At 40.1% G+C, this 113,234-nt stretch carries 101 protein-coding genes and 1 other RNA gene (1 of these 102 only partly in view); 57 read left to right on the top strand and 45 right to left on the bottom strand.

Annotated features, from left to right (window positions below; genetic code table 11):
* The first annotated feature begins 183 nt into the window (after positions 1-183).
* The 6 genes from KI210_RS09165 to KI210_RS09155 all read left to right on the top strand — a co-directional run bounded on the left by KI210_RS09165 (position 184) and on the right by KI210_RS09155 (position 4,707).
* Positions 184-396 carry an acyl carrier protein gene (locus tag KI210_RS09165; RefSeq protein ID WP_212780763.1) on the top strand — a complete coding sequence of 71 codons (213 nt, stop codon included), beginning with the start codon at positions 184-186 and terminating at the stop codon, positions 394-396.
* Positions 397-509: 113 nt separating this feature from the next.
* Positions 510-1,598 (top strand): condensation domain-containing protein, encoded by a 1,089-nt coding sequence (locus tag KI210_RS04810; protein WP_212780762.1) that lies wholly within the window; start codon positions 510-512, stop codon positions 1,596-1,598.
* Positions 1,599-2,103: 505 nt separating this feature from the next.
* Entirely contained in the window at positions 2,104-2,511 is a 408-nt protein-coding gene (locus KI210_RS09125; RefSeq protein WP_308778600.1) for a UDP binding domain-containing protein, read from the top strand.
* Positions 2,512-2,532: 21 nt separating this feature from the next.
* Positions 2,533-3,744 carry an MFS transporter gene (locus KI210_RS04800; RefSeq protein ID WP_212780761.1) on the top strand — a complete coding sequence of 404 codons (1,212 nt, stop codon included), beginning with the start codon at positions 2,533-2,535 and terminating at the stop codon, positions 3,742-3,744.
* 333 nt (positions 3,745-4,077) lie between these two features.
* Positions 4,078-4,209 carry an IS3 family transposase gene (locus KI210_RS09160; protein ID WP_371870185.1) on the top strand — a complete coding sequence of 44 codons (132 nt, stop codon included), beginning with the start codon at positions 4,078-4,080 and terminating at the stop codon, positions 4,207-4,209.
* Positions 4,210-4,605: 396 nt separating this feature from the next.
* Positions 4,606-4,707: an IS3 family transposase gene (locus tag KI210_RS09155; protein ID WP_371870184.1), complete on the top strand. Its 102-nt coding sequence runs from the start codon at positions 4,606-4,608 to the stop codon at positions 4,705-4,707.
* A 60-nt stretch (positions 4,708-4,767) separates the two neighbouring features.
* On the opposite strand, the gene KI210_RS04790 is transcribed toward KI210_RS09155, so the two are convergent.
* Positions 4,768-5,709 (bottom strand): sugar-binding transcriptional regulator, encoded by a 942-nt coding sequence (locus KI210_RS04790; RefSeq protein WP_212780760.1) that lies wholly within the window; start codon positions 5,707-5,709, stop codon positions 4,768-4,770.
* Positions 5,710-5,903: 194 nt separating this feature from the next.
* Between KI210_RS04790 and KI210_RS04785 the strand changes: the two genes are divergently transcribed.
* Positions 5,904-7,259, top strand: coding sequence for a threonine/serine exporter family protein (locus KI210_RS04785; protein WP_212780759.1), 1,356 nt, complete (start codon positions 5,904-5,906; stop codon positions 7,257-7,259).
* Positions 7,260-7,505: 246 nt separating this feature from the next.
* Here KI210_RS04785 and ybaK read toward each other — a convergent pair whose 3' ends face one another.
* On the bottom strand, positions 7,506-8,012 hold the full coding sequence (ybaK, locus tag KI210_RS04780) for a Cys-tRNA(Pro) deacylase (RefSeq protein WP_212780758.1): 507 nt from the start codon (positions 8,010-8,012) through the stop codon (positions 7,506-7,508).
* A 74-nt stretch (positions 8,013-8,086) separates the two neighbouring features.
* On the opposite strand from ybaK, the gene prmA reads away from it, so the two are divergent.
* The 8 genes from prmA (at position 8,087) to KI210_RS04740 (ending at position 17,171) form a co-directional block, all read left to right on the top strand.
* A complete protein-coding gene (prmA, locus tag KI210_RS04775) occupies positions 8,087-9,031 on the top strand; it encodes a 50S ribosomal protein L11 methyltransferase (RefSeq protein ID WP_212780757.1) in 945 nt (314 codons plus the stop codon).
* Between the two features lie 53 nt (positions 9,032-9,084).
* The gene (locus KI210_RS04770) at positions 9,085-11,322 is read left to right on the top strand and encodes a RelA/SpoT family protein (protein WP_212780756.1); all 2,238 of its coding nucleotides are present in this window, start codon (positions 9,085-9,087) and stop codon (positions 11,320-11,322) included.
* Positions 11,322-11,756, top strand: coding sequence for a D-aminoacyl-tRNA deacylase (gene dtd / locus KI210_RS04765; protein ID WP_212780755.1), 435 nt, complete (start codon positions 11,322-11,324; stop codon positions 11,754-11,756). The genes KI210_RS04770 and dtd overlap by 1 nt, the downstream gene beginning before the upstream one ends.
* Positions 11,757-12,020: 264 nt before the next feature.
* Entirely contained in the window at positions 12,021-13,301 is a 1,281-nt protein-coding gene (gene hisS / locus KI210_RS04760) for a histidine--tRNA ligase (protein ID WP_212780754.1), read from the top strand.
* A 13-nt stretch (positions 13,302-13,314) separates the two neighbouring features.
* Positions 13,315-15,108 carry an aspartate--tRNA ligase gene (gene aspS / locus KI210_RS04755; protein ID WP_212780753.1) on the top strand — a complete coding sequence of 598 codons (1,794 nt, stop codon included), beginning with the start codon at positions 13,315-13,317 and terminating at the stop codon, positions 15,106-15,108.
* Between the two features lie 140 nt (positions 15,109-15,248).
* Entirely contained in the window at positions 15,249-15,680 is a 432-nt protein-coding gene (gene msrB, locus KI210_RS04750; protein ID WP_371870183.1) for a peptide-methionine (R)-S-oxide reductase MsrB, read from the top strand.
* Positions 15,681-15,684: 4 nt separating this feature from the next.
* Positions 15,685-16,218, top strand: coding sequence for a peptide-methionine (S)-S-oxide reductase MsrA (msrA, locus tag KI210_RS04745; protein WP_212780769.1), 534 nt, complete (start codon positions 15,685-15,687; stop codon positions 16,216-16,218).
* A gap of 71 nt (positions 16,219-16,289) precedes the next feature.
* A complete protein-coding gene (locus KI210_RS04740; RefSeq protein WP_212780751.1) occupies positions 16,290-17,171 on the top strand; it encodes a YitT family protein in 882 nt (293 codons plus the stop codon).
* Between the two features lie 95 nt (positions 17,172-17,266).
* Here the strand turns inward: KI210_RS04740 and KI210_RS04735 are convergent, their stop codons facing one another.
* On the bottom strand, positions 17,267-18,100 hold the full coding sequence (locus tag KI210_RS04735) for a pyruvate, water dikinase regulatory protein (protein WP_212780750.1): 834 nt from the start codon (positions 18,098-18,100) through the stop codon (positions 17,267-17,269).
* Positions 18,101-18,352: 252 nt separating this feature from the next.
* On the opposite strand from KI210_RS04735, the gene rpsU reads away from it, so the two are divergent.
* The 10 genes from rpsU (at position 18,353) to rpoD (ending at position 28,409) form a co-directional block, all read left to right on the top strand.
* Positions 18,353-18,529 (top strand): 30S ribosomal protein S21, encoded by a 177-nt coding sequence (gene rpsU, locus KI210_RS04730; protein WP_002880182.1) that lies wholly within the window; start codon positions 18,353-18,355, stop codon positions 18,527-18,529.
* 114 nt (positions 18,530-18,643) lie between these two features.
* Entirely contained in the window at positions 18,644-19,066 is a 423-nt protein-coding gene (locus tag KI210_RS04725; protein ID WP_212780768.1) for a GatB/YqeY domain-containing protein, read from the top strand.
* 21 nt (positions 19,067-19,087) lie between these two features.
* Complete coding sequence (locus tag KI210_RS04720; RefSeq protein WP_212780749.1) at positions 19,088-20,041, top strand: PhoH family protein; 954 nt, start codon at positions 19,088-19,090, stop codon at positions 20,039-20,041.
* A 5-nt stretch (positions 20,042-20,046) separates the two neighbouring features.
* Positions 20,047-20,571: an rRNA maturation RNase YbeY gene (gene ybeY, locus KI210_RS04715; RefSeq protein WP_212780748.1), complete on the top strand. Its 525-nt coding sequence runs from the start codon at positions 20,047-20,049 to the stop codon at positions 20,569-20,571.
* A gap of 5 nt (positions 20,572-20,576) precedes the next feature.
* Positions 20,577-21,479: a GTPase Era gene (gene era / locus KI210_RS04710; RefSeq protein WP_212780747.1), complete on the top strand. Its 903-nt coding sequence runs from the start codon at positions 20,577-20,579 to the stop codon at positions 21,477-21,479.
* Entirely contained in the window at positions 21,479-22,237 is a 759-nt protein-coding gene (gene recO / locus KI210_RS04705; RefSeq protein ID WP_212780746.1) for a DNA repair protein RecO, read from the top strand. Before era ends, recO begins: the two co-directional genes overlap by 1 nt.
* A 245-nt stretch (positions 22,238-22,482) precedes the next feature.
* On the top strand, positions 22,483-23,400 hold the full coding sequence (gene glyQ / locus KI210_RS04700; protein WP_212780745.1) for a glycine--tRNA ligase subunit alpha: 918 nt from the start codon (positions 22,483-22,485) through the stop codon (positions 23,398-23,400).
* On the top strand, positions 23,393-25,459 hold the full coding sequence (gene glyS / locus KI210_RS04695) for a glycine--tRNA ligase subunit beta (protein ID WP_212780744.1): 2,067 nt from the start codon (positions 23,393-23,395) through the stop codon (positions 25,457-25,459). Before glyQ ends, glyS begins: the two co-directional genes overlap by 8 nt.
* A gap of 23 nt (positions 25,460-25,482) precedes the next feature.
* Positions 25,483-27,285, top strand: coding sequence for a DNA primase (gene dnaG, locus KI210_RS04690; RefSeq protein ID WP_212780743.1), 1,803 nt, complete (start codon positions 25,483-25,485; stop codon positions 27,283-27,285).
* Complete coding sequence (gene rpoD / locus KI210_RS04685) at positions 27,285-28,409, top strand: RNA polymerase sigma factor RpoD (RefSeq protein ID WP_212780742.1); 1,125 nt, start codon at positions 27,285-27,287, stop codon at positions 28,407-28,409. Before dnaG ends, rpoD begins: the two co-directional genes overlap by 1 nt.
* A 329-nt stretch (positions 28,410-28,738) precedes the next feature.
* Here the strand turns inward: rpoD and KI210_RS04680 are convergent, their stop codons facing one another.
* Complete coding sequence (locus tag KI210_RS04680) at positions 28,739-29,179, bottom strand: 8-oxo-dGTP diphosphatase (RefSeq protein WP_212780741.1); 441 nt, start codon at positions 29,177-29,179, stop codon at positions 28,739-28,741.
* Positions 29,180-29,275: 96 nt separating this feature from the next.
* Here KI210_RS04680 and KI210_RS04675 point away from each other — a divergent pair, with 96 nt between their 5' ends.
* From KI210_RS04675 to pepT, 3 genes are read left to right on the top strand one after another with little or no spacing between them, the layout of a single operon-like run.
* Entirely contained in the window at positions 29,276-29,968 is a 693-nt protein-coding gene (locus tag KI210_RS04675; RefSeq protein WP_212780740.1) for a tRNA (adenine(22)-N(1))-methyltransferase, read from the top strand.
* Entirely contained in the window at positions 29,955-30,752 is a 798-nt protein-coding gene (locus KI210_RS04670; RefSeq protein WP_212780739.1) for a Nif3-like dinuclear metal center hexameric protein, read from the top strand. The genes KI210_RS04675 and KI210_RS04670 overlap by 14 nt, the downstream gene beginning before the upstream one ends.
* Positions 30,753-30,809: 57 nt before the next feature.
* Positions 30,810-32,060 carry a peptidase T gene (gene pepT / locus KI210_RS04665; protein WP_212780738.1) on the top strand — a complete coding sequence of 417 codons (1,251 nt, stop codon included), beginning with the start codon at positions 30,810-30,812 and terminating at the stop codon, positions 32,058-32,060.
* A 235-nt stretch (positions 32,061-32,295) separates the two neighbouring features.
* Here pepT and KI210_RS04660 read toward each other — a convergent pair whose 3' ends face one another.
* Together KI210_RS04660 and lepB are read right to left on the bottom strand one after the other, a co-directional pair.
* Positions 32,296-32,481 carry an LBP_cg2779 family protein gene (locus tag KI210_RS04660; RefSeq protein ID WP_212780737.1) on the bottom strand — a complete coding sequence of 62 codons (186 nt, stop codon included), beginning with the start codon at positions 32,479-32,481 and terminating at the stop codon, positions 32,296-32,298.
* Between the two features lie 28 nt (positions 32,482-32,509).
* Entirely contained in the window at positions 32,510-33,073 is a 564-nt protein-coding gene (gene lepB / locus KI210_RS04655) for a signal peptidase I (protein ID WP_212780736.1), read from the bottom strand.
* Positions 33,074-33,159: 86 nt separating this feature from the next.
* On the opposite strand from lepB, the gene KI210_RS04650 reads away from it, so the two are divergent.
* Positions 33,160-33,897, top strand: a complete 738-nt coding sequence (locus tag KI210_RS04650; protein ID WP_212780735.1) for an SAM-dependent methyltransferase — start codon at positions 33,160-33,162, stop codon at positions 33,895-33,897.
* A 59-nt stretch (positions 33,898-33,956) separates the two neighbouring features.
* On the top strand, positions 33,957-34,850 hold the full coding sequence (locus KI210_RS04645; RefSeq protein ID WP_212780734.1) for a hypothetical protein: 894 nt from the start codon (positions 33,957-33,959) through the stop codon (positions 34,848-34,850).
* 42 nt (positions 34,851-34,892) lie between these two features.
* Here KI210_RS04645 and tpx read toward each other — a convergent pair whose 3' ends face one another.
* On the bottom strand, positions 34,893-35,387 hold the full coding sequence (gene tpx / locus KI210_RS04640) for a thiol peroxidase (RefSeq protein ID WP_212780733.1): 495 nt from the start codon (positions 35,385-35,387) through the stop codon (positions 34,893-34,895).
* A gap of 233 nt (positions 35,388-35,620) precedes the next feature.
* Here tpx and KI210_RS04635 point away from each other — a divergent pair, with 233 nt between their 5' ends.
* Complete coding sequence (locus KI210_RS04635) at positions 35,621-37,024, top strand: RsmB/NOP family class I SAM-dependent RNA methyltransferase (protein WP_212780732.1); 1,404 nt, start codon at positions 35,621-35,623, stop codon at positions 37,022-37,024.
* Positions 37,017-37,811: a Cof-type HAD-IIB family hydrolase gene (locus KI210_RS04630; protein ID WP_212780731.1), complete on the top strand. Its 795-nt coding sequence runs from the start codon at positions 37,017-37,019 to the stop codon at positions 37,809-37,811. The genes KI210_RS04635 and KI210_RS04630 overlap by 8 nt, the downstream gene beginning before the upstream one ends.
* 30 nt (positions 37,812-37,841) lie before the next feature.
* Here the strand turns inward: KI210_RS04630 and KI210_RS04625 are convergent, their stop codons facing one another.
* The 5 genes from KI210_RS04625 to mvk form a co-directional block, all read right to left on the bottom strand.
* The gene (locus tag KI210_RS04625) at positions 37,842-38,486 is read right to left on the bottom strand and encodes a hypothetical protein (RefSeq protein WP_212780730.1); all 645 of its coding nucleotides are present in this window, start codon (positions 38,484-38,486) and stop codon (positions 37,842-37,844) included.
* 66 nt (positions 38,487-38,552) lie between these two features.
* Positions 38,553-39,575, bottom strand: coding sequence for a type 2 isopentenyl-diphosphate Delta-isomerase (gene fni / locus KI210_RS04620; protein WP_212780729.1), 1,023 nt, complete (start codon positions 39,573-39,575; stop codon positions 38,553-38,555).
* Between the two features lie 6 nt (positions 39,576-39,581).
* On the bottom strand, positions 39,582-40,664 hold the full coding sequence (locus KI210_RS04615) for a phosphomevalonate kinase (protein ID WP_212780728.1): 1,083 nt from the start codon (positions 40,662-40,664) through the stop codon (positions 39,582-39,584).
* A 13-nt stretch (positions 40,665-40,677) separates the two neighbouring features.
* The gene (mvaD, locus tag KI210_RS04610; protein WP_212780727.1) at positions 40,678-41,652 is read right to left on the bottom strand and encodes a diphosphomevalonate decarboxylase; all 975 of its coding nucleotides are present in this window, start codon (positions 41,650-41,652) and stop codon (positions 40,678-40,680) included.
* Positions 41,652-42,563, bottom strand: a complete 912-nt coding sequence (gene mvk / locus KI210_RS04605; RefSeq protein WP_212780726.1) for a mevalonate kinase — start codon at positions 42,561-42,563, stop codon at positions 41,652-41,654. Before mvk ends, mvaD begins: the two co-directional genes overlap by 1 nt.
* A gap of 65 nt (positions 42,564-42,628) precedes the next feature.
* Between mvk and KI210_RS04600 the strand changes: the two genes are divergently transcribed.
* From KI210_RS04600 to KI210_RS04570, 7 genes are all read left to right on the top strand, one after another.
* Positions 42,629-46,099: a PD-(D/E)XK nuclease family protein gene (locus KI210_RS04600; protein WP_212780725.1), complete on the top strand. Its 3,471-nt coding sequence runs from the start codon at positions 42,629-42,631 to the stop codon at positions 46,097-46,099.
* Positions 46,099-49,722, top strand: a complete 3,624-nt coding sequence (gene addA / locus KI210_RS04595) for a helicase-exonuclease AddAB subunit AddA (RefSeq protein WP_212780724.1) — start codon at positions 46,099-46,101, stop codon at positions 49,720-49,722. Before KI210_RS04600 ends, addA begins: the two co-directional genes overlap by 1 nt.
* Before the next feature lie 16 nt (positions 49,723-49,738).
* A complete protein-coding gene (locus KI210_RS04590) occupies positions 49,739-52,501 on the top strand; it encodes a helicase C-terminal domain-containing protein (RefSeq protein ID WP_212780723.1) in 2,763 nt (920 codons plus the stop codon).
* A complete protein-coding gene (locus KI210_RS04585) occupies positions 52,494-52,991 on the top strand; it encodes a hypothetical protein (RefSeq protein WP_212780722.1) in 498 nt (165 codons plus the stop codon). Before KI210_RS04590 ends, KI210_RS04585 begins: the two co-directional genes overlap by 8 nt.
* Positions 52,992-53,044: 53 nt before the next feature.
* The gene (gene asnS, locus KI210_RS04580; protein ID WP_212780721.1) at positions 53,045-54,343 is read left to right on the top strand and encodes an asparagine--tRNA ligase; all 1,299 of its coding nucleotides are present in this window, start codon (positions 53,045-53,047) and stop codon (positions 54,341-54,343) included.
* A 64-nt stretch (positions 54,344-54,407) separates the two neighbouring features.
* Positions 54,408-55,040, top strand: coding sequence for a DnaD domain protein (locus KI210_RS04575; RefSeq protein ID WP_212780720.1), 633 nt, complete (start codon positions 54,408-54,410; stop codon positions 55,038-55,040).
* The gene (locus KI210_RS04570) at positions 55,040-55,666 is read left to right on the top strand and encodes an endonuclease III domain-containing protein (protein ID WP_212780719.1); all 627 of its coding nucleotides are present in this window, start codon (positions 55,040-55,042) and stop codon (positions 55,664-55,666) included. Before KI210_RS04575 ends, KI210_RS04570 begins: the two co-directional genes overlap by 1 nt.
* 38 nt (positions 55,667-55,704) lie before the next feature.
* Here KI210_RS04570 and KI210_RS04565 read toward each other — a convergent pair whose 3' ends face one another.
* The 7 genes from KI210_RS04565 to recU form a co-directional block, all read right to left on the bottom strand.
* Positions 55,705-56,424, bottom strand: a complete 720-nt coding sequence (locus KI210_RS04565; protein WP_212780718.1) for an ABC transporter ATP-binding protein — start codon at positions 56,422-56,424, stop codon at positions 55,705-55,707.
* Between the two features lie 14 nt (positions 56,425-56,438).
* Positions 56,439-57,221, bottom strand: a complete 783-nt coding sequence (locus tag KI210_RS04560) for an ABC transporter permease subunit (RefSeq protein WP_212780717.1) — start codon at positions 57,219-57,221, stop codon at positions 56,439-56,441.
* 12 nt (positions 57,222-57,233) lie between these two features.
* A complete protein-coding gene (locus tag KI210_RS04555) occupies positions 57,234-58,220 on the bottom strand; it encodes an aliphatic sulfonate ABC transporter substrate-binding protein (RefSeq protein ID WP_212780716.1) in 987 nt (328 codons plus the stop codon).
* Positions 58,207-59,739: an AMP-binding protein gene (locus KI210_RS04550; protein ID WP_212780715.1), complete on the bottom strand. Its 1,533-nt coding sequence runs from the start codon at positions 59,737-59,739 to the stop codon at positions 58,207-58,209. The genes KI210_RS04555 and KI210_RS04550 overlap by 14 nt, the downstream gene beginning before the upstream one ends.
* A 1-nt stretch (position 59,740) precedes the next feature.
* Positions 59,741-60,907, bottom strand: coding sequence for an acyltransferase (locus KI210_RS04545; RefSeq protein ID WP_212780714.1), 1,167 nt, complete (start codon positions 60,905-60,907; stop codon positions 59,741-59,743).
* Positions 60,908-61,143: 236 nt separating this feature from the next.
* Entirely contained in the window at positions 61,144-63,462 is a 2,319-nt protein-coding gene (locus KI210_RS04540; RefSeq protein ID WP_212780713.1) for a PBP1A family penicillin-binding protein, read from the bottom strand.
* Positions 63,462-64,076, bottom strand: a complete 615-nt coding sequence (gene recU, locus KI210_RS04535; RefSeq protein WP_212780712.1) for a Holliday junction resolvase RecU — start codon at positions 64,074-64,076, stop codon at positions 63,462-63,464. Before recU ends, KI210_RS04540 begins: the two co-directional genes overlap by 1 nt.
* Positions 64,077-64,149: 73 nt before the next feature.
* On the opposite strand from recU, the gene KI210_RS04530 reads away from it, so the two are divergent.
* The 11 genes from KI210_RS04530 to carB all read left to right on the top strand — a co-directional run bounded on the left by KI210_RS04530 (position 64,150) and on the right by carB (position 76,357).
* Positions 64,150-64,719, top strand: a complete 570-nt coding sequence (locus KI210_RS04530) for an SLOG family protein (protein WP_212780711.1) — start codon at positions 64,150-64,152, stop codon at positions 64,717-64,719.
* A 93-nt stretch (positions 64,720-64,812) separates the two neighbouring features.
* A complete protein-coding gene (locus KI210_RS04525) occupies positions 64,813-65,295 on the top strand; it encodes a DivIVA domain-containing protein (protein ID WP_212780710.1) in 483 nt (160 codons plus the stop codon).
* Positions 65,296-65,321: 26 nt separating this feature from the next.
* Positions 65,322-65,684, top strand: an RNA gene (rnpB, locus tag KI210_RS04520) — RNase P RNA component class B.
* A 67-nt stretch (positions 65,685-65,751) separates the two neighbouring features.
* Complete coding sequence (locus tag KI210_RS04515; protein WP_212780709.1) at positions 65,752-66,885, top strand: THUMP domain-containing class I SAM-dependent RNA methyltransferase; 1,134 nt, start codon at positions 65,752-65,754, stop codon at positions 66,883-66,885.
* A gap of 15 nt (positions 66,886-66,900) precedes the next feature.
* Positions 66,901-68,133, top strand: a complete 1,233-nt coding sequence (locus KI210_RS04510; RefSeq protein WP_212780708.1) for a metallophosphoesterase — start codon at positions 66,901-66,903, stop codon at positions 68,131-68,133.
* Positions 68,134-68,145: 12 nt separating this feature from the next.
* Positions 68,146-68,496, top strand: a complete 351-nt coding sequence (locus KI210_RS04505; RefSeq protein ID WP_212780707.1) for a hypothetical protein — start codon at positions 68,146-68,148, stop codon at positions 68,494-68,496.
* A 73-nt stretch (positions 68,497-68,569) separates the two neighbouring features.
* Positions 68,570-69,034 (top strand): signal peptidase II, encoded by a 465-nt coding sequence (gene lspA / locus KI210_RS04500; protein WP_212780706.1) that lies wholly within the window; start codon positions 68,570-68,572, stop codon positions 69,032-69,034.
* Positions 69,034-69,945: an RluA family pseudouridine synthase gene (locus KI210_RS04495; protein ID WP_212780705.1), complete on the top strand. Its 912-nt coding sequence runs from the start codon at positions 69,034-69,036 to the stop codon at positions 69,943-69,945. Before lspA ends, KI210_RS04495 begins: the two co-directional genes overlap by 1 nt.
* A gap of 134 nt (positions 69,946-70,079) precedes the next feature.
* Positions 70,080-71,939, top strand: coding sequence for an LTA synthase family protein (locus tag KI210_RS04490; RefSeq protein ID WP_212780704.1), 1,860 nt, complete (start codon positions 70,080-70,082; stop codon positions 71,937-71,939).
* Positions 71,940-72,111: 172 nt separating this feature from the next.
* The gene (locus KI210_RS04485; protein WP_212780703.1) at positions 72,112-73,167 is read left to right on the top strand and encodes a carbamoyl phosphate synthase small subunit; all 1,056 of its coding nucleotides are present in this window, start codon (positions 72,112-72,114) and stop codon (positions 73,165-73,167) included.
* 1 nt (position 73,168) lies between these two features.
* Positions 73,169-76,357 carry a carbamoyl-phosphate synthase large subunit gene (gene carB, locus KI210_RS04480; protein ID WP_212780702.1) on the top strand — a complete coding sequence of 1,063 codons (3,189 nt, stop codon included), beginning with the start codon at positions 73,169-73,171 and terminating at the stop codon, positions 76,355-76,357.
* Between the two features lie 29 nt (positions 76,358-76,386).
* Here carB and KI210_RS04475 read toward each other — a convergent pair whose 3' ends face one another.
* Complete coding sequence (locus KI210_RS04475) at positions 76,387-78,162, bottom strand: glycerophosphodiester phosphodiesterase (RefSeq protein ID WP_212780701.1); 1,776 nt, start codon at positions 78,160-78,162, stop codon at positions 76,387-76,389.
* 11 nt (positions 78,163-78,173) lie between these two features.
* On the bottom strand, positions 78,174-79,868 hold the full coding sequence (locus KI210_RS04470) for an Rqc2 family fibronectin-binding protein (RefSeq protein ID WP_212780700.1): 1,695 nt from the start codon (positions 79,866-79,868) through the stop codon (positions 78,174-78,176).
* Between the two features lie 230 nt (positions 79,869-80,098).
* On the opposite strand from KI210_RS04470, the gene KI210_RS04465 reads away from it, so the two are divergent.
* A complete protein-coding gene (locus tag KI210_RS04465) occupies positions 80,099-80,980 on the top strand; it encodes a DegV family protein (protein ID WP_212780699.1) in 882 nt (293 codons plus the stop codon).
* 60 nt (positions 80,981-81,040) lie between these two features.
* Here KI210_RS04465 and add read toward each other — a convergent pair whose 3' ends face one another.
* Positions 81,041-82,084, bottom strand: a complete 1,044-nt coding sequence (add, locus tag KI210_RS04460) for an adenosine deaminase (protein ID WP_212780698.1) — start codon at positions 82,082-82,084, stop codon at positions 81,041-81,043.
* 1,093 nt (positions 82,085-83,177) lie between these two features.
* Here add and xerS point away from each other — a divergent pair.
* Both xerS and KI210_RS04450 read left to right on the top strand, forming a co-directional pair.
* Complete coding sequence (gene xerS / locus KI210_RS04455; RefSeq protein ID WP_212780697.1) at positions 83,178-84,269, top strand: tyrosine recombinase XerS; 1,092 nt, start codon at positions 83,178-83,180, stop codon at positions 84,267-84,269.
* A gap of 23 nt (positions 84,270-84,292) precedes the next feature.
* Complete coding sequence (locus KI210_RS04450; protein WP_212780696.1) at positions 84,293-85,174, top strand: sulfite exporter TauE/SafE family protein; 882 nt, start codon at positions 84,293-84,295, stop codon at positions 85,172-85,174.
* 48 nt (positions 85,175-85,222) lie between these two features.
* Here KI210_RS04450 and KI210_RS04445 read toward each other — a convergent pair whose 3' ends face one another.
* The 5 genes from KI210_RS04445 to parE form a co-directional block, all read right to left on the bottom strand.
* Entirely contained in the window at positions 85,223-85,804 is a 582-nt protein-coding gene (locus tag KI210_RS04445) for a peptidylprolyl isomerase (RefSeq protein WP_212780695.1), read from the bottom strand.
* Positions 85,805-85,892: 88 nt separating this feature from the next.
* Positions 85,893-86,828 carry a manganese-dependent inorganic pyrophosphatase gene (locus KI210_RS04440; RefSeq protein WP_212780694.1) on the bottom strand — a complete coding sequence of 312 codons (936 nt, stop codon included), beginning with the start codon at positions 86,826-86,828 and terminating at the stop codon, positions 85,893-85,895.
* An 11-nt stretch (positions 86,829-86,839) separates the two neighbouring features.
* Positions 86,840-87,817, bottom strand: coding sequence for a LysR family transcriptional regulator (locus KI210_RS04435; RefSeq protein ID WP_212780693.1), 978 nt, complete (start codon positions 87,815-87,817; stop codon positions 86,840-86,842).
* 115 nt (positions 87,818-87,932) lie between these two features.
* Positions 87,933-90,410 (bottom strand): DNA topoisomerase IV subunit A, encoded by a 2,478-nt coding sequence (gene parC / locus KI210_RS04430; RefSeq protein WP_212780692.1) that lies wholly within the window; start codon positions 90,408-90,410, stop codon positions 87,933-87,935.
* A gap of 14 nt (positions 90,411-90,424) precedes the next feature.
* A complete protein-coding gene (parE, locus tag KI210_RS04425) occupies positions 90,425-92,368 on the bottom strand; it encodes a DNA topoisomerase IV subunit B (protein ID WP_371870182.1) in 1,944 nt (647 codons plus the stop codon).
* Between the two features lie 105 nt (positions 92,369-92,473).
* Between parE and plsY the strand changes: the two genes are divergently transcribed.
* Positions 92,474-93,100 (top strand): glycerol-3-phosphate 1-O-acyltransferase PlsY, encoded by a 627-nt coding sequence (gene plsY / locus KI210_RS04420; protein WP_212780691.1) that lies wholly within the window; start codon positions 92,474-92,476, stop codon positions 93,098-93,100.
* Positions 93,101-93,161: 61 nt separating this feature from the next.
* Here the strand turns inward: plsY and KI210_RS04415 are convergent, their stop codons facing one another.
* From KI210_RS04415 to KI210_RS04370, 10 genes are all read right to left on the bottom strand, one after another.
* Positions 93,162-94,052, bottom strand: a complete 891-nt coding sequence (locus KI210_RS04415) for an aldose 1-epimerase family protein (protein WP_212780690.1) — start codon at positions 94,050-94,052, stop codon at positions 93,162-93,164.
* A gap of 21 nt (positions 94,053-94,073) precedes the next feature.
* Positions 94,074-95,468, bottom strand: a complete 1,395-nt coding sequence (gene hslU, locus KI210_RS04410; RefSeq protein ID WP_212780689.1) for an ATP-dependent protease ATPase subunit HslU — start codon at positions 95,466-95,468, stop codon at positions 94,074-94,076.
* Between the two features lie 11 nt (positions 95,469-95,479).
* Positions 95,480-96,004, bottom strand: coding sequence for an ATP-dependent protease subunit HslV (gene hslV / locus KI210_RS04405; RefSeq protein WP_212780688.1), 525 nt, complete (start codon positions 96,002-96,004; stop codon positions 95,480-95,482).
* 72 nt (positions 96,005-96,076) lie between these two features.
* Positions 96,077-97,411, bottom strand: a complete 1,335-nt coding sequence (gene trmFO / locus KI210_RS04400) for a methylenetetrahydrofolate--tRNA-(uracil(54)-C(5))-methyltransferase (FADH(2)-oxidizing) TrmFO (RefSeq protein ID WP_212780687.1) — start codon at positions 97,409-97,411, stop codon at positions 96,077-96,079.
* 100 nt (positions 97,412-97,511) lie between these two features.
* The gene (topA, locus tag KI210_RS04395) at positions 97,512-99,623 is read right to left on the bottom strand and encodes a type I DNA topoisomerase (RefSeq protein WP_212780686.1); all 2,112 of its coding nucleotides are present in this window, start codon (positions 99,621-99,623) and stop codon (positions 97,512-97,514) included.
* A gap of 69 nt (positions 99,624-99,692) precedes the next feature.
* Entirely contained in the window at positions 99,693-100,541 is an 849-nt protein-coding gene (dprA, locus tag KI210_RS04390; protein ID WP_212780685.1) for a DNA-processing protein DprA, read from the bottom strand.
* 63 nt (positions 100,542-100,604) lie between these two features.
* Positions 100,605-101,354 (bottom strand): ribonuclease HII, encoded by a 750-nt coding sequence (gene rnhB / locus KI210_RS04385; protein WP_212780684.1) that lies wholly within the window; start codon positions 101,352-101,354, stop codon positions 100,605-100,607.
* Entirely contained in the window at positions 101,351-102,187 is an 837-nt protein-coding gene (ylqF, locus tag KI210_RS04380) for a ribosome biogenesis GTPase YlqF (protein WP_212780683.1), read from the bottom strand. The genes rnhB and ylqF overlap by 4 nt, the downstream gene beginning before the upstream one ends.
* 10 nt (positions 102,188-102,197) lie before the next feature.
* Entirely contained in the window at positions 102,198-102,428 is a 231-nt protein-coding gene (locus tag KI210_RS04375; protein WP_212780682.1) for a YozE family protein, read from the bottom strand.
* Positions 102,429-102,430: 2 nt separating this feature from the next.
* Positions 102,431-103,282: a DegV family protein gene (locus KI210_RS04370; protein WP_212780681.1), complete on the bottom strand. Its 852-nt coding sequence runs from the start codon at positions 103,280-103,282 to the stop codon at positions 102,431-102,433.
* 164 nt (positions 103,283-103,446) lie between these two features.
* Between KI210_RS04370 and trhA the strand changes: the two genes are divergently transcribed.
* Positions 103,447-104,064 (top strand): PAQR family membrane homeostasis protein TrhA, encoded by a 618-nt coding sequence (gene trhA, locus KI210_RS04365; protein ID WP_212780766.1) that lies wholly within the window; start codon positions 103,447-103,449, stop codon positions 104,062-104,064.
* Positions 104,065-104,094: 30 nt separating this feature from the next.
* Here trhA and KI210_RS04360 read toward each other — a convergent pair whose 3' ends face one another.
* Positions 104,095-105,294 (bottom strand): CCA tRNA nucleotidyltransferase, encoded by a 1,200-nt coding sequence (locus KI210_RS04360; protein ID WP_212780680.1) that lies wholly within the window; start codon positions 105,292-105,294, stop codon positions 104,095-104,097.
* Positions 105,295-105,379: 85 nt separating this feature from the next.
* On the opposite strand from KI210_RS04360, the gene KI210_RS04355 reads away from it, so the two are divergent.
* Both KI210_RS04355 and KI210_RS04350 read left to right on the top strand, forming a co-directional pair.
* The gene (locus KI210_RS04355; protein WP_212780679.1) at positions 105,380-106,273 is read left to right on the top strand and encodes a YitT family protein; all 894 of its coding nucleotides are present in this window, start codon (positions 105,380-105,382) and stop codon (positions 106,271-106,273) included.
* A gap of 73 nt (positions 106,274-106,346) precedes the next feature.
* Entirely contained in the window at positions 106,347-107,177 is an 831-nt protein-coding gene (locus tag KI210_RS04350) for an aldo/keto reductase (protein WP_212780678.1), read from the top strand.
* Between the two features lie 53 nt (positions 107,178-107,230).
* On the opposite strand, the gene KI210_RS04345 is transcribed toward KI210_RS04350, so the two are convergent.
* The 7 genes from KI210_RS04345 to KI210_RS04315 form a co-directional block, all read right to left on the bottom strand.
* Positions 107,231-108,490, bottom strand: coding sequence for a tetratricopeptide repeat protein (locus tag KI210_RS04345; protein WP_212780677.1), 1,260 nt, complete (start codon positions 108,488-108,490; stop codon positions 107,231-107,233).
* An 81-nt stretch (positions 108,491-108,571) separates the two neighbouring features.
* A complete protein-coding gene (gene hbs / locus KI210_RS04340; protein WP_212780676.1) occupies positions 108,572-108,847 on the bottom strand; it encodes a non-specific DNA-binding protein Hbs in 276 nt (91 codons plus the stop codon).
* 166 nt (positions 108,848-109,013) lie between these two features.
* Positions 109,014-110,324, bottom strand: a complete 1,311-nt coding sequence (der, locus tag KI210_RS04335) for a ribosome biogenesis GTPase Der (protein ID WP_212780675.1) — start codon at positions 110,322-110,324, stop codon at positions 109,014-109,016.
* A 72-nt stretch (positions 110,325-110,396) separates the two neighbouring features.
* Complete coding sequence (gene rpsA, locus KI210_RS04330; RefSeq protein ID WP_212780674.1) at positions 110,397-111,602, bottom strand: 30S ribosomal protein S1; 1,206 nt, start codon at positions 111,600-111,602, stop codon at positions 110,397-110,399.
* 70 nt (positions 111,603-111,672) lie between these two features.
* The gene (cmk, locus tag KI210_RS04325) at positions 111,673-112,347 is read right to left on the bottom strand and encodes a (d)CMP kinase (RefSeq protein WP_212780673.1); all 675 of its coding nucleotides are present in this window, start codon (positions 112,345-112,347) and stop codon (positions 111,673-111,675) included.
* Positions 112,348-112,391: 44 nt separating this feature from the next.
* On the bottom strand, positions 112,392-112,913 hold the full coding sequence (locus KI210_RS04320) for a LysM peptidoglycan-binding domain-containing protein (RefSeq protein WP_212780672.1): 522 nt from the start codon (positions 112,911-112,913) through the stop codon (positions 112,392-112,394).
* A gap of 112 nt (positions 112,914-113,025) precedes the next feature.
* Positions 113,026-113,234, bottom strand: the 3' portion of a protein-coding gene (locus KI210_RS04315; RefSeq protein WP_212780671.1) for an ECF transporter S component. 484 nt of this gene lie beyond the right edge of the window; the window shows 209 of its 693 coding nt (coding positions 485-693); the start codon falls outside the window, past its right edge; the stop codon is at positions 113,026-113,028.

Raw genomic sequence — 113,234 nt, 5'->3', positions numbered from 1 at the left:
CATTTGTGACCTCCAATAGATGTTTTTGTGGTCATTAACATTCTATCAAACAGGTCCAAATGGACTTTTTTATTTTTCTAAAGTGTTCAATTTGATTTTACAATCGGCGAAAATAAAAAAGCAAATTTTCAAAAAGAAAACACTAATATTGAAGAGAAGGCTTTATCTTTTTTTCGAGAAAACTTGAGTGAATCTTTAACTTTAGATGATGATCTGTTTGAAAGCGGGGCAGATTCTTTGAATATTGTATCGTGCATTATTAGGTTAGAAGAGTATTTAAAAGTATCAATTGATATAGATGATTTTTACTTATATAGAACACCTAGAAAAATTTTAAATCATCTTCTACAAAATAATATAAATAGTGAATCAATTGATGATATTGAAAAAATGTAACCAAGGTATATTTACCAGTCCTGAATCAAAAAATTCAAACTACTAATGCTAGTTATACTCAACGCTTATATTTTTTCAAAAAGAAGAAAAATATACTAACATTTGATGTTAAATTGCCTAGAGATATACCTATTAATAATATTTATCAAGCATTAAACAATGTAACTATGCTTAATCCAGTATTGCGGAGTTCTCTACAACAAAATGGAAAAGAGTTGCAGTTTAACATTTATAAAACAATAACGTTTGATTCAAGTTTAGTTTTTAATATGGCAAAAGAACATGAGATTTTAAATAAAATGCTCGAGATGGGATTTAAATCACGATACCAAAATGGACCATTAATTAACATGAGTATTTTTCAAAATAAGAAATCACGCAAAGCCATTTTTATAGTAGACCATTGTATATTTGATGCGTCAAGTGTTTCAATTTTTAAAAATGAGTTTATTAAGGCCTTGTTAGGAGGGGTAAATAAAAAACGAGGGATAGGCTATATAAAATACTATCACAAATTAGAAAATAGTAATTCTCTTGAGAAAATTGAGGGACACCCATACATTAAAGAAATTAGACGAGCTAATGTAGAAGAAAAGAATCTTTTAAGTAAAATTCCTAAAGGAATGAGCCATCTTGAAATCACGAACATCACAAGTTATAAGGGAGATAAATTAAGTTATCTTATAAGTTACCTGTCAAGCAAACAATTGGCTAAATTAGGTAAAATTAATTCTGTAACAACAAATTTAATTTTAAACTTGAGAGAATATGATGGATTCTCCTTGAAAGATACAATTGGAGATGTTCATTCTACTATCCAGCTTATTTATCATGGTGAAAATTTACAAGATTATTGTGCTAAAGCTGATTATAATATTAAACATTATTTTATTGATGAATTATTCAGTCCTAGATCGGTAGTTTATAAAAATTATCCTTATCTATCAGCAAGACAAAAAGCAATTAGAAAAGTTATTGGTGAAGATATACCTATTAGTATTTCTTTTATTGGTACGATATCGCCTGAGCAAATGGAGGACTTTGAAGAATCTATTAGAATAATGCAAAAAGAACTAGCTAAAACGGCAGATTTATCGCGAATTTATGCTACGGCAGTTTTATGTGGGAATAAATTACATATTTTTTATGATCATAAGGTATACGAAGATTTTCAAGTTCTTGATTTTAGTGAAATTAGATAATATTAGGAGAAAACACATTGAAAATTACAGTAGTAGGTGCTGGATATGTAGGCTTATCTATGGCAACTCTGCTTGCTAAATATAATGAAGCAGCATTGTTAGACATTTTTCAGATAAAGTAGATATGATAAATAAAAAAGTATTATTTATCCATGATCCAAAACTTAATTAGTATTTAAAGTCAAAAAAGCTAAATCTAACTGCCGCTTTAAATGCGTAAAAAAACATATTTTGATGCAAAATATATTATTATTGCGACGCCTACATCATTTGACATCAAAAATAAGAACTTTAATGTACCTAATGTCAGAAAAACAATAAAAGAAGCTATCTAAATTAATCCCCATGCATGATTATTATAAAGTCGACGGTTCCCATTCATTTTACAAAAAATATTAGAAGAGAACATAAAAGTGAAAATATTTTATTCAGTCCTGAATTTTTACGAGAAGGGTAAGCATTAGAAGATCTTCTGCAGCCTTCTTTTGGTTACGGCGGTTACTGTTTGCCTAAAGATAGCAAGCAACTAGCAACTTCGTTTGGCAAAACACCACATAGTCTTATAAGATCTGTAATTAAATCAATTGAAATCAGAAAACAATTTATCGCTAAGAAAATTAAAGATACAAATTCGGATGTAGTTGGAATTTATCGGCTAACTATGAAGAAAAACTCTGATAATTTTAGAAGTTCAGCGATTATGAAGGTAATTGAATATCTCAAGAAGCAAAAAATTCAGCTAATAATTTATGAGCCATTGATTCGGAAAAATTGTTTTAAAGGTATTAGAGTTTTAAATGACCTTGAATTATTTAAAACAAAATCTGATTTAATCGTTACTAATAGAAATGATAGTCAGTTAAATGACGTAAAACATAAGGTATATACCCGAGATATTTATTTGCGTGATTAAAAATATAATTTGGAGGATATGATGAAAAAACAAGAGCGCAATAACACTAATTTACTTGTTTTGAGTAAAACTATCTCTAAAATTGGAGACATGTTATTTGATTATGTAAATAATACATTTCTAGCAAATGCAAATTTGAAATCTATGCTATTAGTTGGAATTTATCAATCGTCAGAAAATATAATAAGTATAATATTTAATCTATTCGGAGGTGTCATTGCTGATAATTTTAAAAGAAAAAAAATTCTTATTTTGACAGATTTTCTTAGTGGATGTACATGTATCATATTATCACTTATAAATAGTAATAAATGGTTAATATATTCAATCATTCTTGCTAACATGTTTCTTGCGCTTTTATCTGCATTTTCTAGTCCAGCCTATAAAGCTTTTACTAAAGAAATAGTTTTCGAGCAAAATATCTCAGATATTAATTCTTATTTAGAATTAGCAAGTACAATAGTCAAAATAATTATTCCTCTTGTTTCGCTTGTTATTTATCGAATAATTGGAGTGAGAGGTTCATTATTATTAGATGGCATATCATTCTTATTTTCTAGTTTAATTATTTTCTTTATAAAACCTGTAACAGCAGAAATAACTAAAAAGAATTTTTTTAATTTAAAAACCTTCTTATTACAATTAAAAAGCGGTTTTAAATATTTAGTTAGTGAAAAACAAATCTTTATTCTTATTATATTGTCTTCGGTTATAAACTTTATTCTTGCAGCATATAATCTAATACTTCCATATAGTAATGAAATGTTTTCTAAAATACATGGAGGAGTATACGGAACATTTTTGACTGCTGAAGCAATTGGAGGATTATTGGGAGCATTTTTCAGCAGTAAATTAAAAATGCAGCTTTCTGCAAAAAAAATAATGATTTTCTTAGGATTATCTGGTCTTCCATTATGTATGATATCTTTCCTATATCAACTAAATAGTAATTTATTATTACTAAGTTTATCACCGGCCTTATTCAATTTGTTTTTAACAATATATAATATTCAATTCTTTTCGTTAGTTCAAAAAGTTGTAGACACTAAATTTTTAGGAAGAATTTTCAGTATAATTTTTACTGTGGCTGTCTTATTTATGCCAATTGGAACCTGGGTATTTACTTTACTCTTAAAGCCTAAATATGAATATAATTTTTTGCTTGTAGGTATATGTATTATAGTTATTTCTCTATTATTTTTAAGAATATTTAAAAATAATAAAAATGCTTAGCTTGTAATATGGACCTCGAAATTCGAACAAGAATTTCGAGGTTTTTATTATGTCCAAATTATCCAAATAAGATAAAATTGACATTTATAATAATTGGAAGTACTATCATAAATTGTCATATGAGTTAAGACACCAATATGGTGTAACATCAGGTAATTTACGCTATCTCCTCCGATTAATGGGTCGATATGGTATAGAAATTTTAGACTGATATTACGCTACCTTTTCACTGAAATTCAAGAATAGGGCCATTTAGCATGCCCTATCCAGTCCAGAAACTAACGATCAAATTTCATTAGATTTAGCACTTCCTAGCAAGAAGTAGTTACTACTATACATTATAAGAAAGATAAAGATCGTAAAAATATTCAGCTTATTGAGCGAATTAAGGCTATATTTGAAGAACATAAAGATCGGTATGGTTATCGCAGAATTACTAGTCAACTTCATCATGAGGGATTTTGAGTAATTCATAAACGGGTTAAACGTTTGATGCTAAAAATGAGACTATATGGCATTGCAATTAGGCGACGTATATCAAAATATTCAAGTTATCGAGGTAATGTTGGCAAAGTCAAAGCTAATCTGATTAATCGAAATTTTAAAGCAGTTATACATGATAGATATTGGTATTCGGACATTATTATATTTCATTTAAATGGTGAAAAGCTATATTTATCAACAATAATGGATGGCAGTATCAACATCCTAAGTTTCAAGATTGGCTTAAAAGTCATGGGGTTACTCAATCGATGACAAGAAAAGGCAATTCATCAGACGACGGTATGATGTAAGGCTTCTTTGTATTCTTAAGAGAGAAATGTTTTATGGCTTTGAGAAAACATTCGCTAATCTTGACGAATTAGACCAAGCCTTAAAGAATATATTCATTATTACAATCATGATAGAATTAAAACTATACTAAAAACCATACTCCGATTGAATATCGAAATATGGTCTTAAACAAAGCTAACTAATATTATGTCCTAATTTTTGGGTTCATATCATTTTCAGCTGGTTTTCTTATTCTTTAGCAGAGGTCATTACTCTCATAGCGATGCGATCACTAGTTACTAGGTGAGTGATTATCCCAGAACGAAGAGCCCCTAGCAAGGCTTCACTCTTGAAACGATTGCGGACAATGCCAAACCGAATTGGCACTGAACGAATTTGGTCTAAATTCATGCCACAAATATTATCATCAAAACCAGGGAAAAAGTTGCCGTTGATGTCATAGGGGCGACCAAAAATCATTCCGGCAATCTTTTCCTGGGGGATGTTTTTAAACATCGTAGATTCATAGTAATCTTTTAAAAATTCATTGGTATGATATGACTTAAAAGTTCCTAAACTGGTAAAAAGCAAGTCCAACTTGTCATAATAAGAACTTATGCGTTCATAGAATGGTTCTTTTTCTAAAGCTCGCAAAGTTTCGGGATTTAAGACATAAATAGGGGCGGGCAAGGCACGAGATTGTGCGTTGAAGCGATCGGCAGCACTTTGGACCAAGGGGTTCTTTCGTTTGTGGGCATTAATTCCCTGACCAATCATCTGCACAAACGTCAGGTCCGGTCGTTCTTCAGGGGCAAAGTTTTTTATAATGGTCATCATTAAAGAGCCCCAAGTAACGCCAACATTAGTAACATTTTTTAAATAAGTTTGAATTTCTTTGGCCGCAAATTCTGGGATTAAATCCATGTCTTGTTGAACATCATCGCCGGTTTTTAAAACTGCTGCTTCGGTTAGATGAAATTTCTGCAATAGTTGGGTTTCAAGGGCAGTATCACGTTTAGCGTTTTGACGAATATTAATTTCTACAATTCCCTTGGCTTGGGCATCCTCTAAAGCCTTAGCGATCAAATAACGTGATAGGTCGTATTTTTGGGAGATTTCTGCAATATTCAGCTTGCTAAAGTAGTAATCTTGAGCAATGCTGGCCAATTGATCGTCAGTTAATTGTGCCATACTTATGCCTTTCTAACTCATCATCGATAAAATGTAAAAATCTGCTACTTATATTGTAATACAAGTGGCAATGAATTTGATATTTTTCAATAAGTTTGAAATAATTTGAAAGATTGTAAAAAGCAGGTTTTCCTCATGTGATATAATAGGGGAGTTGATCTTTAGTAGAAAAAAAGAGGTAGCGATAATTTGTCATGAAGGAAAATAATCGACTAGATGAGCATCATCACCTATCTTCACACCACCATATGCGAATTCAGTGGAAAGATTTTTTCAAAAGCACTGATGATACCATGGCTAAAGACGCCACTTTAGTAGAAAAGGGCTCTATTGTTGGACGAGTTGGGATCATGTTGCTTAGTTGTGGAACAGGAGCCTGGCGGGTTAGAGAGTCGATGGATACCATTGCTCGGACTTTAGGCATTACTTGTTCAGCCGATATTGGCCTAACTTCCATTGAATATACCTGTTTTGGGATTGAAAACCATTCATATTCCCAAACTTTGTCATTGCCTTCATCTGGCGTTAATATGATCAAACTTAACGAAATGGAAAAATTTGTCCGCCAATTTGAAGCAGGACGAGGGCACTGGACAATTGGTCAAATTCACCGGCGACTAAACGAAATTAATAATATGAAATCGAATTATGCTGCCTACATTAAGGGCTTAGCTTCTGGATTGGCCTGTGCCGGCTTTATTTTTCTCCTGGGCGGAGGAATTCCGGAGGTTATTTGTACCTTCTTTGGTGCTGGAGTAGGAAACTATACTAGGGCAATCTTAGGAAAAAGGAAACTGACTCTAGTTGGGAATACCTCTATTGCGGTAGCCTGCGCCTGTTTGGTATATTATCTGTGCTTTTTGCTGGGACACTTCTTTTTAGGACTATCGCTTGCGCATACCTATGGTTATATCGGAGCCATGCTGTTTGTTATCCCAGGTTTTCCCTTTATTACTTCTGGCTTAGACATGGCAAAACTTGATATGCGGTCAGGGCTGGAGCGACTTACTTATGCGGTTTTGGTAATTATCGTGGCTACGATGTCAGGCTGGGCAGTAGCAATGCTTTTAGCGCTTCATCCCGGAGACCTTGTTACCCCTAAACTGGATCCGTTTACGTTGACGATTTTGCGCCTGATCGCTAGCTTTTGTGGGGTATTCGGCTTCTCAATCATGTTCAATTCCAGTCTTAAAATGGCTGCAAGCGCTGGAGTTTTAGGATCAATTGCGAATACTTTACGTCTATCCTTAGTCGGCTTTCTCGCCGTTCCGGGCGGGGCTGCAGCATTTTTGGGAGCCTTAGTGTCAGGCTTGTTAGCCAGCATTGTGCGCCACCGGTTAGGCTATCCAAGAATTGCCTTAACCGTGCCCTCTATCGTTATTATGGTACCGGGAATGTATTTATATCGCGGAGTCTTTAATTTAGGCATGTCTGAAGTTGGCAATGGCGCTAGCTGGGTGGTAGAAGCTTTAATTATCGTCATCGCTCTGCCATTAGGCTTAATTGTAGCTAGAATCTTAACTGATCCGAAGTTTAGACACGCAGAATAAATTTATAGCCAGACAACATTAGGGCAAATAAAAAGCGAGTTTTTTCAACTCGCTTTTTATTTCATATTCGATTTTCTTTGTGGCTTAACGGTCAAAGCAGTTGAGCTGACCAAGATCATTGCCAGAAGTGCAACAATTCCGCCAATTAGGGCAGACCCAATATTCATTGTAATCATCTTCTTTTCCGGTAATCAAACTATTTGAATAATTTGATTATACCATCAAAAGGAGCTAATGAAAACGGTATCATTCTAAAATATCAACAAACTTCCCATGACAAACCCGAGCCAAATCTTGTGGGTTCAGGAACACGCTGCGTCCAACTTTTCCGCTAGAGACGCCAATTTCAGCTTGATCTTTCATGCTCTCATCAAGATAGATGGGGAACTTATGACTATGCCAGATGCCAATAGGAGTGTTAGCACCATGGACATAGCCGGTAGTTTTTTCAAGCTCTTTTAATGGAAGCATTTCGCATTTTTTGTTGCCAGATGCTTTAGCTAGTTTTTTCATTGAAAGGTGCTCGGTTACTGGCACTACTCCAACCAAGGGACCAGTCACATTTCCTTGACATACCAGTGTCTTGTAGACCAAACGCTCTTTCTCGTCTAAAATGGAAGTGTCCATTTGTGCAACGCCATGTTCCTCATGAGTTGCAAATTCTGCCTGATGATAGGCGATTTTTTGTTGGTCGAGAATTTTTTCAACCAATGTTTTATCTAATTTATTTTGCTTTTTCTTCTTTTTTGACATGATATCACCGCTTAAATAATAGCATTCTGGGGTTATTTTGCCAAAAAAATAATAGTTAAGAGGGTTTTTGATTAATGAAATTACTTACGATTCAAATAGAAGTCAGTCATGAAGTTGAGGATGCGCTAACGATTTTTGCTCAAGATAGCTTGCATGCCTTAGGGAGCGAGGCCATTAGACGTCAGGATTTTGAAGAAGCAGGCTGGCGGCATGATTCAACGGTGGTCGATTGGGATGAACTGCATGATTTACCAGTTGATGTCCGTCTAATTTTCTACTTTGACCAGGAACGTGACCAAGATGAGCTGGTTGCAGCCTTTCGGGCTAAATTAGCTGAACTTAAGGGCTATGGATTAGCGGTCGGAGATGGCAGCATCAAGACCGGTTATATTCAAGATGAAGATTGGAACACGGTTTGGAAAAAATATTACCAGCCAATTTCTTTCTCGCGGCATTTAGCAATTGTTCCTGAATGGGAAGATTACCAGCCAGCTTTTCCTGATCAAAAGTTAATAAAGATGGATCCGGGCCTAGCTTTTGGGACGGGTAATCATGAGACGACTCAGTTAGCCATGTTAGCGTTAGAAAGGGTTTTGACCAAACCTGTTAAGGTTGCTGATGTGGGAACGGGTTCCGGAATTTTAGCCATTGCTGCCTCCAAGCTGGGTGCAAAAGAAGTTTTAGGCACCGATATTTCGGATGATTCAATGGATGCTGCTAAAGAAAATTTTGCTTTGAATAACATAACCAACTATCAACTGCAAAAAACTAGTCTTCTGGCAGGCGTAGCTGGAAAATATGACATTATCGTCGCCAATATCTTAGCTGAAATTTTGCTTGATTTAATTCCGCAATTACAAGCCCATTTAGCTGACCAGGGAAAAGTCATTTTTTCAGGAATTGATTATTTACAATTGCCTAAAATTAAGCACGCACTTGATGAAAATGGCTTCCAAATTATCCTCCAAATGCAAGAAAAGCGTTGGATTGGGTTATTAATTTCCCGTAAAGACCAGTAAAAGTGTTAAAATGAAATAAAAATTAGCTGAGTTCAGCTGAAGGGAAGACCAAGATGTCAAAATACGTAGAAATGACTCATGAAGAAGTTATTGCTGCATGTAAAAAATATATGAGCGATGACCAAGTTGCTTTTGTTGAAAAGGCCTATCAGTATGCTGCTAAAGCTCACGCAGATCAAAAGCGGGCCTCAGGACAACCTTATATTGTGCATCCCACCCAGGTAGCTGGTACTCTGGCTACTTTAGGGCTTGACCCAGATACGGTTGCAGCTGGATTTTTGCATGATACGGTAGAAGATACGCCAGTTACCAATGACGACATCAAAAATGAATTTGGCGAAGATGTTGCCTTTATTGTTGATGGCGTAACCAAACTAAATAAATATCAATATAAGTCACACCAGGAATTTTTGGCGGAAAACCACCGCAAGATGTTGATTGCGATGGCCAAGGATATTCGGGTGATCATGGTTAAATTGGCAGACCGTCTGCACAATATGCATACCTTGCAGCATTTGCGGCCAGATAAGCAACGCCGAATTTCCTCTGAAACCATGGATATCTACGCACCATTAGCCGATCGGCTGGGAATTGGGACCATTAAATGGGAACTAGAAGACATGAGTTTTCACTATCTCAATCCTGAAGCCTATTATCGGATTGTAAATTTAATGGATATCAAGCGCAGCGAGCGTGAAAAATATATTGACGAAGCCATTACATATTTAAAGCAAACTCTAGATACTTTAGGTATTAAATATGATATCTATGGCCGACCAAAGCATATTTATTCTATTTACAAGAAGATGGTTAACAAGCATAAGGATTTTGACGAAATTTATGACTTGTTGGCAGTTCGAGTTATTGTTAAGTCAGTGCGGGATTGTTATGCGGTATTAGGAGCCGTTCATACCAAATGGAAGCCCATGCCTGGCCGGTTTAAAGATTACATTGCCGTTCCTAAAGCCAACGGCTACCAGTCCTTGCATACTACGATCATTGGCCCTGGGGGCCGGCCTTTGGAAATTCAAATCAGGACCGAACAAATGCACCAAGTAGCCGAATATGGTGTTGCTGCCCACTGGGCTTATAAGCGGGGCAATTTCACTGGCGTTGAAGAGACCAGCAGCGGCGAAAAGCTCGACATGGTCCGCGAAATTCTAGAGCTTAAAGACGAAACCAAAAACGCCGACGAATTTATGAAGAGCGTCAAGAGTGAAATCTTTTCTGATCGCGTATATGTTTTTACTCCAAAAGGCGAAGTTTATGAATTGCCCAAAGGAGCAGTGACTTTGGATTTTGCTTATGCAATTCATACTGATGTTGGTAGTCATGCCGTTGGTGCCAAGGTCAATAATAAATTGGTGCCACTGGATTATAAATTGAAAAATGGCGATGTTGTCGGTATCATGACGCAGTCAAATGCGCAGCCTAGTCGCGACTGGATCGATATGGTTAAAACGGCTCGGGCGCGCAACAAGATTAAGCGTTATTTCAAGGGCTTGGATCGTGACGATGCCATTGAACGGGGACAACAAGAAATCGCCCAATTATTGCGTGAGCAAGATTTAAATGCCAATGATTTTCTCGATAAGGATCATATTGAAAAATTAATTGAACATTTCAATTTCCATAATAAAGATGAGTTGTTTGCGGCGGTTGGTTTTGGTGATGTTTCGGCTTTAGGGGTCGTAAATCGCTTAACGGCTGACTTAAGAAAGCAAGAAGCTGAACGACGCAAGCAGGAATACGAAGAAAAGATTCTTAATCAAGGGCAGACTTCCACTAAGGAAGCAGAAAAGCCGAAAAACGATCGGGGTAAAAAGAATCATAAGGCCGGGGGCGTCTCGATTCAAGGCGTGTCGGATCTTATGCAGCACCTAGCAAAATGCTGCAACCCGGTTCCAGGCGATCCGATTGTCGGCTATGTTACTAAAGGACGCGGCGTTACGATTCACCGCCAAGATTGCCGCAACATTACTGAGGAAGCCGAAGAAAAAGGGCGTCTGATTGAAGTCGCTTGGGAAAATTTGGGCAGCGAAACTTCGCAGACCTTTAATGCAAATCTGGAGGTTTTTGGCTACAATCGTTCCAACCTTCTCAGTGATGTCATTAATAAGCTGAATTCCCTGACGACCAACATTACCAATATTTCTGGTAAAGTGAATGATGACAATATTGCCCACATTTATGTAACTTTGTCAGTTAAAGATGTGGCTCAGTTAGATGATATTTTAGCTAAACTGCGATCCTTGCCCGATGTTTATGAAACTAAGAGGTCAGAAAATTAATGCGAGTTGTTATTCAAAGAGTTAATCACGCCCAGGTAGCAATTGACTCCCAGGTGAAAAGTAAAATTGGTCGCGGTCTATTGTTGCTGGTAGGATTAGCGGAAGGAGATTCTGAAGCAGTCGTTAAAGCCTTTGCGCAAAAAATTAGTAAAATGCGCATTTTTGAGGATGAGGACGGTAAGACCAATTTAGCCATTAAAGATGTTGGTGGAGCAATTCTTAGCGTCAGTCAATTTACGCTGCTTGCAAATACCAAGAAGGGCAATCGGCCAAGTTTCGTAGGGGCAATGCGGCCTCCCAAATCTAAAGAGCTCTGGGAAAAGTTCAATGAAGAATTGCGCTCAACCGGACTTCAGGTCGAAACCGGCGTCTTCGGAGCAGATATGCAGGTCGATTTAGAAAACGATGGCCCCTTCACAATAGTTCTGGATTAAAAGCGATTTCATGGCTTGACTTTGAGATGAGAAAAAATTATTCTAGATAAGAATTATCAATGACGAAGAATTGAAGATAGTTGAAAGGTAACAGAGACCGTTTATTTTGGTGAGAAAACGGCGATTTTGGCTATCTGTGACACCTTTAGCAGATAATGGTTCGTGTGGCGAGCGTTAATCGTAGCATGCAAAAGGTGGTACCGCGCATTAGCGCCCTTGACAATAAGTCAGGGGCGCTTTTTATTTTGTAAAAGGTGGATTTTAATGAGAGTACAAAAGCCAAAAGGCACAGTAGATATTCTCCCAGGAGAATCGCAAAATTGGGAAAAAGTTGAAAACATTACGCGTAGTTTTTTAACACGCGCAGGCTATCGCGAAATTCGGACGCCATTATTTGAAAACTATGAGGTTTTCTCACGGTCGAGTGGTGAATCAAGCGACATTGTTGAGAAGGAAATGTATGATTTCCAAGATAAGGGTGGTCGGCATATTGCGCTGCGGCCTGAAGGAACGGCTGGCGTTGTCCGGGCTTATGTCGAAAACAAAATTTATGGGCCTGACCATGTAAAGCCTTTTAATGTTTACTATATTGCAGCAACCTTTAGATATGAACGCCCGCAAGCCGGCCGGCAACGGGAATTCCACCAGATTGGAATTGAAAGTTTCGGCTCTGATAATGCTTTATCAGATGTGCAAACGATCATGCTTGGAAATGATCTTTTGCATGAGTTAGGGGTAAAGAATTTTGAGTTGCATATTAATTCTTTAGGCAATGAAGAAGTTCGCAAGGCTTATCATGATGCATTGATCAACTACTTTACTCCCTTAAAAGATAAATTATCTGAGGATAGTCAACGGCGGCTGGGGACAAATCCATTAAGAATCTTAGATTCCAAGGATGAGCGAGATAAAGAATTCTTGCCAGATGCGCCAAAGATTATTGATTATTTGGATGAGGACTCAAAAGCTAAGTTCGACCACATTACCCAGATGCTGAAAGATTTAGGGATTGACTATGTGATTGATGACGATCTGGTGCGGGGACTTGACTACTACACTGGTGTGATTTTTGAATTTATGGTTGCTGACTCCGACCTTTGGGCATCCCCAACCACGGTATTAGGTGGCGGTCGCTACAACCACTTGGTTGAGGAATTTGATGGTCCGGAAACGCCAGCAGTTGGTTTTGGGATTGGCGAAGAACGCCTGATGCTGGTTTTGCAAAAACAAAATCCTGACCTTTTTGCTGACCATGGAATTGATTTCTTCTTAGCCAATATCGGGGAAGGAACAGAACTAAAGACCATTGAAACCGCTCGGGCTTTAAGAAAGCAAGGCTATCAAGTCGACTTTGATGTTGATCAAAAGAAACTTAAGAACCAATTTAAAAAGGCAGACCGTCTAAAGGCTAGCTATGTCATAACTATCGGGGCTAGAGATCTAGCAGAAGGCGTAGTTCAATTAAAACGCCTTTCTGATGGGAAACAAATCCCGGTGGCTTTGGAAAAGCTTGGGCACATGGCTGATATTATTGCTGAATTGTAAGAGGGAAAAGATAATGATGAAAATGGATAAACGAACGGACTATTGTGGTAACATTACGGCTAAGTATTTAGACCAAGATGTTACATTATTCGGTTGGGTTCAACGAGTTAGAAATTTAGGTAACCTAATCTTTATTGACTTGCGTGACCGTGAAGGGATTGTGCAGGTTGTTGTTAATAAAGATTCTGGTGAAGAATTAATGGCTAAGGCTGATTCATTGGGAGCTGAATTTGTCTTAGAGGTAAAGGGTAAAGTTGTAAAACGTTCAAGCGTTAACCCGAACATGAAGACCGGTGAAATTGAAGTCGATGCCAATGAAATTATTATTTTAAACAAGGCTAAGACATTACCGTTTGAAATTAAAGATGATTTAAACGCAACCGAACAAACTCGTTGGAAGTATCGTTACCTTGATTTGCGTCGCCCAACTCTGCAAAAAGCCTTGATCATGCGGTCAAAGATTTTAACGGCAGTCCATGCCTACTTTGACCAAGCTGGTTTTATTAATATTGAAACTCCGCAATTAGGGAAATCTACTCCTGAAGGTGCCCGTGATTATCTAGTTCCATCAAGAGTTTATCCAGGTAGTTTTTATGCTTTGCCACAATCACCACAATTGTTCAAGCAGCTGTTAATGGGTGCCGGCTTTGACAAGTATTACCAAGTTGCGCGTTGTTTCCGGGATGAGGACTTGCGTGGCGACCGGCAACCAGAATTTACTCAGATTGATATGGAAACTTCATTCCTTGATGAACAAGGCGTGCAAGATTATACTGAGGGGCTGCTAAAGAAGGTAATGCACGATGTAAAAGGCATCGATATTAAATTGCCGCTTCCACGGATCACTTGGGATGATGCGATGAACTACTATGGCAGCGACAAACCCGACATGCGCTTCGATATGAAGATCCAAAACTTGAATGAAGTCTTCAAAGATAGTGACTTCAAAGTCTTCAAAGGTGCCATTGAAAATGGCGGTTTCGTCAAAGCGATTGCCGTTCCTGGCGGAGCTGACGCATATTCACGTAAAAAGATTGAAGAAAAGCAAGAATATATTAAGAGATTCCATGCTAAGGGTTTAGCTTGGGCTAAATTTGAAGATGGCAAGTTCTCAGGCCCAGTTTCACGCTTTATCACTGATAACGAAGCTGCGCAATTACAAGACATCTTTGGTCTTAACGGTGGGGAATTGCTCTTATTCGTAGCTGACAAGTGGAAGGTTTGCTGCGATAGCTTAGGCTACCTGCGTCGTTCGATTGCCCTGGAACAAAATATGGTTGATAAAAATGATTACCATTTCGTATGGGTAGTAGATTGGCCATTATTTGAATACGATGAAGGCGATGAACGTTGGATCGCAGCTCACCACCCATTTACCATGCCAGACGACAAAGGTATTGAATTGCTGGAAACTGAGCCTCATAAAGCTCATGCCCGGAGCTACGACATTGTCTTAAATGGTTATGAATTAGGTGGGGGTTCAATCCGGATCCATAAGAAAGATATTCAAATGAAGATGTTCAAGGCTCTTGGTTTTACTGAAGAGCGAGCATATAAACAATTTGGCTTCCTATTGGATGCCTTAGACATGGGCTTCCCACCACATGCTGGCTTGGCTATTGGACTTGATCGGTTTGCTATGCTGTTAGCTGGCAAGGACAATATTCGGGATGTTACTGCCTTCCCTAAGAATTCTAATGCCAGCGAACCAATGATGAAATCGCCTGCGCCAGTTGCTCCAGAACAACTAGAAGAATTGGGGATTAAGGTTGATGAAGCCAAGATCAAAACCAAGGGTGAGAATTAACTAAGCAGTACTGTTTTCTGATATCAAAAAAAACGGCTTCTTATTCTATCAAGGATAAGAAGCTGTTTTAATTTTTCTGAGCAATATCTTTTTAGACTTAAACCTCTTGCGTTATGATAACTAGCAAGGAGGGGATGCCGATGGACCAACAAGAGAAAAAAGCAGCCTTAGCTAATTTGAGTAAGGAAGAATATGAAGTAACGCAGCACGCCGCTACGGAGCATCCATTCACAGGCAAGTACGATGATTTCTTTGAAGAAGGGATTTATGTCGATGTTGTCTCTGGCGAGCCGCTATTTTCCAGTACCGATAAATATGATTCTGGATGTGGCTGGCCGGCTTTTACCAAACCAATCACTAAACTGAAAGAAAAAAGAGATACTAGTTTTGGCATGGAGCGGGTTGAGGTCCGGTCCAGCGAAGCTGATTCGCATTTAGGTCACGTTTTTACAGATGGTCCTAGTGAAAAGGGCGGATTACGCTATTGTATCAATTCAGCTAGTTTACGGTTTGTTCCTAAGGCTGACTTAGAAAAGAATGGCTATGGTCAATACTTAGCATTGTTTAACTAGGAGGATCAAAGTGAAAAAAGATACTGCTATTTTTGCTGGTGGATGTTTTTGGTGTATGGTTAAGCCTTTTGATACCTTGCCGGGAGTTGAAAAAGTGATTTCGGGTTATACTGGCGGGCACGTACCCAACCCGACCTACGAACAAGTTTGTTCGCATACAACCGGTCATACTGAGGCGGTTGAGATTACTTTTGATCCCGACCAAATTTCGTATGAGGATTTGCTCAATTATTATTGGCAGGTAACGGATCCGACCGACGCCATGGGGCAATTCCAAGATCGGGGTGATAGTTATCGACCAGTAATTTTTTACAATTCACCTGCGCAAAAGGCTGCGGCTGAAAAATCAAAACAGCAATTAGCGGCTAGTCATAAATTTGATGATCCAATTGTGACCGCAATTGAACCAGCTAAACCGTTTTATCCAGCTGAAGATTATCACCAAGATTTTTACCGCAAAAACCCGCTCCGCTATATGATGGAAGAGGCTGGCGGAAGGGCTAAGTTTGTTGAGCAGCACTGGGGCAAAAAAATCTAGATTTAGTCTTGGTTGATGCTAGAGTTTTTGTTAAACTAGTTGAGACTAAAGACGAAACTGGGAAGTTATTAATGGACAATATTTTTGAGCAGTTTAATCGACGATATAATTTTGTAGCTAAATTGTCTGCTGCCTTTTTCTATTCAATTGCAGTAGCGGTAGCCCTGAATTTCTTTTGGGAACCAGGGCATATGTACTCTTCAGGAGTTACTGGTTTTGCGCAGATTTTACACTCGGTAAGTGCAAAATATCTACCGGTAACATGGTCAACTTCTGTTCTATATTTTTTGCTAAACGCGCCGCTTTTTGTCTTGGCTTGGTTTAAGATTGGCAAAAAGTTTACCTTTTTCACTGTAGTTGCAGTAGTCTTGGGATCAGTAATGATGCGGGTAATTCATCCTTTAACCGTCAATATGGATCCCTTGCTGTGTGCCATTTTTGGTGGCGTGATTAACGGCATTGGTACTGGTTTTGCACTTAAAAACGGCATTTCGACTGGCGGTCTAGATATTATTGGGATTGTTATTCGGATGAAAACTGGTACCAGCTATGGCAAGACCAATATTATTATTAATTTGATTATTGTGGCCTGTGCGGGCTTTATTTTTGGCTGGACCAGAGCTTTATACACGGCTTTAAACATTTTCATCAATGGACAAGTAATTGATGGGGTATATACTAAGCACCAAAAAATGCAAATGATGATCATAACCGAACATCCTAACGACATTATTGATGGTGTCCAAAAACGAATGCACCGTGGAATTACTATTATCCATGATGCAGAAGGTGCATATGGTCACGCCGAAAAGACCATTCTGATTACAATCATTGACCGGGCTGACATGTATGATATTGTCAAAATCATTAAAGAATGCGACGAATATTCTTTCGTTAGCGTCAGTGAGGGCGAGAAAGTCTTTGGACGATTCAAAGAGCAAGAAATAGTGTAATATAAAATATTATGTAAAGTATCATGGATAATAAAAACGACTCAGGTGAAATTACCGTTACTAATGGGATTCCTGAGTCGTTTTGTTTGCTAGAATTACTCGTCTTCGATTCCTAAGTGTTTCATAATCAAAGCAGCAGTTTCCTCGATTGAGCGATGTGCGACATTAATCACATAACAACCAAGTTCTTGGTATAATTTCTTAGCAGAATCTAATTCCTTATTGATTGAATCCATATTTGAGTAGGTGGTGTCAGGGTTCAAACCATAGGCAATCATCCGTTGACGCCGAATTTCATTTAATACTGAAGCATCATTCAAAAGACCGATGATCTTCTTAGGGTCAATTTGATAGATTTCCTTTGGAATATGAGTATTTGGCACAAGCGGTAGGTTGGCCACCTTAAGATTCTTATTAGCCAGGTAGAGTGATAATGGCGTTTTAGAAGTACGAGAAACGCCTAAGAGAACAACATCAGCTTCGATAAAGCCTTTTGGATCCTTACCATCATCATACATAACGGCAAACTCCATGGCTGAAATTCGATCAAAGTACTTTTGATTTAATTGATGCTGAGCCCCGACTTTTTGTTCAGGACGCAGTTTAGTCACTTGGCTGATTGCTTCAACAACTGGGGAAAGAATGTCGATGCAGCTAGCGTTATGTTCGCGGCCAAACCTGATTACCGGTAATTGCAGTTCGTCTTTAACAAGACTATACATGATTACTAAATTAGGAAACTTTTCGATTTCAGAAAAAGTTGCTTCCAATTTATCCTTGTCGGTAATGAATGGGTAGCGCCGATAATTGATTTGCGCTTTAGGAAATTGCGCTGCTGCTGCAACTGCATTGCGATAGGCCGTTTCTCCGGCTGAATCAGAGATTATAATAATGTTTACTTCTTTTTTGTCAGGATTAGTATCTGGCATTGTTAGCACACCTCTTTCTATAATTATTATACATATTTTTAGCGCAAAAATGTTACCGCTTTAAAACTTTATGACCTGGGAGCAGATAAGTGATTTGATGATTTAACTGGATCTGCAGAACAGGCATTAAATTTGAAAATTATAGCGATATTTTTCCAAAAAGTATTAAATCAGTATTGACCATGAGCTGTCGTTTGCTATAATTTAAGTAAATGCATGGCGTACGCCAAGAAATGGAAGGAGGGATCACACATGGCTAAGACTATCGTTCACGAAAACGAGTCTATTGATGATGCTCTTCGTCGTTTCAAGCGTTCCGTTTCAAGAAGTGGTACCTTACAAGAATACCGTAAGCGCGAATTCTACGAAAAACCAAGTGTTCGTAGAAAGCTTAAGTCTGAAGCAGCTCGTAAGCGCAGACATTATTAATCATCAATAGAAAACACTCGTCAGAGATTGGCGAGTGTTTTTTATTACGCTATTTGCTATAATTAAGGGCGTAATAAGTTGAAAGAAGGATTTAAATTGTTAAGTGATAAACTCATGGATGACATGAAGCATGCCATGAAAGAACACGACAAAGTAAAGTTAAACACAGTGCGGCTGATTAAGTCGGCTTTAATGAATGAAAAAATTAAATTAGGGCATGAACTTACGCCAGATGATGAATTGACTGTTCTTAATCGTGAAAAAAAGCAACGAGAAGAATCAATTGCGGAATTTCAAAAAGGACATCGTGATGACTTGGTTGAGCAAACCAAGGCGGAATTAGCTGTCGTTGAAGCTTATATGCCTAAACAACTTTCAAAAGCTGAATTGGACCAAATTGTCCAAGCAGCAATTGCTGAATCTGGTGCCAAAACCAAAGCTGAATTCGGTAAAGTTATGAAGGTTTTGATGCCTAAAATTAAAGGCCGAGCAGATGGCAAAGCCGCTTCTGCATTAGTAAAAGAACACCTAGAATAGCAAAGAAGGAGTGGGGGTTATTTGGAACAACTTACTTATCTTCCTCAAACCCCAGAATTGTTGCAGCAGCTAGTGGGAGTTAATGATAAGAATTTAGACCTATTAGCTGACGGCTATGATTTAAACATTATTGATACAGGCAGCGCAATCGAACTGTCAGGTTCGGACCAAGCGCACCTTGAAAGAGCGGCAAATATTTTACGGGTGCTAGAAAATGTTGTGCGCAGCGGTGTTAACATCACTGCCCCAGATATTGTGAGCGCCATGAAAATGGCTGACAAGGGGACGCTTGAATATTTTTCTGACTTATATAAGCAAATTATTATTCGGGATGCTAAAGGTAGACCGATTAGAGTTAAGAATATGGGCCAGAAGCGTTACATTGAGGCCATTAAGAAGTATGATGTCGTTTTCGGCATTGGTCCTGCCGGTACTGGAAAAACTTTTTTAGCAGTTGCTTGCGCAGTAGCTGCTTTTAAGCGCGGTGAAGTTAATAAAATTATCTTAACGCGTCCAGCTGTCGAAGCAGGCGAGTCGCTAGGCTTTTTGCCGGGAGATTTGAAAGAAAAAGTCGATCCATATCTAAGACCAATCTATGATTCGCTTTACACGATTTTAGGCAATAATACTACCGATCGCCTAATGGAAAGAGGCGTTATTGAAGTTGCGCCTTTGGCTTATATGCGTGGGCGGACTTTAGATGAAGCTTTCGTGATTTTAGATGAGGCCCAAAACTCCACTGATGCACAAATGAAGATGTTTTTAACGCGTTTGGGCTTTAATTCGAAGATGGTGGTCAATGGCGATATGACCCAAGTCGATTTGCCAGGAAAACAAAGAAGCGGTTTGGTTGATGCGCAACAGATTTTAAAAGGCATAGATCAGATTGAATTCATTAACTTTACCAGTAGCGATGTGGTCCGTCACCCAGTTGTCGCTAAAATTATTAATGCTTACGAGAAGCGAGGAAAATAGCGTAAATGGAAGAAATAGAGGTTTCTTACTCTGACCAAGTTGGATTTTTAGCAGATGCAGATCGCAATTGGCAAGATTGGATCATGCAGCTGCTTCTTTTGGCAAAACGACATATTAATAAAACAAATCCGCAAATGTTGAGTATTAATTTTGTCGATGAAGCTGAGAGCAATCGCATCAACTTAGAATACCGCGGAAAAGATCGCCCGACTGATGTCATTTCTTTTGCGATTGAAGATGGGGAAGATGATCTAGACCTATCAGCCTTCACGGCAGATCCGGATTTTCAGGAAGATTTGGGGGACTTATTCATGTGTCCCAGCGTGATTAAACGGCACAGCGAAGAATACGGAACTGGGTTTGATCGCGAATTTGGCTATACAATTGTTCATGGCTTTCTTCATCTGAATGGTTATGACCATATTAAGCCAGAAGAAGCAAAAGTCATGTTTGGGATCCAAGGAAAAGTGCTAGAAGAATATGGTCTACCGCTTTATCCTGACCAATTAGACAAAGGACGAGGAAAGTAAAAATAATGACTGAACAACATAAATCTGGTTTCGTAGCCCTAGTTGGCAGACCTAATGTCGGGAAATCAACCTTAATGAATTATTTGGTTGGCCAGAAGGTGGCAATTACCAGCAATAAACCCCAAACTACTCGCAATCGAATTAGCGGAATTTATACCGAGCCGGACATGCAGGTCGTCTTTGTGGATACTCCAGGAGTTTTTAAACCTCATTCCGAACTTGATGATTATATGGATAAGGCCAGCCTTTCAACGCTCAAGGATGTTGATCTGGTCTTATTTATGGTTGAGCCAACTGAACTAGGGCGTGGCGATCTCTATATTTATGAGCAAATCAAGGAAATTGGTTTGCCGGTCTTTTTAGTAATTAACAAAGTTGACCAAGTTCACCCGGACAAATTGCTGCCGCTAATTGACGGTTACCAAAAGCAGGGAAAATTTGATGAAATCTTACCAATCTCTGCCGTTAAGGGAATTGGCATTGCGGATCTATTACAGACTTTAAAGCGCTACCTTCCTGAGGGGCCACAGTACTACGGTTCTGATGAAATAACTGATCGACCTGAATACTTTGTCGTTGCTGAATTAATCAGAGAACAAATTTTACATTTGACGAATCAAGAAGTTCCTCATGCAGCTGCAGTTAGTGTTGAACAAATGAATCAGCGAATTAACGGCAAGCTGCAGATTCATGCCACGATCTACGTCGAACGGTCCGGACAAAAAGGCATCATTCTTGGCAAGGGCGGACAAATGTTGAAACAAATTGGCATTAATTCGCGTAAAGAAATTGAAGCCCTTTTAGGGGAAAAGGTTAATTTGCGCTTATGGGTCAAATTACAACGCAATTGGCGGTCTGATCGAGCATTCTTAAAGTCAATTGGCTACGATAAGAAGGAATTATCTTAATGTCCGAACTTGTTGAAGTAAATGGACTGGTTTTTAAGAGGACAAAATTTAAGGAAGCAGATCTTTTAGCCAAAATTATGACTAAAGAGCTGGGCATTGTCACCGTGATTGCTCGTGGTGCGCTGAATCCTAAGTCAAAATTGGGTGCAGGCGTGTTGACCTTTTCTGACGGTAAGTATGTCATCGTCACCAATAAACGCGGAATCAGCACCTTGCGTACTTATAAAGCAGTAAAGCAATACGACCTGCTATATTCTGACTTAAAGCGCAATGCCTATGCGGCTTATTTATTCGATTTATTGGATCATGCCTTTGTGGAATATCAGGTTTTGGGCGACTATTATGACTTGCTCAAATTTGCCGTGAAGCGCCTTAATGCTGGTGCTGATCCTGAGATAATAACGCAAATGGTCCAATTAAAAATGTTAAAGGCATATGGAGTGGCGCCGCATCTAGCAGATTGTGTCATTTGTGGTCGCAAACAAGGAATTTTTGACTACTCCTTGACTTACGGGGGCGTGCTTTGCCAACAGCACTTTCACCAAGATCCCCATCGTTTGCATCTAGAGGCTAAAACCACTGCCTTAATACGAACTCTCGGTCTATTGCCTTATCAGCGATTAGGAGAAACCCAAATTGACCCTAAATTGACTGAGGCAAGCAGAAAAGCAATTGACCGAATCTATCGCGAAACTGTTGATTTGAATCTGAAAACACAAAAATTTTTAGAAGAATTACGGTCATTAGATGGGCACTAATCCTGTAAATTCTAAGCAATTTGTGCTAAAATAGACTTCACTTGACGATGATGAGGATTTGGAAAAGTACTAGTTCAGCGAGTGCCGTTTGGTGGAAGGGCATCTAGGAAAAGGCACCTCTAGTCTTGACTAATTAAGGGCAGGAAAATATTCCTGAATTAGGGTGGAACCGCGATCTAATCGTCCCTATGCAAATATTTGCATAGGCTTTTTTTATTGGCCTTTGCTGGAAGGAAAGATAGAAAATGGTAGACAAGAAACTTACAATTCAAGATATGCTCTTCAAGTTAGAGCAATTTTGGTCATCAAAAGGATGTATGATTATGCCATCCTACGATGTTGAAAAGGGTGCGGGAACAATGAGCCCCTATACGTTTTTGCGAGCTGTAGGTCCTGAGCCTTGGGCAGCTTGCTATGTTGAACCTTCCCGTCGACCTGCTGATGGTCGGTATGGCGACAACCCCAACCGTTTGTTCCAACACCACCAATTTCAGGTTGTCATTAAGCCGGCACCATTAAATATTCAAGAATATTATCTCGAATCTCTGAAAGTATTAGGGATCGATCCATTAGAACATGATATTCGCTTTGTCGAAGATAACTGGGAAAACCCATCCATGGGTTGTGCCGGTGTTGGTTGGGAAGTTTGGCTAGATGGAATGGAAGTCAGTCAATTTACTTACTTCCAGACTGTTGGTGAATTAGACGTCAAGCCAACGATGAGTGAATGTACTTATGGTGTTGAACGTTTAGCTTCATACATCCAAGATGTTAACTCAGTCTTTGATCTTGAATGGGGCGATGGAGTTTACTACCGCGACATCTTCAAACAACCAGAATATGAACACTCTAAATATGCTTTTGAAGCTTCTGACCAAAAACAACTTTTGGAATTCTTCGATATTTATGAAAAAACGGCCAAGCGTTTGCTAAGTCAAAACTTGGTTCATCCCGCATATGATTATATTTTAAAGTGTTCCCACACTTTCAACTTGCTTGATGCTCGGGGAGCCGTTTCAGTTACTGAGCGGGCAGGCTATTTGCAAAGAATTCGGAGCATGGCACATGAAGTTGCCGTGGCTTTTGTTGAAGAAAGAGAAAAGCGGGGCTTCCCATTATTGAAGAGTGCAGAAGAAAAGAAGGCGGGGCTAAAAAATGACTAAAAATTATTTGTTTGAAATTGGCACGGAAGAAATGCCGGCACATGTGGTAGCTAAAAGTGTCAAGCAATTAGCTGATCGGACTGGCAAATTTTTAACCGAAAACGGCCTTGGTTTTAAGAATATTAAGACCTTTTCAACGCCACGTCGCTTAACGGTATTAGTTGAAGCTTTAGCTGAAAAGCAAGCTGATATTGATGAAGTAAAAAAGGGGCCTGCTAAGAAAATTGCCTTAGATAAAGATGGTAATTGGTCAAAGGCCGCTCAAGGGTTTGTTCGGGGCCAAGGGATGTCTACTGATGACATTTATTTTGAAGAATTAAAGGGCACCGAATATGCCTATGTTCATATTCAAAAGCCGGGCAAACCAGCAAGCGAAATTTTGTTGGGGATGGCTGATGTTGTCAAAGCCATGAATTTCCCAACCAAAATGCGTTGGGGTACTAGCGGTGACTTTGAATTCGTAAGACCAATTCATTGGCTGGTATCGATTTTTGGCAGCGATGTGATTCCTGTTAAGTTGTTAGACATAACGGCTGGACGTAAGACGGAAGGTCATCGTTTCTTAGGCGATTCAGTTGTCTTGGCAAATGCTGATGACTATGAAGATGCTCTAAAAAATCAGTTTGTAATTGCTAATGCACAAGAACGCAAAAACATGATCGTTAGCCAAATGAATGATTTGGTTGCCGAAAAGAATTGGCAAATTAAACCTGATGCTGGTCTTTTAGAAGAAGTTACTAACTTAGTAGAATACCCAACTGTATTTTCTGGCTCCTTTGATAAAAAGTACCTTGAAATTCCTGATGAAGTTTTGATTACCTCAATGAAGGATAATCAACGCTATTTCGAAGTTTATGACCAAGACGGAAAATTGATCAACCACTTTATCTCGGTTCGTAACGGCAACAAGGATTACCTTGAAAATGTGGTCAGCGGAAACGAAAAGGTATTAGTGGCCAGACTAGATGACGCAGTATTCTTCTACGATGAAGACCGCAAGTATCCAATCAGTCATTTTGTTGATCGCCTCAAGAATGTTTCATTCCATGACAAGATCGGCTCAATGGCAGATAAACTGGTGCGAGTAAAGGCAATCGGCGAATACTTGGCTCAAAAATGGCATCTGGATGAACAAACGATCAAGGACTTTGATCGTGCCAGCAGCATCTATAAATTTGACCTAGTGACTCAAATGGTAGGCGAATTCGCTGAACTTCAAGGGGTTATGGGCATGCATTATGCTCGTTTAGCCGGCGAAAATGAAGCTGTCAGCGTCGCCATCAAGGAACATTACATGCCAAACACTGCTGAAGGCGAATTGCCACAAACGACCGTTGGGGCTTTGCTGTCAGTTGCTGATAAATTAGATACCATAATTACCTTTTTCGGTGCTGGCATGATTCCATCATCGTCAAATGACCCGTATGCTCTGCGTCGATATGCTTATGGGATTGTGAGAATTTTGCTAGATCAAGGCTGGTCACTGCCATTTGAGGAAACTTTACCAGCGCTTATTTCTGCGATTGATGGAAAGACCAAGGCTAAGCTGCCTAAGGGTGACGAAGACAAGGAAATTGCGCTCTTTATTCGTGATCGGATTAAGCAATATATGCAAAAGAATGACTTCAAGTATGACGTTATTGACGCAGTCCTAGCTTCAAGTCAACAAGATCCTAGTCAAATTTTAGCTTCTGCTAAGGTCTTACAACAACACCACGATGATGCTGCTTTCAAACCGGTAGTTGAAAGTTTGATCCGGATCAATAATATTTTGGATAAGGCTAAGTTCTCTGGACAAGGTCAAGTTGATCCAGAATTATTTGAAGATCAAAGTGAAGCCGAATTAGCCAGTGGCGTTGCAGCTTTGGCCAAGGTGGCAGACTTTAGTGAACTTTATCAAGGGTTTGTTAAGTTGCAACCAGTGATTGATAAATATTTCGAAACTAATATGATCATGGCCAAGGATCCAGCAGTTAAAACCAATCGTTTAATGCAGCTGCAAGAAGTTAGAAGTTTGGCTGAACGATTAGGCAGTTTAAACAAATTAGTTATCAAATAATTTAATAAAGGCAGGTGTCGGCAATGGCAGGAAAAATTCCTGAAGATTTTATCAATGAAGTTCGCAATAATGTGAATATTGTTGATGTCATTAGCCAGTACGTGTCTCTGGAGAAAAAAGGCAAAGACTATTTAGGTCTTTGCCCTTTTCATCAGGAAAAGACCCCTTCATTTACGGTAAACGAAGAGAAACAATTTTTTAAATGTTTCGGTTGTGGGAAGGGCGGTAATGTCTTTAAGTTTCTGATGTATAAAGACAACCTGACTTTTCCTGAAAGCGTGCAGCAAGTAGCTGAATTTGCTCACATGACCATGCCGCAAGGCTATGGTCAACCTGCAAGACCAGTTAATCCCCTAGTTAAAATTCAAGAAGCCGCAGCTGAGTTTTATCACCAGGTCCTTTTAACTACCAAAGCAGGGCAGAGAGGATTGGAATATGCCAAATCTAGATCCTTAAGCCCTGAAATAATTAAGCACTTCCTTATTGGTTATGCTCCTGATAATGATTCAGTTCTATTAACTTATCTTAAAGGGCAAGGATTTAAGCAGGAAGAGCTGGTTCAAAGCGGCTTATTTGTGCAAAGTCAAGATGGTCGGCTTTTTGATCGATTTCGTGATCGGCTAATGTTTCCCTTACAAGACGAAAATGGTCACACTATAGGGTTTTCAGGGCGTCGCTTAAGTAATGATAAGACGATTGCGAAATACGTAAATAGTCCCGAAACAAAACTATTTACTAAATCAAAAGTTTTATTTCACTTTAAAGAGGCCAAACAAGCTGCTCGCAGCGAAGGCCATTTAGTTCTTTATGAAGGCTATATGGACGTTATTGCCGCCTATAAAGCAGGTATTCATGCTGGTATTGCGTCCATGGGAACCAGTTTGACTGATGAGCAAGTTTATCTGTTAAAGCGTGTCTCGCGCAATATCATTATTAATTATGATGGTGATGATGCTGGACAACATGCTTCTGAAAGAGCTATTCGTCTTTTTAAGCAGGCCGGGGGCTTCAATTTAGGAGTTGTTAGTCTTCCCGAGAAACTAGATCCCGATGAATATGTTAAAAAATATGGGATTGAGAAATATCAGGCGCAAATTCGCGGGGCACAGACAACAACTGATTTTTTCCTTAAACAGTTAGAGAAAAAGTATAATTTAACCAACGATCGTGAAAAACTAGCTTTTGTTGATGAAGCGGTTAACCAGCTTGCCCAATTGACTAATCCGGTTGAACAAGATATGTACGTGGAGCGGGTAGCCAAGCTAGCTGGGGTTACGCCTCAGTCGATTAAAGCTAATTTGTCTCGGAAACGGCGTCAGCAGCGGACGGCCAATCGCAGGAAATATGACCGTCCTGAACCAGCTGCTGAACCTCAAATTCAATATGAGGCAGCAACGACTAAAACCGATCCGGTGCAGCAGCGGTTGCTATTTCTGTTCTTACATGCCGAGAAGGCAAGGCAGTATTTATTAGCACAACATTTTCTTTTTCCGAGCAGCGATTATGCACAAGTTGCGGAACTCTGGTTGAAATATGAGGAAACTCATGAAAATCCGACTGTTGATGAGTTTATTGATTTTGTTCCTGATGAACTTCAAGGTATAATAGTAAGTGCTGAAATGGCAAACATGCCTGAAACATTTACCGATCAGGAATTACCAGAACAGATATTTGCCCTGCAGCTGCGTCAGATCAATCAAGAAATTCAAAAGCAATTACAGGCCTTAGAAGAGGCGAAAAGCCAGCAAGATGGTGAGAAAATAATCGAATTGACTAAGAAAATTTTAGAGTTGAAACGACTCCAGGGCAAAAGGGAGGCTTTCTAGTGGCAGAAAAGAAAAATGCAAAAGACAGCAAGGAACAAGTGTCTTTAGATAAGATGGTTAAGCAAATCGTTAAAAGTGCGCTAAAAACAAAGCAAATTAACGAGCATGACTTCACCGAAAAATTAGTAAAGCCTTATAAGTTGCAAGGTAAGGCTGTTGACCAATTAATTCAGGAATTTGAAGATAACGGCATTAGCATCGTTGATGATCATGGCGAACCTTCAAAATTAGCATTGAAAAAGCAAAAGGATGTTGAAAAGGCTGAACTTAAAGATTTGTCTGCACCTTCTAATGTGCGGATGAATGACCCAGTTCGGATGTACCTTAAAGAAATCGGACGAGTTCCGCTTTTAAATGCTGATCAAGAAATTGAATTGGCTAAGCGAATTGAAGCTGGCGATGAAGAAGCCAAGCAAGAATTGGCTGAGGCTAACCTCCGGTTGGTTGTTTCAATCGCTAAACGATATGTAGGTCGGGGGATGTCATTCCTAGACTTGATCCAAGAAGGTAACATGGGCTTGATGAAGGCAGTCGATAAGTTTGATTATCGGCTAGGTTTCAAGTTTTCTACTTATGCTACTTGGTGGATTCGTCAGGCAATTACGCGGGCTATTGCTGACCAAGCTCGGACCATTCGGATTCCGGTCCACATGGTTGAAACCATTAATAAACTGATCAGGATTCAACGTCAATTATTGCAAGACTTAGGTCGTGAACCGACTCCGGAGGAAATTGGTGCGGAAATGGATATGCCTACCAACAAGGTGCGGGATATCCTCAAGATTGCCCAAGAACCAGTTTCGCTGGAAACACCAATTGGTGAAGAAGATGATTCTCACCTAGGCGACTTCATTGAAGATAAGGACGCAACGAGCCCTGAGCAACATGCTTCATATGAAATGCTGAAGGAACAATTGGAAGAGGTTTTGGATACCTTGACCGATCGTGAAGAGAACGTATTAAGATTACGTTTTGGCCTAGACGATGGACGTACTCGTACTTTGGAAGAAGTAGGGCGAGTATTTGGCGTAACGCGTGAACGGATTCGCCAAATTGAGGCAAAAGCCTTGCGTAAATTGCGTCACCCAAGTCGTTCGAACCAATTAAAAGACTTTTTAGATTAAAGAGGCTCTTTGTCCAATCCTGTTGATGATGAGCAATCACGGAGAATCGTATAGAGTTAAACCTCTATGCGATTCTTTTTTGGCTCTTTGTCAAATCCTGTTGATAAGGGTTGATATGAGCTTGAATTGAAGATCCGTATAGTATTAGTTTAGGCTCTTTGTCCAATCCTGTTGATGATGAGCAACCACGGAGAATTGTATAGAGTTAAAACTCTATGCGATTCTTTTTTCTTTGACAATATTTTGTCTTCTTTTGATAACTTAGCCATAACAAAACCCCAAAACTAGGTTTTGTCCTAATTTAGGGGTTCATGTCATTCTGCACTTTTTTAGTAGCATTCATTAATGTCATTCCAAAAGAAATGTTCACTAAGATCAGAATTAAGAAATACCGGTAGATCATTTTCAAAATCTCTCGCCAATTTTTCCTGCTCTAGTTCTTTAAGCGAAAGCCATGCTAAATTACCTTCCTTAGAGGGCTGCAATGTGCCGGTAAAGCTATCAGCTCGATAAAAGAGTACTAAGTAGCGGTGGTCATTTTGATCATTGAACTGTTTGATACCAACTAATTTAGGGTGAAAGATCGTTAATCCTGTTTCTTCGGCAACTTCTCTGATCACAGAATGGTTAAAACTTTCTCCTGCTTCAACGTGACCACCTGGAAAGGTAAGTCCAGGCCAGACTGGATCATTCCGGCGGATAGTTAAGACCTTTTGATCGTGCACAATCATGCACATATTGGTTAACGTGACTTCTTCATAGCGCGACATGATATCATCCTTTCTTGCTCTTAATCTTAACGCAATCAAGACATATTTTGTATTTGTATGCTAAAATTTGGTTACTTTATAAATAGAGAGGTAGCAATGAATTTACGTTTAAACACTTTAGCTGAGATGGTCGATCCCCAAGCCAGAGTAGCAGATATTGGGACGGATCATGCCTATTTGCCGATACAGCTAATTAAAAGCCAGAAGATAACTTTTGCGATCGCTAGCGATATTGGTAAGGGACCGCTAGCAAATGCTCAGATGGATATTATGGAAGCTGGTTTTGAAAACAAAATTGAAACTCGGCTTGGCCCGGGCCTAGCGACGATCAAACCCAGCGATAAAATAGATACTGTTGTTATTGCAGGGATGGGCGGAAAGCTGATAACCCAGATTCTTGATGACGCCTACAAGCAAGGGCAAATTTACACCACCTTAATTTTAGAGCCTAATATTGGTGAAAGTGGGGTGCGGACATGGCTTGCGGCCCACAACTATGAGATTGCCCGCGAAGAATTGCTGTTTGAGGCAGGACATACTTACGAATTGATCAAAGCTAAATTAGGCTCCCAGCCTCACTCATTGACTGAAAGGGAACTTTTCTTTGGTCCCAAAATTCTAGAGCAAAAGAATCAAGTCTTTTACCTAAAATGGCATGGACAAAAGCAATATTTTGAGAAGCTGTTAGCCAACTTACAGAAAGCCAAACAGCCGGATTCCGAGCGGATTAAGCAAGTTAAACATGATTTACAACTAATTGAGGAGGAATTAGAGGATGACCCTAGTTAAAGATGTCGTTGCTAAATTACAGGAGCGTTTTCCAGAAGAAATTGCTAGCCAAGGAGACCCGGTGGGACTTCAAATTGGTTCGCTTGATGCATCCGTCACGAAAATTATGACGACCCTGGATGTTCGTCCGCAGGTGGTGGATGAGGCAATTAAAGCCGGTGTAGATTTAATTATTAGTCACCATCCTGTTATGTTTCGGCCCGCCAGAAATCTTGATTTTAGCGACCCGCAAAACGCCATGTATGGCAAGCTAATTGCCAATGGGATTACTGTCTACTCGATTCATACCAATAGCGATAAAGCAAAAGGCGGATCAAGCGATTGGCAAGCAGAAGAATTGGGCTTGCAGCAAGTTGAACCTTTTGCCCTTGATGATGACCAGATTGCTATTGGACGTAAAGGCTTATTGCCACACCCAATGTCTGCAAAAGAGTTTGCTTATTATGTTAAGGACAAGATGGGTATTAAGATGGTGCGGCTGATAACTGCCGATAACGACCAAACAATTTCGAGCGTAGCATTTATTTGCGGCGATGGTGGCAAGTACTGGCGCCAGGCTTTAGTTGAGGGCGTTGATGCCTTTATTACGGGGGATGTTTATTATCATGTCGGCCATGATATGATCTCAAGCGGCTTAACAGTGGTGGATCCTGGACATTATACTGAAAAGCTTTTTAAGTACAAGGTAGCGGATCTGCTAAAGGAGTGGAGCAAGCAAGAAAATTGGGATTGTCCGGTAATGATTTCGGCTGTTTCTACAAATCCATTTCAAGACTTGTTTTAAATTGGTACCATAGACTTAGAGTAATTAAATAGAAAAAGAATATCAAAGGAGTTAATCATGGAATATCCAACATTGCTGCCAAGATTTTTAAAGTATGTAAAAATTAATTCTCGTTCCGACGAACATGCTGACCGTTTTCCATCGACTGAACGGGAAGTTGCCTTTCAAAAGGTAGTCATGCAAGACCTAATTGATTTGGGACTTAGCGACGTTCACTATAACGAAAAGGCGGGCGTAGTCATCGCCGAAATCCCTGCAACAGTCGATTATGACGTTCCCGTCATGGGATTCTTGGCCCACTGTGATACGGCTGATTTCAATTCAGAGAACATCAAGCCGCAAATTGTCGAAAATTATGATGGTGAATCAAAGATTCAACTCGGTAAAACCGAATTCTATCTGGATCCAGCAGTGTTCCCTCATTTGAAAAACTATAAAGGCCAAACGATTATTTCTGCATCAGGCGATACGCTTTTAGGAGGAGATGATAAATGTGGCGTCTCCGAGCTTGTGACGCTGGCGGAATATTTATTAGCTCATCCAGAAATTAAGCATGGCCGGATTCGGTTAGGTTTCACTCCAGATGAAGAAATTGGTACCGGGGCAGAACACTTTGATGTTGCTGATTTTGGCGCAGAATTTGCTTATACGGTTGATGGCGAAGCTCCTGGCAAATTGGATTGGGGCACATTTTCAGCTGCTCAATTTGCCCTGGATATCCAAGGGGTAAATGTTCACCCAGCAGTTGCCAAAGGCCAAATGATCAATGCCATCCAAGTGGGAATTGATTTTCAAAATGCCTTGCCACAAGCTGAAGTTCCTGAACAAACGGAAGGAGACCAAGGCTTTTACCACTTAATGAACTTTGAGGGGACGGTTGACTCAGCTCACTTAGATTATATTATCCGTGACTTTAAACGTGACGGATTAGAACGGCGCAAAAATTTGGTTAAGTCAATTGTCGATCAGATGAATGAAAAATTTGGTACTGAACGGCTTAAGCTAAAGATGTGGGACCAATACTACAACATGGCTGACGAACTAGAAAAGCACATGGATGTAGTTGATTTAGCACGTGAGGCATACCGGGAAAACGGCCTCACCTTAAATGAAGATCCTGTTCGTGGCGGTACTGATGGCTCACAGTTAACCTACATGGGTTTGCCATGTCCAAACTTGTTTGCCGGCGAAGAAAACATGCACGGCCGGTATGAATATACTGTGCTTGAATCTATGTGGAAGGCCGTAGACGTCATGCTTAGCATGGTTCAAAATCATGCCAAGCATCATGCAGTGAAACAAAATTAATAATTTTTGATACTTTTTGAGCAAAAACAGCTAGATAAAGAATCCCAAAATAGCAACAATGAAAAGGCTTTTATAAAAAGTGCAATAAGTTATGCACCATTAGCCTAAAATAAAAAGAGCAGTGAAACCCTTAGTATATCAAGGATTTAACTGCTCTTTTTTATTTATCTTCAAAAATCATCATCGTGAAACAACAAAGGCCAACAAAAAAAGCCGAGATCATCGGCTCTAATTGCTAAGCATTAGTTGCGAGGTAATCGTACAACTGATTAATTTCATCATCAGTTATTCCGCTCTTACCAAGTTTCATTGCATGGACCTTTTCAACGGATAGGTGACTTGCAAAAGCTAAATCCGTGTCTGTCACATGATGTTTAATTTGATATTCAATAATTGCATTTGCCAAATCTTTACGATCCATAATTATGCTCCTCAATGCCTATTAACATTTAAAACAAACTAATTCGGTTAAACGGCCAATAACGCAATTTAACTTCGCTGACGATTGCGCTCTTTTTAACTGGGCCAAATTTTCGTGAATCTTTAGAAACGTCACGATGATCACCCATAACCCAATAATAACCCTTAGGTACCGTTACACTGAAATTATTTGTATAATTTTGACCAGCTTGATGGGCTGCTTTTAGGTATTTGTTGTTAAGATAGGGTTCAGCTACCCGTTTGCCATTGATATAAAGTTTATCATTTTTGGAGACCACCTTATCACCAGGCATCCCGATGACGCGTTTGATGTAAAGTGCTCCTGGTTCATCCGGCGCCTTAATTACCACGACATCATTACGAGAAATCTGGGTATGTCGAACTGAGATGAGTCGATCGTTATTCTCAAAAGTTGGTTCCATCGATGGTCCAGAAACCGCATCGTTGGAAAGAACGAACGAAAATACCAGGTACCAGATAACCAGCATGATGGCCGTTAATCCAAGAATTTCAAGCAGAGACTTGCCCCAACTTTCTGATTCTTCAGAAGCAGCTGTCTTTTTCTTTGCCATAATTTCACTCCTCTGTGTTACTGATTCTCATTATACCTGATTTATTAGAATCTGAATGGTAAAATCATACTAAGGAATTTAAGAAGATGACAAAATATATAGAAAAATTGCGAACTTTGGCAACTAAGCTGCAAAATCCATTAATTAACCAGCAAGCTGCCGAAATTATTAAGATCGATCAAATAGTTGGTCAAAAAGCTATTCTGCCAAATCCACCAGCTCACCTAGGTTTTAGCAAAAGCACCTTGCAAACTCTCAAAACTGGTAATTCGGCTAAAGAAATTGGAGCAGTCAATGGGCTTATTAATAGTTTTCGCCAATATTTATCGATTAACTATGGTATCTGGTCGCTGCCCAATTTAGCGGCTAGTCAAGCGATTAAAAACCATTATCAGGTCAAAACTGCCCTGGAAGTAATGGCGGGCAATGCTTACTGGTCAAAAGCTCTGAGCCAGACGGGAATTGACTGCACGGCGACTGACTCGCTTGAATGGGCTAAAAGCTCACAGACCGGCAGCGATCGTTTTTATCCGGTAGAAAATCTCAGTGCCACTGAAGCCGTAGAAAAGTATCGGCAAGTTGATCTTATCTTGGCATCATGGTCGCCTAATTTTGGGGATGCTGATATCCAATTAGTTCAAGCTTGGCGAAAATTTGCGCCAAATGCTAAGCTTTTATTTGTCGGTGAGTATGCTGGTGCCACTAATTCACCCAATTTTTGGCAGGAGGTGCCGTTAGTATCGGCTGACGAAATGTGGGATATTAACGCTAACTTTATTAGTTTTGATTTTATCGATGAGGAGATTTTTCAAGTAAAAGCATGAACTATAAAAAAATATTCTTATTATTGTGTACCTTAGTCTGCGTACTAGTTTCGGGAGTAATGATTTCTAACGTTCAGTCTAGACAAGCGGATGATCTGCTAGAAGCTCACGGAATGAGCAACAATACGCGTTACATCACAATCGATTCAAATAAAAAAGTAGCCATTTTTTTAAAATATATTGATGAAAATTACAAAAATGTCCAGATTCATTTTGAAGATCGATATACTCAAGGCAAGGTCTTGGTTTGGGCAAATCAAACTGTAACCCCGTTGCCAACTTATGTAGGTCGTTATTTCTCAAAAGATGACTTTAAAGGGCGCGTTTCCGTGGCAGTAGTAGAGTATGGGTCAAGCCTAAATACTGAAGAAGTGCAAAATAATAAGTATCTCATCAACGGTCAAACCTATTATTCAGTTATCGGCCAACTTAAACGCAACAAATCGGTCCCATCTAACATGTTTTTCTTAAGTACGGGGATCAATCAGCCAACTGCCCAAACGGCTTTGAGCAATTATCGCATTGTTTTGGATGCTGCTCCGAAAACTATTGCCAAAATTTCCAAGCATTATCATGCGGAGGTAAAAACTCCAGTTTTTGTTAAACGTCACCATCAACATTATCTGATCTACATTATTCCGGAAATAATTGTTGCGCTATTAATGATTATTATATTGGCTAGTCTAGCTTGGATCGCTGCAAAACTATTAGTCGCACAAGCTAAAATCAGCGGGCTTAAGGGGCGTTTATTGACCAATTGGATCATTAACCGATCATTGCGCTTAATCCTCGTTATCGGTCTGATAATGATAATTAGCTTGGTCTTTTTAAACACACACGCATTTTATAGCAACCGCACCGTGTTAAGCTGGATTGTGGGGCTTGAATTCTGCTTGCAGTTTGTAACCTTTTTAGTTACCTGCAGGAAAGGCTACCAGCAATTGCTTAAATAGCAAAAAATCGCCATCCATTTAGGATAGCGATTTTTTTAGTTTTTAGCTTAAGGAAGCCAAGAAATTGAGAGCTGCTTCATAATTTGGGTAATCGGTAATTTCTGAAATAATTTCGCGATAAAGAACTTTTCCTGTTTCATCAACTACCCAAACGCTTCTAGCATCAATTCCAGCAGTTTGAATGAACAGACCGGACTTTTTACCGAAATCATGTTCATCATCTGAAAGCAGCACCATTTTATCGACTCCTTCAGCTGCGCACCAATTCTTTTGTTCTTCTGGCGTATTGGTTGAAATTGTATAAAAGTTAATGTCGGAAAACTTGTCTACGTCTTGATTGAAGTGCTTGGTTGAAACGCTGCAAACTGATGTATTGATATTAGGAACGACGCTAATTAGACTAATCCGATTAAATAAATTATTACTACTTTGTATGTTGCCGGTTTGATCCTTTACCTCAAATTCTGGCATTTTAGCGTCTAAAGCAATTGGTGTACCAATGGTTTCTAAATTTTCACCTTTTAGCGTAACTTGCATCTTTATGGTCCTTTCTATCTTGTGGATGTGAATTAACTTTATCCTAGAAAAAAGGTTCAGGTCAATTAAAATGCTCTTCCAATGTTTAAATGAGTCAACATAGATCTTTACATAGTTGTTAAGACGGCAAAAATCACTTGAAAATTCGGTATCTTATGAAATAATAATATAAGACAAAGCTATTCCGTAAACGCTTTTGTTTATGGAGTGAGCGGTGTATAAAGGATGAGAAGATGCTCGGTTTATCCGCAGAATTCAAAACAAAGTTTGTAGATTTATTAGGACCAGCTGAGGCAGAGAATTTATTCAAAGCCATGGAAGCGGATAGTAAAAAAGCGTTTCGGGTTAATTCGCTAAAGGCGAGCCAGAACGTGGCTTACTCCACCTCCCAGCCGGTACCGTACATCCCTTCAGCATATTATGGAAATATCAACGGTCAAGATCCTGAATGGGTTAGTGGGACTGTATATTCCCAAGATCCTGCAGCCATGTTTCCGGCTTTCGTTACCAAGGTACACCCTGGTGAGAAGGTTTTGGATCTCTGTGCTGCACCTGGAGGGAAGTCTACGGCTTTGGGTCAAGCCTTGGATGGTCAGGGATTGCTCGTGGCTAACGAAATTAACGGAGGCCGTGCCGCTATCTTACGTGAAAATCTCGAACGGTGGGGGCTTGCTAATGCCCTAATCTTAAACGAGGATTCCCAAAGATTAGCGCAGCATTTTCCATCCTTTTTTGATCGCATTTTAGTCGATGCACCTTGTAGTGGGGAAGGGATGTTTAGAAAAGATCCCGACGCCATCGCCTATTGGTCACAAGCATATGTGTTAAAGTGTGCTCAGCGCCAAAAAGAAATCTTAGCAGAAGCGGTCAAAATGTTAACGCCTGGTGGGATTTTGGTTTATTCAACTTGCACTTTTTCACCAGAAGAAGATGAAGAAATTGTAGCCTGGTTGGTTGAAAATTACGGCTTTGAAATTTTACCAGCAGATTTGCCGGATACCGAGAAAATTAGTTTAGGGCGGCCTGAATGGGGCGGAGGACTGGCAGATTTAGCCAAGACGCTGCGTTTTTGGCCACAAGATGGCCTCGGTGAGGGTCAATTTGTTGCTATCCTCAAAAAGCCGGGTGAAAAAGCAGCAGTTAAAGCAAAAAAGCCTAAAAAACGCGAAAAGGGCAGACTCTGTCAACGACCGACTCCAACAGAACGATCGTTGATAAAAGAAATAATATCGCAGTTTAATTTGCCGCAAAATCTTCAAGATTGGGAAAAGCGCGTCTGCGTATCAAACGGTCATGTCTTTATCCCTGCGTATACTGGTGATTTAACGGGCCTAAAAGTTATCAGTAATGGCTTAGAACTTGGCTTATTAAAAAAGAAGCGGTTTGAACCGGGCCATCATTTAGCTGAAGTTTTAGGCACAATTGCGCAGACGCGGGTTATTGACCTAGACCAACCAGCTTATCAAAAATATCTACATGGAGAAACTGTCAAAGTCGTAAGCAACCTAAAAGGTTTTGTGTTAGTAAGTAGTCGCGGCTTAATTTTTAGCTTTGGGAAACTAACCGGTCAACAAGTCTTAAAGAACTTTTACCCGAAGGGCTTGCGACAATTCGTTAAAGGAGTAACAAATGATTAAGTTAATTGCTGTCGACATGGATGGAACCTGGTTGCGGGATGACAAAAGCTATGATCACGCCCTTTTCCTCAAGGAATACAAAATTATGCAGGAGCAGGGAGTAGTCTTTGTTCCAGCTAGCGGAAACCAATATGCGAATTTGCAAACGCGTTTTCCAGAGGTAATTGATCAAATTTATTACGTAGCTGATAATGGTGCTTTGATTGCTAAGGGTAATGAGGTCTTACATGTCGAAGAATTGCCGGCTGTACTAACTGCACAATTAAAAAAATTAACTTTTGAATCAGAATACCCGTCAGTGGCCTCTTGTGAAAATTCTGCGTACACTCTTACCAGATCCGGAAAAGCTTATTTCGATGAGCAACATAAATATTTTGAAAAGGTAAAAATGGTAGACAGCTGGGATGATATCAATGACCGCTTTATTAAGTTCACCCTCAGCGTCAATCCGCAGCTCCAAAGTGAAATGCTTCCAGTTTTAAGCAAGCAATACCCTGACATCGGTTTTATGCGTGGCGGCAGTGATGCCATTGATATGGGGCAACCTGGATTAAACAAGGCTAGCGGGTTAGCTTATTTAGGACAAAAACTAGGAATCAAGCCTGAAGAAATGGTGGCTTTTGGTGACGGCGGCAATGATATTGGCATGTTTGAATACTGCGGTTTGAGCTTTGCTACGGCAGATGCTTTGGATGAAGCCAAAGAAGCAGCCACGGAAGTAATTGGATCCAGCAATGATAGCGCAGTTCAAAATAAAATATTAGAATTATTAGCAAACAATAAATAAACGGTTGTTCGATTAGAACAACCGTTTATTTTATCTATTATCCTGGTCTTTTATTCTTTGTCGCTCACTGCCCAAGATATACATGGATCCCATTGAGACAAAAACACCTATAATGGCCGTCCAAGCTAAGATCCACCAGCTTAAGCTATCGACACCTAAGGCAAAGAAAGTGCGATTCCAAGGCCCCCAAACCTTGATCCAAGGACCTAAGAGGTGAACTTTTAGAAAAGCACCGCCAATTAACACACCGCTGACAATAGTAGCTCCAATCCCAGACATTCGGTCTTTGCTTAACAGAATAATTGCTAGCCAGCTGGGAACGTAAACAATTAAATTTACCAGAAGAACTTGCAAAGTAAAGTGATAGTTCCATCCCATAGCTTGCCGCATGTGATCACAATCATGGATGGAGATCATGTCTAACAAGAGATAACAAAGGATAATCGCTTCTTCTAATCTCACAGGAGAAATTAGGCGTCTATTGGATGATTCAAGTTTAGCTAGGTTACGATGACTATGAAATCCTAAGCCGAGAAAGACTAGAAACAAAAGCCCATGACAGCTTGCCCCTAAAAAGTCTTGGTTAGCAAGCATCATGCCACAGGAAACTATCTCCATCACCAAAAGAAAAATGAAAGTTAGTTTTATAATCCGCTTTAAAGATTTTTGTGACATATTCCCTCCATCGATATACTATACCTGTTTTGTTTACTATATAAGTATAGTGTTATGGAAGAAAAACTACAAACCCAATTCTTGCTCTATTTGCTGCCAAGCCGCTAGTAAAGGCAGATCAAGATAATAGCCGCAATTTTGGCATTCAGCGGTCTTTTCTACTCCAAAAAGGGCATATAAGCGCCGCAGCTCTTCCTTCCACTGAGGAATAGCTGTCGCCAATTTGCCTTCCTCCAATAGCTGTAAAAAGCCGTTAGAGATGCCAACATACTTTCCGCCAAGAACTAGCCCTTTAAAAACGTCTAACGGGTTTCTAACGCCGCCAGAAACTATAAAGTTGGTGTTGGTAAGTTTAGCCATTTTGGCTGCCAAAACAGTAGGCAAGCCGATTTCTTCCAAATAACTCTGATCTTCAGGGTTACGTGAATTTTCAATTTCAGCGAAGTTCGTACCGCCTGCACCGGCAACATCAAACCAAGTAAAACCGGCTTTTTTCAGCCGTAAAATACTGCCATAATCCAAACCGGCACCAACTTCTTTGATAATTATGGGCTTGTCTACCTTTTGCCGAATTTCCATAAGGTTATCTAGCCAGTAAAAATCCCGATCGCCTTCAGGCATCGCAATTTCTTGGAGAACGTTTAAATGAATCTGGAGGGCATCGGCCTCAAGCTCATTGACTATTTTAGCGGCAACTGAAGCTGGAGTGGCAGGATTTAGATTTGCAATCACAACGCCATCAGGATTGGCAGCCCGAGCAACATAAAAGGAGTCAAATTGTTCAGGCTCTTTGACCAGAATGCTTGCTGACCCCAGGGCCAAGGCAATATTTTCCCGAGCGGCAATTTTCCCTAATTCTTGATTAATCTTTTTTGACTTCGCGGAACCGCCAGTCATGGCGTTGATGAAAAAGGGGGCCGCCAATGTTTTATTAAACATCTTCACCCGCAAATCCACCTTCGCTACGCTAGTCTCCGGTAGAGCAGGGCGCAAAAGCTGCATTTGGTCCAAACTATTTTTTTGGTGGTTATGAAAAAACATCTGAGCTAATGCCAGATGTTCTTCTTTTCTATCAGATCTTAATGACATAAAAATTTATTTCTCCGAAATTAATGAGTGAACATGAAAATCCAGAGGCAAAATTCCATTGTTACGCCATTCTGTTTCCAAAGCTGCTACATCAGTAGTCTCATCGGCAATCACGATCCCGCAATCTCCGTTTCCAGCGCCAGATGTTTTAGCAGCACCATGGTGTCTTTCTGCGATATCAATTAATTTAGTTAAGCGCGGAATTTCAATCGCAATATGGTTGATCTTGGCAAAATGACTTAAAAGTCGGCGATTAATTCGGATTTGTTCTTGAATCAACTTGATGTTCTGTGCTTCAAAGCCTTGAATCATCTTAATTACGCACCGGCGAGAACGCTTTAGGAATTTTTGGTATTCAGCTTCCAATTGCTCCTTATTGGCATTGGTTTCATCTACTAATTGCGAAGTCGAAGCCGGTTGTTGACTCCAGCCAATCAATAAACGCAAGGCCTTAGGTGGATTCAGCAACTGAATCTTGAGACCTGGCCAAGCTTCTTGCACAACGCCAGCTAAAGTCTTATGAGCTAGCTCTTGCTTAAGCCAAGCCTTATCAAAGGTCTGGTAGGCGATCCAACCCCCATAGACACTGGCTGCAATATCACCAGCTGATCCATTTCCTTGGACTGAATAGTGAGAAATTGCCGAAAGTTTGTAAATTAGTTCATTACTAGTGGGCATTTGGTAAAAACGCAAAATTGCTTTGACCGTGGCTACAGTAACCGCAGCACTCGATCCTAAACCAAATTTTTTGCCATCTGCCGAATCCAAGTCAGAATTAACATGCAGATCGTACACCCGCAGTTTAATTCCTTGTTCTAAGCAGTAGCGTTCCGTATAAGCGATTGCGGAAAGGATATATTCAAAGGGATTGTCACGATTATCAATCACCATTTTATCGCCTTTACGCACCCAATGGATGGAATCTTGCGAGTATTGTTTAGAGTGGATTAAGCCACGACCATTTTTACTATTTGAAATTGACACACGAACAAATTGATTGACTGCAACCAAAACTGCAGGGCAGTCCTGTTCGAGCACGGCATATTCGCCGGCAATATATAGCTTCCCAGGAGCTTTTTCAGTAATCAAAGAACTTTTTCCTCTAATCTAGCTCATAATTGTCCAGGTATTGGATACCCGGACCAAAACTTGCATTTATTATCTTAACATGGTCAAAAGCTGAAACAAGCTTTTCCTTGACAATTTTTACATTTTTTAACTGGCAAAGGAGCTTGACATTTGGTCCAGCATCAATCGTGTAATATACTTCGATCCCATTTTGACGCATTTCATGTACTAATTGGATGACGCCAATCGTAGTTGGCTCAAAATAGGTAAAGCCTGGTTGAGCGGTTAAATTAACTGCATGCATTTCACTGGCATTAAGTTCCGCCAGCTGGCCAATCCTGGTAAAGTCGTGATTTTTAATCGCATTGATCATTTGCGATAGCTCCAGGCTATTGCGTTTAATCCATGGTGCAAAAAATGGGGACGTTTGAGCGGCCTGCATCCCTTTGGTAGATGAACGTTTTTTAGCCCCAGTATTTATTTCTACTGCTAGCAACTGCAAGTCGAGATCAGGATTGGAGTCTAATGAATAAGCAAAAGATGACTGATCATCAGTGCCTTTTTGCCAGACCGCAAAACCGCCAAACACCGAACGACTAGCTGAGCCAGAACCTAAACGGGCCATGCGCGATAGCTCTGTTTCATTAACTGCCAGCTGATAATATTCAGCAAATGCTGCTGCTAAAGCCGCAAAAGCCGAACTGGAAGAGGCTAAACCGGCTGCTGTCGGGACATGATTTTGCGAATGCACGCTTAAATTGCCGCTTTTTCCATATCTTCTTTGGAGCAGGTGAAGATAGTTAAAGACGCGTTGTGCCTCGGGGCCCTCTATTAACTTTCCATTTAAATAAAATTGCTCTTGTTGACTGGGCTCTAGATAGGTATCGGTGTAAAAAGCATCTAGCGTCATTGATAAACTTGACATTAACGGTATCCGCAGAGCAGCGTTTTGTTTACCCCAGTATTTAATCAAGGCGATATTAGTATGGGCTCTCGCTATTTTTTTCATTAAATATCCTCAATCCAATAATTACTAATTAAATGTTGACTATCGCTAGCAATTTGCTCGGCTTGCTGGTGGCTTTGGCAAAGACAAATCACAATGCCGCCTAAGCCGCCGCCTGAAAGTTTAAAGCCATAAGCACCAGCCTTCAAAGCAATTTGCTCTAATTGATCAATTTGGGGGATTGATAACTTAAAGGCTCGCAGAATTGCCTGCGCTTCGGTAAATATTTTACCAGCAAGTTGTGGGTCATGGGCTAGCCAAGCCTTTTTGGTAAGGTCGGCTAATTCTCCAAGGCGAGCTAATTTTTGCGAATTAGCTGCATCTTTTGCTAACTCATTTTTTACCAACCCGACGGCCTCCTTGGTATTTCCCAGAATTCCGGTATCCATTATTAGCAAAGGGGCTCCTAATCTGGCAGGCAAGGGTTTTGGTCCATCTTGTTTGTTGAAAAAGACGGGATAATCTGAATTAACGGTGGCAGCATCCAGGCCAGAAGCCTTTCCATGGTTAATCATTTCGGCATGATTAGTAATTGCCATAATTTCTGCCTGGGTTAAGTCCAGTTTTAAAAACTCGCTTAAGGCCTTGGTTGTTCCCAAGGCAACCGTAGCACTAGAGCCGAATCCTCTTTCCATGGGGATTTCGCCAGTGTAGGTTAAGTGAATTTTTCCGGTATAATTAACCTTGTCCAAAAGCGTGCGAACAACATATTTTAGCCCATCATAGTTGCTGGGAGCGGCGAAGAATGGCCCATGATAGCGAGCCGTATCCATCCAGTGTTCGTCTTTAGCTGGACTTACTTGGGTTGTAATCGCTAAATTTTTAACCGGAATTGCGATTGCGTCATACCCATAAACTACTGAGTGTTCACCGATAATTATTACTTTTCCATGCGCTTTAAAAGCTGCTTGCATACAATCACCTTGAAAAATATTATATTTAGTAGGATTTGCAATTCACCGAGTGGAGGTTGAAATAATTGATTGAAATATTAACAGGTCGGCAAACTGATCCTTTACAAGAAAAAATTCTGGATGAGGCCATCAAAAATTATCAGGCTAAACCAGAACGTGAAACCTTTATTATCATCCCGAACCATATCAAGTTTACCACAGAAGTGCGCGCTATCAATAAACTTGCAACGATTACGGGAGCTCATACTGCTTCAGTCAAAAACTTGCACATTCTCTCTTTCTCTCGTCTAGCTTGGTTTTTCCTGAAAGATCAAGCCGATGGGATGACCCAGACGCTGGATGATGCGGCCGTAGGGATGCTGCTGAGCAAGATCGTTAAAGAACATCAAGATGAACTGCAACTCTTTCGAACCAGCAAAATTACTTCGGGGATGGTAAGACAGCTCTATCAAACCATTCTCCAGGTTTATAGCGGCGACTTAGATTTGAGTATTTTTCATGAAGCTTCGCTAAATGAAGAAACCAAAAGCAAACTGCATGATCTGGAAATTATCTATGATGCCTTCATTAGTGAAATTGCCGGTCGTTTTTCTACCAAAAACGAGATAGAAAAACGGTTAAATGAGGAATTGGCTGAAAACCAGCACTTATCTCAATGCGATTTCTTCTTTAGTGATTTTTCACGCTTCTCGCCCCAAGAAAATTTAACCATCAAATTGCTTTTTAAGAAGGCGGGGAAAGTAAAATTAGCCTTTAAAACGCGCTTAGGAGAATATTCTCCCAAAGCAGAACCGGGGGACTATGATTATGTCATCCAGCAAACGATTTCTAAATTAATCCGCTTTTTAGACCAGCAAAAGCTTGAATATCGCTTGCAAGCCTTACCCTTAAATCCGCGCCTAAATTCGGCTGAAAGACTAAATAATCTGTGGATTGGGGCCAGCAGCAATGACCAGGCAGATAATGTCCAGCTGGTGAAGGCTGACTCCAGGTATGCTGAGGCGTATTTTGTAGCTCGTACGATTTATCAGCAAACAGCTTTGAACAAATACCGGTACCGCGAGTTTTTAATTTTGGCACCAAATTTGCATGAATACGAGACTTACATTGGGCCGATCCTTAAACAAAACGGAATACCGTATTTTGATGATCTGCAACAAGAAATGAAATACCATCCCTTGGTCATTCTGATTGAGAACTTAGCCAGCATGATTGAACGGCCCTTAAATACTTCCGCCATGCTGGCAATTATGAAAACCCAGCTGATTATTCCGGACTGGTATCATGATGTTGGCGCTTTTCTGCATGATGTCGATGAACTTGAAAACTTTGTTTTGGCTCATGGGATCAATAACGCTTTGTGGCGCAAGGAACTGGCAAATTTTGTTAAAGCAGAGACCATCAAGCTAGACAAGCAGGCTGAAACGGTCGCCAGGTTGGATAAGCTGCGAGAGTTTTTTGTCGCTGAAATTGATAGCTTATTTAAACAATTGAAAGACCTGACTGACAGCCATCAAGGTCTGACCGTCTTTTTTAACTTTTTGGTCAAAAATGGCGTAAACCAGCAATTAGATGAATGGCGCAATACCAGTAGCGAGGCCGGAGATTTGCAGCTAGCCCAGCAGCCGGAACAGGTTTGGAATCTATTAATTAAGTTGCTGCAAGATTATTTACTGATCAATCCTGATGAATTCAATTTGACGGAATTTTTTGATTTATTAATAAGCGGTTTTAAAGAGGGCAACTTCTCACAAATTCCGTCAACTTTAGATGCAGTAAACGTTTCTGAAATCGGGATGGTCCAAACTAGCGGCTATAAACAGGTCTTTATCATTGGCGCTACCGCCAACAATTTGCCAACAATTGATAAAACTCCAGGCTTTTTGAGCAGCGAAAATTTGGCCCTAATGGCAAATCAGTTTGATGATGAACATTATCTTGAGGACAACCAACAACTCAACAATTTAGATCAAGACTATCAATTTGGTTTAGCGCTAGCCTTGGCTAGCGATCGCGTTTATGTGACTTATCCCGTCCTCAATGCCAATAATGAAAGCTTAGAGCCGTCAATCTATTATCAAAGGCTGGCAGACTTAGGAGCCAGCGAATTTGCGCAGCATGATTTGCCTAATAATTTGCAGGATATTTTAGGCTTTTTAACCAACTCCAAGGCATCCCTTGGCTATTTGTCATATTTGAATAGTCAAGATGCAGTTGCTCGTCAGCAGCTCCGTCCGATCATTGAGAAGCTTAAGCAAAAGCGACCACAAGAGGTTAAGTCAGTTATCGATGCGCCTAATTTTGACAATAATCCCCAAAAATTGGGGGCCGAATTGGCTCAGCAACTGTATGGCGACCATTTAAATGTTTCGGTTTCCCAGCTCGAAACCTATTACCAAAATTCTTTTGAATATTTCTTAATATATGGCTTGAAGTTAAGAAAAAGAGCAACCAATGAATTAGACGTCATCCAGGCAGGAAATTACTACCATGAAACTTTTGATCGTTTGGTTAGTTATTTAAACGAGCATCACATCGACCAAAGCAAGATTAGCCAGGCAGAATTAGCTGAAATTCTGCAAAAAATTCAGGCTAAAATGAAGGAAGAAGGGCAATATCAACAGCTGCTTAACGATTCCTTTAATGCCTTCTTGTTTGCTTGCCTAGACAAAACTACTAAAAAAGTAGCTGCCCACTGGCGTAAAAATCTTGAAAAATCACCATTTAGAAGCAAATATTCGGAATTGAGTTTTGGCAGCGGTGAAGCTGTTAAAGGGCTCGAATTTGCTTTACCAGATGGCAAGTCTCTATCATTGCGCGGAAAAATCGACCGCGTTGACCTTGCTCAAAAAGACGATCAAGGCACCGTTCTTGGCGAAATTATTGATTATAAATCTTCTGCCAAAAAATTTGATCTCAGTCTGTTTTATCAAGGCATCTCCCTGCAAATGATTTCTTATTTGGATATTTTGGCAAAAAATGCGAATTTCTTTGCTGACGAAAAAAAGCTGGAATTATTTGGTGCCTTTTATCAAACGGTTACGCAGCACGTAGAACGTTTAAATCGAGCATACGATAATCACCTTGAAGTGCAAAAGGATAAGCTTGATACCGTTTCGCAGTTGAAGTACACCGGAATTATCACCAACGATCCAGATCGCATCCGCTCGGCGGAAAAGCTGTTAGCCAATGCAGGCAAGAGCTCAGAAATTTATCATAGCGTGAGAGCCAAAGCCAACGGCAGCTTTACCTTGCCAGCTGAAAATAACTTTAATGATGATGAATTTAAGCAGCTGCTTGAATTTGACGAATACTTGATTAAGCATGCGGCTATCTCAATCATGACTGGTGAAATCGAGTTAAATCCGTATCGTTATGGGAAAAACTTAACCGGGTTAATGTATTCAGACTTTAAAGATATTTACTTCTTTGATGCCATGATGAATCAGAATAACTATCATGAAATTAAGCGCCTAAAGAAGCAGCAGCTGATGCCGGCGATTCGTGAACGTTTGGAAAGAAAGGAACTTGACTAATGCCTTTTACTGCTGATCAAAAACAAGCCATTTATGACCGAAACCAGGATATCCTGGTTTCGGCTTCGGCTGGTAGTGGGAAGACCACTGTTTTGGTTGAAAGAGTACTACAGGAAATTTTATCAGGGACGAGCGTTGAGCAATTACTCGTAGTAACCTTCACCAAGGCAGCAGCCGCTGAGATGAAGCAGCGGATTAAGACGGCTTTAACGCAAAAAATCAGTGAAAGCCATAATACTGCTTATCTGCGCAGTCAGTTAAATTCAATCGATACTGCTAATATTTCAACGATTGACTCTTTTTGCTTAGATGTCATTCACCGTTTTTATTACGCGGTTGACCTTGATCCCAGTTTTACGGTGTTAACTGATGAAACCCAGGTTAGTTTGCTGAAAGAACGGGCTCTAAGAGAAATTGAAGAAAAGCATTTAAGCCAAAAAGACCAAGCCTTTGAAGATTTTTATCAAAATTTTGCTGGCGATCGAGAAGCTGATACTCCCCGGCAGCTGCTGTTAGATTTATACGATTATGCCATGGCCAAGCCTGACTACGCAGCTTGGTTAAAGAATTTAGATGCAGCCTATCAAACGGCAGCTGACTTAACTAAAGCACCAATTTGGCAAAAACAAGTTAAACCCCAGGTGTTACAAAACCTTAAAGCGGTTTTGGCTAAAAATCAGCAACTGTTAGCTGATCCAGGGATGGAGAGTAGTGATTTTGCTAAAGTTAAAAGTGGAGTAGAACAGTTTTGTCGGGGGATAGGTGACTTTTTAGAGGCTCTAGAAAATGATCTGCCTTATGACGAACAACGAGCAAAGCTGAAAGCCATAGCTTATGGTAATTTCCGCAAAAGTCCAAAATGGGATGAGCTTTTACTTGAATTCTATCAACAGGTACAAGCAGTCAAAGAAGAAAGCCGAGAGGCTATTAAGGACAATTTTGTAACTTATTACGTTACCAATGAGCAGCAACAAATAGCGGTTTTAAAGCAAGCTAAAAGTTTAGTCCAAACAATTAGCCAGGTTGAGCAAGAGCTGATAAATCGTTTTAACCAGCTAAAGCGCCAAGAGAACTTTATTGATTTCAGCGATATGGAGCAGCTGGCTTATCAAATTTTGAGTCAAGATACGTCTAATTCTCAGCTAGCGAGAAGTTTTTATCAAAATAAATTCAAGGAAATTTTGGTAGACGAATACCAGGATATTAACCCTTTGCAGGAACGCTTGTTGCAGCTGCTAAAAAAAGACGGGCAGAATAATCTTTTCATGGTCGGGGATGTTAAGCAATCTATTTATGGCTTTCGTCAGGCTGAGCCAAGCCTTTTTTTGCATAAGTACCATGACTTTAGTCAGGGCGATAAGCAAGAGCGAATTTTATTAGCTGACAACTTTCGGTCAGCTAAGCCTGTTACTGCAACGGTTAATAGAGTTTTTAAAGGCTTATTAACAACCGATTTTGGCGGGATCGATTATCAAAAAGAAGGGCAGTTGGTTTTTGGGGCCAAATATTATCCTGAGGATTTGCCGGCTGCTAGTGAATTTATTTATCATCAAAAAGCTACGACAACTAATGATGATGCAACCGGGGATTTCCTTATCCAAGGCGAAATCCCGATGGTAATCGCCCGTATTCAACGTTTGAAAGCAGAAGGCTTTCAGGTTTTCGATCCTAAAACCAAAGAACTGCGCCCGTTAAAATATAGTGATATTGTTTTATTAACCAGAAGCCGCAGCGATAATCTAAGCATCATGCAGGCTTTTAGTCAGGCTAATATTCCTTTGTTTATTACCGACGCTGAGAATTATTTCCAGACGCTAGAGTTAACTGTGATGATGAACTATTTGAAAATCATCGACAACCCCGATCAGGACATCCCGCTGGTAAGCGTCTTGCGTTCGCCAATATTTAAATTTAATGAACCAGAGTTGGCCAAAATTCGTATTCATAACCGTGGTGCCAGTTTTTACGGGGCCTTAACGTCGTATGTGGCGGTGAAAGATGATTTAGCCGAAAAAGTTAAACACTTTTTAAATCAATTAGCGCAATTACGTGACTATGCTGCCAAACACCGTATTTCAGAGTTGATTTGGAGTATTTACGAACGAACCAATCTTCTAGAAATCATGACTTCTTTGCCTAACGGCAAACAGCGAAGAGTGAACTTAGAAGCTTTGTATGAACGGGCTGCCAGTTATGAAAGTGCCGGCTTTAAGGGACTATATCAATTCATTGATTTCATCAATCGCATGCGAAAAAACAACAAAGATTTAGCCCAGCCTTTGCTTTCCCAAGAAGCAGGTGAAGCCGTCCGGTTGATGACTATCCATGGATCTAAAGGACTCGAATTTCCAATTGTTTTCTATCTTGGAGCGGCTCGCCATTACCAAAAACGGGATTTGAATAGCGATTATGTGATTACTCAAGCTGGTTTGGGAATTACCGTAAAGCAGTCAAACGTTAGAATTGATTCTTTAGCCAAAAGTGTTGCCAATCAAGAAAAGGAGCGTCAACTCCTTGAAGAAGAAGCAAGAATTTTATATGTTGCCTTAACCCGCGCTCGGCAAAAATTGATAATCGTTGCCGATATTGCCAACTTGGATAAAAAGCTGACAACTTGGTCCTGGCAAGCTAAATATGGGCTATCCTTGGCCGATAAACTAAGTTCCACTAGTCCTTTGGACTTTATTGGACCAAGCTTAAAGCTGAATCAACAATTGCCAAACAAGTTAACCGAAATTGACCGCGCTTTAGAACAAGATCAAGACTTGCTTTATATTAAAGTTTCCGATGAAGAGCTCTTGGGCCAAGAAGCTGCAACTGCAGAGCAGGAACCTGATCTGCAAAAGTTCTCCTTGTTAGAAGATACAGCCAAAAAACTTTTTGAATTTAAATATCCTTTTACAGACGCGAGTCAAAAGGCAGCTTATCAATCAGTTTCTGAAATAAAAAATGCTTTTAACGATCCCCTCGAAAAGGATCTGGAAAATGCCAAAATGATTAAATCTGCCAATCGCTACTTGCAGCCAATTGACACTAAGCCAACTTTCTTATATCAGAGCAAATTTTCTGCCCCTGAGATCGGGACAGCCGTCCACTTAGTGCTGCAATATTTCGATTATTCCCAGCTAAATGGTTCTGGCGAACCGACGCGGACGGAAGTTCTGACGCAAGTTGAAAATGAGGTGAGGGATTTGGTAAAGCATCATAAGTTAAACCCCCAGCTAGCTCAACAACTGCCTTTAGATGAAATTGTTTGGTTTGTAAGAAGTGATTTTGCCAGACCATTCCGGGACAAGCCAGCCAATTTATATCGTGAGACCGACTTTTCTAGTCTCATCCCGGCAAAGCAACTTTATGATGACTTTAGCGATCCGGCAGCCAAAATACTGGTTCATGGAACAATTGATGGTTATTTTGTAGAAGATAATGGTATTCTATTGTTTGACTATAAAACCGACTATATCCCCAAACAAAATCCAGATGCTACTGTTAAGCGCATCAAACAAAAGTATCAGGGACAATTGCGGCTTTATGAGCAAGCAATTAATGGCTTTAGTCAAAAACAAGTAAAGGCAAAGTATTTAATTTTATTAAGCAACCACCAAATTTGCCAAGTAGATTAGGGAAGGAGGGGATGTTATGGCCCAAATTTTTCAAGACCAGACCTTTGCGGTTGTCGACCTTGAAACCACCGGGACGCAGCGTGAAGATAATCATCACATAATTCAATTTGGATGTGCATTAATTAAGCACGGACAAGTGGTTAAAACTTATTCCTACATGATCAATCCCCATCGTTCAATTCCTCAGCCGGTTCAAAACTTAACAGGGATTCATGATGAGGATGTCGCCAAGGCAAAAGATTTTAAGTTTTATGCCCCCAAAATTATAGAAATTCTTGAAGGGACAGTTTTTGTTGCTCACAACGTTAATTTTGATTTGCCTTTTTTGAATCACGAATTAGTGCAGAATGGCTTTTCTGAATTTAGTGGTAAGGCAATTGATACCGTTGAATTGGCTAAAATTGCTTTTCCAACTTTTCCGTCATACAAGCTGTCAGATCTGACTAAGAAATTAGCTATCAAACATAAGGATCCGCATAAAGCTGACTCAGATGCTTATGGGACGGCAATATTATTGCTAAAAATAATCGAGAAGCTTAGCAGTTTGCCTCAGGCAACTTTAAACACCCTTAGTGCTTTATCCCATGGCTTAATTCGCGATACCTCTTGGGTAATTACCTCAATTGCGACTGAATTGCGACAAAAAAAGCGTCCCTTGGCTAAAAATTGGATGCAGGTAAGGAATTTAGTGTTGCGTAAACAAGCAAATGCTCTACCTGCTAATGAGCATCATGAGGCAACTTTTCCTGAAAGCGACCAGGAAAAGCGGCGCTTATTCAAGGGCAAGCTAAATTATCGACGGGAACAAGTCAATTTGATTGATCATTTGGAAAAATTTATCCAAGATCCTGATCAAAGAGCAATGTTAATTGAAGCTCCCAATGGGACAGGCAAAACTTTCTCATACTTGTTTAGTTATGCCTACAATCTGTATTCCGGACGTAAGCTAGTAATTGCGGCGCCTACCAAAGTTCTGCAAGATCAACTAATCCAGCGGGAAATTCCGCAATTATTGAAAGTGACCGGCTTAGATCTCACTTTCGAGGCAGTAAAATCTAGTTATCATTACATTGATCTAGATGGCTTCATGCAGACGCTTTACCAAGGAGGAAATCATAATATTCAAACCTTGGTCCTGCAAATGCAAATTATTGTCTGGTTAACAGAAACTACTACTGGGGACCTGGATGAACTGGAATTGACCAACTATCAGGCGCCTTTGTTTGCCAAAATCACTCATCCTGGGGATGCGCGAGTTGGCTCAACTTTTGCGGAAGTCGATTTTTGGAATCTGGCAAGGCAACATCAAGAACAAGCTGATATTTTAGTTACCAATCATGCTTACCTAGCAAATCATTTTAATGATTCAATTTGGGGTCCAAATCCTTATTTGGTAATTGATGAGGCGCACCGGTTTGCTGATAATGTAATTAGTTCTCGCAATGATGCTTTACAGTTTGAATCCTTATGGGGTCAAATCAGTCATCTGAGGAATCTATTGTTCTTTAGCAATTATGCCCAAATCTTTAATGATAATCCGCAAATGGAATTCTTGCTGAACCATTTGGACCAAGATAGTCGAGATTTAATTCATGAGATTAATCACTTACAGCGTTGGCTGTACCAAAAGCGCCCCCATGCGCTTTCACGCGAGGTAGATAGCAGCGGGGAGAAGTATGTTTTTGAAGGTGCCACCTTGTTCCCAGCAGAAAATGAGTTTATTAGCCAATTGACCAGTTTTTGCCAAAAAATGGAGCAGGTACGCCAAGAAACAAATGAAATTTCATACCAGCTATTTGCCCAAAAAGAGGACAGATTAAGCGAAGATCTAGTCGAAGTCATTGACCATTTGGATTTTTATATTGAACAAAGCTACCAGCTGAGTGATCTCATAGCTGACAAAACTAAACTGGAACATGAGGGTTTTGTGGTCCAAGTAACCAACAGCGAAGATCCCTTGAGCAGCAATTTGCATTGGTTGATGGTTGATGCAAGTGAAGTTTTACCAAAAATTTATGATCGTTTTGACCATCTAGCCTTTGTGAGTGCTACTATGACTAGTGATCGGAATTTTGATTATATAAAAAGACAATTGTGTCTAAATCATCTCATGCCAACGGAATACATCGGCAAGAGCACTTTTAACTATGAGCAACATTTAGCAGTAATTACAGTTAGTGACTTGCCCAATCCCGAAAGTGAAGATTATCCTCATGAACTTGCCAAAGTTTTATTATCAACGATCAGCGATCAAGGACACGTGCTGGTTTTAATGACAAACCTTGCCAAAATCAAGGAATTATATTCGGAAATTGCTAATGAACCGGTCCTAGCTGATTATGAATTGCTGGCCCAAGGCATTTCAGGCTCCAACAGTCGGATCGCCAAGAGATTTGCGATTGCAAGCCAAGCCATTATCTTGGGGGCAGATAGTTTTTGGGAAGGAATCGACTTTCATGACTGTGGCATTGATTTAGTATTTGCAACTAAATTGCCTTTTGAATCTCCTGATCAACCTGAAGTTAGATTGCGTCAGCAACAACTTCAGAGCCAGGGTTACAATATTTTCAAATATGATTCTTTGCCTCGTGCGATCCTTAGATTTCGCCAAGGAATGGGACGGCTAATTAGAGGAGAAGAAGACCATGGGCAATTCGTCATCTTGGATAATCGAATTTGGCAAAAAGAATATGGTCGTGATTTTTTGAAAGTAATCCCAGTTAAAGCCAAAAAAATCAAAGTCAAAGATTTAAAAGGAACAATAGACAGATATGAGTAGATATGGAAATCGTCGCTGGACAAAGTTTATTTTATGGTTGATTGCAATTTTGCTCTTATTATGGATTGCCTACACAGTAATTTTCTATTTTGCTGGGGCAGACAGGCGAGGCAATCAAGCTGCTGCAGCCAGTGTGGCAGAATCTAAAAGCGGTATTACCAATGTCCAAAAGTATTATCATTTAGATCGGGGAGTTAGTTCTTACAGCCTAAAAGGGACAAATAAAAGTGGCAAAACTTTTTACTTCATTTACTTGCCCCATTCTAAAAAGGCATATGTTTACCCAGCATCAAAGGGCACGAGCGAAAAAAATATTCGCCAAAAATTTACCAGTCAAACTAAAAGTGCAACCATCAGAGACATTAATTTAGGCTGGTACAAAGGCCAAGCCGTTTGGGAAGTAAGCTATAATACATCACAGAACAAGCTTGGCTATGCAATTTACACATTTAATGACGGAAATCGTATTTCTGACGTCGCAAATTTATAGCAACTTTGGTATTATTAGACTAGTATACTGACTAAAGGTAGATGGAGAAATTAATGACTGAATTCATTTCGATAAGAGATTGTGCTAAGCATGTTGATGAAGAAGTCAAAATGCATGTTTGGCTAACAGATAAACGTTCAAGTGGGAAGATTATTTTCTTACAATTAAGAGACGGTACCGCCTTTTTCCAAGGCGTGGTTCGCAAGAATGATGTAAGTGAAGAAGCTTTTGCAGCTGCTAAGTCCTTGCACCAAGAAGCAAGCATGATTGTTACTGGGACTGTCCACAAAGATGAACGTTCCAAGTTTGGTTTTGAATTACAAGTTTCTAATTTAGAAGTAATTTCAAACCGCGAAGGATATCCTATTGGCAATAAGGAACATGGGATTGACTTCTTGCTTGACCATCGTCACCTCTGGTTGAGAAGTCGGCGTCCATTTGCAATCATGCAAATTAGGAACACGCTTTTTAAGGCAACAGTTGACTTCTTTGAAAAAGAGGGCTTCGTCAAGTTTGATGCACCTATTTTCATGCATTCTGCACCAGAAGGAACGACTGAATTATTCCATACCGAATACTTTGATCACGATGCATACTTATCGCAATCAGGTCAATTGTACGGTGAAGTAGGTGCTGAAGCTTTTGGCAAGATTTTTACTTTTGGTCCTACCTTTAGAGCTGAACCATCCAAGACGAGAAGACACCTTACGGAATTCTGGATGATGGAACCGGAAATGGCATGGATGCATCAAGATGAATCACTTGATTTGCAAGAACGGTTTTTAGCTTACATTACCAAGCAAGTTTTAGATAAAAACCAATATGAATTATCGCTTTTGGGGCGCGATCCAGAAAAACTTCGTCCTACTACTGAGGGCAACTTTGTAAGATTAGACTACGGTGAAGCAGTTAAGATGCTGCAAGAAGATGGCCGTGACTTCAAGTGGGGCGATGACTTTGGCGCTCCTGACGAAGCCTTTATCTCTGAACAATTTGATCGTCCATTCTTCATTGTTAACTATCCTACCAGCATCAAACCTTTCTACATGAAGAAGAATCCTGAAAATCCTAAGACCTACTTATGTGCAGACGTTCTCGCACCTGAAGGCTATGGAGAAATCATGGGTGGATCTGAACGTGAAAGCGACTATGATATTCTTAAGCAACAAATCGAAGAGGCTGGTCTAACTATGTCTGACTATGACTGGTATCTTGATTTGCGTCGCTATGGTTCAGTGCCGCACTCTGGTTTTGGAATGGGCTTTGAACGGGTCATCGCTTGGATTTGTAAGTTAGATCACGTTCGTGAAGCTATTCCATTCCCAAGAATGATGAATCGTTTGGAACCGTAAAAATAGAAAATAATCAAAAAGTTGAACTGATCAGTTCAACTTTTTTTAACCTATGAGGCAGATTATGACCTACAGCACTTATCGAAAATTAGGTTTTACTACTTTACAAAATGGATTAATTGCTTACTACAGCAGAATAGGTTTGAGCGACGCCGAATTTGTCGTCATTATAGAATTAGAAGCCTTTTCCCAAAGGGGGGAAGAATTCCCTAGCAATGAACAACTGGCAGCCAATACTAACCTTACGGCCGGCGAAGTAGGGCAGTTAATTCAACAAATGATTGATAAAGACTTAATTGCGATTGAACAAATTAATGACCAACAGGGAAGAATAGGAAATAGGTACAGTTTAGATGGACTCTATCAAAAATTGGATGAGTTTTTAAAGTCCCAGCTACCGAAAGCTTCGCAAGCTGAGCCAACAGAACAGATTTTAGATAATAATCCATTGACGCAATTAACGCGCGAATTTGAAATGGAATTTGGGCGCTATCTCAGTCCAATTGAACGAGAAGAGATTCAGTCTTGGTTAACGGTCGATCACTATGATGTAAAAATTATTGAATTAGCCCTGAGAGAGGCTGTCTTAGCCCAAGCCTACAGCTTAAAGTATGTTGATCGCATTCTACTAAACTGGCAGCGACACAATCTTAAAACTACTACTGAAGTTAAACAATTTTTACGGAGGAATCGCTAATGGATGATCCAAAATTGATAAGCGATGACCAAGCCCGAGACGTCCTGCGACGAATTGCTAATATGTATCCAGATGCAGAAGGCTCCTTACTGTGGGATACGCGTTTTCATCTTGTATGCGCCGTCCTAATGAGCGCACAAACTACAGATAAAATGGTTAACCGAATTATGCCTAAGTTTACTGAAGATTTCCCATGGCCACAAGATCTGGCCTCAGCTCCAATAAGCGAAATTGAAGCCGATATTAATAAACTTGGCCTTTATCACTCAAAGGCTAAGCACTTAAAGGCTATGGCGGAGATGCTCGTAAAGGATTATCACGGCCGAGTTCCTCATACTAAAGCCGAATTAGTTAAGTTGCCTGGCGTAGGGGAGAAGACGGCTAGCGTGGTTTTATCTGATGGCTTTGGCATCCCAGCTATAGCGGTAGATACCCATGTTAGCAGAATTGCTAAAAGGTTTAAAATTGTTCCGCAAAACTATAATCCTCACCAAATTCAACAACGTTTACAAGAGCTATTGCCTAAGGATGAATGGACGGAAACCCACCATGCAATGATTTATTTTGGGCGCAACAATTTACCAGCTCGCCTTAAAGATGTTGATCCTTACTCAGTCCTAAAATAAAAAAGAGCTTCAACTATTGTTGAAGCTCTTTTGCTTGCTTAATTATTGTCTAAAATGCATGATAATGCGGTTTCGACTAGTTGGTCCTTTTTCAATTGGGCCTCAGCTGTTTGGTTATTTCGCTCGGGGTTAGTTAATTCTTTAGCGATTCCTTGATTTTTAATGATCCAAATTTTATCAGCCATTCTTACCGCTTCTTGAACATCGTGAGTAACTAAAATTGTAGTTATGTTAGTTTCAGAGCATACTTTAATAATAAGGTCCTGCATATTTCTCCGAGTTAATGCATCTAAGGCTCCTAAAGGTTCATCTAAAAGCAATACTTTTGGTTGACTCATCAAAGCTCTAGCCAGAGCAACTCGTTGTCTTTGACCGCCGGAGAGGGAAGCTGGAAATGAATTCTGATAGTCTATTAAACCAACCCGATCTAATAGTCGTTTTGCAAGTTTAATCCTTTCTTCTGACTTATCTCCAAATAGTAGGTTTTGAATTACTGTTTGCCAAGGAAGCAATCGGTCATCTTGAAACATCATCCGTGCATCTGAATTAATAGTTGAAATTTCTTTATTTTCTTGTTTAATGCTTCCTGAATCGGCTTTTTCTAATCCAGATATCAAACGCAACAGGGTACTTTTTCCGCCACCACTCATACCACATAGAGCAACAAAGTCCCCCTCACTGATCTTTAAAGAAACATTTTTAAGGACGGTTTTGTCGCCATATTTTTTAGAAACACCGTCCAGCTCTATTAACGCCATTAAGGTCCTCCAATCTATTCTTCAGTTAAACTTCGTGCGCTATTTCGCCATTCTAAGAAGATAGTTTCTAGATTTTTGGCGATATAATTGGATAATTCACCCAAAAAGGCATAGATAATGATACATAAGTAGATTGTTTTTACATCAACATATTGTTGCGCATTGGTAGACATATAACCAATCCCTGAATCAGCTGAGACTGTCTCAGCAACAATTAAAGCTGTCCACATTGTTCCTAAAGCATATCGTACACCCATTAAGATAGTCGGCAAGGCGCCCGGGAAAATAATTTGTTTAAACATCTGTACCGTATTTAATTGATATGATTTTCCCATTTCCAATAAATCAGGATCAATTGAGGTAATCCCATGATAGGTGTTGATATACATTGGAAACAAACATGCCAATGCTACAAAACAAATCTTCGCCGGTTCGCCAATTCCTAAGATCAATACTACTAATGGGATTAAGGCCATATTGGGGATTGTCCGGAGCATTTGGATCGTTGAATCAAAGGTTTTACGGAATAGTTTACTAGTACCAGATAAGAGGCCTAAAATAAATCCCATTCCTCCGCCGATCACAAAACCACAAGTAGCTCTAAATAAGGAAATTGAAATATTTTTTTGAAGAATTCCTTTTTTCCAATCGACAATTGCTGTTTGAACAACTTCTGTAGGAGCGGGGAGAAATTCTGATTGAATCCATTTTAGTTGCACTGCCAATTGCCAAAATAGAATTATGACGATAGGTAGAAGCCATGGTAAAAATTTCTTTTTAAAGGTACTTTTTGTCATTTTTACGGCCTCCTAATTAACACTAAGATATTGTACATGACTCTTTATCTTTGGATCTTTCTTAATAACACCAGCTTTATAGAAAGTGTCGGCAATCGCTTGCGATTCTTTTATTGCAGTTTGTGTCACTGGCTCAAAATCATATTTTCTGCGGTTGATCGTGGTCTTAATTACAGATTTTTTAACACCAAGTTTTTCTGAAAGTAACTTAATAAGGGTACTATGGTGGCTATTTGCCCATTTCATATCTTGACTTAAATATTTAATTAATAACTTACTCAAAGACTTATGATTCTTGGCAAAAGTGCTGGAACTGAGGATATAACTTCGATTGTTATAATTTACATCATTACCATCTGCCAAAAGAGTAGAACCACTTAACTGTAATTGTGCCGTAGTAGGATCCCATGCCACAATAGCATCAACCTTTCCTTTAGAGTAGGCTACAGAAGCAGCATTGGTTTCCAAATTTACAAGCTTAACATCACTGGTGGATAGTCCATATTTCTTTAATAGCGCCCGTACGAAATATTCGGAAGCAGTAGACTTGGTATAAGCGATTTTCTTACCTCTAAGTTGACTGACTTTGGTAATGCCTGAAGATTTTTTTACCAGAATTCCTGTACCGTTACTCTTAACGCCACCAGTTGCGATGTAGGTTATCTTTGAACCAGCGGCAATTGCAGCAACTGGAGGTGTATCACCTGTACGAGCATAATCAATTGACCCTGAGGCCAGAGCTTCAGTTTCAGCTGCTCCAGAAGTGAACTTCTTAAATACAACGTTATATCCTTTAGCCCGCAATTTTTTCTTTAATGCACCTCGTGCAGCTGAAATTTCAATTTCGTCTCCAGAAAGGTAACCGATTTTTATGGTCGTTAATTTTTCACTGCTGTTGCCTAGATCCGTTTGTTTAAAACCATAAAAAGCGACGCAGATCCAAGCTACTAATAGAAAAAAGATAAATATTTTGCGATTTTGATGACTATTCTGATGCATGTGAAGCTTCCTCCATCTTCGTTAATTCATCTGAAAGTTTTGCTCGCAAAATTTTCCCTGTTGGGTTGAGTGGAAATTTATCAATAAAGAAAACTTTTGTTGGACAACGGTAAAGCGCTAGCTTTCCTTTACAGTAATCTATGATTTTTTGTTTAGCCTCTTGCTGATCCATTTTAGGATCATCTAAAATAACCGCTGCGGTAACGGCCTCACCATAAATTTCATCGGGAGTAGGTACTACTGCAACATTCTTAATAAAATCAAGCTCAGCTATAGTAGTTTCGACAAGAACTGGGCTAACTTTTTCTCCACCGTGATTTATAACATGTTTAATTCTGCCATCCATCCATAAATAATGATCTTTGTCAAAATACCCTAAGTCACCAGTATGGAACCAATTATCATAAAAGTCTTTTTGACTTCCTCGCAAATAATGGGTAATAACATGATCACCACGAATTACAATTTCGCCCTTAACATTGGCCTCAGTTGTGTAAGTATCTCCAGTATAAATTGCCATTTCAGTATGATAAGGTTTACCAGCAGAACCAACTTTGATCGCATCTAAGGGGTTTAAGGTACATTGACTACAAGCCTCAGTCATGCCATATCCTTCTAATAGAGGAATATGGTACGTATCCAAGAATTGACGATGACGACTAACTGATAATACAGCGGAAGCACAACGAATAAACCGCAAATGAATATTATTAGTATGACGTTTAAAAGAGTTTAAAGCATTTTCGTTTTTCAATAAGATAGTTACGATAGTTGGGACGACTGAAGACCAGGTGGCTTCTGATTCGCTAACCCAATCCCAATACCGACTGGCTGAGAACTTAGGTGCAACCACGATTCTTCCGCCGGCTAGGATAGTTGTGGTTGTTTGAATCATTTGCGCATTCATATGAAACATTGGCATTACCAAGAGTACTGTGTCGTTTGAAGTAAATTTATGACTATCCATATTATATTGAGCAGCATTTCGCATCATTTTATGAGTTAGCCCAACTTGTTTTGGTTTACCTGTTGTCCCAGATGTGTTTAGTATTAAGCCAATTGTTTCTTCAGTAATTGTGCTCGATCTTTTTGGTAGATTGTTTTTATAAAATACCACAAGTTCTGGTAATGTTTTTAAAGGTAATGGCTTACTTGCAAGATTGGTTTTTAAGGCGAATTCTTTTGCTTGTTCACTAGTCAATAAAATTAATGGATAATCATTATCATTATTATCAGCAACTAATTCTTGTGTAGGAGTTGTCCCAGAAACTGGATGGGCTGCGGCTCCAGTTCGCCACAAAGCTTGATTAATGGGGATATATGCTGCAGTATTTTTCAGGCACATAAAGACAACATCATTAGATGATAGATTAATATCTTTAAAAAATTCTTCTAGGGTAGTAACGTCATCTTCAATATCTTTGCCAGTAAACCACTTATTTAATCTAATATCTTTTAAAATCTGGCGGTCACTATTTTTCTCGATTTCTTTCTTAAGATCCTGAGTTAATCTAGTCATATTATTTTTCCTTTCTAATAAATGATCTACGTATATTTGGTCGACCGATCAATACCCCAAATGGCGGTATTTTATATAATGCATAAGCAATGATCCATGCACCAGCTAAAACGATCAGATACCCAAGTGGCACAGCTAGTAATAAAACATAGGGGTGAAAGATAAATTTTAATGATCCCAGTACTCTAGTAAGTAGAGCTATCATTATGCTATGGACCAAGTAAACCCCAAATGAAATCTGGGCCGAAAGATCAACCCACTTGATAAATAGGTTTTTATTATCACTATGTTTCTGGCGATACTGGGCATACATTAAACAAATGGTATAAATTGAAGCTACTATTGCAATTGCATAAAAGAGCATATATGGCTGGTGAATCAAATTAGCGTAGTGCTGTTTTAGCCCCAACTGATTAACGTTGAATTGGTACAACCCGAGAGTTCCTAGACAAAGCAAGAAAGTTATCGAAAAAGTTGTTTTTTTATTAGTTAATAGCCAGCTGGTGATTTTTTCATAATTGATCCAAGTGTAAGCACCAAGCACAAAATAAAATTGATAGGCAATAATATTTGTACCGTAATACTTAATGAGATAGGGCCAGCCTGTATGATCTTGGTTTGGATAGATATATTTTGCCCAAACTAAAAAAATAATTTGCAAAAGAAAACTACACAATAAGATTAATTGATGTTGACCTTTACATTTTTCAAATAGGTAAATGAGCAAAGGAAAAACCAAATAGAGCTGGAACATCATAAAGACGTAGTAAAGATAAAAATAATTTCCATGAATAATTGCATCGCTATAATGGCTTACCCAATTTGAAAAATTAAGAGAACCACTTGCAATTAGCCAAAATGTCATGTAAAAACCATTCCAAAACAAATATGGAATCCCAGATCCTAAATATCTAACTTTCCAAAAGTGCAGCCAATTTTGTTTCTCGGGGCGCTCATAATAACTTAAAAACAAAACCATACCGGTGATAAACATGAAACCAAAACGCGGAAAATGCAGCATAAGATGACTCGATACAAGTACATTGCCACTCTTGGTTTTGGTTTGTCCCAGAGCACTTGAAAAAGTAGAAGTAACATGATTGAGGACCACACCAAACATAAAAAAACAACGGGCCAAATCAACTTCATATAAATGCTTTTTTTTCATTGCCTCACTCCTTTATAATTACTGCTAATAAATACAATAGGGTTAAGGTTTGCAGATTATTGGGATTATTTGTTAACAAAATATGAACGTTTTCGATTTAAAGTGTGAATATAAACATAATACAAACGATTATTCACTCACAATAGTGTAATACTTTAGCAAAAGACGAACTTTAAATATGGCGTAAAAAAAGAGCTTCAACGATAGTTGAAGCTCTTTTGCTTGCTTATTAGCATTTAATCTTTATTATCATTATCTTGTCCATCACCTTGTTTTGAACTGGAAGAACTAGAAGAACTAGTTTTCTTAGATGATTGACTCTGAGAACCATTTTGTTGCGTAGAACTACTGGTCGATTGACTAGCCTGGCTTGAACTAGACGAAGAAGAAGAGGTATCTGCCTTTTCATCTTGATCATCATAAGAAGCAGCACTTGAGGTGACTGAACTTGATGAAGAGGTAGTTGAGCTAGTTGTTGAAGATGAACTTGAATAGCCTACCGGTCCATGTCCTTTAACAAATAATTCCCAATCGGTTCCGCTACTTGAATATTGCGGTGGGTTAGAATTCTTGACTACCCGAGTTCGAATTACCGAAGATGGCTTTTGCCAATCCACATTTTCAGCCTGCGACATCATATAAGACATCATATACTTATATATCTGCTGGGCCGCATATTGGCCATTGCCACCAATCGTCCCGTCTTTTAGATTGTCGTACCCGGTCCAAACGCTCATTACGTAACTTCTAGTATAGCCTACAAACCATGAATCTTTTGGTGTATCAGAGTAGGAAGGATACTTTTTAAGTTCAGCATCTGAATACTTAACCGTCCCAGTCTTACCGGCTTGGTAAAGACCAGAAATTTTCGCCTGTGTTCCTGAGCCGCTCTTAATAACATCCTTAAGCATATCAGTTATCATGTAGGCAGTAGACTTCTTCATAACACGAGTTCCTGAAGAATCATATGTCCTGGTAAGTCCATCTGGCGTTTCAATCTTTGAAACAAAAGTTGGCTTATGGTAAACCCCCAAGGTAGCAAAGGCCGAATATGCTCCGGCCATTTGCAGACTTGAAGCATTAGCCCCAATCGCAACGGATAAACCTTGACTATTTTTGACGGTGATGCCCATCCGTTTAACAAACTTGCTTGCTCGGCTCAAACCAACTTTGGCTAACGTTTTTACAGCTGGAACATTTCTGGATTGGGCTAGGGCATAGCGCATTGTCATATCACCCTCGTACTGATTATCCCAGTCATAAAGCTGAATATTAGTACCAGGGTAGGTGTACTTAGAGTCATCTAAAATATGGGCAGTTGACCAATTTAGATATTGAATTGCCGGGGCATAATCAAGAACTGGTTTAATCGATGACCCAGTCGATCTACCGGTTTGCACCGCTCGATCAAGTCCTAATTGAACAGATGGCAAATGTCGTCCACCCAAGATCGCTAAAACATGGCCATTGGTTGGGTCAACCAAGGTTGCTCCTATTTGCATCTTATTGTTAGTAAATGAAACCTTATTGCCATTAGCGAGGTTGTAAAGCTTTGTTTGGGCATCTTGATCAATATTAATGGTAATTTTTAAGTTATCGTTATATGGATCATAGCCTTTGCTTTCAACTTCAGAAATAACTTCCTTTATATATGGATCATCAATTTTGCGTAATTTTGATTCCTTATTCGAATGCTTCTTAACTAAGCCTTTAGTAATACTTTCATTCAAAGCTTGATTAAGTTGTGCCTTGGTGATTTTGTGGTTTTCATACATTGCCCGCAAAACAATGTCGCGACGATACTTAGCCTTTTGGGGATATAAGTATGGGTCATAGGAAACTGGAGCATTTGGCATACCAGCAATCAGAGCAGTTTGGGCTAAATCGAGTTGTTTTAAACTCTTTCCATAATAGTAATTAGCAGCCGTACCCATGCCATAGTTGCCGTAATTCATGTAGACCTTGTTGATGTAATATTCAATAATTTGGTCTTTGCTATAGTCACGCTCAACCTTCATCGCTAGCCAAGCCTCTTGTGCTTTACGCTTTAAGGTTCGCTGGGAGGTGGCAGTTGAAAAGACGGTCAATTTTACCAATTGCTGGGTAATGGTTGACCCACCGGCTGCTACTGAGTTGCTTTTAGCATTGGTCAACATCGAACCGACAATTCTGATTGGGTCAATACCCAAGCCTTCGCTATAGAAACGTTTATCTTCAACTGAGATAACAGCGTCTTTTAATTTTTGTGGAATGTTTTTATTAGAAACATAGATTCTTTTTTCTGATCCCAAAGACATTAAGAACTTGCCGTCAGAAGTGTAAAGGCTGGAAGTCCCACCACTCTGGAGCTGAGATTGGGTGATGTCTGGTGCATCCTTAGCATAATATGCAAATAAACCAATCCCAGCAACGACTAAGAGCAGTACTAACATAAAGCACCATTTTAAAACCCGTAAAACGATCCGTTTGGTGCCTCCAGGTCTTTCTTCTGGGCGTCGTCTTCCTTGGCTTCTTCGACGAGTGTTGTCTTCAATACTTCGTTTTCGATTCGCCATTAGTTTCTCCTACCTGCAATAAATTTATCGACAGCTTCAAGATACGGTAGAGTAGGGCGGAAGCCGCTCTGCAATTCAACCGCTTGTGTCGAAATCTCTTCGAGTGTCAACGAGCTTTTATTTGGCGTCCGCCAAGCATCAATGACGATACTTGCCGGTAAAGCAAAATACCTCCCCAAACTAGTGAATCCAATCAAGGTAAAACAGATGCCCGCTTGTGCTAAACACTGTTCTAAGTGGACGATCTGATGTTGATGAAAATTCTTGAGGGGAAAGTTGGTCTTATTTTTGGTCTCTTTTGCTTCAAAGTCAAGATAATAGCCTTTATAAACGCCGTTATAGTCAGTGGTCGAGGCTTGTCTAAAATAAGCTTCTCGGATCACTGCACGTGAACGTTTAGGGTAATCTACCTTAACTATTTGCACTGGGGTTGGTTTCTTGTGCACAACAGCAATGCCTTTTTCCAAATAATACTTATTAGATTCATTGATCTGCTGTTCTAAAGTCATGCCCCGATCAGAAAAATTAATTTCTTTTCGAGCTCGACGTTTAGAATGTGGCTTAAAGATTTGCCCGTTGATGGCAGCATGACTGCCAGATGGATATTTGACCATGATCTTCACTCCTGCTAGCATTATACCATATAGCAAGGAATTAACTTTTGACGAAAGGGGCTTCAAATTAAGGATGTTGCGAATGTGGGTGACTGGCTATCGTAGCTATGAGCTGAATACATTTGGTAATAACGACCCCAAAATCACAGTCATTAAGTTTGCTTTAAAAAACTACCTAACTGATCTACTGGATAATGCAGAATTAGACTGGTTGATCACCGGTCCTAACCTCGGGGTAGAGCAATGGGTGGCAGAATGCGCATTAGAGTTGCGGTCTGAATATCCATTGCGACTAGCAATTATGACGCCTTATGAAAACTTTGCGGATCGGTGGAATGAAACCAATCAAGCTAAGTTTGCGCAATTAACCAGCAATGCGGATTTTTATGCATCAACTTCGAACACTCCTTATCAGGGACCAATGCAGCTGCGCAACTATCAAAATTTTATGCTGACCCATACTGACCGAGCTTTGATGATTTACGATCCTGAACATCCCGGAAAACCCAAGTTTGATTATCAAGCAATAGAAAATTATCAAAAGGGGCACGAGTATCCACTGGACATAATTGATTTTTATGATCTTCAGGATGCGGCTGACGAATACGCTGAACTTCACCGTCCCGATAATTATGACTACTGAGAATCTAAAGGTTTAGTTAAACTAATAATTCTTATTTTACCCTTAACGGCTTTTTGCTAAAATAAGATTGATATACAAAGGAGTTGCTATTAAATGGCAGATTTAAAAGATATTAAACTTTCAGCACAAGACATCCTGAAAAAGCAGTTTAGAAACAAGGTCAAGGGCTATGACCCAGATGAGGTTGACCATTACTTAGATGACATTATTTCCGACTATGAGCACTTCGGTCAGGTGGTCGAAGATTTATATGGTAAAATTGGCGACCTCCAAGGACAATTATTGGAAGCCCAAAAAGCCCAAAAGGCTGCTGAAACGCGTGCTCAGAATGCCGAAAGACAGGTACAGGCACTTGAAGCTCAGCAAGCTGCTCCAGTGGCACCTGCGCCAGCAGCGCAACCAGCTGAAGAGATTAAGACCTATACTCCTCAGGCCCAAAGATACGCCAATGAAGAGAGTATTCAACCAGCAAATGGGGAAATTTCAACCAATATGGCGATCATTCAAAGAATTTCGACTTTGGAAAGAAAAGTCTACAACCTTGAGCAACGAGTATATGGCTTACAAAATCGCTAATCTTTGGTATAATTACTAACAGCGCAAATTTTGAGTAGTCGCGGTTAGCAACTGCTAGCTGAGGAAAGTCCACGCACGCACAAGCTGCGATGCTTGTAGTGATCGTATTCAGCCCAATAAGCTGGAGGAAGGTAAACTTCACGGCGGAAAAAGTGCTAAGTCTTTGATATGCATGATTATCCTTGAAAGTGCCACAGTGACGAAGCAGAATTGGAAACGATTCTGGTGGAACGAGGTAAACCCTGCGAGTGTGCAACCCAAATTTGGTAGGGGCGTCTCGGCCTAAGGAAATGAACTAAAGGTCGGATTATTACTTTAGTAATAAAGATAGATGGCTACTGAAGGTGGCTTTTGCCAAGAGCCACTCGAACAGAACGTGGCTTATAGAAATTTGCATGGCAAGTTGAGCTTCATCGGAGCTCAACTTTTTTCTTTGACAAAAAAGTGAGTGAAAATATGACAAAATATCAATTATATGCAACCATGGGTGCTGGCTTTGAAAGCGTCACAGCCAAAGAATTGCAGCATTTAGGCTATGAAACCAGAACTGAAAATGGTCGTGTCTTTTTTGAAGGTGACCAAGCTGATATCGTCCGGACTAATTTGTGGCTGCGGACCGCTGATCGGGTAAAGATTCTGTTACAAGAATTTAAAGCTGTTAGTTTTGAAGCTCTTTTTGACCAAGTCTATCAATATGACTGGGCCCAATTATTGCCGGTCGATGCTAAATTTCCTGTAAAGGGAAAAGCTGTTAAATCAAAACTGCATTCTGAACCTGATGTCCAAGCAATTGTCAAAAAAGCCATTGTTAATAAAATGACTGACCAATACCACCGCCGTGGCTTTTTGCCTGAAACAGGGGCAGTTTATCCTTTGGAAGTAAGGATCTATAAGGATGTAGTGCGCGTTTCATTAGATACAACTGGAGAAAGTTTATTCAAGCGTGGTTATCGGGCAGCCCACGGTGGAGCGCCTTTAAAGGAAAACTTTGCTGCTGGCTTGTTACGTTTGACGCCTTACAATGGTACGCACCCGCTAATTGATCCAATGACAGGTTCAGGAACGATTGCCATTGAGGCTGCCCTTATTGGAAAAAATATCGCACCTGGTACTTGGAGAAAATTTGCTTTTGACCAATTTGACTGGTTTGATGCTAGCCTGCATCCCGAGCAATTAGCCGAAGCAAAAGCTGCCGTGAAAGAACTAGAGGCGCCAATTTGGGCCAGTGACATCGATCAATCTATTTTAAGCGTGGCCAAGCTTAATGCTCATCAAGCGGGCGTTTTGCAGGATATCCAATTTAAGCAAGTGGCAGTGAAAGATTTCAAGACGGATTGGGAAAACGGCATAATTATTGCAAATCCGCCTTATGGCAAACGGTTAAAGGATAAGCAGGGAGTTGCCAAGCTTTACCGTGAGATGGGAGAGAGTCTGCGTCCCTTAAATACTTTTAGCCAGTACTACTTAACCAGTGCACCATTTTTTGAAGAATGCTTTGGGCAAAAAGCTACCAAAAAGCGTAAACTTTTTAATGGAAATTTGCGTGTAGACTTTTACCAATATTGGAGTAAAGACTTAAAGAAAAAATAATATGGAAGGCTCAGAATGCTGACAGATGAAGTAAATACCAACATTTGGGTAATTTCAGATACACATTTAATTGCTGATCACATGCATGATAGCGGTCAGGCTTTTGCTCGCATGCAAAAAACTAGTCAAGGAAAAGATTTATATTTCCAAGAAACTGCCTTAAAGGCTTTTGTTCGGTATGCTAACCAGGAAAAACCTGCTGCGATCGTCGTTACCGGTGATGTCACTTTTAACGGTGAACGTGAATCAATTAAGGAATTTGCCAAAATCTTTAGTCATTTAAAAACCTCCAAATTACTCGTCGTGCCGGGAAATCACGATATTTTTGATGGTTGGGCAAGAGAATTTCATGGCAAAAAACAATATTATGCTGGTGAGATTAGCCCGATGACTTGGAAGTTTACCTTTAATGATTTATATCAGCACGCTGCCAGCTGCGACCCGAACAGTTTGGCCTATGCCGTCCAATTGAATCAATACTATTATCTATTAATGTTGGATTCAAACTATTATGGCAAAGAAGAAACAACCTCCGCACCGCATACTAGAGGTGGAATTTCCAAGTTAGAATTAAAGTGGATTGAAGAGCAGCTGAGATACGCATCAAGTCAAAATCTGCGTCCTTTGATCTTTATGCATCATAATCTCTATGCGCATAATCCTGCGGTTAATCGAGGTTATGTGTTGGATAACGCCAATGAATTGCGTCGTCTTTGCGCCCGCTATAATGTAAAATTAGCTTTTTCGGGTCATATTCATGCTCAAAATATTATGGGGCCACAGGATATGACGCCGACAACTGAGATTACTACATCTTGTTTTTCTTCTTGCGACCAAGGATATGGTGAAGTCAGACTCCATTCAAGGCATATCACCTATAACCGCAAAACCTTTAACATGACGCCGTATTTAACTAAAGAAGAGGCCAAGGACTATACTCTGACCCATTTTCATGATTATTTAGAAAAACTCCAATTAGGAGCGATAGCTGCTGATTTAATGCAAACCGATCTAAAAGTACACCATAATCGGCTAGAACTAATTCGAGAAATGGGAAATATGTTTGCCAGAATGAACTTTAATTATTACACTGGCCATAATCATATTTCGCAAGCGGAGTTGAACCAAATCCACGCCTCAGAGGCCTATCAAACTTTGATTGCTCAACATCCCGAGTTTAGACTATATTTGGAGACTTTATATGATACGACCAACCATAGCAATTTGCATGTTAAAATTCGTTACTAAGGTGGAATAAAAATGAAAAAGCATTTGATATTTTTAGGACCTACTGCAGTAATTTATTACAGCTGGCTATTCATGGTCTTACTATTGGCAATAATCTTAGCCTATGAAGGAAATCAAGCAGTCGTGCCGTCAGCAATTATTACCAGTGTGATTTTTTTACTTTTGCTTGCTTATACAATCTGGCAATCTTATTACTTTGAAACACGCCGCCAATTGAAATTGCCCTATAAAAAACAACTCGTGGTCCTTAAAGAACCAGAGCTGATTAAACAAGGACGTTGGTTTGATCGTTATTCTGCTCAAATCAGCCATTATCAATCAATCCAATATTTGGTAAAGCGATCCAAAAAGTCTAACAAATAAACGGCCTGGTCCGACCTTTTTACGCGGAGGGCCGTTTTGTTATAATTAGACCATCAACAAAGGGAGTAGAAAGATGGCACAATTTTTATATTTAATCATTTCATTAATAATTGTAGTTGCTGATCAAGCTCTAAAACATTATATTGTAGTGAACTATGCAGTAGGGGAAATCCATACCGTGGTTCCTGGGCTATTTTCGTTTAATTATCTAAGAAATAACGGAGCAGCCTGGAATATTTTACCGGGCAAAATGGGACTATTTTACATAATTAGTATTATTGCAATTATCGTCTGTATTTATTTTATATTTAACCCTAAATATCGTCAGCCCTTATTTTCTGTAGGATTGGCCTTTGTTCTTGGTGGTATTATTGGCAACTTTATTGATCGCTTACATTTAAAATATGTAGTTGACATGATTCAATTGGATTTTATTAACTTCAATATTTTTAATTTAGCCGATTCTGCGATTACTATCGGAGTCATAATTCTGATGATATATTTAATTTTCTTTGATCAAGAAGAAGGAGGCAAATAATGGTTGGTCACTATGAATTAAAGCCGGTTCAAGCTGAAGGACGGATTGATAAATACCTCGCCAATGAATTGCCTGACTTATCACGGTCAAGGATTAAAGAACTTATTAAAAGCGGGGCCGTCAAAGTAAATGGACAAACCACCAAAGTTTCATACCAGGTTGAAGCAGGGGATAAGATCATGCTGGAAGTGCCGCCAGTAGCTCCGCTAAAACTAGAAGCGGAAGACATTCCACTTGATATTGTCTATGAAGATCATGACGTAATCGTAGTTAACAAACCACAAGGAATGGTCGTTCACCCCGCAGCTGGTCATCCCAACCATACCTTGGTCAATGCCTTGCTTTACCATACTAAGGATTTGGCAGCCAGTCCTGAAGGCTTTCGTCCAGGGATTGTGCACCGCATCGATAAAGATACCTCAGGCTTGTTAATGATCGCCAAAAATGCTAAAGCGAGAGAAAGTCTAGAAGCTCAATTAGCAGCTAAAACTAACGAACGCCTTTATTTAGCCATTGTCCATGGTAATTTCAGCGAACAAGCAGGCGTAATTGATGCCCCGATTGGCCGTGACCATGGAGATCGGAAAAAGATGGCAGTTGTTGAAAATGGCAAAAAAGCAATTACCCATTTTAAGGTGCTGCAGCAATTCAAAAATTATAGTTTGGTTCAGTGTCGTCTTGAAACCGGCAGAACTCATCAAATTAGAGTTCATATGGCCTACATCGGGCATCCGGTTGCCGGGGATCCTTTATATGGGCCGAAAAAAACTTTGAAGGGCCAAGGACAATTCTTACATGCTGCCACCTTGGGTTTCAAGCAGCCCACAACTGGTAAAGACTTACAATTCTCAGTACCAGCACCAGAAAATTTCCAAGCTGCTTTGGCAGAACTAGAGAAAACCGCTAATTAGTTAAAAAGCATATTCTCACGGATATGCTTTTTATAATCGCTTCATTTATTTTCCGATTTTTGCATAAATATAGACTTTTTATTTTTAATTGCTATAATATTAAACGTTTGAAATTATAAACGAAAGGTATAGTTATGAAACAGCGAAATAAAGACAGCGAACAACAAACTAAAACGATGAGCAAAGTGGTAACCTTCATTTTGTTTTTCTTCAGTTTTCTTTTTATCCTCTTAGCTTTATCAGCCAGATGGGGATCGGCAACCTGGGGAAATTTGTCGATGGATGAGTTAATTTTCACACTGTCACAGTCGCTTACGGGAACTGGTCAAGGCATGATCGGAAAGTATATATTCCATACTATTGTACCAACGATCTTTTTATTGATAGGCGCATTGGCTATTTACTTTTTGGCCAAGAGAAATAACTGGGAGCGGCGCTTCTTACAAGGACTCTTCCTCGTATCAACCATTTTAGTAGTTTACTATGGTGGTGGTTTTATTCATAAGGTTGACGCAATCAATTACTTTCTTGAACAAAACCAAAAGTCAAATTTCATTGAAGCCAATTATGTTGATCCTGCTAAGACTAAATTAACTTTCCCTAAGAAAAAACGCAATTTGATCTATATCTATCTCGAATCAATGGAAATGACGTCAACTTCTAAGGCAAATGGCGGTAATTTCAACAAAGATTTGATTCCTGAATTGACTAAACTTTCGCAAGAGAATGAAAACTTTTCTGGTTCGTCCAAAAAATTAGATGGTGGTTATTCACTTCCAGGGTCTACCTGGACTATGGGCGGAATCTTTGCCCAGTCATCTGGCTTACCCCTAAAAACCAATATTGGGCAAAATAGTATGAGTACTCAGTCGACATTCTTTCCTAACATAACTACTTTGGGAGACATTTTAGCTAAAGAAGGGTACAACCAGACCTTTATGTTGGGCTCGAACGCTTCGTTTGCAGGACGGCGAACATTCTTTAAGGACCATGGCGATTTTGATATTGAAGATTATCCCGCAGCTAAAAAGGAAAATTTAATCGGCAAGAACTATAAGGTATTCTGGGGCTATGAAGATAGCAAGCTATTTAGTTTTTCTAAGCGTCAACTTAATAAAGTAGCCGCTGGCTCTAAACCGTTTAACTTTACCATGCTTACAGTCGATACGCACTTCCCAGAAGGCTATAAAGACCTTAATTACCAAAATAAATTCAATGATCAGTATTTAAATGTAATGAACGCTTCTTCTAGACAAGTTGCTGACTTTATTAGCTGGGTCCAAAAACAGCCATGGTATAAAAATACGACAATTGTAATTAACGGTGACCATCCAACGATGTCTCAAAGTTACACCAAAAAAGTTAACCCGAATTACACTAGAAAAACCTATACTGCTTATATCAATGCAGCCGTTAAGCGCCAAACTAAGGGAAGAAGAACTTACAGCACCATGGACAACTTCCCAACTACTTTGGCTGCTCTTGGAGTAAAAATCAAAGGAAATCGTTTAGGAACTAACTTGTTCTCAGAAACGCCAACCTTGTCCGAAAGATACGGTTATGCCAAACAAACCCGTGAGTTAAAGAGAACCTCAAAATATCTCAATCAGTTGGAAAAAATGACCGACGTCGAAGCTGCCAAAGAAATGTTCTACGAAAAAGCCAAGAACAAAGGCAAACACAAGGCTGAGCTAAAGATTACCAAGGTCAAGGGTAAAAAGCTGCAGGTAACTTTCTATGATTTTCGTCACGATAAAAAGATTGTTACCATGTATCTCAAGGCTTCAACTAATAAGTTAATTAAGAAACCGCTTGTTGTTGCCAAGATGCATTTAGTTGAGAAAAAGCCGCTCTTATACAAGGGAACAATCGATGTGTCTGATCTAAAATCCAAAAAGTTTTATCTAGAAGTTTCATATAATGACCCTGAAGCAATTAATTATCCGTTAGGGAGAAAATATGTCGACCTTGATAAATTAACCGTTAAAAACTAGTATTTTGACCAGCAAAAACTTCCGAGAAAATCGGAAGTTTTTTGTATTTATAATTAACCCATTGCTCCTCAGATAATGGTAAGATAATGGCATGTGCTAGTGCTAGTTGTGTTTGGCTAAATTTAAATATAAGCTATAATTAATAACACTATTAGTTAGAAAAGGGCAGAGTATGAAGAGATATTTGATTCTTGAAGATGGAAGCTTTTTTGCTGGGGAAGGCATTGGGGCACCAATCATCTCCACTGGCGAATTGGCTATCCACACCGGAAATTATGGCTTCCAAGAAGCGTTGACCGATCCTACCAATGCAGGGAAAATTTTAGTTTTTACCACCCCGGTGATTGGGGCAACTGGAATCAATACTATTGATTATGAAAGTATTGATCCACTTGTTAAAGGGGTAATTATAAACGATGTTTCGCTAAATATTTCAGATAGCGTCAATTTTTTGTCGCTAGATAATTTTCTTCGCGAAAAGAAAGTCCCGGCGATTTACAATATTGACACTCGTGCGTTAGTCAAATGTGCTCTCAAACAAAAGATTATTAAAGCTTCGATTATGGATACCAATGATGATCATGCTTTTGATCAAATCCGTGCTTTGGTCTTGCCCAAAAACAAATCTGCAACATTTTCAACCAAGAATGCTTATGCCGCACCGAATGTTGGCCGTTCAGTAGCCGTCCTAGATTTAGGCTTGAAACATTCAATGCTGCGTTCCTTATCACTCAGAAAGGTTAATATCACGGTTTTGCCATACAATGCCCGGCCTACGGATATTAAAAATTTACGACCAGATGCCCTGGTAATTTCAAATGGACCAGGAAAGTCTGAAGAATTGCTGCCAACAATTCAACCGGTCCTTGAAACTTTTTACAGCAAAATGCCAATTCTAGGTATTGGATTGGGGTTTTTAGTAATTTCTAAATTCTTAGAATTTGAGTTAGCAGAATTACCTTTTGAATTTAATGGAACAAACTTTCCCGTAATCGAACAAAATTCCGATCGAATCTGGCAAACAGGAATGAATATCGATGAATTGGTTTATCCAGACAGTATTAACCTCAACATGGACCAAGAGTATTTTGATATCCATACCGACCTGGTAGCCGGCTACGTCAACCACGAACATAAGATTGTGGCAACGGCCTTTAATCCTGAAGGGTCGCCTGGAGGTTGGGAAGCCTCAAGAATATTTGATATTTTTTTACAAATGGTGAGTTAATATGCCAATAGAAAATGAACTAAGCAAAGTTTTAATTATCGGGTCTGGCCCAACCATCATCGGAAGCGTTGCCGAAATGGACACCTTAGTTACCGATGCAATTGATGCCTTTACCCAAGAAGGCATTCAAGTGGTCATTGTCAATCCTAATCCCGCAACTATTTCTACTGACAAACGCAGTGGGGTAACGGTATACATGGAACCAATGACCTTGCCATTTATGAAGCGAATATTGCGGATGGAAGAACCTGATGCCATCATGCCAGCTTTTGGAGCTACTAATGCCCTAAAGATTATGTTTAGTCTGTTTCAAGATGGCATTATCCAAGCTATGCACATCCGTTTATTAGGATTTAATCAGCAAATTCAAGCAATTGGAGATCCGGAAAAACGATCGGCTTTTCTGCGAAAGTTAAAAATCCCAGTTGGACAAACCTGGTATTTAAGTAGTAAAAACGGCATCATCGGTGAGCAATTGGATGCATTAATGCCTGATTTACATTTTCCGATCCTAGTAAAAAAAGCAAATCAATTTAGCAAAACGGAACATTATCACTTTCAAGATGAGTCAAGCCTAAGAAAGTATTTCAGGCTAGAAAGTCAAAGCGATAATTTTTCGGCACATGACTATCGCTTAATTGAGGACCTTTCTACTTGGGAAGAAATTACTTGCAATGTCATCCGGGACCAAGACGGAAATTGTGTTTTTGTCAATTTTGTTAGTTCTATGGAGCCGGTTCAAATTAATGCAGGCGACTCTACTGAAGTAATGCCAGCTCTTAGTTTGAACAATGACCAAATTCAACGCATCAAAGCGATGGTGCGCAAAATTGTTAACCAGTTGAATTTGACTGGAATTATGAGCATGCATTTTGCCGTCAAGCATGCTGGGACAAAGTTTGAAGCCAAGTTGCTCACGATGCGTCCTTGGCTAACCAAATCTGCTATTTGGGCCCAAAAGGCTATGCTGTATAACGTTGGTTATGTTCTTAGCAAAGTTGTCTTAGGCTACCGGCTGAATGAAATCATTGACCCGGAGTCCGGGATGAATGCGGCGATCGAACCAGTAACTGATACCATTAGTGTTAGAATGCCTTTCTGGTCACTGACTGAAAGTGGTCAGAATCATTACCACTTAAATGGGCAGATGCAGGCTAGTGGAGAAGCCCTTGGTTTAGGCCATAACTTTGAATCAGCTTTTATGAAAGCCTTGTTTAGTACGCATGATCTAAAACTGGCCCGACAAATATTTAAGCAAAATGAAGATAAAAGTTTAGCACAACTCGTGGCTGAATTACGTCAGCCTGACGACCAACATTGGTTGAAACTTATCGTTGCTTTGGTCAAAGGTATTTCATTAGAGCACTTGCAAGAAATCACGCATCTGCACCCAGTATATTTGCAAAAGCTAGTTTCAATTGTCAGAATTGGCCAAATGCTCCTCAAAGTCCGGGAAAGTCACCAAATTGCTGACAACCTTTTAAGAAGAGCAAAAGAACGAGGCTTCTCAACCGAATTAATCTCACTGCTTACCAAGTTGCCACCAGCAACTATTGCCAAACAAGAAGCAGCGAGCGGTTTGGTTCCAGCTTATATTCAGCTAGATGGTACAGCTGGATATTATCAACCAAAGGTTAATGCCTTTTATAGTGCCTATGGGGTTCAAAATGAGGCAGAACCGTTAAGAGCCCAAAAAAAGATTTTAATTGTTGGCATGTTGCCGTTACAAGTTTCTTTGACCAGTGAATTTGATTATATGGTTGCACATTCAATACAAACTTTACATAATAATGGTTATGCCACTGTAATGATTTCTAATAACGATGAGGCAATTTCTAATCGCTATCGTAATTTAGATCGAATTTATGTTGAACCAATCACGGTTGAAAATATTTTACAAATCGCGCAACATGAAGGCATTAAGGAAGTAATGTTGCAATTCTCTGGCAAACAAGTAATTAGGCTAGCTCATGCACTCGCCCAAAGCGGCTTGTCAATTATTGGCGGAAATAATGGCATGAAATATCGCATGCATCAACTGTTGGATCATCCCTTGGCGGGGCTAGAACATGTACCATCGATAGTTACTCAAGAAACGGCTGATGTTGAAGGTTTTGTCACTAGATATGGCTTTCCAGTATTAATTGGCGGCATCAGCTCGGGGATAAAACAAAAATCAGCTGTCGTGTATGATAAGCCGGCACTGGAGCAATATCTCACGCAACACACCTGGGATCAAATTACCGTTTCGCGTTTTATCGAGGGCGAAAAATATGAAGTTACGGGAATTACTGATGGTCAAAAAGTGACAATCCCGGGTATTATCGAACATCTAGAACAGACCGGTTCTCACGCTTCTGATTCAATTGCGGTTTTTCCGCCCCAGAATTTACTGCCCGCAGACCGTGACCTTATGGTTAATTCAACAATTGATATGTTGAAAGCCTTGAAGAGCAGGGGGATTTATAATCTGCACTTTTTGAAAGCTCATGATCGAATCTATCTCTTGCAGATAAAGCCTTTTGCGGGACATAACGTGGCCTTCCTGTCACAGGCAGCTGGTAAAGATATTACCCAAACGGCTACTGAAGTTCTGATTGGAAAACAACTGTCCGATCTAGGTTTTAAAGAAAAACTATGGGAAACCAATCAGCTTATTCATGTTAAAATGCCTGTTTTTTCTTACATGGATTACGAGAGCGATAATAAATTCGACTCAAAAATGAAATCTTCTGGCTCGGTCATGGGCCGAGATGCAGAACTTGCTAAAGCATTATATAAAGGCTATGAGGCAAGCGATTTACCAATTCCAAGCTACGGTACGATCTTTATCTCTGTACGGGACCAAGATAAACAAAAAGTAACTCAGTTAGCTCGTCGTTTTCACCAACTAGGGTTTAAGATTGTGGCTACTGAAGGTACAGCCAATATGTTCGCCGAGGCAGGAATTACCACAGGAGTTGTCGCCAAGATTCATGATAATCCGAGAAATCTTTTGGAAAAGCTGCGCCAACATAAAATAGTAATGGTTATTAATATTACTAATCTCTCAGATGTTGCCAGCCAAGACGCTACTGCAATCCGTGATCAAGCCTTAAAGACTCATATACCAGTTTGTTCAACAATTGAAACAGCAGAACTAGTGATTGAAGTATTAGAGTCCTTGGCCTTAACAACTTTGCCAATGTAAAAACGATCCAGCTAATCAGCTGGATCGTTTTATTCATTAAGGGGCAAAATAGAAGCATAATTTAATATTTTGTTGGCATAACTATTTGTACGTACAAAATCTTTAGCCGTCGATTGGGCCAATTTAACATTATCGGTTATTAAACCATCTACATCAAGATACAGCATCTGTCGAATGCTATCCTCATCATTCATATCCCAGGTAAATACCTTTTGACCTGCTTGGTGAGCAGATGCTACAAAGCTGTAGTCGTTAATCATCGTTGAATATTCCATTGAAAAGCCATTAGCCAGACTTTGAGGATAGGTGAAATTATAAGGTTGGATATAATAAACAGACAGCTTGGGATTTAGCATTTTTAGATCACTAACAACCCGGTAATTTAAGGATTGTACTAAATGATGATGCCGCAGTAAATTGGCGCCATATTTTTGCTCAAATACTTTGACCGCATCAGGCGAATCATAGCGGGTAGCCTTATATTCAACTAATAACTTCTGATGTAATTTGTTGGCAGTCTTTAAGTACTCGTCAAAACTAGGTATTTTTGCCCGGTGCCCATTTTCGCTGACCGTTAAACTGGTGAGCTGGCGCAGTGTCAAATCCCGCGGTCGTTTATTAACATTAGCCAGTTGCTTCAAATTTTCATCGTGCATAACCACGAATTTACCATCCTTGGTTTCGTGAATATCCATTTCAACATAGTCAGGATGCAACTTACAAGTTTTTATTAGTGCAGGAAGAGTATTTTGAACGCCATTCTGATCACTAACCCCGCGATGAGACACAATCAGCGGCATTTTTGTATCAAGCTGAGATAAATAAACGAGGTTGCCCGTGATGGTCGCTAGCAAAACCAAGGCGGCCATCACGCTGAAGACCATCCGTCCAAGAGGGGACAGGCTCTGTTTTTGCTTATTTAATGGTTGACTATCAACTAATTCCAGCAGGATTAATAAAGCAGCAATACTGGTAAATAGGGAAGCAATTAAACTGCATCCCTGTAAAAATAAGAGCAAACAATTTGCTGCAATAAACGGGAAGGGGGCTTGACCGCGATCAATAACTCCCTGCAAGATGACAACCGCGCAAATTGCTATTAGCAGTACCAAAGAGCTAATTAATAGAAGCAATAAAAGTTTTCCTAAGAGTTTTAACCAAGTCTTCCCACTGGTTTGCTGCCAGCTAGTTCTCATAGCTGCTTTGATCGTTTCGCCTTTGAGAATCGTTAATGGAAGCGTTAGCGCCAACCGATTGGCCAAATAGCTAATTGCTAAATAGCTGATAATCAGGATTGTGCAAAACAGTGGCTTTTTGACCATAAAATCAATCACAAATTGGGGGATACGAACTTTGGCTAATAGCGGTGTTTGGAAAAATGCGCTAGCAGCCGGAAAAATCGCAATGAAGTATAAAGCAAATAGCGGGATAGCAGACCAAGTCCAGGTCTGTAAACTACTAATGACTTGTCTTGGCAATTTTTTATAACTATGACCATTACGGAGATCGTCAATCAGCCATAAAAAAACTGCAAATTGCAAATAAACCAGCAGCAATATGCCAAGCAGCTCAAGAATTAAAGCACCAATAACCCATGGCTTGGTGACGATGATTGTTAGTAGGTTTTCATAGTTAACAAAGGGTATTTCGGCTTTTTGTAAAATAAAAGTAGTAAGGCCCTTTAAAATCGGAATAGCAATTAATTCGTTAAATAAGTCAATGCTGGCTGCATATAGCAGTAAAATAAAAAGCTGATGCCATAATAACTGGCAGCCAGCTTTTAGTTGTTTTCCATAAGTCTTCATAGTTCCTCCAACTATTTGTTTATTCTTTTACTTAAAACTCGATCCTCGTCTGGTGTAACTTCAAGCGAATTTTGTCCTGTATAAATTACAAATCCTGGTTTAGCCCCATTTGGTTTTTTAACTCGCTTGGCTTGCACATAATCCACCTGCACATGACTTGAAGCACGTCCCTTTGAAAAATAGGCGGCAATTTCTGCGGTTTCCCGAATATCCTCGTCACTTGGCTGATCCGTGCGCAGAATAACGTGGGAGCCAGGAATATTTTTAACATGGAACCAATAATCGTTTTTGTTGGCTTTACGGAAGGTTAACCAGTCATTTTGATAGTTGTTTTTACCAACCCAGACCTTGACCCCAGAACTTAATTCGAATTCATTCAAGTCATGTTCGTTCACCTTGCGCTTCCGGCGATTTTTGGTTTGTTGCCGAAGATATCCTTGATTGACTAACTCATCGTTAATTTGATCAATGTCTTCTGGATCAGCATTATCGATCGCTGTCTTGACTGAATCAAAATATGCCAAATTTTCTTGAGTTAATTTGATCTGCTCATTTACATGCTTGATTGAATCACGTAATTTTTTGTATTTGGTGAAATATTTTTGGGCATTCCGAGCAGGTGAGAGTGCTGCGTCAAGTTTAATTTTTAATAGTTTGTTGTTTTCATAGTAATTAGGTAATTCTACCTGCGTCATCCCCGGTTTTATTTGGCCTAAATTTACATTGAGCAGCTCTCCTTTAATGCGATACTCTTCTGAGTTTTCCGCCTGATCGAGCTGTTTTTGCAGTTTTAGCAACTTCTTTGATAACTTTTTCTGCTCATTCTTAACAACTCGCTCGACTTTAGCGGCTTTTTGTTTTACCCAATCGCGGGTTGCCCGATATTGGTAGAATTCATCTAGACCATGGCTCAGACTAGGGTCACTGCTTTCCCGCTGTAAATCCAAATGATAGGGCAGATAAGGAAAAATCTTGCGCTTATGGTCTTTGGTCAATAAGACAAAAGCACGTGGCTTATTAAACTGTTCAAAAAAGGTCGCAAAACTGTTATAAGAAAATTCGTCTTCCAAGTACCCTAAAAATTCCTGGCGGTCATCCCGATCAAGCCCCCCAAATTCTTTTACGAATGAAGCAGGGTCGGGAAATTGTTCAGCCAACTTGGTAAATTCTTCTTCGCTCACTTCCAAACCGTTAATTCCAGAAATCAATGGCGGCAATTCATATTTAGCCTTAGGCAATAATAAGCGAGCGCGGTTTTCATCTGGATTGATTCGTTTCAGAAGATCGATAATTTTGCCATCTTCCTGGTTATACAAAATCACATTGCTGTGACGTCCCATCAATTCAACCGATAAAACTAATTGAACCTGATCACCCAGTTCATTGCGATTGCTGAAATAGAAGTTGATGATCCGATCCACCCCAACTTGCTCAATTTTCTGCAAGATGGATCCTTCAAGATACTTACGTAAAACCATCACAAAAATTGGGGCTTTATCGGGGTTGCTAATTGATTGTTCACTTAAGTAAATTCTGGGATATTGGGAATTAGCTGAAATCAGCAGCTGGCGATTCTTGCGATTTTTTCTAAAAACCAAAACCAAATCTTGTTCAAAAGGTTGGTAGATCTTTGATAGTCTTCCCTCTAGCAGAGTAGGGGAGAGTTCTTGTAATAAGCTATGAATAAATAATCCATCAAATGCCATAAATTTCACCTCAATAAGTCATAAATACTATTTTAACAACTATTAGGCTGCAAGGCTAATTTATTACAATTTTCAATCTTAATAAAAAGGACCGGCGCAACTTTGTGAAATTTCACAAAGTTCCTTTTGAAAAATTGGTCAACTATTAATAATTTGGTAATATAGCTATTAACCAATATATAAATATGCTACAATTTATCCATATAGCCAAATACAGGAAGGATCAATCAATGAAAATCGCTTTAGTGACAGACAGTACCAGTGGGCTTACTGCTGCCGAAGTTAAAGAAAATGATATTCATGTCGTCCCAATTCCGATTATGATTGGGAATGATCAATATTTAGACGGAATCAATATTACCGCCAAAAAATTGTTCGAGTTAGAAGACGCAGGGGCCGATTTCCCGAAAACTTCTCAACCTAGCATTGGTGAATGCATGGAATTGTTCGCCCAGCTGCACGATGAAGGTTATGAAGGAATTATTGCAATTACGCTTTCAAGTGGTATTTCGGGCTTTTATCAGTCACTAATGACCATTGCTGCGGAACATCCTGAGTATAATTTGCATCCATATGATTCGGAAATAACTGTTAAATTACAAGGAAATCTTGTTTTGGCAGCTGCCGAAATGATTAGAAATGATCTCAGCCTAGAAGCCATTATCAAGCATCTTGATAGTATTCGCGATACCATCAAGGAACTTTTTGTCGTTGATGACTTAAACAATTTAAGTCGCGGGGGACGACTTAGCAATGCCGGAGCATTTATTGGAACGATGCTGCATATCAAGCCGTTGCTTAAATTCGATGAAAGCGGCAAAATCATTGCTTTTGAAAAAATTCGTTCAATGAAGCGAGCTGTTTTGCGAATTGAAAAACTAGCCCTGGAAGAAACGTCTTCACTAGTTTATAAAGATAAGCTGACTATTCTAGTGCTTCATTCCAACGATCCAAATCAAGCCGAGCAAATTAGAGCTTTTGCTCAAGAGAACTTCCCTGGTCTAGATGTACAAATTTCAGAATTTTCACCTGTAATTGCGACGCACTTAGGTAATAAGTCGTTAGCAATCGCTTGGATGGTCGATTATCGGAAATTAGACTTAAGCAAGTAAAAACCAGCCTTTTGACAGGCTGGTTTTTATATGGCTATTCTTTGTAAAGTTTTTAAATAGCTAATAAATCGCACGAGCATAGATTGGACTAGTTACCTCCATTGACATAACTAGATTCAGCAAACGCTGCTTTTCTGCAGGTTTAGCAAATGCGGCATTAATGGCGTTTAGTTTTAGTTGGATTTCTTCGCGGGCTGTTAAGCCAAGACGTTGCTCCAATTGGTGATATTCGTGGGGGAGATTGGTGTTTGAAACCGTCATATTATCGCTGTTCAGCGTTACTCGTACTTTTTCATCAAGCAAGGTGCGGATTGGATAATAATCCAAGGATCTAAAAATTTTAGTATTGATATTCGAGGTAGCACAGCATTCTAAGGTTATCCCGCGCAAAGCGAGTTCGTGGACAAATTCTGGATCTTCAACGCAGCGGATGCCATGACCGATGCGCTTAGCACCCATTGCCAAAGCTTGTTTAATCGATTCAATGCCAAAGCCCTCTCCTGCATGAATAGTGTAGGGGATACCATACTTTTTAGCTTTGTTAAAAACTGGAGCGTAATCGATATTCGGATGACCCAATTCTGGACCGGCCAAGTCAATTCCGGTTACGCCTTTTTGGTAAAATTCTTTTGCGACGTCAACAGTTTCTAAATTTTCCTGTTCATTATCAGCAAATCGCATTGCGCATAGAAGCAGATTTGCATGCAGGTCAGAGGCAGGAGTACCAAATTGGCTTTGCCAAACTTCAAAGTCATTTAATCCTGCAACCGCAGCTTGCACAGCATCTCGTTGGCTCATGCCTTTTTGGGTATGAAGCTGAGGCGCAAAACGTATTTCTGCATACACCAATCCTTGCTCACGCAGTTCCTGCAGCAAATCAAAAACGCAAGTATGAAGATCTGCCGGTGTCTGCATTAACTTTAATGGAAAGTCAAATTTTTCTAAATACTCGTCTAAATCTTGGCAGCTAGGGGAGACCGAAAGACGGTGGTGGAGTTCTCTATCTGAAATAATTGGCATTTCATGAACTTTCATCAGCTTTTTTACGGTTTTATATGGAAGTGAGCCATCTAAATGGAGGTGAATATCGATTAAGTTCCGCATTTTTTCTCTCTTTCCGTACAACTCAAACAAAATGATGTTAAATTGTTACTATTCTAACACGTTTTCAGCCAGAAGGAAGACTTTTTAGTCAAGTATTCGCTTTCACTTTTGATTCCTCTATCACTCCCTGTTTTGAAATTTAAAAGGGGACGCAAATTTTGGCCCATTCAGGAATGAAAGCTGGTAGCAGCAATAATAAGATCAGATAGCTTGGCTTTATAAAATAAGGCATACTTATTAATACTGGCTGTATTGAGTAGGTTTTGCGGGTATTTATTATTCATCTTTATTTTAGTTAGGTTATCAATACCTATTGCTTATGGATAATAATAAAGTATGTTTGTCAGTTTGAAGGTTCGGCAAAAACTATGTCAGTTTTCTGACTTAGCAGTTTTTGATTCATTCAAAATAATTCATTCAAAACTTTCAGTTGCAAAAACTTAAATAAACAAATCACAATAAATCGTGAAAAATTATTCAAACTGACAGCTAGAGGATAAGTTGGCTCGTTCGATCAACCTGTCATTAAAATTATAGTTTTAATGACACCAAATACTACAAAAGCTGGTATAATACCATTTGCAGTAAATCTTTTAAATTTTACATTCAGCATGTTTTTGCTGCTTATGAACTCTTTTTATTGTTTTTGATTTAAACATTTTGTTTCGAACTCATGGACTGTCTTTAACTTGCAGGATTTATCAGCTTTTATTTTTTCGTTTGACGACTATCAGTTTAAAAGCTTTTGTATCAAACATTTTTGTCAATTATGATGTTAATTCATCTGAACTGTTAAATATGCTGCCAAGTTGCTATTAGCTTCTAAGTTGTTGCTCAAGTGGCTTCATTAATCATCATTTTCTTCATGCTCTGATGATTACATGCCTGATAAATCTACTAGCTCTGCTGACACGCTTTCTTTGATTAATTATCAAGCTATTTTGCATTTAACGCGCTTAGAATTGCGTTCTCAGCATTTACCTTATCAATAATTATGTAAAGTTTATTAGTTATCTTGCTTTTTAAGCAATGCTGCCCACAAATCGCTTAAATAATGGTAAAATTACAAACACTACAGAAAGGACGAAATATTTTGGAATCAGATCGCTATCTTAAGTTAATTGAACAAGAACTAAAAAATCTGCCTGATTACGTTAATGAATACTATCTAGGAACCAATCATGCAGTAACGACTACTTACCAATATTTAACTGAAATTCGTCGTTTCTTTAGTTGGCTACGAAGCTCTGGAATCAGTTCCGCCAAAAACAACCAAGAAGTAACAACTTCTGAATTGGAACATTTAAGACGGGACGATATTATTCTTTATATTGATCATTTGCGTCATAGTACTAATGCTCAAGGTCGATTAAATTCTCCTACCTCAATCAATCGTTCCATTAACGCTTTACGGTCATTGTTTAAATTTTTAACCATTACAGCCGATAATAATGAAGGCGAACCTTATTTTGAGCGAAACGTTATGCTGAAGATTGATTCTTTAAACAATACGCAAACCTTAAATTATCGCGCACATGCAATGGCAAGCCACATGTACCGTGGCCAAATGAAATTTGATTTTTTAGATTTTATCGAAAATCGTTACGAGCAAGTATGCGATAAGCGTGCTTTGCCAGCGTTTAAATTAAATAAAGAACGGGATTTAGCCATTATTGCCTTAATTTTAGGTACGGGAGTCAGAGTTTCAGAAGCAGCCAATGTTAATTTGGCAGACATTAATTGGAAGCAAAATATGTTGGATGTCACCCGTAAAGGTGGTCAACGCGACAGCGTTCCAATTGCTCCGTGGACTTTGCCATACATCAAAAACTATGCAGATATTCGTGCTGAGCGCTACCATGCACTGAAAAAGGATACGGCATTTTTCTTGACGCTGTACCATAATCAGACCAGGAGAATTACCGCTAATTCAATTGAAAAGCTGGTAAAGAAATATTCAACGGCTTTTGGTCACCCGCTTACCCCACACAAATTGCGGCATACCTTGGCCAGTGAGCTTTACAACATTACCAAAGATCAGGTATTGGTTTCGCAGCAATTGGGACAAAAAGGGACCAGTGCCACAGATCTATATACTCACGTGGATCAAACCGTTCAAAAAGAAGCTCTGCATAAAATTAGTGATGAAGACCCCAATACCGATCAAGCAGATCAACTAAAATAAAACATACCTGAAAGGATTTTTTTATGCTGCTAGCCCTCTTCTCTGTACTTGGCATTGTCAATTTAATTTATTTGGTTATCTTTATCAAAGATCTCATTGCTCATAAAGATGAAATTTTGCAAGAACCTGCCAGTACTATTTGGACCCCAGTAGTCCAAGTGTTCATTTACTTTCTTTCCACTTTTGGAATAAGCGATTTTGCCGTATCAACTGCGATCTATACCCGAGCTAAATGGGTTTCAATAAAAAAATTGCCTGGTACTTTAAACGCCCAAGATGTCATTCCCATTTTTGCGATGGCTGTAACCTACATTACCAGCGTTAAAATCGATTTTCTGACCTTGGCTGTCTGTATGATCGGTCAAGCTTTAGGAGCCGTTATTGGGCCTCATATCGTAATTAGAATGAAAGAAGCCGTAATTCGTCGCTTCGTAGAAGCAGGCTTGCTTGTGGCTACAATAATGATAGTTTTGTCTAAATTCAATGTTATTCAAGCAAATGGGACAGCTATGGGACTTCATGGCTGGAAATTAATTTTTGCTGGCTTTGCGTTATTTGTTTTCGGTGCCTTAAATAATATTGGAATTGGCTGTTTTTCATTAACGATGGCAACTGTCTATTTGCTTGGACTAAATCCGATTGCTGCCTTTCCTATTATGATGGGAGGCTGTGCCCTCGCCTTGCCACTTGGTGCCATGCAGTTCATCCGAGCTGGTAGATATTCGCGCAAAATTGCTTTATCATCAGTTTTTGGAATTATCGGAGTGCTGATTGCCGTATTCGTGGTTAAAAGTATGAATATGGGCACCATTCAATGGATTGTCATCGGGGTCCTAATTTATACTTGCTACACCTTAATTACCAGCGAACGTAAGATCGAAAAACTCGAAAAAGCTAACAATTAAAGCATAAAAAGAGCTTCAGCATAACTAGCTGAAGCTCTTTTATTGCGTTTAATCAGAAATTTCAATAGTCGAAATTACTACATCTTCAAGAGGCTTGTCCATCGCATCTTTCTTCACTTTAGCAATTTCATCAACAACATCCATTCCTTGGGTAACCTGTCCAAAAACAGTGTGGTGACCGTCAAGCCAAGGCGTGCCTCCCTGCTTGTAAGCCTCTAAAATTTCTTTAGGATAGATAGCTTCCATTTGCTTTCTAATCCGCTTAGGCATGTTCTTATTCTGAACAATAAAGAACTGGCTGCCATTTGTGTTAGGGCCGGCGTTGGCCATTGACAAAGCACCACGAATATTAAAAAGCTGGCCACTAAATTCGTCTTCAAATGGTTTGCCCCAAATACTGGTCCCGCCAGTCCCGTTACCGTCAGGGTCGCCACCTTGAATCATAAAGTCGCTAATTACTCGGTGAAAAATAACTCCGTCGTAGTAACCTTTTTTGGCTAAACCGACAAAATTTTCAACTGTTTTTGGCGCATATTCTGGAAACAGTTGAATTGTGATATCACCATGGTTGGTTTTGATAACTGCAACTGGTCCACTAACATTTTCTAAAGCTAATTGCGGATAAGTCATCATATTCCTCGTATCTTTAAAATCAATCCGGTAAAAAAAGTCAGATCTTTAGATCTGACTTTTTAAAACCTACAACGTTTAACTTGACTTAAGCATTGAATGCTTCTGTCAATGGTGGGACTACTTGCTTCTTACGTGAAACCACACCAGGCAGCTTAACAGATGAATCAGTCAGCTTAGCATCAAAAGCTTTTTCAAACAAGGCCTTATCTGCATCACTGCCGACAACCAAAGCTTCTGAGTCAGAATCTAAAATATTAGTAATTAACAACATGAACATGTCGTAATTGTTTTCTTTAGATGAAGCTTCCATTGCCTTAAGGAAGGCTTCCTTCCGTTCCATGGCTTCAGGAAGGTCAACCACGTTGATTTGGGCTACGCGGACTTGTTGACCATTTAATTCAAAGCTCTTAGCATCTACATCAATTAATTCTTCTTCCGACTTAGAGGCAATATTGGTGCCTGCTTTAAGCATTGCTAAGCCGTATTCTTGATAATCAATACCAGCAATCTTAGCTAAAGCTTCCAGAGCCGTCTTATCTTCTGGAGTAGTGGTTGGTGACTTTAACAGCAAGGTGTCAGAAATAATTGCTGAAGCCATGATACCCGCAATGTTAGCTGGAATTTCAACGTGGTTTTCGTTAAACATCTTCCAAACAATAGTTGAGGTACAGCCTTTTGGTTCTGCCCGGTAGTACAAAGGATCAGCCGTATTAAAATTCATAATCCGGTGGTGATCAACTACGTGAGTAACTTTAACCTGGTCAATATCAGCCGAACTTTGTTGTGGTTCGTTGTGGTCAACAAGCATTACTGCTTTAACTTTGTCAGCAACAGTTGAAACAACTTGTGGTGCATCAAAGCCAAATTTCTTTAATGCATAAGCAGTTTCATCATTTGGTTCGCCTAAAGCAACAGCTTCCGTGTTGTAGCCTAATTTATTTTGCAGATATGAATATGCAATAGCCGTACCAATTGCATCTGTATCTGGGTTTTGGTGACCAAAAACGAATTCTTTTTCCATTAATCTACCTCTTATTCTGTATTTGAAATTGATTCTGTCTCCTCTAGTCTACTAGAAAGAGCCTGGTTATCCAAGAAAATCTGCCATTCTTTTAGTAGATTTCCGATCCGTGGAATTTCTGCTTTACCTTTGCGATAAACGCATGCCATTTCTAATGGCCGACTTCTTTTAATATAGACGGGAACCATTCCCTTGATTTCATCCCGGTGAAGCAAATAAGATGACTCGCTAATAAAAGTATCGCTCTTATCCTTCATTGCTGCAGCTAGAAGCTGGCTGACAGCAGGCCATTGCACCTTTGTAGTTAACTGATGTTTGCGCCCTAATAAATGGTCCATCACACCACTAAGATAATAGTGATCTGGAAATGTTACCCAACGTTGGTTAAGAAATTGGGAGATTGGGTAAGTTTCTAGTGGCTTAACATCCGGCATATGGGTTAGAACCATCAGCTGATCGGTATAGATCGGCTCATACTTGTATTGATGTGGCAGCAAAGGTAAATGATGCTTTTTATCTTCAGGCAAGTACATGATTGCCAGATCAATTGAGTTTTGATCCACTGCCTGCAAAATAGTGTTGCGATCAACGTAAGTAATTTTGATGGTAATATTAGGATACTTTTCTGAGAATTGTTCCATAAAGTCATACAACATAAATGGCTCAATTCCGTCCATCACTCCAATATTTACAGCACCATTATCAGGCTGGGTAAACTCTTGAACGTTATTAACGACTGCGGTAATCGTGTCCAGTAACTTTACGGCCGCAATCTGCATCGCCTTGCCAGCTTCTGTCAAATACAATTTTTTGCCGACTTGGCCAAATAAAGGAGCTCCGATTGCCTTCTCAAGTTTTTTTATTTGTTGCGTCAGAGCAGGCTGGGTTATTCCTAGGATTTGGGCAGCTTGCGTGTAATTCATCGTATCAGTCAATTGCAGAAAATACCGCAATGCCTTGGCTGACATGAGTGCATCTGTCTTAGGCATGATAAACGCCTCTTTCTCCAAATACATATAACCCTTTCTAAGGCTATTATCTATTCATAAGAAAGAGGTGTCAAAGATAATGCTCAAAAACTTATGCTACAATCACCCATTAATTTTAAAACAGGCTGGATGTATCTACTGTGCCATCACTCAATGGTTTGCCCAATTCGATGATTTTTGGTATGCCATCAAGTTCTGGTTCCATAATAAACGATCCGTTAGAATAACGATCACCTAATGGATGTTCATTAGTATTAATTTCTAGGTGCCGGTCGCTGCTGGTTGTAACTAGCAAGACATGGTTTTGACCATAACCGGCCAGAACGGCAATCCGATGAGGCTTAGTCTTAAGCTCACGCAAAACCAATACCCCACGCTTAGCCCGAGAAACTTTATTAACCAAGCTGAGTTTAAACTGTTTAAAGGCTCCGCGTTGGGTTAATAAACCTACCCGATAACCATCAAGATATTTTGGATCCAATAATACATAGCTCACCACAAAGTCATCCGGCTTTAAGTTTACCGATTTTACTCCGGCAGCCTTTGCTCCTGCCTCTGGAATTTCACTAATGTCATACCGCACAGCATACGCCATATTAGTAAATAAGGTAATTTCCAACTTATTGTCTGCAGGCACCATATCGACCCTTACCACACGGGATTCTGGGGTCTTTAATTTAATTGCCGTCATCGCCCGTGAACGGTAGGTTCTAGTAGGCTGCAGGTTAGCTAATTTAACTTGTTTAATATAACCGTCATTGGTTGCCAGTAAAAAGTTCTGCTGCAAGTTTAAATCAGGCAGATCAAACACGCGGATAATCTCTTCATCGCTGTCTAAACCTAATTCTTGTGACAGGTGTTGGCCGGTTTCTTTCCATTTGGTGTCAACCAATTCATTAACTGGACGGTAAATTACATTCCCTTTGCTGGTAAACAGGTAGAGGTTGGCTAGAGTCGACATTGTTTTTTCAAAAACGACTTTGTCTCCTGTTGGCAAACCATTTTCACTATCATCGGTCGATTGGAATGACCGCAATGATGACCGTTTTAAATAACCGTCTCGTGAAATAAGCACTCTTACTTGTTCATCTACTACTAGTGCCTTTTCATTAATTTCAATTTTGGCAGATTCATCAGAAATTTCCGTTCGGCGAGGAGTTCCAAATTCCTTCTTCACTGCGGTCAATTCTTTGATGATTACCTTTTGCAAGACTTTTTCATCACCAAGCAATTCTCGGTAGCTGGCAATCTTCTTATTCAAATCTGCTTCTTCAGCAATCAGTTGGTTAACATCAGTATTAGTTAAACGATAAAGTTGTAATGAAACGATCGCTTCAGCTTGACGCTTAGTAAAATCAAATTCCTTAACCAAATTGCTTTGAGCATCGGCTTTATTCTTAGAAGCACGGATGGTTTTAATAACTTCATCCAGGATATCCATGACACGGATCAATCCTTGGACTATTTCTAAGCGGGCCTCAGCCTTGTGCAAGTTGTATTTGGTTCGATTTATGACTACTTCTTTTTCGTGTTCTAAGTAGGCTGCTAAAATCCGTTTTAAGCCAACCTGAACTGGAGTCATATGGTCAATCGCAACCATGTTGAAGTTATACGATACCTGCAAGTCAGTATTCTTTAACAGATAATTGAGAATGTTTTCCGCATCAGCATCTTTTTTCAGTTCAATCACTACTGATAAACCATGCCGATCAGTTTCATCCCTAACCTCAGCAATTCCATCGATTTCCCGATTGACACGAATTTCATCAATTTTCTTGACTAGCATCGCCTTGTTGACATCAAATGGGATCTCCGTCACCACGATTTCCTGGCGATGACCGCGAATTTCTTCAATACTGGTTTTAGCTCTGACTTGAATACGTCCACGACCAGTTTGATAAGCTTCTTTTAAGCCCTTTTGGCCTAACACAATTCCGCCCGTTGGAAAATCAGGGCCCTTGATAAATTGCATTAAATCTGCCAATTCAGCATCGGGATGTTTAAGCAGATAAGTCGTGGCATCAATCACTTCAGCTAAATTATGGGCGGGAATTTCCGTTGCATAACCAGCTGAGATCCCAGTTGAACCATTTACCAGCAAATTAGGAAATCTCGCTGGTAAAACAGTCGGTTCGTACTCGGTATCGTCAAAGTTCAAGACCATTTTAACCGTATCTTTATCGATATCAGCCAAAAGCATATTGGAAATTTTACTTAAGCGCGACTCAGTATAACGCATTGCCGCAGGGCCATCACCATCCATCGACCCATTATTGCCGTGCATTTCAATCAGCGGTTCGCGCATATGCCAATCTTGGGAAAGGCGCACTAAGGCCCCGTAGATTGAACTATCACCATGAGGGTGGAAGTTACCCATAATGTTACCAACTGCCTTAGCAGCCTTTTTAAATGGCTTATCGTAGGTATTTCCATCCTGATACATTGCATACAGAATTCTTCTTTGAACTGGCTTTAACCCATCTCGAATATCAGGCAAAGCACGTTCTTGAATAATGTATTTCGAATAGCGGCCAAACCGTTCGCCCATTACTTGTTCGAGCGGCATTTCCCGAATTCGTTCATCAATCGCCATATTTACCTACCTTACTAATTTTCGTCACTTTCCAAGATGGAGCCTTCTTCGCCCATTCGGAATTTTACATTTTCTTCAATCCATTTGCGTCGTGCAGCAACTTTATCACCCATTAGAGTGGTTACTCGGCGATCAGCAACCGCGGCATCATCGATTCTAACCCGGATCAACATGCGACTTTCAGGATTCATGGTAGTTTGCCATAATTGATCGGCATTCATTTCTCCCAAACCTTTAAAGCGCTGCAAGGAGTAGCGTTTACCCATTTGCTTTTCGTCCTCAGCCAGCTCTTCATCGGTCCAGGCATACTTAATTTCAGCTTTTTTGCCGCTGCCTTTTTGCAAGCGATACAAAGGCGGCAAGGCAATATAAACTTTGCCTGCCTCAATCATCGGTCGCATATACCGATAAAAGAAAGTCAAGAGCAAAATTTGAATGTGGGCACCGTCATCATCGGCGTCAGTCATAATAATTACTTTGTCGTAATTGGATTCCTCAATTTGAAATTCGGTCCCCACCCCGGCACCAATGGTGTGAATCATCGTGTTGATTTCTTCATTTTTAAAAATATCTGCCAGTTTAGCTTTTTCCGTATTTAAGACTTTACCTCTTAAAGGCAGAATCGCTTGGAAACGGCGATCCCGTCCCTGCTTGGCGCTGCCTCCGGCTGAATCACCTTCGACTAAGAAAAGTTCATTTTTTTGCGGATTGCGAGATTGGGCAGGTGTAAGCTTGCCAGAAAGAATTTCTTTCTTTCGGCGTTTCTTGCCATTGCGACTCTCATCTCTAGCCTTTCTGGCTGCTTCACGCGCATCCCGTGCCCGTTGAGCCTTCTTAACTAAGTTTTGTGCTAATTCCCCATTTTCCATGAGATAGTAGCTCATTTTTTCGTAAACCAAAGCCTCAACGGCAGAGCGAGCTTGCGGCGTTCCCAGCTTGCCCTTAGTCTGGCCTTCAAACTCAAGCAGCTCTTCAGGAATTTTAACCGAAAGAACCGCACTCAAACCTTCACGGTAGTCAGACCCATCAATATTTTTATCCTTTTTGGTTAACAGGCCTTGTTTTTTAGCGTAATCGTTAAAGGCCTTGGTAAAACCGCTCCGGGCACCGATTTCGTGCGTACCGCCACCAGGGGTACGAACATTGTTGACAAAGGATACTAAATTTTCAGCATAGCCGCCATTATACTGACCCGAGAACTCTATTTCCATGCCATCTTGCTGGCCTTCGAAATAAAAAACATCGCTTAAGGTGTCTTTGCCTTCGTTTAAATACGACACAAAGGATTTAATACCATCATCGTATTTAAAGGTTTCGTGTCGTTGCGGTTCGCGTTCATCGGTTAAATTGAAAGTAACCCCTTTAAGCAAGAAGGCAGATTCTAAGATTCTTTCTCTAATCGTGTCATATTTATACTTAATCGTCGAAAAGACGGTTGCGTCAGGCTTAAAAGTAATGGTAGTCCCAGTTTTTTCGTTGGTAACTCCTAAGCTCTTTAAAGTTCCCACCGGGTGACCGCCATTTTCAAATACTTCTTCATATGCATGCCCATCGCGAACAACATGCACCTTCATGTAACTTGATAAGGCATTAACTACCGAAGAGCCAACGCCGTGCAGCCCACCAGAAGTCTTATAGTTTTGCTCGGTAAATTTGCCTCCCGCATGCAAGACGGTCAAAATGACTTCAATCGTCGACTTGCCCGATGCATGCATCCCAGTCGGCATTCCGCGACCAAAGTCTTGCACCGTCACGCTATTATCAGGGTGGATGGTAACGTTAATTTCCTTACCATAACCAGCCATTGCTTCATCGACCGAATTATCTACGATTTCATAAACCAATTGATTTAGTCCATGAATATCTGTCGATCCAATGTACATCCCTGGCCGTTTGCGAACTGCTTCCAGTCCGTGCAGGATTTGAATTGAAGAATCATCGTAAGTATTTTTTGCCACTAAAATTCCCCCAACTTGTTCAATCAATTAACCAAATATATATGCTTAAAAGCTGTTTTTTGCTAAAATTGAAATAGCTTTTTAGCTTTTAAGGGAGAGGTTAATATGTTTGCAGTTAAATTTGCGCTGTCACTTATTCTAGCATATTTGATCGGATCTTTTCCGACCGGTGTCGTAATTGGCGAAGCATTTTTCCATAAAGACATTAGACAATACGGTTCAGGCAACATTGGTACGACCAACACCTTTCGGGTTTTGGGTCCTAAAGCCGGTACTGTTGTTTTCTTGATTGACTTTTTTAAAGGGACCCTTGCCACTGTTTTACCTAGTTGGTTAGGTGGGATGCCTCACTACGTTAATTTGCTTTGCGGTTTAGCAGCGATCCTCGGTCACTCTTTCTCGCTCTTCTTACGCTTCAAGGGTGGAAAAGCAGTTGCAACAACCGCAGGATTTATTCTTGGCTATAATTTGTCATTCTTTATCGTTTGCTTCTGCATTTTTGTACCAACGCTTTTTATCACCAGTATGGTTTCCATGACTAGTCTGATCTCCGTGGTACTAATTTTTATCGCATCTTTGTTTTTCCACGATATTTATCTCAGTCTGATGTTTGCAGTCTTGGTAATCTTGATTTATTGGGCTCACCGCTCAAATATCAAGCGAATTATGGAGCACCGAGAAAACATGGTACCCTTTGGAATCGTTTATTGGCTGAGTAAAAAGAAACACTAGAATAAATTAGCTTTATAATCGACAAAAAAAGATCTGCTTACCAGCAGGTCTTTTATTTTGCTTAAATTTCCTTTGCGTGGAAGGCCATGCTGAAGCCAGCATTGAAACTGTCGCCTACCGGCAAATGATTCATGCCATATTTTTCTTCCAACTTGCCACTTGCATCATTCCGGTCAGCAATCCCCCACCATGGTTCAATGCAGACATAATCTGCGGTTTTAGGATACTGTGACCAAACTCCCACAAATGGAGCGTTTCTAGTCCAAACATTGATGTGGAAATGGCTATCGTCGGTCCTTAAGGAAATCTTGTTGTCATGACCCTTTAACTGAAAGATTAAGGCATCATTTTGGAAGAGATTATCGCTTAAAGCAATCAAACTATCTGTTGAAGCTAAAGAGCGATTATTCCAATCAAGATATGATCCTCGCAGCGGAATTTGAATTCGAGCTACTGAAGGTTGGCAGCTAAAGTAAAAGTCTTCTTTCTTGCTTTTTTCATCTGTCGGAATGTTGAAGCCAGGGTGACCACCAATGCCAAAGATCAATTCCTTAGTATCAGTGTTGGTAACCGTAAAGTTTTCTTCCAGCAGGTTATTGAGCAAATTATAGTTCACTCTAAGTTCAAATTTAAACGGATACATGGCCAGCGTTTCTGCGGTTTCTTTCAGCAAAAACGTGATACTCTCATCGCTTACATGTTCGACTTCAAATTCTTGATTTCTAGCAAAACCGTGTTGGCCCAGGTGATAAGTTTTACCACCATAGGTATATTCATCGTTTTTCAAGCGACCAACGATAGGAAAGAGCACTGGTGCATGGCGTCCCCAAATTTCAGGGTCAGCCTGCCACATAAATTCTTCTCCGCTATGCATGTCTTTTACGCTTTGAATTTCTGCTCCATGGCTAGAAATTACCACCTGCAACATGTTGTTTGAAATCGTATAATCCATAAAACACCATACCTTACTCTATTAAAGAATAAACTTAGTTAAGTCCTTATTGGTAATTATATCACTAAGTTTTTCTTCCACATATGCCTGGGTAATGGTGATCTCGCCGATATTCATATCAGGTCCTTCGTAGAGGACGTCTTCTAGCAGTTTTTCAAGGATTGTCGCCAATCTACGAGCACCAATATTATCAGTCCCTTGGTTAACATCAAAAGCAATCTGTGCAATTTTATCAATTGCCTCTTGTGTAAAGATTAACTTTACGCCGTCGGCTTTTAGCAAGGCAATATATTGCTTAAGCAGCGAGTTGGTAGGGTCTTTCAAAATCCGCACAAAGTCTTCTTTAGTTAAGGCATTCAATTCAACTCTAATTGGGAAACGACCCTGTAATTCAGGAATCAAGTCGCTTGGCTTGCTTTCAGCAAAAGCCCCAGCCGCAATAAATAGTATATGATCAGTAGAAACAGGACCATACTTGGTCTGAACCGTCGAACCTTCTACAATTGGCAAGATATCGCGCTGAACGCCTTCGCGTGAAACTTCACCACTGGTCTTTTTATTCCCTGCCGTAATCTTATCGATCTCATCAATGAAAATAATGCCGTTATTTTCGGTCCGTTCGATAGCTCGTTGATTAATCTGATCATTGTCAACCAACTTGCTAGCTGCTTGTTGGATCAGAACCTCACGCGCATCCCGAACTTTCATCGTTCTCTTTACTTTCCGCTTAGGCAGCATGTCACTCAGCATCGAAGACATATCGATTCCCATCTGGCCCATCATGTCACCCATCGGGTTGCTTCTGCCGCTGTCTTCAACTTCAATAGTCACTTCTCGGTCTTCCAGCAAGCCTTTATCAAGCTGTTCAGCAACAGTTAAGCGTTGGTTGCGAATTTCATCTGTCACTTCTTCATCATCGGCTTGATTTTGATCTTGGTTAAACTGACCTGATAATAGCTGCATCATTTCTTGCATCTGGTTTTCACGGCGATCACGCTTAATTCCAGGCACTAAAAGCTTAACAAGTTGTTTATTAGCAGTTTTCTCAGCTTGCGGACGAACGCGTTCATGTTGATCTTTTTCTTCCATTTGAACGGCTACTCTAACCAAATCGCGAATCATCGATTCAACATCCCGACCAACATAACCAACTTCAGTAAACTTAGTTGCTTCAACTTTGACAAAAGGTGCCGATACAATGTCAGCTAAGCGCCGAGCAATTTCAGTTTTTCCGACCCCAGTTGGTCCAGCCATCAGTAAATTTTTAGGAGTAACATCGCGTTGCATCGCTTTAGGCATTTGCATCCGCCGATAGCGATTATAGAGGGCAATTGCGACTGCTTTTTTCGCTTCATCTTGTCCGATGATATACTCATTTAATTCTTGTACTATCTGTTTTGGCGTCTTTGTTGCCATTTTACGACCTCCTATATTTCGTCTGTGGTAATTACGTCATCCGTAAAGACATCAATTCCTGAGGCGATTTTTACGCTTTCCTTGGCGATTTCAGCCGCTGACATGCTATCTGCATGACGTACCATTGCAATTGCTGCTGCTTGGGCATAGTTGCCGCCAGACCCGATTGCTACAACATCTTCGTCTGGTTCAAGCACCTCGCCGTTTCCGGAAATCAGCAACAGATCTTGATCATTAAAGGCAATTACCATTGCATTAAGTTTTTGCAAGGTCGGATCTTTGCGCCAAGCTTGTGCCATCTCGACGGCAGCGCGGCGAAGATCACCGCTATAAGCTTCCAATTTGCCTTCCAGCATTTCTTGTAAGCTTACGGCATCGGCTACTCCACCGGCAAAACCGATGACTACGCGGTCATGATAGATTCGACGAATTTTTTTAGTAGTTGCTTTGGCAATTACTTTTTCTCCCAAAGTCACTTGACCGTCACCAGCAATGGCAATATGACCTTTCGCTCTAACTGAACAAATTGTTGTCATCTTGTTCCTCCTTATAACACTATCTTATGAACTTAAATTAAAATATTTATTTGCGTCATTGTCTGTATTTTACTACTTGTCGAGGGCAGTTTTGGCTAAAACTTCGTTCTTAAAGTTTTCTAAACTTTCTAGCCCTCGTTCACTAATCTTTTCATGCCGCTCGCGCTTATTGCGAATTTTTTTACCTGATAGAGGCGGAATTAGCAAAAAGCTGGCATTCATTGGTTGAAAGTTTTTGGCATCGGTAGTGGTTACATAGTTAGCCATTGAGCCCAAAGCAGTTTCTACTGGGAAGGCTACCGGCTCTAACCCACTTGCACATCTTGCAGCATTAATTCCGGCTACTAGACCTGAACCAGCTGACTCAACATAGCCTTCAACGCCAGTCATTTGGCCAGCGAAAAATAATCCTGGCTGTTTTTTGGTTTCGTAAGTTGCCTGCAATACTTCAGGCGAAGCAATATAGGTATTGCGATGCATTTTGCCATAACGAGCAAATTTAGCATTTTCTAAACCAGGAATCATTGAAAAGACCCGCTTTTGTTCACCATACTTTAAGTGCGTTTGGAAACCTACGATATTGTACATGCTGGCAGCTGCATTATCTTGACGCAACTGGACGACGGCATATGGGGTCTCACCAGTATGAGGATCCTCCAATCCCACCGGTTTAAGCGGACCAAAGAGCATTGTTTTAGGGCCACGCTGAGCCATTACTTCTATCGGCATGCATCCCTCAAACACGTCACTATTTTCAAAGCCATGAGCTTCAGCCGTTTCTGCCTCTGTCAAAGCCTGTAAAAAGGCAAAATATTGCTCTTTATTCATTGGGCAGTTCAGATAAGCTGCTTCGCCGCGATCATAACGTGATTTCTTATAAACGATCTCCATATTGATCGAATCAGCTACCACGATAGGCGCTGCCGCATCATAAAAATGCAAATTATCAGTACCTGAAAATTCACTAATGGTCGTTGCCAGACTATCTGAAGTTAGGGGACCGGTTGCTACCACGGTAATTCCCTCCGTTGGCAGCGCTTGGATTTCTTCACCGTGAACGGTCACGTTGGGAAGGGCTTTGATTTTAGCAGACACAAAATAAGAAAAAGATTCACGGTCAACTGCCAATGCTCCACCTGCTGGTACTCTTGTTGCATCAGCGGCAGCTAGGATTAAAGAATCAAGGCGTCGCATTTCTTCTTTCAAAAGACCAACGGCGTTCGACAATTGATCGCTTCGCATTGAATTTGTACAAACTAATTCGGCCAAATTGCCCGTTTCATGGGCAGGGGTCATTTTTTGTGGTCGCATTTCATACAGATCCACGGCAATTCCCCGCTTGGCTATTTGCCACGCTGCTTCACTTCCTGCGAGCCCGCCTCCAATTACTGTTACCTTCTGTGCCATAATATCAGTCCTTTATTTGTTTGATAGCAATAAAATTGAATATATAAAATAATATCATCAAATCATACGCGATTTGATGATATTATGCAAAATTTTAGGATTAATTTGTAGCGCTTTCTTCCTGAGGCTCTTCCTTGTAGTCACCTTCTGGACACAGAACTACTAATCCCTTTTTGGTCTTCTTTTGAATTAAGAAGTGACCATCGTTAGGACAATTTCGGCTGATTGGCTGATCCCAAGAAACGAAGTCACATTCTGGATAGCGTGAACAGCCATAAAACTTGCGATTCTTTCGTGACTTCTTTTCAATAATTTCGCCTTTGCCGCACTTAGGACAAGTTACCCCGATCTTCTTGACAATTGGTTTGGTATTTCGACAATCTGGGAATCTCGAACAAGCATAAAACTTGCCATATCGACCCATTTTAATCACCATTGGTGCGCCACAAATGTCGCAATTGAAACCAGCCGGTTCATCCTTGATCTGAACCTTCTCAATTTGCTCATCTGCTTTATCCAATTCGGCCTTAAATGGCTTGTAGTAGTCATCAACAACCTTAACCCAATCTTTTTTACCGGCTTCAACTTGATCCAGATCACTTTCTAATTGAGCGGTAAAGTCAACATTAACAATATCAGGGAAGAACTTCTCGATTAATTCATCAACTATTTCACCCAACTCGGTCGGCATGATTGCTCGACCCTCTAGTTTTACGTAATAGCGTCTTTGAATGGTATCAATCGTAGGTGCATAGGTTGACGGCCGACCAACGCCATTTTCTTCCAAGGCTCTAACCAAGCTTGCTTCAGTATAACGAGCTGGTGGCAAGGTAAAGTGCTGCTTGTTGTCAGACTTGGCCAGTTTAACCAGATCGCCTTCAGTAATTTGCGGCAGTTCGCTATTCTTTTCTTGCACATTATCATAAACCTTGGTAAAACCAGGGAATTTCATCTTGGAACCGGAGGCTCTAAAAATAACCCCGTTTTGCGTCACGTCAAAGCGCAAGGTATCGTAAACGGCAGCTGTCATTTCATTGGCTAAGAAGCGGGACCAAATTAATTTATAAAGACGATATTGCTCCGTGGTCAAGGCGCTCTTAAGCGATTCTGGAGTACGATAAACGCTAGTCGGACGAATCGCTTCGTGGGCATCTTGAGCATCTTCTTGGTTTTTAAAATGACGTTGACTCTTGGCTGCATACTCAGCACCATATTTTTCATGAAGGAACTTCGAAGCTTCAGCCTGTGCTACTGGTGAAACTCGCTTAGAGTCAGTTCTCATATAAGTAATTAAACCGACAGTTCCCGATTTTCCTAAACTGATGCCTTCATATAACTGTTGAGCAATACTCATCGTACGCCGAGTCCGGTAGCCCAAACGTTTGTTCGCCTCTTGCTGCAAGGTTGAGGTGGTAAACGGAGCAGGTGGCTGACGCCGACGTTCTTTGGTAACGACGTTTTCAACCGTAAAATTGCCTTTTTTATCAATCCGTTTTAAAACAGCTTGAACGGCGTCGTTATTCGGAAGCGCCTGCTTCTTGCCATCATAACCGTAAAAACTGGCAGCAAACCGTTCTTTGTCTTTTTTAAATTCAGCATCGATCGTCCAGTACTCTTCAGGCTTAAATTCTTTGATTTCGCGTTCACGGTCAATTACTAATTTCAGAGCAACCGACTGAACCCGTCCAGCCGACAAGCCTTTTTTGACCTTGGCCCATAAAATTGGCGAAAGGGAATACCCTACTAAACGGTCCAAAATCCGCCGAGCTTGCTGGGCATTTACCGTATCCATGTCAATAGTACGGGGATGCTTAAAGGCTTCCTTTACTGCATCTTTAGTGACTTCGTTAAAGGTTACGCGGTTTTTCTCAGTGTTGTCCATCTTGAGCACATGGGCAACATGCCAAGCAATTGCTTCCCCCTCACGGTCGGGGTCGGATGCCAAATAAACTTTATTCGCTTTATTTGCTTCTGCCTTTAATTCTTTAATCGTATCGCCCTTGCCGCGAATAGAAATGTATTTTGGTTGGTAATTATTTTCAAAATCAACCCCCATTTGGGATTTGGGCAAATCGCGGATATGGCCTTTTGAAGCAATTACATGATAGTTACGACCTAAATATTTTTCAATCGTCTTAGCTTTTGCCGGCGATTCCACGATCACCAAATTCTTCTTTTTTCTGGTTGATCCTTTTCGTTTACTAGTAGGCACAGACTGCCTCCTTTAAATTCTTATTTTTTTGTTAGCTAAAACGAGAATAGAATATTTAGTTGATACTTGTCAAATGTTTCTTAATGGCATCTCCAGGTCGACGATCGGAGTTGCACCGGCAGCAATTAATTCATTTGGTCCTACTGATAAAGGACTTGAAATAGGACCTGGAACCGCATAAATATTGCGATTATCATCTAAGGCCAAATTGGCAGTGATTAATGAACCGGAATGTTTTTTAGCCTCAGTTACAATAAGATTCTGACTGAGACCAGCGATAATGCGATTGCGTTCGGGAAAACGGAAAGGCCGAGGTGGCGTATCCGGCAAATACTCGCTTAACAGCAAACCCTTTTTTATGATTTTTTCTTGGAGATTGCGATTTTGAATCGGGTAGTAATAATTTAAGCCATTTCCAACGACTGCTATTGTTCCTGCCCCCGCTTCCAGTGCTGCTTGGTGTGCTAAACCATCCACTCCTTTAGCCAGCCCGCTGGCAATTACCCAATTGTCTTTTGTTAATTTGGGGGCTATTTTTTGAATAACCTCGCGACTATATTCGGTTGGAGTTCGAGAACCAACAATTGCTACTATTTCTTTTTGCAATAATTGCAAATTTCCTTGCGCAAACAAGACTAAAGGCGGTCGATAAATTTCGCGCAATTGTGGCGGATAAATGTCATCGAAATAACTAATTACTTGGCACTGACAGAGAATGCGCGCAACGGTTCGATCAAAGCGATTAGAAAAAGCCGCACGCACCGCTTTTTCAGCACCGGGTGGTAAATCTAGCTCTAAAATTTGGCGCAGCGTTAAGTCATTTAATTTGCCTGGCAAGCATCCCGCCAGCTGCAATAATTTTTGATAGCCAAACCCTTTAAGTAACTTGCACCTTAGTAAAAGTTCTGTTTGTTGCATAAAAAATCCCTCCTCTTACATATACGCAAAAAGGAGAGATTTTTCACATTGAATTAGTGCTGTTTAATAAAAATCGGAAACCGGGGCAAAAGTTTTGCGATGAATTGGCGTGGGACCAAATTCTTTCAAGGCTGCAAGATGATCTGCTGTCCCATAACCGGCATTTTTATTAAAGTTGTAGGCTGGATAAAGCTTAGCATAGTCATCCATCAGATTATCCCGAAAAACTTTGGCAACAATTGAAGCCGCCGCAATTGAATTTGACTTGCTGTCGCCCTTGATTAGCTTTGTTTGAGGAATAGCAATTGGAATTTTCATTGCATCAACCAGTAGTTCATCTGGCATGTTTTTTAACCCTTCAACCGCTTGTTTCATTGCTAAGAGGTCAGCTTGTCCAACATTGATTCGATCAATTAAGGCGGGACTGCCGACGCCAATGCTGACATCCACGGCCTTGGCTAAAATTTGCGGGTACAATTCCCGACGTCGTTTGGGCGTTAGCTTTTTAGAATCGTTAACATCTAATAAATCAAAATTTTCATCTAAGATTACCGCGCAGGTAACAATCGGTCCGGCCAATGGTCCACGGCCTACCTCATCTATCCCAGCAACTACTTTTCCGTCTGCCCAGAAACGTTTTTCATACTCAAACCGCGCAGCAAAATCCTGCTGCTTCTTCTTTAATTTAAGCATTCGGCGCTGATAAGCGAGCAATAATTTTTGGACGCCAGTACGTGGATCACTTGCTAAAGCTGCAAGTTGGTCTGGGGTGGGATTTCCCGCTAGTAACTCTTTTACTTCCTTAATAGTCATGGGCGATCAAGCGTAATCCTTCCAATTTTTCCTTTCCGCAATCGCTGGAGCATATATAAGCTAAAACGATCATAGTCATCTTTCATGCCATAAGCATCAGTCATTCGCAAAAGCAAATCAGGATCCGCTAGCTGCTCAAGGTCCGCCTCACTGACTCTGGCAAACTTAAAGAAGTCTTTGGCATAGTATTGTTTTAATTGCTTAATCAGGAATAAGGCAACATCATCTGGATGAAAAATGCTGTCCTTAATTGCACCAAAAGCCGCCAATTTGTATCCAACTTCTTCATCGTCAAATTTTGGCCATAAAATCCCCGGCGTATCAAGAATTTGAATGTTGGTTTGCGTTTTTAACCATTTTTGTCCCCTAGTCACCCCAGGGCGATTGCCAACCTCCGCTACGTTTCGCCCGACTAGTCGATTAATTATGGTCGACTTGCCACAATTAGGTACGCCAACAATGGCAGTTCTAATAATTGGATTGGACGCCCCTTTTGCCTCTAAAGCTTTAGTCTTTTTAATCGCTGCCCGCTTGATTAGCCCTAATAAAGCCTGCATGTTGGTATTATGCAGGGAATCTAAAGCCATCACGAACTTATTAGGAGTAGTAAGTTCCTTTTGCCACCGTTTGGTTAAAACGGGATCAGCCAAATCGGCTTTATTTAAAATGATAATATGTGGTTTATTGCCTACCAAGTCTTGAATCATCGGGTTCCGTGAAGCAAGCGGAATCCGCGCATCAAGCACCTCGATAATCACATCAATCAAACTCAAGTTATCCTCGATTTGATTGCGGGCCTTATTCATATGCCCAGGGTACCACTGAATAGCCATTCTCGTCTCCTTAATAATTCATTTTATCTAGATACAGCTGATAGGCATGATCAAAAATCGACATGCTTGGCAGATAGCCAGCATTTAATTCCAGATAATCGGAAATTTCTTCATAATCTTGCGCTTGTTTAGGAAAAGTTTGATCATGTTGCGCATTATTGGCAAATTGGGCCACTTCATCGGTTGAATCTGGATCCCTTTGCGTCATTAAAAAGCGGTAAAAACTTTCTCGATAAGCCATAATTACTCCGTGTAGTAAAGAATTGCATAGGCACCAGTCCCTGCATGAGTAGCGATAATGGGACTGGTTTCTGCTACCAAAACATCAATTGAAGGTTTAATTGCTTTTATTTTTTCACCTAATTCGTGCATTATTTCAGGTGTATCTACGTAGGAAATCCCAACCTCTTTGATGTGATCTTTATTTGCTTCAATCTCAGCCAAAACATCTTGATCAAAAGCCTTAGAAAACTTTTTCCCGCGGCCCTTTTTTAACACCTTCAAGTCCCCTTTCGGCATATGAAGACTGATGCGAATATTAAGCATCGTCGCGATTTTCCCAGAAACTGCTCCTAAACGGCCACCCTTGATCAAATTATCCAAATTTACAACCATCATGCGCAAATGTTGGTTTGCCCGGATATGCTTGACGTGGTCAATAATTTCTTCCATGCTTTTCCCAGCCTGCGCATCTTTAGCTGCAGCTAAAACCTGAAAGCCCTCGGCCCGATCAGTTAATTCAGAGTCTAAAATTTGAATTCTTTCACTGTGGTCAGCCAAATCAGCTGCTTGCCGCGCCGCATCCACGGTGCCGCTTAAAGCTTTTGCCAAGAATATGCCCAAAACGCTGCTGCCATCTGCAGTTAGTTCATTGAATTTTTCAACGAATTTGCCAATTGGCGGCTGACTGGTTTTTGGCAATTCATTTGCTGCTTTCATCTTCTGTACAAAATCCTTGCGAGTAATGTCTATTCCGTCAACATAAGTTTGCCCTTCGATTGAGATTGATAATGGAACAACGGTTATTCCGTATTCAGCAATCTCTTCTGGCGTTAATTGTACTGAAGAATCAGTTAAAATTTTGATTTTTGCCACTATTCTCGCCCTCTTAATTCTATCAAGTCTGTTCATCTCTTTATGGTAAAATATGAACAGAGTAATCATAGTAATAAGTATAGCAAAAAATTTAATTATCAAAAAACGAATGGGTGGTTTATCTGAAAAATGTAAAAAACCCGGCTGCTCATCATTCATGGCTGATGGGTTTGCTCGACAATATTTTTAGTGCCATAACTCACGGAATAGGTTTTGGCCTGGCGGTGGCAGGGTTAGTTATCCTGATTGTCCGGGCAGCAGCAAGCGGAAATGTGCTGAGAATTGTGACTTTTTCAATATATGGTGCCTGCCTTGTCCTGCTTTTTTTATTTTCAACGTTATTCCATAGTTTGATCTATACCAAAGCCAAAAAAGTTTTTCAAATTTTTGACCATTCATCAATTTATCTATTAATTGCTGGTTCCTATACTCCCTATTCACTTGTGGCAATCGGTGGAGTCGCTGGCTGGACAATTTTTGCCATTATTTGGGCACTTGCAATTGCTGGTATTTTATTCTTTATTTTTCAAAAAAAACCTCATCCGATTCTAGAAACCAGTATTTATGTAGCAATGGGCTGGATGGTCATTATTACCGGCCCTCAATTATACGTACGTTTAGGGCCAACAGGCTTCTGGCTGCTAGTAGCGGGAGGAGTTGCTTATACGCTGGGAGCTTTAATTTATTGTTTTAAGCGCATCCCCATGAACCACACAATTTGGCATCTGTTTGTTTTGCTCGGAGCTATTTTGATGTATTTCTCCGTTTTGCTGACCGTATAAAAAAGCTGCTTCACCTAAGAAGCAGCTTTTTTAATTTATTAATGCTTGCAGAAATTTTGAAATAGCTTCTTCACTATTCTCTAGCTGGCCACTAATTACCTTTTGTTTGATTATGTCCAAAAGCTGACCCAGGCGCGGTCCAGGACGCACTCCTGCTTGTATCAGATAGCGACCATCAATCGCTAATTCATGATCCTCTTTAATCGGTAAAGCCGTGTAGCGATCCACTAGTGCTTTAGAATCAATTGGCTCGCCTAAAATATGAGCGACATCAATCGTATTTAATAGGGTTGTTTTGCCAAACTGATAAAGTTCATAATCACTAGGAGCATGATCGCTAATACTATCAAAGCACTCCACTACAGCTTGAACTTCTGCTGCCATCGCGTTGGAATTTTTCCAATCACGCATAAACCGCGAAATTTCAATGTCCTTTAGTTTTAACAAAAGGACAATTACCGCCCAAAGGCTCGTTTCCATGGTAGGACTAAATTGGAGCTGGGGAAAAACGTTCAGCTGCTCGCGTTTACCTTTAAAATCAGGACATTCGTCGGCTAATTCGGTATTTAAAAATAAAGCAAAAGCTTGTCGGGCATTTGGTCCAAGGCCCATTTTGACAAATTCATCGCGAATCCGTTCAACCGAAATTTTGCTTAATAGCTGGTGATTGGCTTTAATTGCTGCTACTGTTTGCGGTTCCACTTGAAAATTAAGCTGACTCATAAAGCGTACTGCTCTAATCATTCTTAGAGCATCTTCATGAAATCTTTCCGTTGGTTTTCCAACCGCCCGAATAACTCGTTTTTTTAAATCGGTTAAACCATCGAATAAATCAACAATCTCGCCTTCTATATTCATCGCCAAGGCATTGATAGTAAAATCCCGTCTCTTTAAATCTTCATCTAGATTTTGTACAAACGAGACATGGTCAGGACGACGAAAATCCTGATAGCCTGATTCAGTCCGAAAAGTAGTAATTTCGTAGCTCTCACCGTTGTATAAAATCGTCACGGTCCCATGCTTTAAACCGGTATCAATCGTTTTAGAAAAAAGCTCCTTGATTTCTTCAGGATAAGCACTTGTTGCAATATCAACGTCATGAACGTGTCGGTGCAACAAGACATCCCTAACCGATCCGCCAACAAAATAGGCATCAAACCCGGCATTTTCAATTGTTCGTAAAACTGGCATGGCTGCCTGAAAGACAGCTGGTATATTAGTTAATTTCATGGTAATAATTGCTCGTGTAATAATGTTTTTAATTCAATTCTATGTTAACTTGTAAAGTGTGCTAAATTTGGAAGGAGGATTCTTTATGCCAAAAATAAAGCAAAAAACAATAGTTGAATTGTTTATGATCGCCCTTGGGTGTGCCTTATATGGACTAAGCTTGGATATGATTTCCGTTCCAAATCAGTTAGCTGATGGAGGCATCAGCGGAATCACTTTAATTTTGCGCCACTTTTGGGGAATTGATATGGGAGTTTCAACTCTTTTGTTAAACATCCCGCTATTCCTCCTAGGATACCATTTTATGGGAAAGCGTTTATTGGCCTACACTATTTGGGGCACTCTATGTCTTTCCTTATTTTTATCCTTTTGGCGTACCGTTCCCATTATAAAACAATTTAATCTCGAGCACGACCTGTTCCTAAGTGCAATTTTAGCCGGTTTTTTGTCCGGGGTCGGGCTGGGCCTGGTCTTCCGCTTCAATGGTACTAGTGGAGGAACCGATATTCTTGCAAGAATCGGTCAAATTGAACTCGGCATCTCCTCTGGTCAAATGTTGCTGCTCTTTGATGCAATTGTTTTAACGGCCTCGCTCAGTTACTTGGACCTTAAACATATGATGTACACCCTGCTGGCTTCATTCGTTTTGTCACGAACCATGGACTGGGTCCAACAAGGCGCATATTCAGCTAGAGGCGTTTTGATCATTTCTGACAAATATGAAAAGATCGGAAAAATGATCGACCTAGAAATGGACCGCGGACTTACCTACTTAAAGGGCTTAGGTGGCTATCAAAAAGACGAAAAGCACGTAATTTACGTTGTGGTCTCTCCTCGGGAAGTAGTGCAACTTAAGCGCATCGTTGAACACGAAGACCCTCACGCTTTTATCTCAATCTTAGAGGTGCACGAAGCCTTAGGTGAAGGATTTACTTATGGTCAAAGACCCAAACGCGAACATCTCATCTTTCGTAAGTAAAGCAATGCCAAGCATTGCTTTTTTTGTGCGACCAGGATCTTGTTATAATTAAGGAGAGCAAGGAGGTTATTCAATGGAATATTTTGATTTAAATGACGGCAACCGTATCCCCAAGCTTGGTTTTGGGACCTATCAACTTAAGGGACGCAGCGGAATGTGGGCTATTAGGGATGCTATCAATCACGGCTATACCTTGCTAGATTCTGCGGGACAATATGAAAACGAAGGTACGCTTGGTGCTGCAATTAAGGATTCTGCCGCTATGCGTAGCCAGTTGTTTATTACTTCGAAATTGCCCGGTCGTCACCACCGCTACCAAGAGGCAATTGAGCAGATAGAGGAATCGTTATACTCATCTGGTTTGGACTATTTTGACCTTTATCTTATTCACTGGCCCAACCCTCTTGAGGACCATTACGTCGAAGCTTGGCAGGCCTTGATTGATGCGCAAAAATTTGGCCTGGTTCGTTCAATTGGCGTATCAAATTTTGAACCGGCTCAATTAGACCGTATTATTGCGGAAACCGGGAAGGTACCAGCTGTTAACCAAGTCGAACTGCACCCTTATTGGTCAAGTCGCCAAGTAAGAGAATATGATACGTCTCATGGAATTATTACGGAGGCCTGGAGTCCTTTGCAGCGAGCGGGAGTTATTTTCAAAGAACCAGTAATTCTGGCTTTAGCTAAGAAATACCAAAAATCGCCAGCTCAAATTATTCTTCGCTGGGAGACGCAGTTAAAAGTTGTGCCTATTCCTAAGGCAAATTCAGTTGCCCACCAAATCAGCAACTTGGACATTTTTGACTTTACCCTAGCACCTGATGAAATAGACCAAATAACGGCCCTCGACCGTCCCGATGGGCGTAGGGCCGATCGAAATCCAAATACCCATCAAGAATTCTAAAAGCCCAGCTTGCTAATTATGGCAAGCTAGGCTTTTTTGCTTTTTTTGCTTTTTTATCTTGCAGTCAAATCAAGATACAATTGCTGCATTTCCTCATCATCAGGTACTTGTTTCAAATAACGCTCAAGCAATTGTTTTACGATGTCTGTAGATTTAGGAAGATTCAAAAATAGGCCAATCATATTCCGTAAAAAGTTGCTATTATCGGCTAAATTTGGATATGCGGCTAGATATTCTGCTTTTGCCTCTTCTAAACGGTCTAGACGCTGATAAGCGATGGCCAAGTCCCAATGCTCATCTGGTTCAATCTGACTATCTGGACGGTCTTTAAACAGGTCTAACAGCTCATCATTTTTTTGCTCAGCAACTAATAAATTAGCTAGCTGCAGCAGCAAGTCGCTATTATCGGGATTAACCTTTAGCCCGCGCTGCAATAAATCCTCTGCCGTTTCATTTTGTCCCAATCTAATAGCTGCCTGAGCTCCCATTGAATAGAGCGTTTCATCTAGTTGGTTATAAGCTAGCCCTGCTTGCGCAGAACGCAATACCTGATCATCATCATGTTTTTTGAGATAGGCTTCAGCTAAAAGTGGATAAGCATTCACATAATCAGGGCTTTGGTCGATTACCTGATCCAAATATTTGATTGCTAGGTCGATCTCGCCGGTTTGGAGGAATACTAACCCAGCCTTATATTTACTATCAATATCAATGATCGAGTTTTCGTGCTTTTTAGCCAGCTCAGCAGCTTCTTCATAGTTACCCAGTTTGGCCTGAGTTTCAAAAATTCGATTATTGAGGTCCACTTCGCCAAAATAATCTTGACGCTTGACTAAATCTTGATATAGATCTAGGGCTTCGCCAAAATTGCCACTAAGATAATCCAATTCAGCTAAGCCGAAGGTTATTGCGTCTTCTTCTGGTGCTAAAGCCCTTGCTTGCAACAGTTTCTGGCGTGCAGGCTCAATTAAGCCGTTTGTTTGATAATAATCAGCTAAGACAAGCAAACTATCTAGATAGGCATCAGAGTCTTTAGGGACGCCGTAAAGAAGTGTCAGAGCATCGTCTTCTGATCCATCATTTAACAAAATTTCAGCTAGGTAAACTTTAAACAGGTCCTCTCCTGGCACTTTGGCTATTAAACTGCGATAAACTGTCTTTGCTAAATCCGAAAAACCATAGGCCGTCAAATTTTCAGCTAGCGAAGCTAAAACTTCTGGACTATCATGATCTATTGCTTCGTTTAACAAATGTTGGTTGTTTGAAAAATCATGTGACTCAATAGCATCCAATAATTGTTCTGAATAAGTCATATTTTGCTCTCTTTCTTGATTATTTTCGATGAAAAAAGACGTTGGTCTATAACCAACGTCTTTTAGTTGTTAAGTAAAAAATTACTTAACGGCGTCCTTAAGAGCCTTACCTGGCTTAAATGCAGGAACTTCGCTAGCTGGGATTTCGATTTCATCACCAGTTTGCGGGTTACGACCCTTACGTGCAGCACGGTGGCGCACTTCAAACGTACCGAAGCCGATAAGTTGAACCTTTTCACCCTTAGCAAGACTTTCTTGAATTGATTCAAAGATTGCGTCAACAGCTACAGCAGCATCCTTCTTGTTTAAATCAGTCTTTGAAGCAACTTCAGAAACTAATTCTGCCTTGTTTGCCATATGGAATTCACCTCCTGAATTTGGGCAATGACCCAAAAGCTTTTTCCTTTAAAGAAACAAGGAAGAAATATCACAACCAACCATTGTTTCCTAGAAACAAAAATATCACAAAAAGCCCTATGTAACAAGCTTTTAAGTAATTATTTTTTAAAAAGTCATTGAGCGATTATTTGCGCTTTCGGGCAATGATTTTTATTGGGGTTCCTTCAAAGTCAAAATTTTGTCGCAATTGGTTTGTCAAAAATCGTTGATATGAGAAGTGCATCAATTCCGGGTCATTTACAAATACTACAAAAGTTGGAGGATTAGATTTTACCTGCGTCATATAGTAAACCCGTAACCTTTTTCCGCGCACCATCGGAGTTGGTACTAGTTTGCTGGCTTCAATCAGCAAATCATTCAAAACGCTGGATTGAATTCTTTGAGTTAAGTTCTTATAAACCCGTTTAACCAATTCGGGAATTTGGTCTAGTCGTTGACCAGTTTTGGCCGAAACAAAAAGAATTGGAGCATAGTCTAAATATTGAAATTCTTGTCGAATTACTCGTTCAAAATCTTTCGCACTTTGAGAGTCTTTCTTTGGCAAATCCCACTTATTGACGACTATGATAATCCCTCGGCCAGCTTCATGCGCATAACCAGCCACATGCTTGTCCTGCTCCCTGATACCGGTACTTGCATCTAAAACTAGGAGAACCACGTCAGAGCGTTCGATTGCTCCTTGGGCCCGCATGACGGAGTACTTTTCAGTTTTTTCATAAACCTTCCCCCGCCGCCGAATTCCAGCAGTATCTATAAGTCTAAACTTATCTCCAGCTTTACTGATGAACGGGGTATCAATTGCGTCTCTGGTCGTCCCCTCTTGATTGGCGACAATTACCCGGTCCTCGCCAAGCAATTTATTGACAATTGACGATTTACCAACATTTGGTCTGCCAATTACGGAAAAAGCAATCGTATCGTCATCAACTTGGTCTGCGTCTTTAGGCAGGTGAGCATTAATCTCATCCAACAGATCCCCAATTCCGGTTCCGTGACTACCGGAAATTGGAATCGGATCCCCAAATCCTAAACTATAAAAATCATAAATATCTTGTCGCTGCTCAGGATTATCTGCCTTATTGACGGCTAAAATAACCGGCTTTTTAGTACGATATAAAAGTTTAGCAATTCGCTCGTCAAGATCGGTTACATGATTGTCGACACTGGTTAAAAAGACAATCACATCAGCTTCGTCAATTGCAATTTCCGCTTGAGCTCTAATCTCTTCCTCGATTTTACCATCTTCCCAGGTAATCCCACCGGTATCGATCAAGTCAAACTTGTGTCCCATCCATTCAGCTGGAGCATAATTTCTATCTCTTGTAACCCCCGGCAAATCCTCTACGATGGCAAGACGTTGGTTAATTATGCGATTGAAAAGTGTAGACTTGCCGACATTGGGCCGGCCGACAATTGCTACTACGGGTAATGCCATTCTTTCTACCACCCTTCTTCTATGATAAAAATAAAAGAGCCGACCTTTTGTCGACTCTTTTCAAGTTCCGCTTTAACGGTCCTTCAATTGGTCACCGATAATGTCGCCTAAAGCAAAACCATTGTCGTCGTTGCCCATGTACTTAGCAGCAACTGAGTTATTGTTGCGGTTGTTGTTACGACGTGGACGAGCTGATTCTGATGAAGCGTTTGAGTCAGCAGCCTTGATTGAAAGTGAAATTCTTCTTTCACTTGGTTCGATGCTCAAAACCTTAACTTTAACAGTTTGACCAACCTTTAAAACATCGCTAGGCTTGTCAACGTGCTTGTTTGAGATTTCTGAAACATGAACCAAACCTTGGATACCATCAGCTACTTCTACAAAAGCACCAAAGTTAGTCAATGACTTAACTTCACCTTCAAAAATGTCGCCTTCGTGTAAGTTTTCAGTAGCTTGTTCAAATGGTGAAGGCTCAGTTTGCTTAATTGACAGGGAGATGCGATGTCTATCATTGTCAATGCCGATGACCTTAACCTTAACGTCTTGACCAGCTTCCAAAACATCGCTAGGCTTTTCGATGTGCTTGTAAGAAATTTCTGAAATGTGAACTAAACCATCCACACCACCAACATCGATAAATGCACCAAAGTTAGTTAAACGTGAAACCTTACCTTCAACAACGTCGCCGACAACTAATTGTGAAGCAACCTTTTCAAATACTTCTTCACGTTCTTCTTCAACCAAGTCCTTGTGAGAAAGAATCAGACGGTTCTTAGCTGGATCAATTTCAGTGATCTTAAACTTCATGGTCTTGCCGATGAATGGCTTAAGGTTTGAAACGTAACGGTTTGAAATAAGTGATGCAGGCAAGAAACCTCTAGTACCAACATCAACTAACAAGCCACCTCTTACGGCTGCGGTTACAGTACCTTCGATTGCGTTTCCAGCTTCGAAGTCCTTAACCAACTTGTCATATGCTTCGCGTTCCTTTAAGCGGGTAACTGAGAAGAAGAATTCACCATTTTCCTTGTCGCCACCAGCTCTACGTAAAACTAAAGCTTTGAAAGTGTCCCCTGGCTTAACTAAGTCATGGAGATCAGCGTTGCGGTCTGCGGTGTATTCACGACGAGTAACAACACCTTCAACACCGGCGCCTTGTACGCCGACGTCAAGTTGACCATCTTCGACATCTAAAACTTCAACGTCTACGATGTCGCCGACTTCAACTCCTTTCATTTCTTTTAATGCGTCTAAAAATTGATTACTGTTTTCTGACATAAGTACCTCCCAATATCATTTTTAATTTTAAATGATATGGCATATTTTTTCTACTGTTTTATCTGCTTTTTTAGAAGTTTTTTTCAGCTTTTTTGATTTTAGCCAAAATTGTCTCTACAACTTCATCAATTGACATGTTTGTAGTGTCAATTTCCACTGCATCCTCTGCCTTTTTAAGTGGTGAAATTTCACGGTGACTATCTTTGTAATCACGGGCAGCGATATCCGCCTCGATCTCGTCAACCGTTTTATCAGATTTTATTCCTTGTTGTTGCAAATCCTTTAATCGCCGTTCAGCTCGTGAGCGGGCACTAGCAACCAGAAAAATCTTGACCTCTGCGTCAGGCAGCACCGTTGTTCCGATATCTCGACCATCCATGATGACATTAGTTTTACCTGCCAGCTGCCGCTGTAAAGTCACCATCTTTTCACGTATGCCTTTTAAGGCCGAAACTTGTGAGACATTTGCTGAAATTAATGGTGTTCTAATTTCTTTGGTAATATCTTTTCCACCAGCATAGACCTTCTGTTGCCCATTTTCTGATTTTAGTTCAATGCCGGTTTTATCAATAGCACGCAAAATGCCCGCTTCATCACCGTAATCTAAGCCATTGTCATGGGCAATTACCGTACAGGCACGGTACATTGCACCGGTGTCAATATATACAAAAGACAACTTTTTGGCAATTAACTTAGCCACCGTACTTTTTCCTGCTGATGCAGGTCCATCAATCGCTACTTGCATTCCAATAAAAAAGAGACTATTAGGTCTCTTATCCTTTCTTAGTTTTATCTTACCCTAATGGTCTGACCTGCACTGACACTCTCATCAGTCATGCCATTCAGGCTTTCCAATTCAGACACAGTAGTATTAAACTGTGCTGCAATCCCAGATAAAGTGTCGCCATCTTGAACCGTATATGTCTTCGATGAACTTACATCACTACTTGAACTTGAACTAGAACTAGAAGATGAACTGACAGCTGAAGAACTGCTGCTGATTGAATTGGCACTGCTTGATGATGTTTTTGAACTAGCAGTCTGCTTTTTCTTAGCTTTCTTCTTGCTGGTTTTCTTCTTAACACTCTTCGTCTGCTTGCTTGATGAACTAGACTTCTTCTTAGAAACCTTTGCTACTTCTGAAACCTGAGGCTGCGTGCGTTTAGCAGCAACATAAGCTACAGGCATTAAAATTGCTAAACAAGTTACGGCAATAGTAATGGTCCCACCCCAGTGTTTTGAACCACGATAAGAATTTTTCCGTGGCTCATCTGGTCGCTCATAGTGTTTGTATGGCCCATCTTGGTTCATTTCGTCATCCTCCACTTCTCTGTATGTGACAATTTTATCATAAAAGTTCAAGGCTGATGAATGGTCTTTTCAAATTTTCGCATCAAAAAAGTCGGCATATTGCCGACTTCTTTTAGTTTAAGTTAAATCTCTTACGTACGTATGGTTTAATGTTCTTCAAAACTGATTCAAATAACAGGTAAACGACAACGGCATTAATGGCACCCTTAATTAAATTAAAGGGAACAATAATACCAAAAATGTAAGCACTCATTGATTGCAAATGCAGCATGCCCTGAAGGTAATCATGCTCAGCTACATATAGCAAGTTACCATATGAGT

Origin of the sequence: Lactobacillus corticis, from assembly GCF_018327645.1 — a bacterium.
GTDB classification, from domain to species: Bacteria; Bacillota; Bacilli; order Lactobacillales; family Lactobacillaceae; genus Lactobacillus; species Lactobacillus corticis.
The sequence above is the reverse complement of the archived record's forward strand: the minus strand, read 5'-3'. Positions and strand labels throughout refer to the sequence as shown.

Excerpts from the sequence above, each read along its gene's own strand:
- KI210_RS04650 (WP_212780735.1), top strand. The coding sequence starts at position 33,160 with ATGACAAAATATATAGAAAAATTGCGAACTTTGGCAACTAAGCTGCAA.
- aspS (WP_212780753.1), top strand. The coding sequence starts at position 13,315 with ATGATGAAAATGGATAAACGAACGGACTATTGTGGTAACATTACGGCT.
- carB (WP_212780702.1), top strand. The coding sequence starts at position 73,169 with ATGCCAATAGAAAATGAACTAAGCAAAGTTTTAATTATCGGGTCTGGC.
- KI210_RS04540 (WP_212780713.1), bottom strand. The coding sequence starts at position 63,462 with ATGGCGAATCGAAAACGAAGTATTGAAGACAACACTCGTCGAAGAAGC.
- trhA (WP_212780766.1), top strand. The coding sequence starts at position 103,447 with ATGGGTTTGCTCGACAATATTTTTAGTGCCATAACTCACGGAATAGGT.
- KI210_RS04345 (WP_212780677.1), bottom strand. The coding sequence starts at position 108,490 with ATGACTTATTCAGAACAATTATTGGATGCTATTGAGTCACATGATTTT.
- prmA (WP_212780757.1), top strand. The coding sequence starts at position 8,087 with ATGAAATTACTTACGATTCAAATAGAAGTCAGTCATGAAGTTGAGGAT.
- ybeY (WP_212780748.1), top strand. The coding sequence starts at position 20,047 with ATGGAAGAAATAGAGGTTTCTTACTCTGACCAAGTTGGATTTTTAGCA.
- ylqF (WP_212780683.1), bottom strand. The coding sequence starts at position 102,187 with ATGGCTATTCAGTGGTACCCTGGGCATATGAATAAGGCCCGCAATCAA.
- glyS (WP_212780744.1), top strand. The coding sequence starts at position 23,393 with ATGACTAAAAATTATTTGTTTGAAATTGGCACGGAAGAAATGCCGGCA.
- KI210_RS04725 (WP_212780768.1), top strand. The coding sequence starts at position 18,644 with ATGGATGACATGAAGCATGCCATGAAAGAACACGACAAAGTAAAGTTA.
- ybaK (WP_212780758.1), bottom strand. The coding sequence starts at position 8,012 with ATGTCAAAAAAGAAGAAAAAGCAAAATAAATTAGATAAAACATTGGTT.
- KI210_RS04510 (WP_212780708.1), top strand. The coding sequence starts at position 66,901 with ATGCTGACAGATGAAGTAAATACCAACATTTGGGTAATTTCAGATACA.
- KI210_RS04625 (WP_212780730.1), bottom strand. The coding sequence starts at position 38,486 with ATGTCACAAAAATCTTTAAAGCGGATTATAAAACTAACTTTCATTTTT.
- KI210_RS04670 (WP_212780739.1), top strand. The coding sequence starts at position 29,955 with ATGACCCTAGTTAAAGATGTCGTTGCTAAATTACAGGAGCGTTTTCCA.
- KI210_RS04680 (WP_212780741.1), bottom strand. The coding sequence starts at position 29,179 with ATGTCGCGCTATGAAGAAGTCACGTTAACCAATATGTGCATGATTGTG.
- tpx (WP_212780733.1), bottom strand. The coding sequence starts at position 35,387 with ATGCAAGTTACGCTAAAAGGTGAAAATTTAGAAACCATTGGTACACCA.
- KI210_RS04800 (WP_212780761.1), top strand. The coding sequence starts at position 2,533 with ATGAAAAAACAAGAGCGCAATAACACTAATTTACTTGTTTTGAGTAAA.
- hisS (WP_212780754.1), top strand. The coding sequence starts at position 12,021 with ATGAGAGTACAAAAGCCAAAAGGCACAGTAGATATTCTCCCAGGAGAA.
- hslU (WP_212780689.1), bottom strand. The coding sequence starts at position 95,468 with ATGGCAACAAAGACGCCAAAACAGATAGTACAAGAATTAAATGAGTAT.
- addA (WP_212780724.1), top strand. The coding sequence starts at position 46,099 with ATGCCTTTTACTGCTGATCAAAAACAAGCCATTTATGACCGAAACCAG.
- KI210_RS04360 (WP_212780680.1), bottom strand. The coding sequence starts at position 105,294 with ATGAAATTAACTAATATACCAGCTGTCTTTCAGGCAGCCATGCCAGTT.
- dprA (WP_212780685.1), bottom strand. The coding sequence starts at position 100,541 with ATGCAACAAACAGAACTTTTACTAAGGTGCAAGTTACTTAAAGGGTTT.
- pepT (WP_212780738.1), top strand. The coding sequence starts at position 30,810 with ATGGAATATCCAACATTGCTGCCAAGATTTTTAAAGTATGTAAAAATT.
- KI210_RS04465 (WP_212780699.1), top strand. The coding sequence starts at position 80,099 with ATGAAAATCGCTTTAGTGACAGACAGTACCAGTGGGCTTACTGCTGCC.
- KI210_RS04575 (WP_212780720.1), top strand. The coding sequence starts at position 54,408 with ATGACCTACAGCACTTATCGAAAATTAGGTTTTACTACTTTACAAAAT.
- KI210_RS04545 (WP_212780714.1), bottom strand. The coding sequence starts at position 60,907 with ATGAAAAAAAAGCATTTATATGAAGTTGATTTGGCCCGTTGTTTTTTT.
- KI210_RS04785 (WP_212780759.1), top strand. The coding sequence starts at position 5,904 with ATGAAGGAAAATAATCGACTAGATGAGCATCATCACCTATCTTCACAC.
- KI210_RS04515 (WP_212780709.1), top strand. The coding sequence starts at position 65,752 with ATGACAAAATATCAATTATATGCAACCATGGGTGCTGGCTTTGAAAGC.
- era (WP_212780747.1), top strand. The coding sequence starts at position 20,577 with ATGACTGAACAACATAAATCTGGTTTCGTAGCCCTAGTTGGCAGACCT.
- KI210_RS04645 (WP_212780734.1), top strand. The coding sequence starts at position 33,957 with ATGATTTCTAACGTTCAGTCTAGACAAGCGGATGATCTGCTAGAAGCT.
- KI210_RS04560 (WP_212780717.1), bottom strand. The coding sequence starts at position 57,221 with ATGACAAAAAGTACCTTTAAAAAGAAATTTTTACCATGGCTTCTACCT.
- KI210_RS04565 (WP_212780718.1), bottom strand. The coding sequence starts at position 56,424 with ATGGCGTTAATAGAGCTGGACGGTGTTTCTAAAAAATATGGCGACAAA.
- fni (WP_212780729.1), bottom strand. The coding sequence starts at position 39,575 with ATGTCATTAAGATCTGATAGAAAAGAAGAACATCTGGCATTAGCTCAG.
- KI210_RS04770 (WP_212780756.1), top strand. The coding sequence starts at position 9,085 with ATGTCAAAATACGTAGAAATGACTCATGAAGAAGTTATTGCTGCATGT.
- KI210_RS04435 (WP_212780693.1), bottom strand. The coding sequence starts at position 87,817 with ATGCCTAAGACAGATGCACTCATGTCAGCCAAGGCATTGCGGTATTTT.
- KI210_RS04415 (WP_212780690.1), bottom strand. The coding sequence starts at position 94,052 with ATGGATTATACGATTTCAAACAACATGTTGCAGGTGGTAATTTCTAGC.
- trmFO (WP_212780687.1), bottom strand. The coding sequence starts at position 97,411 with ATGGCACAGAAGGTAACAGTAATTGGAGGCGGGCTCGCAGGAAGTGAA.
- KI210_RS04445 (WP_212780695.1), bottom strand. The coding sequence starts at position 85,804 with ATGACTTATCCGCAATTAGCTTTAGAAAATGTTAGTGGACCAGTTGCA.
- KI210_RS04450 (WP_212780696.1), top strand. The coding sequence starts at position 84,293 with ATGCTGCTAGCCCTCTTCTCTGTACTTGGCATTGTCAATTTAATTTAT.
- KI210_RS04550 (WP_212780715.1), bottom strand. The coding sequence starts at position 59,739 with ATGACTAGATTAACTCAGGATCTTAAGAAAGAAATCGAGAAAAATAGT.
- KI210_RS04630 (WP_212780731.1), top strand. The coding sequence starts at position 37,017 with ATGATTAAGTTAATTGCTGTCGACATGGATGGAACCTGGTTGCGGGAT.
- KI210_RS04375 (WP_212780682.1), bottom strand. The coding sequence starts at position 102,428 with ATGGCTTATCGAGAAAGTTTTTACCGCTTTTTAATGACGCAAAGGGAT.
- dnaG (WP_212780743.1), top strand. The coding sequence starts at position 25,483 with ATGGCAGGAAAAATTCCTGAAGATTTTATCAATGAAGTTCGCAATAAT.
- mvk (WP_212780726.1), bottom strand. The coding sequence starts at position 42,563 with ATGCAAGCAGCTTTTAAAGCGCATGGAAAAGTAATAATTATCGGTGAA.
- KI210_RS04350 (WP_212780678.1), top strand. The coding sequence starts at position 106,347 with ATGGAATATTTTGATTTAAATGACGGCAACCGTATCCCCAAGCTTGGT.
- lepB (WP_212780736.1), bottom strand. The coding sequence starts at position 33,073 with ATGGCAAAGAAAAAGACAGCTGCTTCTGAAGAATCAGAAAGTTGGGGC.
- mvaD (WP_212780727.1), bottom strand. The coding sequence starts at position 41,652 with ATGAAAAAAATAGCGAGAGCCCATACTAATATCGCCTTGATTAAATAC.
- hslV (WP_212780688.1), bottom strand. The coding sequence starts at position 96,004 with ATGACAACAATTTGTTCAGTTAGAGCGAAAGGTCATATTGCCATTGCT.
- rpsA (WP_212780674.1), bottom strand. The coding sequence starts at position 111,602 with ATGTCAGAAAACAGTAATCAATTTTTAGACGCATTAAAAGAAATGAAA.
- KI210_RS04740 (WP_212780751.1), top strand. The coding sequence starts at position 16,290 with ATGGACAATATTTTTGAGCAGTTTAATCGACGATATAATTTTGTAGCT.
- KI210_RS04490 (WP_212780704.1), top strand. The coding sequence starts at position 70,080 with ATGAAACAGCGAAATAAAGACAGCGAACAACAAACTAAAACGATGAGC.
- der (WP_212780675.1), bottom strand. The coding sequence starts at position 110,324 with ATGGCATTACCCGTAGTAGCAATTGTCGGCCGGCCCAATGTCGGCAAG.
- KI210_RS04635 (WP_212780732.1), top strand. The coding sequence starts at position 35,621 with ATGCTCGGTTTATCCGCAGAATTCAAAACAAAGTTTGTAGATTTATTA.
- KI210_RS04570 (WP_212780719.1), top strand. The coding sequence starts at position 55,040 with ATGGATGATCCAAAATTGATAAGCGATGACCAAGCCCGAGACGTCCTG.
- KI210_RS04525 (WP_212780710.1), top strand. The coding sequence starts at position 64,813 with ATGGCAGATTTAAAAGATATTAAACTTTCAGCACAAGACATCCTGAAA.
- rpsU (WP_002880182.1), top strand. The coding sequence starts at position 18,353 with ATGGCTAAGACTATCGTTCACGAAAACGAGTCTATTGATGATGCTCTT.
- KI210_RS04355 (WP_212780679.1), top strand. The coding sequence starts at position 105,380 with ATGCCAAAAATAAAGCAAAAAACAATAGTTGAATTGTTTATGATCGCC.
- rnhB (WP_212780684.1), bottom strand. The coding sequence starts at position 101,354 with ATGACTATTAAGGAAGTAAAAGAGTTACTAGCGGGAAATCCCACCCCA.
- cmk (WP_212780673.1), bottom strand. The coding sequence starts at position 112,347 with ATGCAAGTAGCGATTGATGGACCTGCATCAGCAGGAAAAAGTACGGTG.
- asnS (WP_212780721.1), top strand. The coding sequence starts at position 53,045 with ATGACTGAATTCATTTCGATAAGAGATTGTGCTAAGCATGTTGATGAA.
- parC (WP_212780692.1), bottom strand. The coding sequence starts at position 90,410 with ATGGCGATTGATGAACGAATTCGGGAAATGCCGCTCGAACAAGTAATG.
- KI210_RS04590 (WP_212780723.1), top strand. The coding sequence starts at position 49,739 with ATGGCCCAAATTTTTCAAGACCAGACCTTTGCGGTTGTCGACCTTGAA.
- KI210_RS04585 (WP_212780722.1), top strand. The coding sequence starts at position 52,494 with ATGAGTAGATATGGAAATCGTCGCTGGACAAAGTTTATTTTATGGTTG.
- KI210_RS04470 (WP_212780700.1), bottom strand. The coding sequence starts at position 79,868 with ATGGCATTTGATGGATTATTTATTCATAGCTTATTACAAGAACTCTCC.
- add (WP_212780698.1), bottom strand. The coding sequence starts at position 82,084 with ATGCGGAACTTAATCGATATTCACCTCCATTTAGATGGCTCACTTCCA.
- KI210_RS04675 (WP_212780740.1), top strand. The coding sequence starts at position 29,276 with ATGAATTTACGTTTAAACACTTTAGCTGAGATGGTCGATCCCCAAGCC.
- msrB (WP_371870183.1), top strand. The coding sequence starts at position 15,249 with ATGGACCAACAAGAGAAAAAAGCAGCCTTAGCTAATTTGAGTAAGGAA.
- KI210_RS04735 (WP_212780750.1), bottom strand. The coding sequence starts at position 18,100 with ATGCCAGATACTAATCCTGACAAAAAAGAAGTAAACATTATTATAATC.
- KI210_RS04475 (WP_212780701.1), bottom strand. The coding sequence starts at position 78,162 with ATGAAGACTTATGGAAAACAACTAAAAGCTGGCTGCCAGTTATTATGG.
- KI210_RS04440 (WP_212780694.1), bottom strand. The coding sequence starts at position 86,828 with ATGGAAAAAGAATTCGTTTTTGGTCACCAAAACCCAGATACAGATGCA.
- recO (WP_212780746.1), top strand. The coding sequence starts at position 21,479 with ATGTCCGAACTTGTTGAAGTAAATGGACTGGTTTTTAAGAGGACAAAA.
- KI210_RS04555 (WP_212780716.1), bottom strand. The coding sequence starts at position 58,220 with ATGCATCAGAATAGTCATCAAAATCGCAAAATATTTATCTTTTTTCTA.
- KI210_RS04495 (WP_212780705.1), top strand. The coding sequence starts at position 69,034 with ATGGTTGGTCACTATGAATTAAAGCCGGTTCAAGCTGAAGGACGGATT.
- KI210_RS04505 (WP_212780707.1), top strand. The coding sequence starts at position 68,146 with ATGAAAAAGCATTTGATATTTTTAGGACCTACTGCAGTAATTTATTAC.
- KI210_RS04485 (WP_212780703.1), top strand. The coding sequence starts at position 72,112 with ATGAAGAGATATTTGATTCTTGAAGATGGAAGCTTTTTTGCTGGGGAA.
- KI210_RS04660 (WP_212780737.1), bottom strand. The coding sequence starts at position 32,481 with ATGGATCGTAAAGATTTGGCAAATGCAATTATTGAATATCAAATTAAA.
- dtd (WP_212780755.1), top strand. The coding sequence starts at position 11,322 with ATGCGAGTTGTTATTCAAAGAGTTAATCACGCCCAGGTAGCAATTGAC.
- recU (WP_212780712.1), bottom strand. The coding sequence starts at position 64,076 with ATGGTCAAATATCCATCTGGCAGTCATGCTGCCATCAACGGGCAAATC.
- glyQ (WP_212780745.1), top strand. The coding sequence starts at position 22,483 with ATGGTAGACAAGAAACTTACAATTCAAGATATGCTCTTCAAGTTAGAG.
- KI210_RS04530 (WP_212780711.1), top strand. The coding sequence starts at position 64,150 with ATGTTGCGAATGTGGGTGACTGGCTATCGTAGCTATGAGCTGAATACA.
- plsY (WP_212780691.1), top strand. The coding sequence starts at position 92,474 with ATGTTTGCAGTTAAATTTGCGCTGTCACTTATTCTAGCATATTTGATC.
- lspA (WP_212780706.1), top strand. The coding sequence starts at position 68,570 with ATGGCACAATTTTTATATTTAATCATTTCATTAATAATTGTAGTTGCT.
- KI210_RS04790 (WP_212780760.1), bottom strand. The coding sequence starts at position 5,709 with ATGGCACAATTAACTGACGATCAATTGGCCAGCATTGCTCAAGATTAC.
- hbs (WP_212780676.1), bottom strand. The coding sequence starts at position 108,847 with ATGGCAAACAAGGCAGAATTAGTTTCTGAAGTTGCTTCAAAGACTGAT.
- KI210_RS04320 (WP_212780672.1), bottom strand. The coding sequence starts at position 112,913 with ATGAACCAAGATGGGCCATACAAACACTATGAGCGACCAGATGAGCCA.